The organism is Lachnoclostridium sp. An131 (genome assembly GCF_002160825.1).
Lineage (GTDB): Bacteria > Bacillota > Clostridia > Lachnospirales > Lachnospiraceae > Laedolimicola.
The window spans coordinates 113,139-228,481 of record NZ_NFLI01000003.1 but is presented as its reverse complement, the minus strand read 5'-3'; the positions used below and the strand labels follow the sequence as shown (position 1 = coordinate 228,481).

General features: G+C 50.3%; 98 protein-coding genes and 4 pseudogenes (2 of these 102 cut by a window edge). 50 read left to right on the top strand and 52 right to left on the bottom strand.

The window, feature by feature from the left end; translation table 11 throughout:
- Window positions 1-1,449 carry the 3' portion of a glycosyltransferase family 39 protein gene (locus B5E77_RS03815; RefSeq protein WP_087164045.1) on the top strand. It extends 246 nt beyond the left edge of the window, so only the last 1,449 of its 1,695 coding nucleotides appear in the window; the start codon falls outside the window, past its left edge; it ends in the stop codon at window positions 1,447-1,449.
- Window positions 1,418-3,067, top strand: a complete 1,650-nt coding sequence (locus B5E77_RS03810; RefSeq protein ID WP_087164044.1) for a hypothetical protein — start codon at window positions 1,418-1,420, stop codon at window positions 3,065-3,067. Before B5E77_RS03815 ends, B5E77_RS03810 begins: the two co-directional genes overlap by 32 nt.
- Here B5E77_RS03810 and B5E77_RS03805 read toward each other — a convergent pair.
- Window positions 3,064-3,891 carry a helix-turn-helix domain-containing protein gene (locus tag B5E77_RS03805; RefSeq protein ID WP_162609634.1) on the bottom strand — a complete coding sequence of 276 codons (828 nt, stop codon included), beginning with the start codon at window positions 3,889-3,891 and terminating at the stop codon, window positions 3,064-3,066. The genes B5E77_RS03810 and B5E77_RS03805 overlap by 4 nt on opposite strands.
- Window positions 3,892-4,051: 160 nt before the next feature.
- Complete coding sequence (locus tag B5E77_RS03800; protein WP_330394614.1) at window positions 4,052-5,272, bottom strand: ATP-binding protein; 1,221 nt, start codon at window positions 5,270-5,272, stop codon at window positions 4,052-4,054.
- Between the two features lie 314 nt (window positions 5,273-5,586).
- On the opposite strand from B5E77_RS03800, the gene B5E77_RS03795 reads away from it, so the two are divergent.
- Genes B5E77_RS03795 through B5E77_RS17755 form a run of 3 tightly spaced genes read left to right on the top strand, consistent with a single transcriptional unit; the run spans window position 5,587 to window position 6,646 of the window.
- On the top strand, window positions 5,587-5,784 hold the full coding sequence (locus B5E77_RS03795) for a helix-turn-helix transcriptional regulator (protein ID WP_087164042.1): 198 nt from the start codon (window positions 5,587-5,589) through the stop codon (window positions 5,782-5,784).
- 2 nt (window positions 5,785-5,786) lie between these two features.
- Window positions 5,787-6,215 carry a hypothetical protein gene (locus B5E77_RS03790; protein ID WP_087164041.1) on the top strand — a complete coding sequence of 143 codons (429 nt, stop codon included), beginning with the start codon at window positions 5,787-5,789 and terminating at the stop codon, window positions 6,213-6,215.
- Between the two features lie 14 nt (window positions 6,216-6,229).
- Entirely contained in the window at window positions 6,230-6,646 is a 417-nt protein-coding gene (locus B5E77_RS17755; protein WP_087164040.1) for a WapI family immunity protein, read from the top strand.
- Window positions 6,647-6,782: 136 nt separating this feature from the next.
- On the opposite strand, the gene B5E77_RS03780 is transcribed toward B5E77_RS17755, so the two are convergent.
- The gene (locus B5E77_RS03780; RefSeq protein WP_087164039.1) at window positions 6,783-11,225 is read right to left on the bottom strand and encodes a 2-hydroxyacyl-CoA dehydratase; all 4,443 of its coding nucleotides are present in this window, start codon (window positions 11,223-11,225) and stop codon (window positions 6,783-6,785) included.
- A 209-nt stretch (window positions 11,226-11,434) separates the two neighbouring features.
- Here B5E77_RS03780 and B5E77_RS03775 point away from each other — a divergent pair, with 209 nt between their 5' ends.
- From B5E77_RS03775 to B5E77_RS03750, 6 genes are all read left to right on the top strand, one after another.
- Complete coding sequence (locus B5E77_RS03775) at window positions 11,435-11,632, top strand: LysM peptidoglycan-binding domain-containing protein (RefSeq protein WP_087164038.1); 198 nt, start codon at window positions 11,435-11,437, stop codon at window positions 11,630-11,632.
- 139 nt (window positions 11,633-11,771) lie between these two features.
- Window positions 11,772-12,653: a hypothetical protein gene (locus tag B5E77_RS03770; RefSeq protein ID WP_087164037.1), complete on the top strand. Its 882-nt coding sequence runs from the start codon at window positions 11,772-11,774 to the stop codon at window positions 12,651-12,653.
- 131 nt (window positions 12,654-12,784) lie between these two features.
- On the top strand, window positions 12,785-13,573 hold the full coding sequence (locus B5E77_RS03765) for a formate/nitrite transporter family protein (protein ID WP_087164036.1): 789 nt from the start codon (window positions 12,785-12,787) through the stop codon (window positions 13,571-13,573).
- Between the two features lie 103 nt (window positions 13,574-13,676).
- Window positions 13,677-14,723: an aldose epimerase family protein gene (locus B5E77_RS03760; RefSeq protein WP_087164035.1), complete on the top strand. Its 1,047-nt coding sequence runs from the start codon at window positions 13,677-13,679 to the stop codon at window positions 14,721-14,723.
- A gap of 302 nt (window positions 14,724-15,025) precedes the next feature.
- Window positions 15,026-15,466, top strand: coding sequence for a MarR family winged helix-turn-helix transcriptional regulator (locus tag B5E77_RS03755; RefSeq protein WP_087164034.1), 441 nt, complete (start codon window positions 15,026-15,028; stop codon window positions 15,464-15,466).
- Window positions 15,463-16,308 (top strand): DegV family protein, encoded by an 846-nt coding sequence (locus B5E77_RS03750; protein WP_087164033.1) that lies wholly within the window; start codon window positions 15,463-15,465, stop codon window positions 16,306-16,308. Before B5E77_RS03755 ends, B5E77_RS03750 begins: the two co-directional genes overlap by 4 nt.
- 115 nt (window positions 16,309-16,423) lie before the next feature.
- Here B5E77_RS03750 and B5E77_RS03745 read toward each other — a convergent pair whose 3' ends face one another.
- Window positions 16,424-17,692: a diaminopimelate decarboxylase gene (locus tag B5E77_RS03745; RefSeq protein ID WP_087164032.1), complete on the bottom strand. Its 1,269-nt coding sequence runs from the start codon at window positions 17,690-17,692 to the stop codon at window positions 16,424-16,426.
- A gap of 181 nt (window positions 17,693-17,873) precedes the next feature.
- Between B5E77_RS03745 and B5E77_RS03740 the strand changes: the two genes are divergently transcribed.
- Window positions 17,874-18,713: a LysR family transcriptional regulator gene (locus tag B5E77_RS03740; RefSeq protein WP_087164031.1), complete on the top strand. Its 840-nt coding sequence runs from the start codon at window positions 17,874-17,876 to the stop codon at window positions 18,711-18,713.
- Between the two features lie 85 nt (window positions 18,714-18,798).
- Here the strand turns inward: B5E77_RS03740 and B5E77_RS17750 are convergent.
- The 8 genes and pseudogenes from B5E77_RS17750 to B5E77_RS03700 all read right to left on the bottom strand — a co-directional run.
- Window positions 18,799-18,918 (bottom strand): annotated as a pseudogene (locus B5E77_RS17750) (manganese catalase family protein); the annotation flags it as partial.
- A 46-nt stretch (window positions 18,919-18,964) separates the two neighbouring features.
- Window positions 18,965-20,473, bottom strand: coding sequence for a recombinase family protein (locus B5E77_RS03730; RefSeq protein WP_242963592.1), 1,509 nt, complete (start codon window positions 20,471-20,473; stop codon window positions 18,965-18,967).
- 83 nt (window positions 20,474-20,556) lie between these two features.
- Entirely contained in the window at window positions 20,557-20,721 is a 165-nt protein-coding gene (locus B5E77_RS16965; protein WP_162609632.1) for a hypothetical protein, read from the bottom strand.
- 447 nt (window positions 20,722-21,168) lie between these two features.
- Window positions 21,169-21,426: a helix-turn-helix domain-containing protein gene (locus B5E77_RS03720; protein WP_087164029.1), complete on the bottom strand. Its 258-nt coding sequence runs from the start codon at window positions 21,424-21,426 to the stop codon at window positions 21,169-21,171.
- On the bottom strand, window positions 21,407-21,847 hold the full coding sequence (locus B5E77_RS03715; protein WP_087164028.1) for an RNA polymerase sigma factor: 441 nt from the start codon (window positions 21,845-21,847) through the stop codon (window positions 21,407-21,409). Before B5E77_RS03715 ends, B5E77_RS03720 begins: the two co-directional genes overlap by 20 nt.
- Before the next feature lie 536 nt (window positions 21,848-22,383).
- Window positions 22,384-23,373 carry a 23S rRNA (adenine(2503)-C(2))-methyltransferase RlmN gene (gene rlmN / locus B5E77_RS03710; protein WP_087164027.1) on the bottom strand — a complete coding sequence of 330 codons (990 nt, stop codon included), beginning with the start codon at window positions 23,371-23,373 and terminating at the stop codon, window positions 22,384-22,386.
- A 22-nt stretch (window positions 23,374-23,395) separates the two neighbouring features.
- Window positions 23,396-23,575 carry a cysteine-rich KTR domain-containing protein gene (locus tag B5E77_RS03705; RefSeq protein WP_002588768.1) on the bottom strand — a complete coding sequence of 60 codons (180 nt, stop codon included), beginning with the start codon at window positions 23,573-23,575 and terminating at the stop codon, window positions 23,396-23,398.
- Window positions 23,576-23,960: 385 nt separating this feature from the next.
- On the bottom strand, window positions 23,961-25,388 hold the full coding sequence (locus tag B5E77_RS03700) for an ISLre2 family transposase (protein WP_204248012.1): 1,428 nt from the start codon (window positions 25,386-25,388) through the stop codon (window positions 23,961-23,963).
- A 190-nt stretch (window positions 25,389-25,578) separates the two neighbouring features.
- Between B5E77_RS03700 and B5E77_RS03695 the strand changes: the two genes are divergently transcribed.
- The 4 genes from B5E77_RS03695 to B5E77_RS03680 all read left to right on the top strand — a co-directional run bounded on the left by B5E77_RS03695 (window position 25,579) and on the right by B5E77_RS03680 (window position 28,078).
- Window positions 25,579-25,932 (top strand): helix-turn-helix transcriptional regulator, encoded by a 354-nt coding sequence (locus tag B5E77_RS03695; protein WP_087164070.1) that lies wholly within the window; start codon window positions 25,579-25,581, stop codon window positions 25,930-25,932.
- 256 nt (window positions 25,933-26,188) lie between these two features.
- Window positions 26,189-26,518: a plasmid mobilization protein gene (locus tag B5E77_RS03690; RefSeq protein ID WP_015573964.1), complete on the top strand. Its 330-nt coding sequence runs from the start codon at window positions 26,189-26,191 to the stop codon at window positions 26,516-26,518.
- Entirely contained in the window at window positions 26,479-27,825 is a 1,347-nt protein-coding gene (locus B5E77_RS03685; RefSeq protein WP_087164025.1) for a relaxase/mobilization nuclease domain-containing protein, read from the top strand. Before B5E77_RS03690 ends, B5E77_RS03685 begins: the two co-directional genes overlap by 40 nt.
- Window position 27,826: 1 nt before the next feature.
- Window positions 27,827-28,078 (top strand): hypothetical protein, encoded by a 252-nt coding sequence (locus B5E77_RS03680; RefSeq protein WP_087164024.1) that lies wholly within the window; start codon window positions 27,827-27,829, stop codon window positions 28,076-28,078.
- A gap of 176 nt (window positions 28,079-28,254) precedes the next feature.
- Here B5E77_RS03680 and B5E77_RS03675 read toward each other — a convergent pair whose 3' ends face one another.
- The 37 genes and pseudogenes from B5E77_RS03675 to B5E77_RS03495 all read right to left on the bottom strand — a co-directional run bounded on the left by B5E77_RS03675 (window position 28,255) and on the right by B5E77_RS03495 (window position 60,243).
- Complete coding sequence (locus B5E77_RS03675; RefSeq protein ID WP_087164023.1) at window positions 28,255-28,620, bottom strand: cysteine-rich VLP domain-containing protein; 366 nt, start codon at window positions 28,618-28,620, stop codon at window positions 28,255-28,257.
- Window positions 28,617-28,829 (bottom strand): transposon-transfer assisting family protein, encoded by a 213-nt coding sequence (locus B5E77_RS03670; RefSeq protein ID WP_442876960.1) that lies wholly within the window; start codon window positions 28,827-28,829, stop codon window positions 28,617-28,619. The genes B5E77_RS03675 and B5E77_RS03670 overlap by 4 nt, the downstream gene beginning before the upstream one ends.
- The gene (locus tag B5E77_RS03665; protein WP_087164069.1) at window positions 28,826-29,722 is read right to left on the bottom strand and encodes a hypothetical protein; all 897 of its coding nucleotides are present in this window, start codon (window positions 29,720-29,722) and stop codon (window positions 28,826-28,828) included. Before B5E77_RS03665 ends, B5E77_RS03670 begins: the two co-directional genes overlap by 4 nt.
- A 52-nt stretch (window positions 29,723-29,774) precedes the next feature.
- Window positions 29,775-32,585, bottom strand: a complete 2,811-nt coding sequence (locus tag B5E77_RS03660) for an antirestriction protein ArdA (RefSeq protein WP_242963590.1) — start codon at window positions 32,583-32,585, stop codon at window positions 29,775-29,777.
- A gap of 31 nt (window positions 32,586-32,616) precedes the next feature.
- Window positions 32,617-33,930 (bottom strand): annotated as a pseudogene (locus B5E77_RS03655) (DNA topoisomerase); the annotation flags it as partial.
- A gap of 15 nt (window positions 33,931-33,945) precedes the next feature.
- Complete coding sequence (locus B5E77_RS17210) at window positions 33,946-34,131, bottom strand: hypothetical protein (RefSeq protein WP_087164021.1); 186 nt, start codon at window positions 34,129-34,131, stop codon at window positions 33,946-33,948.
- Window positions 34,128-34,859, bottom strand: a complete 732-nt coding sequence (locus B5E77_RS03645) for a DUF4366 domain-containing protein (protein ID WP_087164020.1) — start codon at window positions 34,857-34,859, stop codon at window positions 34,128-34,130. The genes B5E77_RS17210 and B5E77_RS03645 overlap by 4 nt, the downstream gene beginning before the upstream one ends.
- Complete coding sequence (locus B5E77_RS03640) at window positions 34,849-35,130, bottom strand: DUF4315 family protein (protein ID WP_087164019.1); 282 nt, start codon at window positions 35,128-35,130, stop codon at window positions 34,849-34,851. The genes B5E77_RS03645 and B5E77_RS03640 overlap by 11 nt, the downstream gene beginning before the upstream one ends.
- Window positions 35,131-35,162: 32 nt before the next feature.
- On the bottom strand, window positions 35,163-37,232 hold the full coding sequence (locus B5E77_RS03635) for a C40 family peptidase (protein ID WP_087164018.1): 2,070 nt from the start codon (window positions 37,230-37,232) through the stop codon (window positions 35,163-35,165).
- 35 nt (window positions 37,233-37,267) lie between these two features.
- Entirely contained in the window at window positions 37,268-38,227 is a 960-nt protein-coding gene (locus B5E77_RS03630) for a DNA-methyltransferase (RefSeq protein ID WP_087164017.1), read from the bottom strand.
- A complete protein-coding gene (locus B5E77_RS03625; RefSeq protein WP_087164016.1) occupies window positions 38,224-40,659 on the bottom strand; it encodes a VirB4-like conjugal transfer ATPase, CD1110 family in 2,436 nt (811 codons plus the stop codon). The genes B5E77_RS03630 and B5E77_RS03625 overlap by 4 nt, the downstream gene beginning before the upstream one ends.
- Complete coding sequence (locus B5E77_RS03620; protein WP_087164015.1) at window positions 40,571-41,011, bottom strand: PrgI family protein; 441 nt, start codon at window positions 41,009-41,011, stop codon at window positions 40,571-40,573. The genes B5E77_RS03625 and B5E77_RS03620 overlap by 89 nt, the downstream gene beginning before the upstream one ends.
- 36 nt (window positions 41,012-41,047) lie before the next feature.
- On the bottom strand, window positions 41,048-41,917 hold the full coding sequence (locus tag B5E77_RS03615) for a VirB6/TrbL-like conjugal transfer protein, CD1112 family (RefSeq protein WP_087164014.1): 870 nt from the start codon (window positions 41,915-41,917) through the stop codon (window positions 41,048-41,050).
- A gap of 19 nt (window positions 41,918-41,936) precedes the next feature.
- Window positions 41,937-42,029, bottom strand: a pseudogene (locus B5E77_RS17470) (Maff2 family mobile element protein); the annotation flags it as partial.
- 89 nt (window positions 42,030-42,118) lie between these two features.
- On the bottom strand, window positions 42,119-43,738 hold the full coding sequence (locus B5E77_RS03605; protein WP_070087575.1) for a recombinase family protein: 1,620 nt from the start codon (window positions 43,736-43,738) through the stop codon (window positions 42,119-42,121).
- Window positions 43,739-43,849: 111 nt separating this feature from the next.
- Window positions 43,850-44,038: a transposon-encoded TnpW family protein gene (locus B5E77_RS03600; protein ID WP_070087576.1), complete on the bottom strand. Its 189-nt coding sequence runs from the start codon at window positions 44,036-44,038 to the stop codon at window positions 43,850-43,852.
- Window positions 44,039-44,052: 14 nt separating this feature from the next.
- Window positions 44,053-44,895 carry an ATP-binding protein gene (locus B5E77_RS03595; RefSeq protein WP_070087577.1) on the bottom strand — a complete coding sequence of 281 codons (843 nt, stop codon included), beginning with the start codon at window positions 44,893-44,895 and terminating at the stop codon, window positions 44,053-44,055.
- A complete protein-coding gene (locus tag B5E77_RS03590) occupies window positions 44,892-45,626 on the bottom strand; it encodes a replication initiator protein A (protein ID WP_070087590.1) in 735 nt (244 codons plus the stop codon). The genes B5E77_RS03595 and B5E77_RS03590 overlap by 4 nt, the downstream gene beginning before the upstream one ends.
- Window positions 45,627-45,758: 132 nt before the next feature.
- A complete protein-coding gene (locus B5E77_RS03585; RefSeq protein WP_070087578.1) occupies window positions 45,759-46,145 on the bottom strand; it encodes a cysteine-rich VLP domain-containing protein in 387 nt (128 codons plus the stop codon).
- Window positions 46,135-47,745: a relaxase/mobilization nuclease domain-containing protein gene (locus B5E77_RS03580; RefSeq protein WP_070087579.1), complete on the bottom strand. Its 1,611-nt coding sequence runs from the start codon at window positions 47,743-47,745 to the stop codon at window positions 46,135-46,137. The genes B5E77_RS03585 and B5E77_RS03580 overlap by 11 nt, the downstream gene beginning before the upstream one ends.
- Window positions 47,717-48,115: a plasmid mobilization protein gene (locus B5E77_RS03575; RefSeq protein WP_070087580.1), complete on the bottom strand. Its 399-nt coding sequence runs from the start codon at window positions 48,113-48,115 to the stop codon at window positions 47,717-47,719. Before B5E77_RS03575 ends, B5E77_RS03580 begins: the two co-directional genes overlap by 29 nt.
- 713 nt (window positions 48,116-48,828) lie before the next feature.
- Window positions 48,829-49,026 carry a helix-turn-helix domain-containing protein gene (locus B5E77_RS03570; RefSeq protein ID WP_070087581.1) on the bottom strand — a complete coding sequence of 66 codons (198 nt, stop codon included), beginning with the start codon at window positions 49,024-49,026 and terminating at the stop codon, window positions 48,829-48,831.
- Window positions 49,019-49,441 (bottom strand): sigma-70 family RNA polymerase sigma factor, encoded by a 423-nt coding sequence (locus B5E77_RS03565; protein WP_070087582.1) that lies wholly within the window; start codon window positions 49,439-49,441, stop codon window positions 49,019-49,021. Before B5E77_RS03565 ends, B5E77_RS03570 begins: the two co-directional genes overlap by 8 nt.
- A gap of 252 nt (window positions 49,442-49,693) precedes the next feature.
- The gene (locus tag B5E77_RS03560; protein ID WP_070087583.1) at window positions 49,694-50,512 is read right to left on the bottom strand and encodes a TrmH family RNA methyltransferase; all 819 of its coding nucleotides are present in this window, start codon (window positions 50,510-50,512) and stop codon (window positions 49,694-49,696) included.
- A 62-nt stretch (window positions 50,513-50,574) separates the two neighbouring features.
- Window positions 50,575-50,888, bottom strand: a pseudogene (locus tag B5E77_RS03555) (sigma-70 family RNA polymerase sigma factor); the annotation flags it as partial.
- Between the two features lie 203 nt (window positions 50,889-51,091).
- A complete protein-coding gene (locus tag B5E77_RS03545) occupies window positions 51,092-51,958 on the bottom strand; it encodes an AraC family transcriptional regulator (RefSeq protein WP_070087584.1) in 867 nt (288 codons plus the stop codon).
- Window positions 51,959-52,148: 190 nt separating this feature from the next.
- Entirely contained in the window at window positions 52,149-54,068 is a 1,920-nt protein-coding gene (gene tet / locus B5E77_RS03540) for a TetM/TetW/TetO/TetS family tetracycline resistance ribosomal protection protein (protein ID WP_070087585.1), read from the bottom strand.
- Window positions 54,069-54,443: 375 nt separating this feature from the next.
- Window positions 54,444-54,584, bottom strand: a complete 141-nt coding sequence (locus B5E77_RS03535) for a Maff2 family mobile element protein (RefSeq protein WP_072854061.1) — start codon at window positions 54,582-54,584, stop codon at window positions 54,444-54,446.
- Window positions 54,585-54,771: 187 nt separating this feature from the next.
- Entirely contained in the window at window positions 54,772-54,960 is a 189-nt protein-coding gene (locus B5E77_RS03530) for a hypothetical protein (protein ID WP_087164012.1), read from the bottom strand.
- Window positions 54,957-55,094: a hypothetical protein gene (locus B5E77_RS16960; protein ID WP_162609631.1), complete on the bottom strand. Its 138-nt coding sequence runs from the start codon at window positions 55,092-55,094 to the stop codon at window positions 54,957-54,959. The genes B5E77_RS03530 and B5E77_RS16960 overlap by 4 nt, the downstream gene beginning before the upstream one ends.
- Window positions 55,087-56,868, bottom strand: a complete 1,782-nt coding sequence (locus B5E77_RS03525) for a VirD4-like conjugal transfer protein, CD1115 family (protein ID WP_442911326.1) — start codon at window positions 56,866-56,868, stop codon at window positions 55,087-55,089. The genes B5E77_RS16960 and B5E77_RS03525 overlap by 8 nt, the downstream gene beginning before the upstream one ends.
- A gap of 5 nt (window positions 56,869-56,873) precedes the next feature.
- Window positions 56,874-57,356 carry a PcfB family protein gene (locus tag B5E77_RS03520; RefSeq protein ID WP_087164010.1) on the bottom strand — a complete coding sequence of 161 codons (483 nt, stop codon included), beginning with the start codon at window positions 57,354-57,356 and terminating at the stop codon, window positions 56,874-56,876.
- Between the two features lie 84 nt (window positions 57,357-57,440).
- On the bottom strand, window positions 57,441-57,659 hold the full coding sequence (locus B5E77_RS03515; RefSeq protein WP_087164009.1) for a DUF5348 domain-containing protein: 219 nt from the start codon (window positions 57,657-57,659) through the stop codon (window positions 57,441-57,443).
- A 24-nt stretch (window positions 57,660-57,683) separates the two neighbouring features.
- Window positions 57,684-58,688 carry a DUF6017 domain-containing protein gene (locus B5E77_RS03510; RefSeq protein ID WP_087164008.1) on the bottom strand — a complete coding sequence of 335 codons (1,005 nt, stop codon included), beginning with the start codon at window positions 58,686-58,688 and terminating at the stop codon, window positions 57,684-57,686.
- Between the two features lie 258 nt (window positions 58,689-58,946).
- Window positions 58,947-59,612 carry a manganese catalase family protein gene (locus tag B5E77_RS03505; protein ID WP_087164007.1) on the bottom strand — a complete coding sequence of 222 codons (666 nt, stop codon included), beginning with the start codon at window positions 59,610-59,612 and terminating at the stop codon, window positions 58,947-58,949.
- A gap of 20 nt (window positions 59,613-59,632) precedes the next feature.
- A complete protein-coding gene (locus B5E77_RS17205; RefSeq protein ID WP_242963588.1) occupies window positions 59,633-60,049 on the bottom strand; it encodes a spore coat protein CotJB in 417 nt (138 codons plus the stop codon).
- Window positions 60,046-60,243, bottom strand: coding sequence for a spore coat associated protein CotJA (locus B5E77_RS03495; protein ID WP_242963586.1), 198 nt, complete (start codon window positions 60,241-60,243; stop codon window positions 60,046-60,048). Before B5E77_RS03495 ends, B5E77_RS17205 begins: the two co-directional genes overlap by 4 nt.
- A 181-nt stretch (window positions 60,244-60,424) precedes the next feature.
- Between B5E77_RS03495 and B5E77_RS03490 the strand changes: the two genes are divergently transcribed.
- The 9 genes from B5E77_RS03490 to B5E77_RS03450 all read left to right on the top strand — a co-directional run bounded on the left by B5E77_RS03490 (window position 60,425) and on the right by B5E77_RS03450 (window position 75,050).
- Complete coding sequence (locus tag B5E77_RS03490) at window positions 60,425-62,695, top strand: CotH kinase family protein (protein ID WP_087164006.1); 2,271 nt, start codon at window positions 60,425-60,427, stop codon at window positions 62,693-62,695.
- 194 nt (window positions 62,696-62,889) lie between these two features.
- Entirely contained in the window at window positions 62,890-63,258 is a 369-nt protein-coding gene (locus tag B5E77_RS03485; protein ID WP_087164005.1) for a BlaI/MecI/CopY family transcriptional regulator, read from the top strand.
- Window positions 63,255-63,626 carry a hypothetical protein gene (locus B5E77_RS03480; RefSeq protein WP_087164004.1) on the top strand — a complete coding sequence of 124 codons (372 nt, stop codon included), beginning with the start codon at window positions 63,255-63,257 and terminating at the stop codon, window positions 63,624-63,626. Before B5E77_RS03485 ends, B5E77_RS03480 begins: the two co-directional genes overlap by 4 nt.
- Before the next feature lie 285 nt (window positions 63,627-63,911).
- Window positions 63,912-65,660 (top strand): pyruvate kinase, encoded by a 1,749-nt coding sequence (gene pyk / locus B5E77_RS03475; protein ID WP_087164003.1) that lies wholly within the window; start codon window positions 63,912-63,914, stop codon window positions 65,658-65,660.
- 91 nt (window positions 65,661-65,751) lie between these two features.
- Window positions 65,752-68,364 (top strand): DNA mismatch repair protein MutS, encoded by a 2,613-nt coding sequence (mutS, locus tag B5E77_RS03470; protein WP_242963584.1) that lies wholly within the window; start codon window positions 65,752-65,754, stop codon window positions 68,362-68,364.
- Between the two features lie 4 nt (window positions 68,365-68,368).
- Window positions 68,369-70,405: a DNA mismatch repair endonuclease MutL gene (gene mutL / locus B5E77_RS03465; RefSeq protein ID WP_087164002.1), complete on the top strand. Its 2,037-nt coding sequence runs from the start codon at window positions 68,369-68,371 to the stop codon at window positions 70,403-70,405.
- Between the two features lie 11 nt (window positions 70,406-70,416).
- Window positions 70,417-71,775 carry a glycosyltransferase gene (locus B5E77_RS03460; protein ID WP_087164001.1) on the top strand — a complete coding sequence of 453 codons (1,359 nt, stop codon included), beginning with the start codon at window positions 70,417-70,419 and terminating at the stop codon, window positions 71,773-71,775.
- On the top strand, window positions 71,775-71,969 hold the full coding sequence (locus tag B5E77_RS03455) for a DUF6472 family protein (RefSeq protein WP_087164000.1): 195 nt from the start codon (window positions 71,775-71,777) through the stop codon (window positions 71,967-71,969). The genes B5E77_RS03460 and B5E77_RS03455 overlap by 1 nt, the downstream gene beginning before the upstream one ends.
- 441 nt (window positions 71,970-72,410) lie before the next feature.
- Entirely contained in the window at window positions 72,411-75,050 is a 2,640-nt protein-coding gene (locus B5E77_RS03450) for a cation-translocating P-type ATPase (RefSeq protein WP_242963580.1), read from the top strand.
- A gap of 142 nt (window positions 75,051-75,192) precedes the next feature.
- Here the strand turns inward: B5E77_RS03450 and B5E77_RS03445 are convergent, their stop codons facing one another.
- Together B5E77_RS03445 and B5E77_RS03440 are read right to left on the bottom strand one after the other, a co-directional pair.
- Window positions 75,193-75,687 carry an HD domain-containing protein gene (locus tag B5E77_RS03445; protein ID WP_087163998.1) on the bottom strand — a complete coding sequence of 165 codons (495 nt, stop codon included), beginning with the start codon at window positions 75,685-75,687 and terminating at the stop codon, window positions 75,193-75,195.
- A gap of 26 nt (window positions 75,688-75,713) precedes the next feature.
- Window positions 75,714-76,706, bottom strand: coding sequence for a Gfo/Idh/MocA family protein (locus B5E77_RS03440; RefSeq protein WP_087163997.1), 993 nt, complete (start codon window positions 76,704-76,706; stop codon window positions 75,714-75,716).
- Window positions 76,707-76,984: 278 nt separating this feature from the next.
- Between B5E77_RS03440 and purC the strand changes: the two genes are divergently transcribed.
- The 25 genes from purC to B5E77_RS17605 all read left to right on the top strand — a co-directional run bounded on the left by purC (window position 76,985) and on the right by B5E77_RS17605 (window position 114,685).
- Window positions 76,985-77,689, top strand: coding sequence for a phosphoribosylaminoimidazolesuccinocarboxamide synthase (gene purC, locus B5E77_RS03435; protein WP_087163996.1), 705 nt, complete (start codon window positions 76,985-76,987; stop codon window positions 77,687-77,689).
- 93 nt (window positions 77,690-77,782) lie between these two features.
- Window positions 77,783-79,219: an amidophosphoribosyltransferase gene (gene purF / locus B5E77_RS03430; protein WP_087163995.1), complete on the top strand. Its 1,437-nt coding sequence runs from the start codon at window positions 77,783-77,785 to the stop codon at window positions 79,217-79,219.
- Between the two features lie 88 nt (window positions 79,220-79,307).
- On the top strand, window positions 79,308-80,741 hold the full coding sequence (purB, locus tag B5E77_RS03425) for an adenylosuccinate lyase (RefSeq protein WP_087163994.1): 1,434 nt from the start codon (window positions 79,308-79,310) through the stop codon (window positions 80,739-80,741).
- 140 nt (window positions 80,742-80,881) lie between these two features.
- Window positions 80,882-81,352, top strand: a complete 471-nt coding sequence (gene rimP / locus B5E77_RS03420; protein WP_087163993.1) for a ribosome maturation factor RimP — start codon at window positions 80,882-80,884, stop codon at window positions 81,350-81,352.
- 94 nt (window positions 81,353-81,446) lie between these two features.
- Window positions 81,447-82,694, top strand: coding sequence for a transcription termination factor NusA (nusA, locus tag B5E77_RS03415; protein ID WP_087163992.1), 1,248 nt, complete (start codon window positions 81,447-81,449; stop codon window positions 82,692-82,694).
- 84 nt (window positions 82,695-82,778) lie between these two features.
- A complete protein-coding gene (gene rnpM, locus B5E77_RS03410; RefSeq protein ID WP_204248010.1) occupies window positions 82,779-83,033 on the top strand; it encodes an RNase P modulator RnpM in 255 nt (84 codons plus the stop codon).
- Window positions 83,014-83,337 (top strand): L7Ae/L30e/S12e/Gadd45 family ribosomal protein, encoded by a 324-nt coding sequence (locus B5E77_RS03405; RefSeq protein WP_442911325.1) that lies wholly within the window; start codon window positions 83,014-83,016, stop codon window positions 83,335-83,337. Before rnpM ends, B5E77_RS03405 begins: the two co-directional genes overlap by 20 nt.
- Window positions 83,338-83,342: 5 nt before the next feature.
- Complete coding sequence (gene infB, locus B5E77_RS03400) at window positions 83,343-86,357, top strand: translation initiation factor IF-2 (RefSeq protein ID WP_087163990.1); 3,015 nt, start codon at window positions 83,343-83,345, stop codon at window positions 86,355-86,357.
- 3 nt (window positions 86,358-86,360) lie between these two features.
- On the top strand, window positions 86,361-86,756 hold the full coding sequence (rbfA, locus tag B5E77_RS03395; RefSeq protein WP_087163989.1) for a 30S ribosome-binding factor RbfA: 396 nt from the start codon (window positions 86,361-86,363) through the stop codon (window positions 86,754-86,756).
- Window positions 86,737-87,702 (top strand): DHH family phosphoesterase, encoded by a 966-nt coding sequence (locus B5E77_RS03390; protein WP_087163988.1) that lies wholly within the window; start codon window positions 86,737-86,739, stop codon window positions 87,700-87,702. Before rbfA ends, B5E77_RS03390 begins: the two co-directional genes overlap by 20 nt.
- 6 nt (window positions 87,703-87,708) lie before the next feature.
- Window positions 87,709-88,626, top strand: coding sequence for a tRNA pseudouridine(55) synthase TruB (gene truB / locus B5E77_RS03385; RefSeq protein WP_087163987.1), 918 nt, complete (start codon window positions 87,709-87,711; stop codon window positions 88,624-88,626).
- 10 nt (window positions 88,627-88,636) lie between these two features.
- Window positions 88,637-89,545, top strand: a complete 909-nt coding sequence (locus B5E77_RS03380; RefSeq protein ID WP_087163986.1) for a bifunctional riboflavin kinase/FAD synthetase — start codon at window positions 88,637-88,639, stop codon at window positions 89,543-89,545.
- The gene (locus B5E77_RS03375; protein ID WP_087163985.1) at window positions 89,542-90,033 is read left to right on the top strand and encodes a restriction endonuclease; all 492 of its coding nucleotides are present in this window, start codon (window positions 89,542-89,544) and stop codon (window positions 90,031-90,033) included. The genes B5E77_RS03380 and B5E77_RS03375 overlap by 4 nt, the downstream gene beginning before the upstream one ends.
- A 337-nt stretch (window positions 90,034-90,370) precedes the next feature.
- Window positions 90,371-91,399 carry a C40 family peptidase gene (locus tag B5E77_RS03370; protein WP_087163984.1) on the top strand — a complete coding sequence of 343 codons (1,029 nt, stop codon included), beginning with the start codon at window positions 90,371-90,373 and terminating at the stop codon, window positions 91,397-91,399.
- A 217-nt stretch (window positions 91,400-91,616) separates the two neighbouring features.
- Window positions 91,617-92,672: an FtsH protease activity modulator HflK gene (gene hflK / locus B5E77_RS03365; protein WP_330394603.1), complete on the top strand. Its 1,056-nt coding sequence runs from the start codon at window positions 91,617-91,619 to the stop codon at window positions 92,670-92,672.
- Window positions 92,662-93,630 carry a protease modulator HflC gene (gene hflC, locus B5E77_RS03360; protein WP_087163983.1) on the top strand — a complete coding sequence of 323 codons (969 nt, stop codon included), beginning with the start codon at window positions 92,662-92,664 and terminating at the stop codon, window positions 93,628-93,630. Before hflK ends, hflC begins: the two co-directional genes overlap by 11 nt.
- A gap of 144 nt (window positions 93,631-93,774) precedes the next feature.
- Window positions 93,775-94,041 carry a 30S ribosomal protein S15 gene (rpsO, locus tag B5E77_RS03355; protein WP_087163982.1) on the top strand — a complete coding sequence of 89 codons (267 nt, stop codon included), beginning with the start codon at window positions 93,775-93,777 and terminating at the stop codon, window positions 94,039-94,041.
- A gap of 239 nt (window positions 94,042-94,280) precedes the next feature.
- Window positions 94,281-96,374: a polyribonucleotide nucleotidyltransferase gene (locus tag B5E77_RS03350; protein WP_087163981.1), complete on the top strand. Its 2,094-nt coding sequence runs from the start codon at window positions 94,281-94,283 to the stop codon at window positions 96,372-96,374.
- A 611-nt stretch (window positions 96,375-96,985) separates the two neighbouring features.
- Complete coding sequence (gene ltrA, locus B5E77_RS03345; RefSeq protein WP_143468570.1) at window positions 96,986-98,383, top strand: group II intron reverse transcriptase/maturase; 1,398 nt, start codon at window positions 96,986-96,988, stop codon at window positions 98,381-98,383.
- Window positions 98,384-98,773: 390 nt separating this feature from the next.
- Entirely contained in the window at window positions 98,774-99,004 is a 231-nt protein-coding gene (locus B5E77_RS17465; protein ID WP_442911324.1) for a hypothetical protein, read from the top strand.
- Window positions 99,005-99,324: 320 nt separating this feature from the next.
- A complete protein-coding gene (locus B5E77_RS03335; protein WP_087163980.1) occupies window positions 99,325-100,596 on the top strand; it encodes a hypothetical protein in 1,272 nt (423 codons plus the stop codon).
- A gap of 1 nt (window position 100,597) precedes the next feature.
- Window positions 100,598-103,213, top strand: coding sequence for a hypothetical protein (locus B5E77_RS03330; protein ID WP_087163979.1), 2,616 nt, complete (start codon window positions 100,598-100,600; stop codon window positions 103,211-103,213).
- Window positions 103,214-103,216: 3 nt separating this feature from the next.
- A complete protein-coding gene (locus tag B5E77_RS03325; RefSeq protein WP_087163978.1) occupies window positions 103,217-105,970 on the top strand; it encodes a hypothetical protein in 2,754 nt (917 codons plus the stop codon).
- Between the two features lie 1,074 nt (window positions 105,971-107,044).
- A complete protein-coding gene (locus B5E77_RS03320) occupies window positions 107,045-114,508 on the top strand; it encodes a CHC2 zinc finger domain-containing protein (protein ID WP_087163977.1) in 7,464 nt (2,487 codons plus the stop codon).
- A 45-nt stretch (window positions 114,509-114,553) separates the two neighbouring features.
- Window positions 114,554-114,685, top strand: a complete 132-nt coding sequence (locus B5E77_RS17605; protein ID WP_143468572.1) for an AAA family ATPase — start codon at window positions 114,554-114,556, stop codon at window positions 114,683-114,685.
- A gap of 15 nt (window positions 114,686-114,700) precedes the next feature.
- Here the strand turns inward: B5E77_RS17605 and B5E77_RS03315 are convergent, their stop codons facing one another.
- On the bottom strand, window positions 114,701-115,343 hold the 3' portion of the coding sequence (locus B5E77_RS03315; RefSeq protein ID WP_087163976.1) for an IS630 family transposase. 548 nt of this gene lie beyond the right edge of the window; only the last 643 of its 1,191 coding nucleotides appear in the window; its start codon lies beyond the right edge, outside the window; its stop codon occupies window positions 114,701-114,703.

The following is a 115,343-nucleotide window of genomic DNA, read 5'->3' as shown; positions in this document are numbered from 1 at the left end:
TACCGTTTTTCGGGAGTGAGTCTGAAGGAGAGCCTTCCTTGTGGCGGAGACGGCCTGGAAAAGAGCACTGCAAAAGGAAAGAGGCGGCGCAGGCTCTGGTTTCTTTTTGGCTTTGGGCTGGTGTTTGCCTGGATGATGGTATATTTTTATGCGTACTTTCCCGGCTCCTTCGACTGGGACAATCTGGATCAGTGGTGGCAGATCCAGAACAGCCAGTACGATACCTGGCATCCGGTATTCCATACGCTGATCATCGCTCTGTTTTCCAAAATCGTGAATCATTACGGCTTTGCAGTATTTATGCAGCTTTTCCTTTACAGCCTGCTCTGCGGATACCTGATGTACACGATGGCGAAATGGCGGTTCCCGGTCTGGGGAATGCTTCTGGCAGAATTTTTTCTGGCGGCGAACCCGCAGACACACCGGATCCTGCTTTTTATGTGGAAGGACAGCGCTCTGACGCTCTTCATGCTGCTCTTTACCATATATCTGATCAACGTCTGGAAGAACGGCGGGCAGTGGCTGAAACGACGGCGGAACCTGGTGGTCTGGATTCTGGTGCTGATTTCCATTTCCCTGGTCCGGCACAACAGCATCCTGTATACGATTCCGTTCCTGCTTCTGGCGGTGCTCTTCTTTAAGGAGATCCGGCGGGAGAGCATTATCTCCCTGGCGCTGATGCTGGCAGGTATGTGGTTTATCCAGTATCCGGTATACAATCTGGTGGGAGCAAGCCGCCCGGAGCAGACCTACGTAGAGACTGTGGGCGTGCCGATGACGATTCTCTGCAATATCCATGAGACTGCTCCGGAGAGCCTGGCTCCGCAGGCGGCGGAGTTCCTGGCTCAGATCGGCCCGGAAAAACGCTGGAATAATTACGAGCTGGGAAATTATAATTCTTTTAAATTCATCACGAATGCAAATCAGGTGATTTCGGATACAGATCCAGTGGAATTTCTGGGATTTACGGCCCGGACTGCGGCCAATGCGCCGGGACTTTCCCTTCAGGCAGTCTATCAGGTGACAAGGATGGTCTGGGATGTACGGGGAGATACACCATGGCATGCAGATTTGGAGTATCAGATCCAGGAGAATGACTGGGGTTTTGCCTATGTGGAGGACAGAGCCGGGATGCGGACCGTGCTCAATGATTTCGACAACTGGATGATGGACAGCATCCTGGATACGCTTTTTTCCTACAATGGGGTTCATCTTCTGGCGCTGATTTTCTGTACGCTTTTTGTCTTTGCAAAAAAGGGAAAGGGCTGGAAGGCGCTTGTGCTGACGCTGCCGGTTCTCGCTTACAGTTACGGGACAATGCTGCTGCTGTGCGGCCCGACCTACCGGTTTTTCCATTTTAACAGTGTGATTTTTGTGCCGTTGTGCCTGCTTTTGTTCAGTGAGTGGGGGAAAACAGATGAAAGAGAAGGGGAAAAGCCGGCGCGCTGAGGCCGTATGTTTTCTGCTGGCGTTCCTCGCGGCCGGAGGCGTGTGCATATCTGGCTGCGGAAGCCGGAAGGATACAGAAGGCCGGATGGCTGTGACGGCGCTGCCAAAGGCGCTTGGGGCGGCGGGGGAGGAAGCGCAGTCCCTGACGGAAGCGGAAATTGAGCTCGCTTACCCGTTTCTGCAAGGCCTGGAGGATTACAGGCTGGTATGCAGGCCGGCGCTGCCGGAAATAAGCGCTTATCTGAGCGGAGCTGCCGTCGGCGGGCAGGAGGCTTCTGCCAGGGAAGACGCCGGCAGGCAGGAGGAGGCTGGAGCAGGCCCTGACGAATACGAGCTTTGGCTCTATAACGGTGAAGGAGAGCTTCTTCAGCGGCTTCCCTGCGGCCGGATTACGGAGGATACGGAATTTCGCTTTGACGATCTGAGCTTCGAGTATGGGATTGAGCTGGAGATTTTCACGCCGGACAAAGAGGGAGAGGCACAAAGCGGCCTTTTGTTTGCGTGGAATTATGCGGGAGATATGCTTTTCACAGAGCCTGTGGTGATCCCGGTTTATCAGGAAGTATGGAATGGCTTTATGATGACGACTGATACGGAGGGCGCGGTGGAGGAGCAGTGCGTCTATGCGGTTGACAGCGGGGCGGGGAAGGCTGTGCCGGCGAGGAGCAGAAGGATTGACAGAGAGACAGGGACGCTGGAAATCTGGAATGAGCTGGAAGACAGAAGGATTTTTGAAGGCAGCGTAAGCTTTGACTCAGAGGGAGAGCTGGCTGACAGAGAATATTATGATTTCCTTTTGGGAGATGGTCTTTCGAACATTGCAGCCTGGGAGACGAACGAGACAGTCCGAACCTGGGTGGAGGGAGTACGGCCGGATGGCGAGGAAAGCCCCGGACAAAATATAGAAGCTTTTGAGAACATGCAGGGGATCCTATGGGGACATGAAGGCCATACAGCGGAATTTCCTGACAGGGAGGCTTTTCTGGAGGCATGCGGATTCCTCGGGCGGGAGCCCTTCTATGAGTACCAGAGCTGGGAAGGCGATCTGCTCCTGGAGCTGTACCTGGAGGAAGAGAGCGGGCTGGGCTGCGGCGTCCGGTATGTCTGGTCATATGATACAGGCGGCGAGAAGAAGGGTGAGCTTTATGGCTTTACCTTTGCGGTGGAGCAGGGAGAATGGGAAGGCCATGATCCCTTTGCCATGAGCTCGGAGAGCGGTTCGGACGGTTCGGAGCTGGTGACAGAATATGAGGAAGCCCTGGAATACAGAGACGACGGCCAGCCGGACTGGTATCAGTCCCAGGGAATGATTGACTGGCTGCGCGATGACATGGGACCTTACAAAATTCTTGATATTAACTGGGTTTACCGTGAAAATGGCAAGCTGTTTTACCGGGAATTCTATCAGAACAGCAGTCTGTGGGGGACGACCAGGCAGGCGCTGTACGACTATTATGATGAGGATGGACGCCTGATTTATGAGAGCGCCTACATCACGCATGGAAGCCTGGACTATTTTTTTATTTATACGGACGGCAGCGACAGGCCGGCATACTGCCTGCAGCTGGACAATAATGGGGGGTACTGTATTCCGGAGATGGTGGAAGTGGAATACTAAAAAAGGGTTGCACGGATAAAAAGGACAATGACGCAGACGCAAGCCAGGAATATGCTGCTCCACAGTATCAGAGTTTTGGGCTTCGATACAGCGCCGCGCTTTGTCATCCTTTCCAGCAGGCTTCCCATCACGGCAGACAACAGCAACACGCCTCCCCAGATGGCCCAGCCGTAATGGTCATGTCCATAAGCAGCTCCTTCCGGGTAGCTTCCCAGGGGCCCGCCCAGGAGCAACCCGGCGGCAAAGCCGAAAAGTGTGGTAAAGCCAAAACGGTATTTCCCAAAAAGAGCGGGGACAGAGGAGATCAGCAGGCTGCAGAGGAACAGCTTCTGCTGGCACAGCCAGCCATAGAGATAGCCGGCATCTCTGGCCGCGGCATTCCCAAACAGCCAGCCTGTGAGGGAATACTCTCCATTTATGACGCTGCGCAGCAGGAGCAGCCGTCCCCCGAAATAGATGACAGCATATCCGGCCAGTATGAGCAGAGCCATTTTCAGATGCTTCCGGAGCCGGTTTCGTACGCCTTCTGCTTTTTCTTTTCTTTCCTTTTTATACAGTCTGTACAGCTGTTCCGCCATGTCAGTCCGTTCTGCGGCATCAGTCTGTTCCGCAGGCGCTGCCTGTTTCACGGAAGTCCCCACTAACACATCGACAGAGACATCGAAAATATCCGCCAGGCGGAATAGATTTTCGGTACTCGGTAGAGTCTGTCCGGCTTCCCATTTGGTGACGGCCTGCCGGCTGACGCCGGTCATTTCTGCCAGCCTTTCCTGTGAAAGGCCTTTTTTTCTGCGCTGTGCCCTGATTTGTTCGCCTAATGACATAGGAATCCCCTCCCTTTGTGCTTTTATCATAGCAGATAACGGCAGAGGGCGTCTACCAACTATTTGGCAACCTGCGGTTGCCATGGATATTCTTCTGATTTCTGCGCCCTTTCGGGTGTTTCCGGACAGTGGAGAGAAAATACTGTGGAAAAATTTCTGCTTAATCCCAGACCTCTGTAAGGAGAAAATCCCGGATATTCCGGTGCTTGATGCCGCTGCGGCTCATATCAAGCTCATCCAGTGAGACGACGTATTTGGGAAAATTGTCGCGAATGCCCTGGTACGCGCCAAACTCACGATTTACAGTGTCATCGGAAGCCAGAAGATAAGCGACCTGTACGTAAAGCCTTTCCCCACGCTGTTCGCATACAAAGTCGATCTCCTTATTGCCATTTCTTCCGACTGTGACGGCATATCCGCGCCGCAGCAGTTCCATATATACGATATTTTCGAGGATCAGGTTGATATCCCTCATGTTACCTCCAAATACTGCCTCGCGGATTCCATGATCAGCAATATAGTATTTCTCGTTGGTGGAGAGAATCTGTTTTCCCTGCAAATCCTGCCGCTTTACCTGATAGAACAGATATGCCTCGCAGCAGTATCGGATATAGTTCAGGATTGTCTCGGCAGAGACTGAGCGCTGCTCGTTTTTGAAGAATCTGACCAGAGAGGATGCGGAAAAAACGGAGCCCGTGTTGGCTGTTATATAGGCAAGAATTCGTTCCAGTAAATCCACATCACGAATACTGTTCCGTTTTACAATGTCTTTGAGCTGGACGGAATTGAACAGGTCCAGAAGATACTGGCGCGAAGGCTCTTCCTCGTATTGCAGGTTTGCAAGATATGGCATTCCTCCGGCGAGCAGGTATTTCTGGAAAGATTGCTGGATAGAAGCGCCGGGTGTGACGGTATGGTACAGCTCCAGAAATTCCGCAAAGGAAAAGGGATAGATGACAAATTCTACATATCGTCCGCCTATATAAGTGGCGAGTTCCCCGGACAGCAGCCTGGCATTGGAGCCTGTGATATAAATATCGCAGTCCAGAGCGATGCGCAGGGAATTGACGCACTTTTCCCAGCCCTCGACCTCCTGGATTTCATCAAAGAAGAGGTAAACCTTTCCGGTGATTCCGGCAGCACGTTTCAAGATTTCTTCGTGCAGAGCCTCGGCATTCTGAAGATGCATATACCGCATATCCTCAAAATTAATGGAAATAAACTGTGACGGGTCGATGCCGGAAGCAGTAAGCTCGTCTTTAATTAATTCCAGCATAACGGATTTTCCCGCCCTTCGGATGCCGGTCATTACTTTAATCAGTTCTCCGCCTATAAACGGACGGATTCTTTTCATATATGCTTCCCGTTTAATCATATTCATCCCGCTCCTTTCCTGAGATACTAACAGTATATCCAACCTATAACCGAAAATCAATGTAAAATATTATTTTTATAAGTTATAACTGATAAAAGCAGAATTTTATGAAAAAAATCCGGTATAACTCATAAAATTGTAAAAATCACAAGATTAAAAGCCAGAATTAAAAACTATGGACAGAGACAGGACGCTCTGCAGCAACGGAAGATTTTGTAATTTTGTAATTGATGGAAAGTAAACTTGACATAACAAGCAGTTGGTGTATAATAAAAGTATGGAAAGTAAACTTTCCATCAGGAGAAGGTGGCAGAAGGCAGATGAAAAACAGACTGGAAGAATTGAGAAAAGAAAGAGGGATTAAGCAGGAAGAGCTGGCGGAGGCTCTGGAGGTGTCCAGACAGACGATAGGGTCTCTGGAGAATGGAAGGTATAATCCCTCGATTCTGCTGGCGTTTAAGATTGCCCGGTATTTTGGAATGAGTATTGAGGACATCTTTATTTATGAGGAGGAGTGAGCATGAAGAAGAAGGACAAAATCTTTTGGGCGGTATATATTATGGCTGGTATGGTGATTATGGTTGTGGGGCTGAAACTGGATATAGAATATTATTCCACACTGCTCTTTGCCGTAGGCTTTTCTTTTGTTTCCAATGGACTTGTGCGGATTGTGGGGAACTGGTATCATATGAGGCCGGAAAACAGAGAAAAGTATCAGGAGAAGCTGCACCAGCAGCAGATTAATCTGAAGGATGAAAGAAAGATGCAGCTGCGCTGGCGGGCGGGGTATACTGCCTGGGCGGCGACTATGGCTCTGTGTTTCGTGGGAGCGTTTGTGATGAGCCTGTTTCAGGGATATACAGTACTTGTAGCTGTGCTGTTTGGCCTGGCGGTATTGGAATATGTGGGAGCAACTGTAATTTATAAATATCTGTGCAGAAAAATGTAAGGCGGTATTTTGACATGGAGCATATACTGTATGCAGAAGATTTTGAAATGAAACTGAATCTAAAGATATTCAGAAGTGCTCTTATGTATCCGTGCAATACAAGTATGAAAGTATCTGTACAGAGTGGCGATTTTTGCGGAAGCGCTTCCATGGATATTGATATTAGAAAATTTGCTGAATCTTCTGAGAATTTATGTCGGCTGTATGAAAATCTATCAGGGAGCGCCAGAATAGAAGAGCCTTATGGAGTGCATATGTATCTTTTATTTCAGGGAGATGGGAAAGGGCATATTGATGTGAGGGGAGAGCTATATCAGACAGACAGCCTTGGAATAGAGCAGGAGCTGAGATTTGCGAGCCGGTTCGATCAGACTTATCTGAAATGCTTTTGCTATGATTTAAAAAGGAGCTATGAAAGATATTTAAAGTGAATAGCGCTGGTGTACAAGAAAGCGTATTACCTCTCGGTACATCGGCAATAAGCTGAGAATTAAATAAGGGGGACGGCAATGGATGTCTGCATTGCCGTCCCCTGCTCGTTCATAGAGACAAATCGAAATATCGTTTTTAAAAGCTTTCCGCGGCAGCGATTCCGTTTCCAGAAGGAGAGCCGGAGCGGCTGCCCTTATCGGCGCTGCCGTTTTCGGAGGATGCGCCGGTCTGACTGTCTGCATCCGTACCGCCTGCTCCCGGTCCGTGTCCTCCATGCCCGGCATCGGAATTCGAATTTGTTCTGTCGTTGTTTCCGGCTTCCTTCTCGGCCCTGATTTTCTCATTCAGATGCTTGTTCGCAGTGGACAGCATCAGCTTCAGGCGGTTCAGCTGGTTTACCTCGCTGGCGCCGGGATCGTAATCGATGGCTACCACATTGGAGGCAGGGTAGCGGCGGCGCAGCTCCTTGATGACGCCCTTGCCGACTACGTGGTTCGGCAGGCAGCCGAAGGGCTGCGTGCAGACGATATTCGGAACGCCGGTATGGATCAGCTCCAGCATCTCGGCGGTCAGGAACCAGCCCTCGCCGGTCTGGTTGCCGACGGATACGATGTCGGTGGCCTGCTCGGCCATCTCGTCAATATTGCCGGGCGTGCCGAAGTGCACGCTCTTTTTCAGGGCCTTGACGGCAGGCTTTCTAAGCCACTCCATGGCGATGATGCCAAGGCGGGCTGTACGGGCGCTGGAGCGCTTCTTGCCCAGATGGTCTGCCTTGAACTCGGAGTTTTTGAAGCAGTAGAGCAGGAAGTCCATCAGCTCCGGAACCACAGCCTCGGCTCCCTCGGATTCCAGCAGATCAACCAGATGGTTGTTGGCGGAGGGAGAGTATTTTACAAGAATCTCGCCGACCACGCCGACCCTCGGCTTTCTCATATCCTCATAAATCGGAAGGTTGTCAAAGTCCTCTATGATGCCCCGGCAGATCTGGACGAAACGGCGATGAGATACATGCTTCTGGGATACAAAATCCTGGCAGATCTTCAGCCATTTTGCGTGCAGCTCGTTTGCAGAGCCGGGAACCTTCTCGTAAGGACGCATCCGGTAGAGCACTCTCATAAAGATATCTCCGAATACAAGTCCGTACAGTCCCTTGAAAGCCAGGCCCGGCGTGATCTTGAAGCCGGGGTTGCTCTCAAGTCCGGTCAGGTTCAGGGAAACTACCGGAATATTCGCGTGCCCCGCTTTTGCCAGGGCGCGGCGGATAAAGGAGATATAGTTCGTGGCCCGGCAGCCGCCTCCTGTCTGAGTGATGATGACAGCCAGCTTATTCGGATCGTATTTTCCGGAAAGTACGGCGGTCATAATCTGGCCGACTACCACAAGAGAGGGGTAGCAGGCGTCATTGTTTACATATTTCAGTCCCATATCGATGGCTGCCCGGTCAGAATCCGGAAGCACGTCGATATGATAGCCGCAGGAGCGGAACGCAGGCTCGATGACGTCGAAATGAATCGGCGACATCTGCGGGCAGAGGATCGTATAATCCTTCCGCATTTCCTCGGTGAATACCACGCGCTCGTAGGCAGTGGATTCTACGGTCCGGCATTCCTGCTTTCTTTCGCGCACCCGGAGGGCGGAGATTAAGGAGCGGATACGGATTCTCGCGGCTCCCAGGTTGTTGACCTCGTCGATCTTCAGACAGGTGTAAATCTTGCCGGAGTTCGTCAGGATGTCGCTGACCTCGTCGGTGGTGACCGCGTCCAAGCCGCAGCCGAAGGAATTCAGCTGGATGACGTCCAGGTCATCCCGGGTTCTTGCGTAGCTTGCAGCCGCGTACATTCTGGAATGGTACATCCACTGGTCCATGACAAACAGCGGACGTTCCACACCATGCAGATGGCTGATAGAGTCCTCGGTCAGCACGGCGATGCCATAGCTGTTGATAAGCTCCGGAATGCCGTGGTTGATCTCCGGGTCGATATGGTAAGGACGGCCTGCCAGCACGATGCCGCGGTGTCCGGTCTCTTCCATGTATTTCAGGGTTTCCTCACCTTTCCGCTTGATATCCTCGCGGACGTTTTCCTGCTCCTTCCAGGCCTTCTTTGCCGCGGCGGCAATTTCCTCTGCCGGAATGCGGCAGTGCTCTCCGAACTCCCGGATCAGAGCTTCTTCCAGAATCTTTTCGCTCTCAAAGGAGAGGAAGGGATTGAAGAAATCAATGTCTCCGCCGTGGAGCTCGTCGATGTTGTTCTTGATATTTTCTGCATAGGAAGTCACGATGGGACAGTTGTAGTGGTTGCCCGCATCGGGAAATTCATTGCGCTCATAGGGCACGCAGGGATAGAAGATGAACTTCAACCCCTGGCGTATCAACCAGGTCACATGACCGTGGGCCAGCTTCGCAGGATAGCACTCGGACTCGCTGGGAATGGATTCGATGCCCAGCTCGTAGATTTTGTGCGTGGAGGCAGGAGAGAGCACTACCTGGTATTTCAGCTCGGTAAAGAAGGTGTACCAGAACGGATAGTTCTCATAGAAGTTCAGCACACGGGGAATACCGACCTGGCCGCGGGAGGCCTCGTCCGCGGGCAGCGGCTCATAGCCGAAGATCCGCTTGTTTTTATACTCGTACAGGTTCGGGATGTTGTCCTTGTTGCGTTCCTTGCCGATACCGCGCTCGCAACGGTTGCCGGTGATGAACTGGCGTCCGCCTGTGAAGCGGTTGATCGTAAGACGGCAGTTATTGGTACAGCCCTTACATTTGGACATGGTTGTCGTAAATTCCAGCTTATTGATCTGGTCAATGGAAAGCATCGTGGTCTCCACACCCTCCTCGTAGCGCTCTCTCGCGATGAGGGCGGCGCCGAAGGCTCCCATGATGCCCGCGATATCGGGACGGACAGCCTCGCAGCCTGCGATTTTCTCGAAGCTTCGAAGCACGGCGTCGTTGTAAAAGGTTCCGCCCTGTACGACGATATTCTGTCCAAGGGAGGAGGCGTCAGACACCTTGATTACCTTGAACAGTGCGTTCTTGATGACGGAGTAGGCAAGACCGGCTGAGATGTCGGCGACCTCTGCGCCCTCCTTCTGAGCCTGCTTTACCTTGGAATTCATAAATACGGTACAGCGGGTTCCCAGGTCAATGGGATGCTTTGCAAACAGAGCTGCCTTTGCGAAATCCTGTACGCTGTAGTTCAGAGAGTGCGCAAAGGTCTCGATAAAGGAGCCGCAGCCGGAGGAGCAGGCCTCGTTCAGCTGCACGCTGTCTACCGTATGGTTTTTAATGCGGATACATTTCATGTCCTGTCCGCCGATATCCAGGATACAGTCCACCTTCGGATCGAAAAACTCAGCCGCATAGTAGTGGGCGACTGTCTCGACCTCACCCTCGTCCAGCATCAGAGCAGCCTTTATAAGGGCCTCTCCGTATCCGGTGGAACAGGAGCGGACGATATGGGCGTCTTTTGGAAGAAAACGGTAGATTTCCTGGATGGCGCGGATCGTTGTTTTTAAAGTGCTGCCGTTATTGTTGCTGTAGAAGGAGTAGAGAAGCTCTCCGTCTTCGCCTACCAGGGCGGCCTTTGTGGTGGTGCTTCCGGCGTCGATGCCCAGGAAGCAGCGGCCCTTGTATGCCTGGAAATCGCCTCTTGCTACCTCGTGGCGGCTGTGACGCTCCTGGAACTTGGCGTACTCATGCTCAGATTCAAAGAGCGGCTCCATTCTGGCGACCTCGAAATCCATTTTGATCCGGGACTGCAGGCGCTTCTTCATGCTGCTTAAGGATACAGCTGATTCCTGCTTGCAGCTTAAGGCGGATCCGATAGCGGCAAACAGATGAGAATTCTCCGGGGCGATGATATGCTCATCGTCCAGCTTCAGGGTACGGATAAACGCAGCCTTCAGCTCGGAAAGGAAATGAAGCGGTCCTCCCAGGAACGCTACGTGTCCCCGGATGGGTTTTCCGCAGGCAAGTCCGCTGATTGTCTGGTTTACGACAGCCTGAAAAATAGACGCAGACAAGTCTTCCTTTGTCGCGCCCTCATTGATCAGAGGCTGAATGTCAGATTTTGCAAATACGCCGCAGCGGGCAGCAATCGTATAGAGAGAGTGGTAGTTCTTGCCATATTCATTCAGGCCGGAAGCGTCTGTCTGAAGAAGGGAAGCCATCTGGTCAATGAAGGAGCCTGTACCGCCGGCGCAGATGCCGTTCATACGCTGCTCCACATTTCCTCCCTCGAAATAAATGATTTTCGCATCCTCGCCGCCAAGCTCGATGGCGACGTCTGTCTGGGGAGCCGCCGTCTCAAGGGCTGTGGCTACGGCTACCACCTCCTGGATAAAGGGAACCTCCAGATGGCGTGCAAGCGTCAGGCCGCCGGAACCGGTGATAGCCGGATACACAGTCAGATCCCCGAGTGTCTGCTCCGCCTTTTCCAGAAGGGAAGCCAGCGTCTCCTGGATATTTGCAAAATGACGCTCATAATCTGAAAACAAAAGCTGGTTCTCCTGGTTGAGAACTGCAATTTTTACCGTAGTGGAACCAATATCGATTCCCAATGTATATGTAGAATTACTCATAACTGTTACGCGGACAGTCCGCAACCTCCTTTTCTGTTCCTGAAAGGTTTTTAGACATCATTTCTCATTATACGACAGCAAAAATATGAAAGCAAATAAAAAAAATATAAACTGCCCGGCATTTTTCCCGTGATTCTGCGCATAACACAAAGAAGAGAGCGGATGCATATAGTACAATATATAAAATAAGGAAGAGATGAGGTACTGTGATGCAGCAATGCCATGGCTTTCTTCATACTGTCCAGAAGGGCGACAGCCTGTACCGCCTAAGCCGCCGCTACCATGTGCCGCTTTGGGCCATCCTTTATGCAAACCCTTATATTAATATTTATAATCTTCAGATAGGAGACGAGATCTGTATTCCCAGAGCGGTAAGGCCGAGGGAAGGTCTGCCGGTTGACAAATAGAGAGGGCTCCCCTATAATGAGTATCATCTTGTATCCGGTTTAAGGCATTCCGGAGCCGGGGACGGCTCCGGAAAATTCCCCGGAAGGATTTCACAATTTTGAATTTTATTGATATTGTAGCAGAAAGGAAGACACCGTTATGAACCTGCTGGACAAGCTGGAAAGGAAATTTGGCCGTTACGCGATTCACAATCTCATGTACTATATTATTATTCTGTATGCGGTCGGATATGTTATCTTGGCCGCTGCTCCGAGATTTTATTTTGATTATCTGTCGCTGGATCCGGTGGCCATTATGCACGGGCAGATATGGAGGCTGCTTACTTTTATTATCTATCCGCCCAATACAGGGCTCCTGTTTTTCCTGATCAGTATGTATCTGTACTACTCTCTGGGAAAGGCGCTGGAGGCGAACTGGGGAGCGTTTCGCTTTAACCTGTATTATTTTACCGGAGTCCTGCTCCATATTGTGGCGGCCTTCGTCTGCCAGTATGTATTTGGAGTGAATTATGGCCCATATTTTGGAACCTATTACCTGAACAATTCGCTGTTCTTTGCGTTCGCGGCCATTTATCCGAACCTGCAGTTCCTGTTGTTTGGAATCATTCCCATCCGGGCGAAGCTGCTGGCGGCCTTCTACGGCGTTTATTTCGGGCTGACGATCCTGTCCGGCTTCCTGGCGGACATCCTTCCGGCAGCGGTGAATATAGCGCTGCAAAATATCGGGATCGTCTCAAATCCGGCCTACAGCCTGACGGCGCTTTTAGCTCTCGGAAATTTCCTGATTTTCTTTTTCGGAATGCGGAGCATGCGCCGCTATAATCCAAAGGAGATTTACCGGAGACGAACCTACGCAAAGAGCGTGAAGCAGGGACAGAAGAATGCTGCGATGCATAAATGTGCGGTCTGCGGACGCACAGAAAAGGATGGAGACGATCTGGTGTTCCGCTTCTGTTCCAAATGCAACGGCAATTATGAATACTGCCAGGATCATCTGTTCACGCACGAGCATGTAAAATAAGCTTTGAAAATCTTCCTACAGATAGTACGATAGTCTGAGGTTCATGAGAGTGTTATAATTTTAACAAATTTAAGGCGGCGGCATGCTGCGGCTGCCTTTATTTCTTTGAGGACAAAAGGAGGAAACTTATCATGAACTCACCGGCAGAAATTGCACAAAATTATGTAGGAATCGGTAAAAAGAAGGTAGAGACGCCTATTCTGAAGCTGTTTATCTTGGGAATCATGGCAGGCATCTTTATCGGAATCGGCGCTATCGCTTACCAGACAGCTACGGCCACCATTGGCGGAAGCCTCGGAAAACTGGTGGGAGCCTGTATGTTCCCGGCGGGTCTTGCCCTGGTTTTGATTGCAGGAAGCGAGCTTTTTACCGGAAACTGTCTTCTTGTGATTCCGTTGCTGGAGAAAGAGGTTAAATTCTCCGGTGTGCTCCGCAACTGGGTATTTGTATACCTTGGAAATTTCGCGGGCAGCATCATTCTGGCTCTGCTTGTAGTGTACAGCCATACGCCCTCACAGGTAGACGGAGCTCTGCTGGACACGATGATGACGGTAGCCAGCGGAAAAGTAGCTTTAAGCTTTGGAGACGCCCTGCTCCGCGGAATCATCTGTAATATGATGGTATGCCTGGCGGTCTGGATGTCCTTTGCAGGAAAGACGGTTCCCAGCAAGATTATCGGCCTCTATTTTCCGATTATGATTTTTGTGCTGGGCGGTTTTGAGCATAGTGTTGCGAATATGTATTATCTGGCGGCAGGCATTTTTGCCAATGGTGTATACGGAGTTGGAAATGCGGCTGTGAACTGGGGAGCGGCTCTGGTAAACAACCTGCTTCCGGTTACCATTGGAAATATCATCGGCGGCGCGCTGATTGGCATTACATACTGGTTCCTGTACTTAAGAGGAGCAAAGAAAAATTAAATCAGAACAGGCAGCTGTTATGCTTGACGAAAGACGCCTCTATGGCCTATCATGGACATAGAGGCGCCTTGTTTTTTGGCGCAGAACATGGAGGAGAGAGTCTATGAGTATTTTGGTGAAGGACTATGGCGTTACGAAAAACGGGGAGCAGGTGAAGGAGTATATTCTGGAAAATGCGAACGGAATGAAGGCGGCGGTTCTGAATTATGGAGCTGTGCTGGAAAAGCTCTGCGTGCCGGACAGGGACGGGAAGCTCCGGGATGTGGTATGGGGATACGAGAATCTGGCGGGCTATGAGGTAAACGGCCCCTGCCTGGGCGCGATAGTCGGAAGAAATGCGAACCGGATTGGGGGAGCAAGCGTGACGATCGCGGGCAAGATCTATGAGCTTGAGAAAAATGACGGGGAAAACAGTCTTCACAGCGGGAGTCAGGCCTATTTCCGGCGGATGTGGAAGGCAGTGATTGTGGATGACAATAAAATAGAGTTTTCTCTTCACAGTCCGGATGGGGATCAGGGATTTCCGGGAAATGCGGACATTACGGTATCCTACACCTTGTCGGATGAAAATGAACTGCTGATTTCCTATCAGGCGAGAGCAGATCAGGATACGGTGTTTAACCTGACGAATCATTCCTATTTTAACCTGGACGGACAGGAGTCTGACAATGTCCTTGGACAGACGGCCTGGATCGACGCAGACGCGTTTACGCCTTCTGTAGGCATGATTCCGACAGGAGAGATCCGTCCGGTGGATGGCACGCCGATGGATTTCCGTACGCCGACGGTGCTGGGAGAGCGCATTGACGACGACTATGAGCCGCTCCGCCTGGCCTCCGGATATGATCACAATTATGTGATGAAGAGGGAAGGGGAGTACACGCTGTGTGCCAGTCTTTCCTCTGAGGAGAGCGGCATCCTGATGGAGGTATACACGGATGCGCCCGGCATTCAGCTCTACACGGCGAATTTCCTGGGAGATGAGGCAGGCGGAAAGAATGGAAGGGTATATTCCAGCAGATCCGCGGTCTGTTTTGAGGCTCAGTATTTCCCCGATGCGGTGCATCATGAGAATTTCAAGAGCTCTGTCGTGAAGGCAGGAGAGCTTTACAGGAGCCAGACAGGCTATAAATTTTCAATTAAAAAATAGGCGGCGCGGTTTCAGGCTTTAAATAGCTTCACGCGAAGAGCACAGGACGTCTTAAGGGGCAGGGGTTCTGATGAATTTGTACAGGAGATCCTGTACAGGCAGAGATTCACAGAATGCAGCTTTGGGGACGTCCTTGTTTTTGAGGCAATGTGTTTCCGTCCGCTAAAATAAAGCTTGACAAAAGGCCTCTGCTGAAATAGTATACAGAGTGAACTGTTCACAATGTGAACGAAATATGCCGGCGGCAGAGAGTGTGCGCCCTGCCTGAAGGCGGTGGAATTTTGAGAAAGGAAAATCCTTAGATGGATATTTCGAGTGATGATGTTTTGAATGCCTGGCTTCGGCTGACTACAAGGATTAATAATCCGCGGATGGCGGGAGAGCTCCCGTATAACGAGCTTTTGATCTGCGGAATTCTTTACCGAAATCAGAAAAGCAGCAAGCCTGAGTATCTTACAGCTACAGACCTGTGCGGCAGGACGCGGATTCTGAAATCTCAGATGAACCGGACGCTGAACAGTATGGAGAAAAAGGGCCTGATATCCCGCACACGTTCCAGGCAGGATCGCCGCCAGGTGTATATAACCTTCAATATGGAGCGGGCGGAGATTTACGAAAAAGAGCATGCAAGAATCCTTTCCTGCGTTGATATGCTTTTGGAGAAGGTAGGGAGAGAGCGGGCAGAGGAGGTTGTGAAGCTGTTTACATTAATCTCGGATATGGCGGATGAGGTGATAGAATGATAAGAATACTGGTGGATTCTTCTTCTGACTACAGCCAGGAGGAGGTTCAGGAAAAAGGACTTGTGTTTGTACCGATTCGGATTGAACTGGCGGGAAAGGAGTATCTGGACGGCATAGACCTGGAGCGGGACAGATTTTTTGAACTCCTGCAGGAGACAGGGGAGTTTCCCATGACCTCCCAGCCTTCCCCGCAGGAGTTTCTCGATATTTTTCAGGAGGTAAAGGAGGCGGGAGACGATCTCGTCTGTATTCTGCTTTCCTCACATCTGAGCGGGACCTGCCAGAGCGCCCGCCTTGCGAGCCAGATGATGGATTATGAGGATCACATTTTTATTGTGGATTCCAGAGCGGCGACCTACAATATTAAGGTGATGGCGGATTATGCGCTGGAGCTTGTGCACGATGGCCTGTCTGCGGCGGAGATTGCAGAGCGCCTGGAGGCGTTTAAATCCCGTGTCCATGTGGTAGCTATGATAGACACGCTGGAATATCTGCGCCGGGGCGGACGGATCGGAAAGGCTGCCGCGGTAGTGGGAGATCTTGCCCGCATCAAGCCGGTCATTTACGTGACTCCGGAGGGAGAGATCGGGCTCGCCGGCAAGGCGCTGGGCAAGAATAAAGCAATTAACATGATATTGAAGTGGATAGGAGAGCATCCTTTAGACGAAAGCTTTCCGGCTTACTCTATTTACAGCTACGGTACGGAAAACAGCGAAGTATTTGAAGAGCGCCTGTCCAGGGAAGGGATCCGCTTTGATGAACGCCTTCAGATCGGAGCGACGATCGGCACCCATATCGGACCGGGAGCTTTCGGTTTTGTATATGTAGAAAAAGAAAAATAAAGGTATTTTGAGTTGGGAGCCAAAAGAAGAGCAGCCAGCCACAGTGAGTGGACGGGCTGCTCTTTCCTGTTGTTTACAGAGCTGGGAACTGCATTCAGCAGTCTGCAGAACCGAATTATACGAGTCCTTTGACAAGATCGAAGCAGTCAAAGGTCGCGAAATAATCCTTTGGAGTCTCAGCCCGGCGGATCAGCTGTACGCTTCCGTCCTCCTTCAGAAGAAGCTCCGCGGACTTGAGCTTTCCATTATAATTGTATCCCATGGCGTAGCCATGCGCTCCCGTGTCATGGATGACGAGAAGGTCACCGATGTCGATCTTCGGAAGCTCCCGGTCAATGGCAAATTTGTCATTGTTTTCACAGAGAGAGCCGGTCACATCATAGGTGTGATCGCAGGGCGCGTCCTCCTTTCCCATGACAGTGATATGATGATAAGCGCCGTACATGGCCGGGCGCATCAGGTTTACTGCGCAGGCGTCTACGCCGATATACTCTTTATAGGTGTGCTTTTCATGAATGGCTTTTGTCACCAGGCAGCCGTAGGGGCCCATCATAAAGCGGCCGAGCTCCGTATAAATCGCCACGTCGCCCATGCCGGCAGGCACAAGCACTTCTTCGTAAACCTTGCGCACGCCTTCTCCGATGACGCGGATATCATTGGGCTCCTGATCCGGGCGGTAAGGAATTCCGATTCCGCCGGAGAGATTGATGAACCGGATGTCGGCTCCCGTCTCCTGCTTGAGACGGACTGCAAGCTCGAAAAGAACCTTTGCCAGCATCGGATAATAGTCGTTGGTTACGGTGTTGCTGGCCAGAAATGCGTGAAGTCCGAAGTGCTTTGCTCCTTTTTGCTTCAGCACACGGTAGGCGTCAAAAAGCTGCTCTGTGGTCATGCCGTATTTGGCGTCGCCGGGGTTGTCCATGATATCGTTGCTGATCTGGAAGATTCCGCCGGGGTTGAAACGGCAGCTGATGGTCTCCGGAATATAGCCGATGGTTTTTTCTAGAAAGTCAATGTGTGTGTAATCGTCCAGATTGATGACCGCGCCAAGCTTTGCCGCATAGGCAAATTCCTCTGCCGGAGTATCATTGGAAGAAAACATAATGTCCTCGCCCTTAACTCCGATGGCGTCGGAGAGCATCAGCTCTGTCATGGAAGAGCAGTCGCAGCCGCAGCCGTACTCCCGCAGAATGTTAATCAGAAACGGATTCGGCGTCGCTTTCACCGCAAAATATTCTTTATAGCCCGGATTCCAGGCAAAGGCTTCCTTGAGCGCCTTCGCATTTTCGCGAATTCCCTTTTCATCGTAGAGGTAAAAGGGCGTCGGATAAGTCTTCGTAATCTCCTTTAACTGTTCCAGGGTCACAAATGGTTGTTTCTTCATCTATCTTAGCTCCTTTTGTCAAAACTTGTTCTTGACTATTATAACCATATTTTTTATTATTTGTATAACGAATAATTTAGATTGTTATAATCGGTTTTTGCGATTATATATTTCGCGTAATGGCTCGTCCGCTGACAGGCAGATGTTTGGATGGAAAATTTGATGAAAAAAGGAGAATGATATGGATTCGCAGACGCTGAAAACCTTTCTGACCCTTGCAAATGTTAAAAATTTTACACAGACAGCCAGGCTGATGTATATTGCCCAGTCCACAGTCACCAACCGCATTGCGGAACTGGAAAGAGAGGTAGGAAAGCCGCTTTTTATCCGAAGCAAAAAAAATATCTCTCTGACGCGGGAGGGGCTCATTTTTCTGGATTATGCCCGGCGCATTTTGGATCTTCAGGAGCTTTCCATTCGGGAGCTGAATTCGCCGGCGTTTTCCAGGACGCCTCTGCGCATCGGAACCACAAATACCATTTATGAATGCTATCTGGCCCCTGTTCTATTAGAAATGTTGAAAAAAGACAGCCGCTATGCCGTAAACCTGGTGATCAGCCATTCTGTCAGCCTTCTCCAGTCCCTTCAGGACGGCCTTCTCGATCTGGTGTTTACCTATGAACGGCTGCAGAAGGCAGGCTACCGCTGTCACAGGTTCCGGACCGACAAGCTGCTTCTCGTGGCCTCGCCGGCCAATGCGCGCATGCAGCCTGCCGTCCGGAAGGAAGAGCTCCCTGGCCTGAACTATCTGTTCTGCAATTTCGCCCTTCAGGAGGTCGGACAGTTTATCCGGGAGCTGTTTCCGCCATTTTATCAGTTCCCCTTTGAGATTGACAACAGCACCAAGCTGGTTCAGTATCTTCAGGAAGGAATCGGGTGCAGCTTCCTTCCCGAGGGCCTGGTGCAGCCTTATCTGGAGGAGGGATCTCTTCAGGCAATCCGCCTCATTGATTTTGAGGCTCCGCGCATCAGCTGCTATCAGTGCTTTCCGGAAGGACGGGAGCCGGCATTTCTGCTGTAGGGCTCCCGTCCCTGCCGGAACGCCGGCAAGCGGAAATGCATGCCTGGGAAGAGGCAGAGGAGGTAAGCCTGGTAATCTGGCTTTCCTATTTATTTCCGCTGCATCCGCAGGCTCCGCCGTTTGTGTCAAAGGCCGGGTTAAAGGCGTAGAAGTTGTTGGAATTCAGTTTATCCTGTACGATTCGCAGCGCTTCACCGAAACGGGAAGATTGAAGTAGATTTACCTCAAAAATGACAGCGGTTAAAACCGCCTTAGATTTTCCATGTGATTTCAATATTCCCGTTTGCCACCTTGATAACTTTGATTAAAGCGTCCACAACCGCCTGCTTATCCTCAAAGGAAATGTCCTGCCATTTTTTCACATGGTCGGTTATCTGTCCCATTTTGCTTTCTGTCTTAGAACAGGTAAGGGATACGATTTCTTCCTGTAAGGTCTGGCGTTCTGCGTCTAACTCGGAAACCTTGTCATTGATGTACTTCATCAAGATAGAATTTGCGCTTCCTACTTTGGAAAGTAAGTCACCTATTTCCTCGTCTATCTGTGCCAAACGGATTTTGTTCTTAGATACTTTAGGGGTGGATTGGTTTTCTTTTTCGTCGGACAGCTTTTTAAACTCGGACAGCTTATCACGAATGGCGTTTAACATATATTCTTCCAGAACGTCGGCGTAAACCGTACACCCTGTCCCTTTGCAGTTGCCGTCATGTCCTCCTTGACTGCAAACAAAGTAACGTCCCCATTTCGTTTTTGCTTTCCTGATTACCAAAGCATATCCGCAGTTACCGCATTTTACTTTCCCGGTCAGCCATGAATTTTTAGGCTTGCAGGTTTTTGTTGACTGGCGGTTACTTAGACAGCGTATCCGGCAGGCTAACCATGTGGAAGAAGAAATAAAACCTCTGTGCGGTGCTAATACAATCTCTTTGTCGGTAAGGTCGCATTGTTTTCTGGTAGTTGATACCGTCCCTTTGTAGAGATAGCAGGCATTGTAGCCCGTAAAATCACTCGCCGGGTTGTAGACGTTTGCGCCTTGACTTTTGAAGAAATTATATACATCAATGTCAGCTTCCACATATACGGGATTTCTCAGCATATCGCTTAGTCTTGCGGAGTTCCAGGAGCTTCCGCGTAAATGCTTAATGCCATGCTTATTCAGATACCGTATAATGTCGCCCAGAGAATTTGACGGGTCAGCATACATGGAATAAATAAGTTTCAGTTGTTCGCTTTCCTCCGGGACTTCTTCATACATGGAAGTACGGATATTATCAATGACCGTACTCTTTAAGCGATACCCATACGGAATACGCCCGCCCATGTAAAAGCCCCGTTTATTCCTTGCATAATAAGCGTCGGTTACTCGTTTTTGAATAGTTTCCCGTTCAAGCTGTGCAAACACAATACAGATATTCAACATGGCTCTGCCGATTGGTGTTGAAGTGTCAAACTTCTCCGTAGAGGAAACAAATTCAACATTATACTCTTGAAATGTTTCCATCATATTAGCAAAGTCCAGTATTGAACGGCTGATACGGTCTAACTTATAAACGATTACCCGCTTAATCTTCCCCGCCCGAATGTCGTTCATCATCCTTTCAAAGTCCGGTCGGTTGGTATTCTTCCCACTAAAACCTCTGTCGGCATATTCGATATAGGGGTCGCCGTGGGTTTCATACCTGCAATATTCAAGCTGGCTTTCAACGGATATACTGTCTTTTTTCTCTATTGACTGTCGTCCATATAATGCGTCATACATCATGTTTTTGTCCTTTCGGCAAAAACATAGTGCATAAGCCGCCCACACTTACATTATACCAACGGACGAATACTCTTTCAATCCGGTTAAACATATTTCTGGAATATTTTAAAAAGCTGCCGCTCGATTTCCCGTTTGGCAGCTTCCTGTGATTTCCGTAAATATTGTGGACGGCGGTTTGTTATGGTTAAGTTCATTTTCTGCTGATTGATTTCGTCTTTGTCAATCATATAAGTAACTTTATCTTCCACAAAACATACCCCCTTTGGTATTCCGTACATCTTATGAAAGACAGCAAGTACACTATTACAAGGTAAAAATGAGCTTACCGGACGGCTGTTAGCATAGCTCCACGGGACTTTCACCCCTCCGGCGGTCTGCCGAAGCTCTACCCGTTGCCTGCGACGCTTTGAACGCTCGGACTACGGCGGTAAAGGAGTATCATTGTACCGATATATGGATTATGGCGGCAGAGTTGCTAAGTCTGCTTTGGAATGCTGATATTTCCCGCTCGGTTTGTCCCTCCTTTCGTCGTCGCGTATCAGCCCAACGGCTCCCCATATATCGAACGTATCCGGTTTGCCCTATACTGCGCCGCCGTTATCTTGCGCCGCTTTCTTTGTCAAGGTTCAGGTAGTGGCTATGCTCGTCAGCTTTGGAACGGAAAAGGGGAAAAAGCGTTCCGTTGCTGATTGCAGTTATTCGGCTTTGAAAGCCAGAACAGCCAACATCAGTTTTGCTTGCAGCCGTTCACGAATATCCTCGTCCACGCCGAAATAGACGTTTCCGCGCTCGTCGTACAGCGTCCGCATGGAAAGGCGGGCTATGTAGCCGCTGAAATGCTGCAAGACCATTTTCATAGCGTCCGGGTCGCCCTTCGTCGCTGCCAGAATGACAGGATAGGGTACAAGGGCTTTATCCGTAAAACCGGACTGATTACCATTCGTCCCATTCATCAGCATTTTCCTCCAGATATTTTCTTAACAGTTCAAAAGAGCTTGTCCGACGATACTGTATTGTGCTTCTTGACGTATTGAATAACTTTGCAATCTTTGTGTCATTCATTCCCTCAAAGTAGTACAGCAGTATAGCCTTGCGCTTTTCTTCCGGCAAAGTACGGATTGCTTCAAGAAGCAGTTTCAGCGTGATTTTCTTCCCGCCCATTTCGTAGCTCGGTTCATCATCTTCCTTTTTGAAATACTCGTCAAAGGAATGAAGCTGCCGCGCTTCTTCTAAGGTCATGTCGGAAAAGGTTACTTCCTTTTCCTTGTGCTTCTGAAGCTCTTTATGAGCGTCACACGCTTCATTGTGCAATACCGTGTTACAGTATCTTTGAAAAGCACATTGTTTCTGAAATTCCCTGCGATTAGGTTCCACATTATCACCTCCTTTCTCGAATGAAAGGTTGGTGGTGTCCCCCTTTTCGCGGGGCAATACTGCCTTTTGAAAAAAACGCCGAAGATTTTCGGATTTTTTTCAAAAAATTTTTTGAGCAGCAAAATACGCCTGCCCGAAAAGCCCGGACAGGCGCGTGGGTATTGTAAGCGGTATTCAGATGATTAGACAGTTCATATTCAAGGGTGGAGAGGTTCCCGGCGGTGGTCGGGCTTTTTTTGATAAGTCAATGACCGTCGGATTTTGTCGATAGGGTATGTGCTTCATGGCGGCTACCTCCTTTAGCCGCCGCTTTTAACAGTGATACCGCGTCATTTCATCAGAAAATAAAAAAGAAACGGCGGCTTTGATTTTTCAAAGCTGCTGCGGAAATCAAAGAACGACAAGCAACAGTTCTGATTTTGCTCCAATATGGTTATTGGGGGCACAAATTAAAATCAAAAAAGAGCCGATAACAGCAGTATTTCAAACTGCATATTATCGGCTCTGCGTCTGTGCGTCTGGCTCTTTTAATTAAATTATTTTTGTTGTTTTTTGGCTTTAATATATGTATTAGCTAACTGTCCACAAGCTGCTTTAATCTCTCTACCATGAGAAACTCTCATGGTAACTTCAAGTCCTGTTTGCTCTAATTGATGTTTGAACGCAACCATTTCTTGTTTTTGTGGTGCTCTAATTTTTGAATTACTCGTCGGGTTGTATTGCAGCACGTTAATCATAACATTTTTGCCCTTAAACCATTTTGCAAGTTGCCTTATATCTGAGGAACGGTCATTTATACCTGGTAAAAGCAAATACGCAAATACCACTTTTCGATTATGCCTTTGTGAATAGGACAATGCTTGCTTAACAACATCTTCAATAGCGTACATGTGCATATGAGGAATGATACAGTTTCTCGCAGCCTGTGTTGCTGCATGTAAAGATATTGTCAACTGAATTTTTAGATGTTCTTCGCGCAATTTTTTTAATTGATTAACTGGACCAACTGTTGATACGGTAATGCCGTCGGTTGGAAAGTTAAGTCCATTTCTATCTCGAAGAATATGGATTGCTGCAATCAAGTTGTCGTAATTGAATAAAGGTTCTCCCATTCCCATAAAAACGATACGATTTACTTTTTGACGTATCAATATGACCTGCTGCACAATTTCAGACGGTGTTAGATTACGAACAAAACCATTGCGTCCGGACTCACAAAAAATACAGCCAACAGAACAACCAACTTGCGTACTTACGCAAACAGTCCCACCATCTCGCCGTTTAATAAAAACCGTTTCGATATACCTGTTGTCTTTCAATTCATAAACATACTTTTCAGTATCGCTACTTTTATAGACTTTTTTTGTTGATATTGATAGATTTTTTTTGTGAAATGGCTGTTTATATAATTCCGTATATAAGGCTCTTGCTTTATCCTCTCCAATTACTTCCGACATTTCTTTGTAAGTAAATCCGTATGGGTTATTCAATATTTCCGTAGGTGTACTTTTAGGTAAGTGTTTCATTTAATATCCTTCCTTTTCAAAATTAAAAAGTTTGTTTTTCAGAGTTTTTGATTATGATTTCTAATTTTTCAACATCAACGATATGTGTTAATTTACATTTAGGGCAGAAAAGAGGAAAATTTCTTAATACCGTATTATAAAATACTTGAACCCTCGTCTTTCCGTTACAAATTGGACATTTTATCCAATATTTTTCAAGCATAATATTTCTCCTTTTGCGCAAAAAAATACAGGTCAATTCTCAACATGAGCATTGACCTGCATTTATACATATAACACTACAACAAAATTAAGGCATAGTTTTTATACTATGTCTATACATCGTTAGTTTTGTTGTATAGCATACGCAAAATAAGCATGACAAAAAAGCCCATATTGAAAATGGGAAAAATCTTTTTTGATTTCAATGCTTATCGAATACGCATGCTATGTAACATAAACATTTCCCCCTTTTAATAATACTATACAAAAAAAGCGGCTAGTTGTCAACATATACATATGAATTATTTTGGCTAACGTTACTGTCAAGTAATCGTTGGCAACTTTCTTGATTTATCTTTCCTATAAAATAGCATGTTTTCCCAGGTTTAATATCCAGCCATGTACAACAATCGTTTTCTCTCTCCCTGTATCTTTCCATTTAAACCAACGATATGCCCAAGCGCCGGATATTCATACCCTTTGCCGTCTTTCTTTGGCGCTTTCGCTGACATCAGAATTTCACCATATATTTCTTCTACTTTTTCTTCTTCAAATATCGGACGGCGCAGACGTTCGGTCACTTCATACAGTTTTCCACTGCACTTTTTTGCCAGTATCTTCGCCAGATGGTTCCCTCCCCGTCTGCTCCAGCTTCTGTGACCATGCTTCATTCGCTTTGCGATCACGCTCCATACATGATTTTCCATCGTTCCCATGTTCCGATATTCTAATCCTTCCGGAGGCTCTGGCAGCTTGAGGTTCTGGGACTGGTAAGGCACGAGCCCTTCCCGGTTGTTCTCATAATAACGAATCAGATCTTCTACATCTTCAATCTCAGCTTCATCGCTCAAGCTGTTTCGATAGATTTCCAGATACCGGAATACTTCTTCAATCTCTTCTTCTTTTATCAGTTCTAAAACAGCATCCCTTGCAGCCGGTTCATGGATTTTTTCTTTCACAGCTTTGTTCCGATGAAAGGGGTCTAACTGAAAACAGGTGCTTTTATCTTTCACTTTCTTGATCCAGGATGCTCCGTCTGCATTTAAGATTCTTTGATCTACCTCATCCAGGTTAAACTCCTGTGCGATTGCCGCTTCCCGGTATTCCTGAAACTCTTTTGCTTTGGAAAATCCGGCAACTACCACTTTATTTTCCAGCACATAACGATCCGGACCGGCTTCCCGCCAACCGTCATAAGCAATCCCTATCTTAATCTCTGCTTTATCCTGTTTTTCCTTTTTTCTGTCTTTTCCCTGCAGCTTGATATAAACTCCGTCCGCTTCTTCAAACAGAACTGGAACCTCTCTTTTCCCTTTCACATGGCCTTTCTTATATGCTTCTGTCAACTCTGCTTCGTCCTCACAGACCTTTTCCCCTAACGCCTGGATGACGTTCCATACTCCCATGGCACTGATGGTCTGTCCGGTCATCTGGCTGACCTGCCGGGCGCATTCTCTGTACGATAGTTCCGTAATCCCTTTTACCAGCAGTTCTGCCATGTTCGTTGAGATCAGGCCTACATGGTCCAGCTCCAGTGCTTCGTCCAGCAGATATACAAAACGCCTGGTCCCGTCTTCCTCGGTCACTTCATAGACAGTCCTCTGATAGGTTACTTCCCCATACACGGTTTTTACAGTTGTCTGTCTGGTTCCCTTATTCCGGTACTTCTTCTTGTCCCTGTCTTCCATCAGCATCCTGTCATACCGCTCCAGGAACTCTTTTGTGAATTCTCTTCCGATTTGGCAGACCCATGCATAAATATTTTTCTCTAACTCCTTGAATGTTACTCCGTTTTCCTTTATCATTGAATTCATCATACAGACTCCTTATGTTTTTTCTGGACAATTAAACAATAAGACAAATCTGTATGATTGGGAAGAGGTTTCGATCTCTTCCCTTTATTTTTGCCAATGATAATTATACTCTAAGTTGGCTAACTGATAGAACAGTGTAGACATATCCAACAGAAAAGGGGAACAGTAAAATGTAACTGGGTGAATGAATATGGCAAAAAGACCAGTACCAAAATACGACTTCAAGGCTTTTGGAGCAGCGATAAAGGAAGCGCGAACGGACAGGAAAGAGAGCCGCAAGAAAGTATGCGACGAAATGTTTATCTCTCCCCGCTACCTTGCGAATATAGAGAACAACGGGCAGCACCCCAGTTTGCAGATTTTCTTTGAGCTTATGCTCCGTTACAATATATCCGTAGACCAGTTCCTTTCAGACAAACCCGCCGAAAAGAACACACAGCGGCGGCAGCTTGACGCGCTGCTCGACGGGATAAGCGATACGGGGCTTCGGATTGTGACAGCCACCGCAAAAGAGATAGCGGAAGTCGAAAAAGAGGGCGAATGAGAACGTCCCACAAAATTGAATATGGATTTTAGGAAGCGTTGTAATCTTTGCAGATTGCAGCGTTTTTCTTTTGCGTAAGTTTGGCAAAATCAAGGTTTCTTCCGTAGTAGGGATAAAGGGAGAAAGTTTCTTAGCAAGCATAGGAAAGGGGTACCCTTTCCGTATTTTCGCCCTCCTGCGCTGCGGCGTGTCGGACTAAAATTGCTTGTTGGGAAGTGTCCCAAACCCTCTAAAAAACGGAAAGGAGCGTGAACGCATGGACGGCAGGAAACGGACAGTGCAAATCAAATTCAGGGTAACAGAGGAAGAACGGGCGTTGATTGAGCAGAAAATGAAGCTCGTCCCTACCCGGAACATGGAAGCCTATCTTCGGAAAATGGCAATCGACGGCTATATCATTCAGATAGACCACGCCGACATAAAAGCCATGACAGCGGAGATACAGAAAATCGGTGTCAACATCAACCAGATAGCGCGGCGCGTCAACGCCACGGGCAGCGTCTACCAAGAGGACATAGAGGAAATAAAGGGGGTGCTTGCGGAGATATGGCGGTTACAAAGATTAAGCCTGTTAAAAGCACGTTGAAGAAAGCCCTTGACTATATCCAGAACCCGGACAAGACGGACGGGAAAATGCTTGTGTCCTCCTTTGGCTGTTCGCCGGAAACGGCAGACATTGAATTTGCATTTACCATAGCGCAGGCGTTAGACCGGGGGAACAATCTCGCCCACCACTTGATACAGTCCTTTGAGCCGGGGGAAGTGGACTATCAGAAAGCCCATGAAATCGGGAAGCAGCTTGCCGACGCGGTAACAAAGGGGCAATATGAATACGTCCTTACTACCCACATAGACAAGGGACACGTTCATAACCATATTATTTTCTGCGCGGTCAATTTTGTAGACCACCACAAGTACAATTCCAATAAGCGCAGCTATTACGGCATACGGAACATGAGCGACAGGCTGTGCAGGGAAAACGGGCTTTCCGTGGTCGTCCCCGGCAAGGGCAGCAAGGGAAAAAGCTATGCGGAATATCTTGCAGAGAAAACCGGAACCAGTTGGAAAGGCAAGTTGAAAATCGCCGTGGACGGGCTTATCCCCCAGGTATCCAGTTTTGAAGAATTGCTTTCCCGGCTCCAAGCGGCAGGCTATGAAATAAAGCCGGGGAAATACGTTTCCTGCCGCGCTCCGGGACAGGAACGGTTTACACGCTTGAAAACCCTCGGCGCAGATTATACAGAGGAAGCCATAAGGGAACGGATAGAGGGCAGACGTACCAGAACCGCCAAAGCTCCAAAGGCAGAGCGCGGCGTTTCCTTACTCATTGACATTGAGAACAGTATCAAAGCGGCGCAGAGCCGGGGCTATGAACAGTGGGCGAAAATCCATAATCTGAAGCAGGCGGCAAAGACGCTCAATTTCCTTACGGAACACCAGATAAGCCGGTATGAGGATTTGACTGCAAAGATAACGGAAATCCAGACAGAAAGCGACAAGGCAGGCGACGCACTAAAGGAAGTAGAAAAACGGCTTGCGGATATGGCTGTACTTATCAAGAATGTTTCCACGTTCCAAAAGACAAAGCCCGCCTATGATACCTACCGGAAAGCAAGGAACAAAGAGCGATACCGGGCAGCCCATGAGGGGACTGTCATTCTCCATGAAGCGGCGGCAAAGGCACTAAAGGCGGCGGGCATTTCCAAGCTGCCGAACCTTGCCGCCCTGCAAGCGGAATATGAAAAGCTGCAAGAACAGAAAGAAGCCCTCCGCGCCGACTACGGCAAGCTGAAAAAACAGGTCAGGGAATACGACGTTATCAAGCAGAACATAGACAGTATTTTGCGGCAGCCAAAGGAGCCGGAACGGGAAAAAGGAAAGGAACGGGAATAGTATGAAAATAACAGAGATTAGAACGTCTTACAAAATAACAATGGAAAATGAAATGTGCGGCATGGAAATGTATCTTGACACGGGTTGTAAAGTCAGGATTACGTTCGACAACGGGGAAACTCTCGCAGGTCGCGTTTTATGTGTGGAATATGGGGATATTCCCAAAAAAAATGATATGATTATCATAGAAGTAGACAACGGCAGGCTTTACGCTGTAATAGCAGCCAGAATAGCAGATATAGAAATCGTATAGGCAAAAAAGAACGGGGCGCGGAAAGCCAAAAAAGGCTAACCGCGCCCCGTGTCTGTGTGGGTGCTGCTATGGTTTTGTTACGCAGTAGAACCCTATTTTTGAGGGAAAAGGTAATCTGTATCGGCTGCGCTGTTTTCCTGCCCGGAAAGCCGCATAAATCAAGGCTGTTTTCGCCCCTATTGCGTAACAAGGGCGCGGCGTTTCCTCATGCGCTCCGCTGCCTGCCGGTTCGTGATACGCTTCCGGCAGTCCGGGCAGTATTTGACATGATTTGACCTTGAAGCAAAGAACGCGCCGCACACGGTACACTTTTTCCTGTCCTCGGTCTTATAAAGCTCCGCATAGAGCAGCCTGTCGCCGGGAAGTACGGCAATACGGAACCACTTGCAGAGCAGGGAATAGGAAATGAGCTGCGGGCAGATACATTCCTCCCCGTCGTCCAGTAAGATACAGTGTCCGTTATCGCAGTTACAGCACTCCCGCTTTACAAGGGCATTGACTTTCCGGCTTTGCGGCGGCGTGAGCCGCTTGCCCGCGCTCATGCTTCATCAGCGGCGTAGACGGCAAGCTCCGCATATTCCGTTTCCGTCAGCGCGTCCACTTTGGAAAGGGTGCGCTTTGCAAGCTCCCGCATATCCGCGTCCATGTAGGGAAGCGCAGCGTTCATGTTCTCCCGAAGCTGCTCCCGGCTCCCCTCATGGTAAATGCTCAAAAGGTTCGTTTCTTCCACGGTAAACTGTGTCATGCTCATACCTCCATTTCTTTCTGTCTGGTCTTTGCCGCCGCCTTTTTCGGGGCGGTTTTCTCTTTGCCTGCGGCAAGCTGCGCCCGGACAGAGGGGCGTATCTTGCGTATTCCTTTGCTCCTGTCCTCGCCTTTGTCAATCAGCGCATAGGTTCCGAAACGGTCTTTGCTTTTGGAAAAGGCAAGGGTCTTATAGGGCAGCATGGAAAACAGGCGGTCGGCGTCCTTATCTGTGGCAAGCCGGACAAAATACGGGGACAGCTCCACCATGAAACGGGTCTTGTCCGGGCTGTTCGGCTCCTGCAAGGACTTCATTTTCTCCACCACGCGGCAGGCTTCCCGTTCTATCCGGTTATCGTGCAGCATGGCTACATGGGCTTTGAAATCCCCCGGACGCAGCTTTTCCCGGCTGCGCTGTTCCTCCATGAGTACGCCCCGCAGGGCTTCCGGGTCGTTCGGCTGCGCTTCAAAGCGTTCAAACTTCCCAAGCTGCGGGTCAGGGTTGCCGTCAAAATACTGTCCGGCGGGTATGTTGCGCTCCCCATGCTCATAAACAAGCGTGTAATTATCAGCAGGGACGGACTTTTCTATCACGCGCCGGAAGTGCTGCTCATAGTCAAGCTCATAGAGGTTGCCTTTGAGCTTCCCGTTCTCTTTCCCGGTCAGCTCCACCAGATAGGCAAGGACGGTATCGCGGGTCTGCTCCCCGTAAAACCGCCATGTGTTGTGCTGCCTTGTGTCCTTTAGGAACACGTCGCGCTCCCGGACGCAACAAGTCCCGGACGGGCGGGAAAACCAGAGGATTTTCCTGTCCTCCGCGCCGGGTCTTGCAGCCGCTTCCTGTAAAATCCGTTTGTCTATGTCAAAATCATCTTGATAAAATGCGGTGTTCTGCCGCATGATAGCGTCAAGGGACGCGATAACGTCCACGTTCTCAAACTTATTCAATGGTTCAGCTCCTTTCCAAGCCCTGTGATTTCTGCTTTGCGGGTTTCTTCTGCGCCGCCCGTTCCTTATCGGCTTTGAGCTGCGCCCGGATAGAGGGCTTCTTTTCCGGCTTCGCCGCCTTGCCGCGCTCCTTATCCGCTTTGACCGCGTTCGCCAGGTCAACAAGGGAAATGGTTTCCCCCGCCTTGACCTTTGCTTCCAGTTCGTCCACGGTCGGGGTGTTGTTTATCCGTCCGTCAATCATGTTATAGTTTTGCTCGGTGGTCTGCTCGGCGGCTTTTAAGGGATTTTCCCGCTGCGGCTGTTTCTCCTGCAAAAACTCCGGTATCTGCTTAAAATCCCCACGGTCTACATAGTGGGCGGTGTCCTGCCCGTCCTGATGAAGCACCACCACATCAGAAACGGAAAGGCTGTGTCCCTTAAAATCTTTCGGGTGGTCGATATTGAACCGGGTAAAAATGTCGTCAAGGGACGTTCCCGGCATAAGGGGCGCGGTATAGACAAGCTCATAGTTCGCCCGGTCAACGGCAAGCCCTGCCGCCTGCAGGCGGTCGTAAGGCTCAAAACGGTAGTCCCGTGTTTCGTCCCCGTCCTTTAACTGGTAAATGGAAAAGGTGTCGTCCCGCCCGGTTTCCGGCTGCTCCTGCGCCTTTGCGTACAACTCCTTGACTTCGCCCTGGGTCAGCTCCCCGGCATTGAGCTGCCCTAAAAGTTCCCGGCATTTCTCCGGCGTTCCGATATACAGTACGTCGCCAATCGCCGCTGTTCCGTCCCCCTGCGGTAGATAGGCTTGCAGGAAAGAGAGGTTTTCCCGGCTGTCGCTGCGTGGGTTGGCTTCTATCTTGTAAATGTATTCCGGCATAGCCGCCTTTTCCCTCGGCGCGTCTTTTGCCTGTGTTTCGGACTTCTGCTCCGGGGTGTTGCCCTCATGCTGCGGCTGTGCCTTTTCTTTTTCCTGTGCCTTTTGAAGCTCCGCAAAATGCCCGTCAATGGCGTTTATCATTTCTGCGGCGGTACTGCGGATTGTTTCAAGGGAGCCCCTAAGCTCCGCAAGCTCTTTCCCGCTGCTCCACCCGGCAACATACCCGAACGAATAGTCCGACGTATCAAGCCCGTAGTGTTGGCAGACGGTATAGGCGACGCTTTCCGCTTCCACCTCACGGGTGCGGCGGTCAACGCGGGGCTTCTGTTCCTCTTTCGGGGCGTTTAAGTCTATGTCGTGGAGCTTCGCATGGGCGATTTCATGGATAGCGGTTTTAAGGGTCTGTAAGTCGCTCATGCCCTCGTCAATGGCAATCCGCTTTTCCTCTAAATGGTAGTAGCCGTGTGCGCCGCCCTCGATTTTCTCAAAGCCGATAGGGACGGGAGAAGCCTGTTCCAGTGCGGCGAAAAAATCCTTGAAGCGGTCAACGTCCCCGGTCAGCTCGTCCACGGCTATATCCGGCAGCTCCCGCCCCTCGGTCTGGGACACATCAAAGACGGACACCACCTTGTAGGCGGGTACCTTGATTTCCTTTTCCTCGGTAACGGGCTTCCCGTCCTTCCCGATAACAGGCTTCCCGGTCTGCGGGTCGGTTTTCTCTACTTCCTGCTTAACCGTAAACGGCGACGGGGCTATGATTTTTATTCCCTTTTCGCCTTTCATCACGTTCCGCCCAAAGTTATTTTTCCAAGAGGAAAAGCCTGCCACAAGGGAAGCGTCGGGCTTCTGCATGGCGATAAGCAGCGTATTGTTAAAGCTGTAATTGTGGAATTTCGACATGACGCGCAGATATTCCTTGTAACGCTCGCTTTCAAACAGTTCCGTTATCCCCTGTTCCAGACGGTCGGTAATCTCTTTGAGCTTGTCGGCGGGCTTTTCGGACGTAAGGACAATGGGGATAACCGGGCGCGGCTCCTGCGCCTGCTCCTTTGTCTGCGCTGCGTTCTGCCCTGCGGGGGCAGCGTCCATTTCCACTTTTTCCGGGTCTGGGCGTCCCGGCTCCGGCGGGGCAGGCGTTACCCGGTATTCCTCCGGCACGTCCCGTCCGTCATACCACCTTGTAAATGTGTTCTGGTTGTTGTAGATATAGCCCTGTTCGGTAAACAGTCCCCCGTCATTGATAGCCGCGTCCCGCCCGTATTCCTCATACATGAAATATTTTTTGGCTTCCTCCGGCAACTCCGGTTCTTCCAGTTCATCAACAAGGTAATGCCCGTATTCTTCCTCATTGTGGACGGACGGGTAAATCCAGTAACAGTCAAGGTTCTGTGCAAGGTTGATAAGTTCCTCCACACTGGAAGCGTGGTCGCCAAGGGCGATAGCCGCCGCGAATTTTTCCCGGTCGCCGTCAAACTGCATTTCTAAGAGCTTTCCTAAATAGTTCAGCTCGTCCGGGTGTTCGTGTTCCCCTAACTTCTCTGCCAGATGAGGGACAGGGGACTGAAATTCGGTAAAGTGCCATGCTTCCCGGTTTTGAACGTCAATACCGATACGGTCAAAGACTTCTTTCATGTGTCCGGCGGTGGTGGGGAATGTTACCCATTCCCCGGCGGGTCTGCCCCCGGCGTATGCGCCAAGGTTGGAGAGGTACCCGCTTAAAATCGGTTCGTCCATTCGTTCACTCCTTTCTTTCTCAATCATGCGCTGCATAAGCTCGTAGTCCTCCATGCTCATGCTGCCGTCATATACATAAGGGTCAAAATCTTCCCCGTCCCGGAACGGTTTTTCGGAAAAGGGAAGCCCTGCGGCGCGGGCGGCTGCCCGCCCTTTCTCGATTTCCTCCGGGGATAGGCGGTCGCTGTACTCTGTGATAAACCCGGTAATCCCGTTCATGCGGTGTTCATAGTGGTAACGGATAGAAGCCGTCTGGTTTTGTTTTGAGGGTCGCCCGGTAGCGGCGTTCCAAGCCTTTCCACCCGTCGGAAAGTACCGTCCTTGCCTTTGCGGTAAAGGTCTGCCCCGCACATTCAAAAACCGCCGTGACCGCTTCAAAGGTGTGCGGTTCGGCGGCAGCCATGAGAAGCCTTGCCCCGGCAAGGGTAAGGATATTCCGTTCCGTTTCCGGCAACCCGGAAAGGTCGGTTTTCGCAAGCTCCATAGTGGGAATGATTGCGTGGTGGTCGGACACTTTTTTGCTGTTTAAGAGCCGGGAAACTTCCGGCGTGAGGGCGACGCCCTCCATAAAGGGGAGTTTTTCGCATAGCATTGTGAGGATACCCGCCGCCGTGTCTCCCATATCGTCGGTCAGGTAGCTGCTGTCCGTCCTCGGATAAGTAAGGAGCCGCTTTTCATAAAGGGCTTGTGCAAGGTCAAGGGTCTGCTTTGCGGTATAGCCGAAAATCCGGTTCGCTTCCCGTTGTAAAGAAGTGAGGTCAAAGAGCTTCGGCGGGGCTGCGGTTTTCTGTTCTCTGGAAAGGGAAGCACAAACTGCCTGCGCTGCTTCGCAAGCCTTTTTCAGTTCCCGCGCTTTATCAGCGGCGGGGAGCCGTTCGCTTATGGCTTCCGCACCGGGAAGCATGAGCCGTACATGGTAGTATTTTTCTTTCTTGAACGTGGTAATGGCAGCGTCCCGGTCAACAAGCATTTTTAAAGTAGGGGTCTGGACGCGCCCCACGTTCAGGGTATGGTTATAAAGGCAGGAGAAAAGGCGGGTGGCGTTGATACCGATAATCCAGTCAGCTTTTGCCCTGCAAAGGGCAGAAGCAAAGAGGGGGTCGTAGTCCTGTCCGTATTTCAAGTGGGTGAAGCCGTCCCGGATAGCTTCGTCCTCCATTGAGGAAATCCAAAGGCGGCGCATGGGCTTTTTACACCCGGCAACTTCATAGACGAAACGGAAAATCAATTCCCCCTCGCGCCCTGCGTCGCAGGCGTTGACGACTTCGGAAACGTCCTCCCGGTGCATAAGGTCTTTGAGGGTGTCAAACTGCGCTTTCTTGTCAGCGGCGACGGTGTATTTCCATTCCTGCGGCAGAATGGGTAAGCTGTCATAGCTCCATTTCCTGTACTGTTCCCCATAAGCGGCAGCTTCCGCAAGCCCGATAAGGTGTCCGACACACCAGGAAACAAGGTAGCCGTTCCCCTCGATAAATCCGTCCTTTTTCTCCCCTGCGCCAAGGACGGCGGCGATAGACTGCGCCACACTGGGCTTTTCAGCGATTACTAAGATATGTGAAGTCAATAAAAAATCCTCCTTTCAGCGTTCCGGCTGTCTGTCTTTTTCTAACTTTCTGATACAATACCCAATACAAGGGGACTGCCCCCGATAGGGGCAGCCCGCGCAGCGCGGGGAAAAGGAAGCGGGCGGGGATTTGTCCCGCTTCCCGTCCTCCGGTTTCTGTATCATCATTTTTTCATAGGGGCTATCCGTGAACAGGGTCATACTTCTTTATCCTCCTGTCCCTCGTCGGCTTCCTCCCCGTCGTCTGGTTCCTCCGGCTGTTCTTCCTCGTCCTCGTCGTAGTCGTCAAAGTCATAATCGCTCAGGTCGTCGCTTCCCTTTGCCGCGTCCTTCTTCGGTTTCAACACTTTGAAATAATAGAACGCCGCGCCGCCTGCCCCGGCAAGCACAAGGACGATAAGCGGCAAGCCCATGTTGCCGCCGCTTTCTTCCTCCTGCGGTTCTTCCGGTTCCTCCGGCTCCGGTTCAGCTTCCACGCCCGCACACTGGGTACGGTCGGTAGAGCATACGGGGCAGTTTATATTGACAGCTCCGGCTTCGCATTTCTCCGTACAGGTGCAGACGGCGGGCGTTTCCTCCGTTTCCCCGTCCTCCAAAAGTGCGGAAAGGTCTGCGTCGTCTACTTGATTGAGGAAATGGACGGTGTTTTCCCCCTCGTCGTCCCGGTCAATGAGGATATAGAAGTAATTCCCGGCTTTGGTCGTCACTGTGATAAGCTGCTTGTTCCCGCCGAAATCGTCTACAAGGGTGGCGTTCCCCTCCGGCGTGAGGGGTTCGGCTTCCTGTGGTTCCTCCATGACAACGCCGCTGTCGTCGGTCGCGTCGGGCGTGTCCTCCGGGGTCTGTGCAAAAGCGGGAACAGAAAAGCCGCCCATAAGGAGCAGGGCGGCGCAAAAGGCGGTCAGTGTCCGTGTGATTTTATTCTTCATGTGCGAAATCCTCCTGTCCCTCGTCATAGTCAGCGGCTTCCCCTGTGCCATAGTCCGGCGCGGGTTCCATGCCCGGAATACCGCCGCCCGAAAGCATGGCGTTAAGCTCCTGCGGGGTCAGCTTCATAGCCCGCACAAGCTGTACGATTTGCAGGTTTTCCGCTTCGGTTTTCTGTGCTTCCAAGCCTTTTAACTTGTTCTGGTACTCTGTGATTTTCTCACGGGTTTTCTGGATTTCCCGGTCGATACGTTCAATCTTGTTCATAGCCATATAAAATTTCTCCTTTCATTTTTTGGGTCGGTTTACCAGTTCATCAGCCCGTACCCTTTGATACACTGATAGCTAAGGTCGTAGCTCTTTATCTTGCAGGCGTCGCCGGAATTGCCCTCCACGGTGTAGACGCGGCTTCCGTCTGTGCCTATGACAATGCCTACATGGTCTGCGCTGCCGTCTAAATCCCAGTCAAAAAAGATAGCGTCGCCGGGGGCGATATTCTCATAGCCCCTTGCGCCCCATTGTCCCCGTGACTGGAACCACGGGACGCCCTGCGACTGGCAGGCGGCAAACTTCGGTTCGCTCACACCCGCCTGATTGTAGCACCAGCTCACAAAGCAGGCGCACCATTCCACGCGGCTGTTAAAGCCATACCAGCTCCAATAGGGATAGCCGCCCACGTTCCCGACCTGCTGTTTCGCAAGGTCTACAAGGGCGGTGTTTCCGGGGCGTGTGCCGTTTACAAACTGAACGCCGCTTAAATCCTCCGACGCGGAAGTGTCCGGGGAACCGCCGCCAAAAATCAGCGGCTTATTGCCGCTTGTTTCCATGTAGACGCGGAACATTTCAAGCTGCTCCGGGGTCAGGAGTTCTTCTGCAAGTGAGGAAATGGGCTTGTTCGTCAGCTCCACGCCTAAGATATGGTACTCATACGGCACTTGAACCGTATAAGTTTCCTCATGCTCGTTGCTGTCCTCGTCCGTCCATGTGTTAGTGCGTTCTTCCTCCCGGTAGCGAATTTCCACTTCCTCGGTCAGTGTCAAGGTGTACTGCAAGCCGAAAATGCGCTCGATTTCTGCCTGTGCGCTCTCCGGGGTGTAGCTCTGCAAAAGGGCAGTCAGATAGGACGCTAATTCATGGGGGTTATGCCCGATAGTGTCAAGGTCGTAGCGGTATTCATCATAGCCGGGGTAGGTGCGCTCGATATTGTCTATCTCTGCTTGCAGCTCATTTTCCATAGCGGCATAATTGTTTTCCACCGCCACAAGGTCGCTGTCCTCTGATGTATAGGAAGTCCCCACAACGCCGTTTATCGTCCCGGAAAACATAGCGGAGCAGGACGACAGCCCCGCAAAGACAAGGATAATCAGGAGCAGCGCGGCTATGGCGATACAAACGCCTGCCGGGTGCCTTGCCACAAACGCTACGGTCTGCCTTGTTTTCTCGGCGGCTTTGGCTGCCGCTTTCCGGGTGTTCTCCGCTGCGGCTTTGATACCCTTTGCGCCGCCTGCCCTTGCCGCCTTTGCGTATTGCTTTTTTATCTGCTGTTTCTGCCAGAAGCGTGATAATGGATTGCTTGTAAGCTGCGGGTTGTCATGGAGTGCCTTGTGATAGTGGAAGTTGACATTCGCCTTTGCCGCCGCTTTCTCTGCCTTTGCCGCTTTCCGGTAGGGTTTGAGCTTGTGGCTGCGGTAGCCCTGTTTGACTTTCCGCGCCCCGTATTTCGCGCCTTTTTCCGCCAGTTCTTCAGATTTGTGTGCGCCCTCCACGCCGGAATTGTCCTTTTCTACGGAATGTACCTTGTTGTGGACGAAAATACCCGCTTCCTGCGCGGGGCGGGACAGCGGGTTTTTATGGCTTTTGCTTCCGGGCATGGGCTTTTCCCGTTCCTCAAAGCGTAAGCGGGTCTTTGCCTTTCCGGTGGCTTCGTCAAAGGTACGCTCCTTGACAAGTTTTTTCTGCTTCGGGATAGCTGCCTTTGCCTTGTCCAGACGGTCGGCTGCCCGGTTGGATTTTTCAATGTACTTTTCCAGTTCCGGGGTGGAAAGTTCTTCTTCGGTAAACTGCAAGCGGGACGATTTTGTTTGTGCCGCCGCTTCCTCCTGTGCTTTCCTTGCCGCCTTTTTGCTTGCCTTTCGGGTATGGGCTGCGTCGATATGCTCCATGACGCGCTCGGCGGCTGCCGTGTCCTGCTTCGGTGCAGTCCCCGGCGTATGGGGCAAGGGAGAGGGCGGGGAAGCCGCCCCTTGAAGCTGCGCCGCGTCCTGTGCGGCTTGCTGCTCCGGCGTTTTCTGGAAATCCGCTTCCTGTATGCGCTTGCTGATACGTTCGCTTTCTCCCGTGGTCTGGTTCTGCTCGGTCAGCCCGTCACGGGTCATTTTCTGCGTGATTTTATCGCGGGGCTTATACTGTTCTATGTCTTTCCACCTCCAATCCGCGCCCTTGCCAGGGCGCAATACTCTGCGTTAATCTCAATACCGATATAGCGGCGGTCAAGGCTTTTCGCTGCAAGCCCGGTGGTTCCGCTCCCAAAGAACGGGTCTATCACAACGCCGCCCCTCGGACAGCCCGCCAGTATGCACGTTTCCGCTAACTTCGGGGGAAACGCGGCGAAATGCCCGCCCTTATAGGGAACCGTGTTGATAGTCCAAACGTCCCGGCGGTTCCTTGTGGTCGGCATGAGCGCGTCGTCATAATAGCCGCCGCTCCTTGCCTTGTTTAACCCCTGCACTTTTCCCTGTCCGGGGATTTCAGCGGCGTATTTGCTGTTCGCGCTGCGCCCCATGCGGTACCGCGCCGCCGTTTTCGGGGAAATGGGTTCGGCTATGGCTGCCGCGTCATAGTAGTATTTCTTTTCTTTCGTCAGCAGGAAGATATGTTCATAGCAGCGGGTCGGGCGGTCTTTGCAGCTTTCCGGCATGGGGTTTTCTTTCTGCCAGATAATATCGCTCCGCAGGTACCACCCGTCAGAGCGCAGGGAAAAGGCTAAGAGCCACGGGATACCGATTAAGTCCTTTTGCTTGCAGCCCGCCGCTTTCCTTGCGACGGACACGCTTTGCCCGTTCCTGCCCTGCGGGTATTTCGGGTCGGTACAGCCGCCCTTGCTGCCTGTGCCGCAGTAGGGGTCTGCGATATTCAGCCAGAGTGTCCCGTCCGGGCGCAGCACCCGCCGCAGCTCCCGGAAAACGTCGGTCAGCTTTTCAATGTACTGTTTCGGCGTATCTTCACGCCCGATTTGTGCGTCAAGCCCATAATCACGCAGCGCGTAATAGGGCGGGCTTGTCACGGCACAATGGACGCTTTCAGAGGGAAGCTCCCGCAGGGCATACAGCGCGTCCCGGTTGATAATGGTGTCTGTTTTCAGCCCGTTCATGCTTCGCCCACTTCCTCCGGCTTCGTCGTCATTACCCGGTAAAGTTCCGTGTCCTTCGGGAAGCGGTCTACAAAGGGCAGCACCACGTTCCCGTAGAAGATAAGCCCCTCGCCCGCTTCGGTATGGGTCACATATTTCATCTGCTGCGGGGAAATGCCTAACTGCCCTGCAAGGATAGCCCGGTCGCCCTGCGCCTGATTGAGCATGAGGACAAAATCGCTGTTCTCAAAGATGTTCTCCACTTCGCGGGAAGCAAGCAAATCCTTGACGTTCTGCGTGATTGCGGTGGGTATGCCGCCCCATTTACGGAACCGCTTCCAAATCTCCACGCTGTACGCGGCGGTCTGTTCCTCTTTCAAAAGTAAGTGAAATTCGTCCATGTAGTAGCGCGTCGCCTTTTTCTCTGCCCGGTTGACCGTTACGCGGTTCCATACCTGGTCTTGCACAATGAGCATACCTAACTTTTTGAGCTGCTTCCCAAGCTGCTTAATATCAAAGCAGACAAGGCGGTTGGAAAGCTCCACGTTGGTACGGTGGTTAAAGACGTTCAGAGAGCCGGAAACATACAGCTCCAACGCCGCCGCAATCCGCGCCGCTTCCGGCTCCGGCTGCTTCAAAAGTTCATTGTAAAGGTCGCCAAGGACAGGCATTTTCGCTGGGTCAGGGTCGGCTAAAAATGGTCGGTACACGTTCCGTACCGCCCGGTCAATGACGGTTTTATCGACAGGCTGCAAGCCCTCCTTGCCGCCAATGACAAGCTCGCAGAGGGAAAGGATAAAGTCGCTTTTTAAGGCAAGGGGGTTGTCGTCCTCGCTGTAATTGAGGTTTATATCCATAGGGTTCACATACTGGGGCTTGCCGTCCATGCCTTTCCCCGCCGGGGAGAGCCGCACCACCTGTCCGTTCAGCCGCTGCACAAGGGAAAAATACTCGGCTTCGGGGTCGCAGATGATAATGTCGTCGTCCGTAATGAGGAACGCATTTGTCATTTCCCGCTTTGCTGCAAAGGATTTCCCGCTTCCCGGTGTGCCAAGGATAAGCCCGTTCGGGTTTTTAAGCTGCTTCCGGTCGCAGAGTATCATGTTATTGGAAAGCGCGTTCAGCCCGTAGTAGAGGGCTTCCCCGGTCTGGAAAAGCTCCTGCGTGATAAAGGGGATAAAGATTGCGGTACTGGAAGTGGTAAGCCCCCGCTGAATGGGGACAAGGTTTTCCCCAAGGGGGACAGAGGACATAAGCCCCGCTTCCTGCTGATAGTCAAGGCGGGTCAGGGCGCAGTTGTATTTCTGTGCGATACCCGCCGCCGCGAACACGTCATTTTCCAGTTTCCGCTTCGTGTCTGCCATATTTACCACAAGGAACGTCAACAGGAACATTCTTTCATTCCTGCTTTGTAAATCCTGCAAGAGATTTTTCGCTTCACTGCCGAACGTGGCAAGGTCGGACGGGATTATATCCATGTCGTACCCGGAACGGACGGCTTTTTTCTGTTCCTCAATCTTCATCTTGTCAAGGTCTGTGATTTTGCGCTTAATGGTCTTAATGGCTTCCGTCTGGTCGATACTGCGGATATGTAAGTTGACGATTACGCCCGTTTCCAAGTCCAGAATGTCGGCAAGCATACGGTCGTTGAGTTCCGGCGCAAGGATTTCAAGGAAAGACACCGCGCCGATTTTTCGCCCCATGCGGAAATACCTGCCCTCCCCGAACCGGAAAGAGGACGGGGCGATAAAGTCCTTTGTGGTAAGCCCTGCCGGGGCAAGCCAGTCATAGGAGAACGAAAACGGCTCCCCGTCCGGGTGGAATACCCCATGCAGCACCTTTAAGCGTTCCTGCCCGTTTAAGGGGCGGGCGGTCACGCCAAGCACCTTGAAGTTATTGAGTATGTCGGTTTCAATGCGGGCAAGGCGCGATTTTGCCGCCGCCGGGTTGTCGGCTTCCACGGAAAACGTGATGTACTTGTGCTTCACAAGCCCGTTGTTCCCTTTGGAGAGCTGATTTTTCAGCATACCCGCGTACTCGCTGCGGATAGAATTGAAAGCGTCGTCCTGCATGGGAATGTCAATGGCTTTTTCCGCTTCCTCCCGCTGCGTCCCCTGATTGATAAAGGAAAGCTGCACCGATACGGAAGCGTCAAAGTAGTTGAGGAAATCGCACCAGTTTTCAAAAATGGCGGTCTTGTCGTCGCTGCCCGCAAGCTGATAGTTAATGTCCTCAAATGCGATACTTTTGGAATACTTCTTATCCGTTACCCGGCAGATACCGTCCGGGTACATCTGCAAGTAGGGAATGGTCTGCTGCGCGGTGTGGGCTTTCCCGTCGCCCTTTGCCTGCCGTATCAGGGCTTCAATCTGTTTCTTTTCGGCGCGGGTCAGCTTTCGTTTTCCCTTTGCGGGGGCGGCTGCCCGCGCCTGTGCTGCCTGTCTTTTTGACAATCGCTGATACCTCCTTTTCTAAATTTCTCTGCCGTTCCAGGACGGCGTAAAGGTTTTCCGTCCGGTAGGGGCGTTCCTTTGGACGGATAAACCGGGTCTGTATGATGTTCTTTGCAATCACTTCAAGGGGCTGCCCGTGTTTCTCATACATGGCAAAGAGGAAACAGGGCAGCATGACGACAATCATCGCCATAGCTGCAAGGCTCGTCCCTGCGCTGTCCTTGAGCAAAAAGAAAAGCGGCAAGCCTACGCCTAAGGCTCCCGCAAGACAAATGAGCTGCCGTTTCGTAAGATTGAAAGCGACTTTTGTTTTGACTTTGGATAAGTCTTTCGGTACGGGTACATACGCCAAGAAAAAACCTCCTTTCTGCGGGGAAACTCCCCGCGTTTAGTGTGCATTGAGGATTGATTTTGCCAGTGTGCCGGATTTGAACAGGGAAAAACAGAGGATAACCGTATAGGCTGCAAGGGAGAATATCGCACTGTGTAAGTTGTCTGCGATAATCATGTCGTTTACAAGGACGGCGTAAATGCCGACGCATATCATAATGAGGAACCCTTGAAAGCCAAGGGCGAATAAGCCCTTTAGGTAATTGTTCCCTATCTGTCCCCATTCCCGGTTGGTCATGGTTGCGAATGGGATAGGCGATACCGAACAGTAAAGGTAAATTTCAATCATTCTGCCGTAGAGGATAACCGTTATCAGTACAGACATGATTTTCATGCACAAGCTCACAAGGCTTGTTTCAAGCATGAGCAAGAGTAGTTCGGGGATTTCCATTTCTTCAAGCCCCTCCTGCATGGAAGCAAGGGCTTCGGCAGCGTCGATAGCCGTATCGCTGCTGATAACCCCCGCCGCGCCGGAAACAATGTGCTGCGCCATGTCAAAGACTGCCATAGTGATGTCAAAGGTATGCGTTACCAGAAAGACGGCAACGAACGCTTTGAAGAACCACTTGAAAAACATAAAGGTGTCAACGTCATGCAGATTGTTCTTTTCCGTTACCATGCTGATAAGCTCCACGCATAGGACGTAGGTAATGACAAGCCCCGCAATGGGGACGATTACATTCTCCGAAAGGTTTTGTATCATGGAGAAGATATTCGCGTTCCACCCCTGCGGGGTCTTGCCTACCTCGTTTGCGATAGTGCCTACCTTTTCGTTTACGTCCCCGAACATAGTTGACAGATTACCGTTAATGGCTCCGATTAAGATACCCTTTATCCATTCGTTAATCGCGTCAAGTATGCTCTGCATAGGCGGCTACTCCTGCGGCTTATCCGAAAAGCCCGGTAAGCTGCGGTACAAGGAGCATACCGATAAGGGCAACGCCGCCGCCCGCCATAAGCTGTTTCATGCCCTGGCTTTTTACTGATGTGCGATAAAGAAGTAATAGAAATGTAAAAAATTTTGCCGTTCCTATCCGGCACTTGGCCATTGTGTCGGATAGGTCGGGCGTTAGGCTTCGGGCAAGTCAATCTTGCCGACAAAGCTGTAATAAATCTCAATGTCCTGCCTGCGGGTGCCGTTCTCGTCATAGCTACACTCATGCACGACGATTTTTTCAATCATTTCCCGCAAGAGGGTGGGGGTCAATTCCTCAAAGGCAAGGTGCTTTCGGACGATACCCATAAACTTTTCCGCGTTGACGGTGGCGGCCTGCGACTTGTCCAGTTCGGCCTGCAAAGCGGCGGCGCGGTCTTTCAGTTCCCGCTGTTCCTGCTCATAGTCTGCTGACAGTTCCATGAAACGCTCGTCACTGATTTTGCCGTTCACATTGTCCTCATACAGCCGCTTAATAATGCGGCTCACTTCGGCAATGCGCTCCTGCGCCTGTTCAAGCTGCCTGGTGGTTGCGGCGGTCTTTCTCTTGCCGCCGATCTCGTTCTGCTGGATAAGCAGCTTCACAAAGCGGCTCTCATGCTTGGCGGCATACTCCGTCACTTGCCGGAGATTGGAGAGGACACCGGCGGTCAACAGGTCGGTGCGGATAAAGTGCGCCGTACAGTCGCGGGTGCGCTTCTTGTAGCTGCCGCAGATGTAACAGTCCTGCTTGCGGTTCTTGTTCTGATACCGCTGCTGGTACATCACATGGCCGCAGTCGGCGCAGAACAGCATACCGGAGAACAGCCCCACTTCATCATAGCGGTTCGGGCGTTTGCGCTGCTTGCGTAACTCCTGCACGCGCTCCCATGTTTCCCGGTCTATGATAGGCTCATGGTGGTTCTCAAAAATGGCCTGCTTCTCCACGGGGTTCTCTACACTGTGTTTGACCTTGTAAGAGGGCTTTTCCGTCTTGAAGTTTACCAGACAGCCGGTGTACTCCCGGTTTTCGAGGATATGAACGACGGTGTTTGTCGCCCATTTACACTCATAGCCGGGGTGGTAGCGGCGTGTGCTGCCTGTCCTGCGGTATTCCAGCGTCCCCGGCGTGGGGATTTGCTGCTCCGTAAGCATACGGGCAATCTTGGTCGGGCCATTCCCGGCAAGGCAAAGCTGGTATATCTGCTGGACAACCGGCGCGGTTTCCTCGTCAACGATATAGTTCTCGTCCTCGTCCATGAGGTAGCCATAGACCGGCTTGCTGGTAACAGGCTTGCCGCTCATGCCTTTTGCTCGTTTTACTGCCTTGATTTTCTTGCTCGTATCTCTCACCAGCCATTCGTTGAACAGATTTCGCAGAGGGGTAAAATCGTTGTCCATGCTGCCGTTTGCGCTGTCCACATTGTCGTTGACAGCGATAAAACGCACTCCCTTTTGAGGGAACAGCATTTCCGTGTAAAACCCTACCTGCAAGTAGTTTCGCCCTAACCGGCTCATGTCCTTGACTATGACGGTTCCGACTTTCCCGGCTTCAATGTCTGCAAGCATGGCTTGAAAACCGGGTCTTTGAAAGTTCGCGCCGGAGAAGCCGTCGTCGGTGTACCAGCGCAGATTAGTAAAGCCGTTCTGCTTGGCGTAGGTTTCCAAAATCCTTTTCTGGTTCGATATGGAATTACTCTCGCCTTGCAACTCGTCCTCATGGGACAATCTCGGATAAAGGGCGGTAATGAGGTTTTGGGTGGCTTGTCTTAACATAAAATCCTCCGTTTCCGACAGCCAGCCCCACTATTCCGTGGTTTCATTGTACCACGGAATAGGGCGGGCTGTATAGCGGCAAAAGTGTAAAATCTGCTTCTTTATGATTTGTCAAATTGCCGGTTTTTGTGTAGCAGCGGCTTCCGCTTCCAGTACCCGCGCCATTTTGTCGGCGGCGGTGGTGGTAGTGTCTTTCTTGAAATAGCCGGACACGACAAGGACGGAATTGCCCATGCGGATTTCCGTCACGCAGTCGGGGCGGCGGGTGGTGCGGGTGTCGGGCTGCTTGTTATCTGCCATAGGCAATACTCCTTTCAGTCGGTAATCAGTTTCTTCATGCTCTCCATTTTCCGCTGCGCGGCTTCCTGCCGGAAGTTGTCGCCGGTAAAGCGTACCGGGACGCACATGGAAAGCAGGCGGTCATAAATCCGGGAATGGGCGGTGTCCTCCGGGTTCCGCAGGTCGTCCAGCGTGAGGTTGGTCGTGACGATCAGCGGCTTGCTGCTGCGGTAACGGCTGTCAATCACATTGAAAACCTGTTCCAGCCCGTATTCCGTCCCGCGCTCCATGCCGAAGTCGTCAATGATAAGCAGCGGATAGCGGCAAAGGCGGGAAATGTACTCGTTGCGGTTCTCAAAGCTGGCGGCAAGGTCGTTGAGGATAAGGGCAAAGTTCGTCATGTGGACGGGGATTTCTTTCTCCATGAGGGCGTTTGCGATACAGCCCGCAAGATAGCTTTTCCCGGTTCCCACGCCGCCCCAGAACAGGCAGCCGATATTGTCGGCTCGCATATCCGCCCAATGCTCCACATACCGGCGGGCAATCCCGGCCTGCGGGTTCCTGCCGTTGTCGTTCTCAAAAGTCCAGTCCCGCATGGTGGGGTCGGTAAAGCCCCGGCGTTTCAGTTCTTCCACGGTGTCAAGGTGCCTGCGCCGCTTCTCGGCGGCCTCCCGTTCCTCGCGGGCGGTTCTCTGGCAGTCGCACTCTGCCGGGTGACGGTCACGGCCAAAGATAGCGGCCTTATCCGGCGCAAAATAGGCTTCTTTCGGCTTGCGGCACTTGCCGCAGTACAGTAAACCGTCCTCGCCGGTGTAGTCCTCCGGCTCCGGGGCGGTGGTCGTCATATTCTCCAAAACAGCGTTGATTTCGTTCTTCATAAACTCTCGCCCTCCTTGCATGAGTAGTCTGGTATGCCCTTTTTCGGGGCTTTCTTTTTGTCGTTCCCCGCCCATATCCGCAGGGCGGCGGCATAGTTCTGGTAGCTTTTCCCGTTGGCGGCAAGGTAGCGGCTCATTTCCTCGATGAACCGTTCCAGCCTGTCGGGGTACTCTGCCTGCAACTCGTCGTATTCGGTCTGCGACAGAAAAATATTCTGGTATCGGCCATAGGGCGCGGGCGGCTCCCCACTCACTCCCTTTGTTTGGCTCTCTGTAAGGTTGTTTATAGTAGTTTGGTTAGGGGACGGTTTTCCGACCATCATAAGGTCGGTTTTCTGACCATCAGTAGGACGGTTTTCCGGCTCTATGAGGGTCGGATTTCCGGCCATCAGTTGGTCGGAAAACTGTACCTGTGGCACTCGCGGCACTTTGACATAAAGCCGGTTCGGTGCGGAGAAGCCGCCCCGTTCCCGTTCCAGCAGCCCCGCCATGTCCAGTTCATTAAGCGCCCCCTTTATGGTGGTGCTGCCCTTATCCAGTATTTCGGCTATCTCCGCGATTGGATAGATAATATATATCCTGCCCTCGTCGTCCTGCCACTTGTTCTTCTGGGAGAGTGTGGAACGGTCTAACAGCAGCGAATACAGCAGCTTGGCGGTCTGGGAAATCTCCATTTTCAGCAGGAAACGGGGGTAGGGCAGATAGATAGGCAGCGGCGTGTCTGCCATGATATAATCAGCGATAGTATCACCTCCCTGTGTTCGGGTTGATTGTGGTGTTTTGTCACGCCTTAGAACGGCGTTTCCGGGGGAAAAGGATAAATGTATCGCGTACCCTTTGACACTCACGAAAAAAACCTTGATTCATGCGGGTTTGAAAGGCTCTAAAGCGTGACATTTCTGCCTTTGTTTCCGCTTTCTCTCGGCGGCTTTGAGTTTCTTCATGCGTCCGGCGCAGTCGGGGCAGTATTTTCCCCGGTTGGATTTGGGGACAAATGCCGCCCCGCAGACCTCACACCGTTTCCGGCTCCCCCGGTACAAGAGGGCTGCGGCCAGTTCCCCGTCAAGGGGCAGGACAGCCACACGGAACCAGCGGCACATGAGGGAAAGGGAAATGCTTTGGACGCACACGCAAGGCTCCCCGTCGTCTAACAGCAGGCAGTTTCCCTCGTCGTAGTTACAGCACTCATGTACCAGCCGCCGCGCCCGCCGGTGCTGGCGGTAGTCCATGCGGGGCAGGTTATCGCTCATGGCTCTGCTCCTTTCTGCGGTGGGGTTCCTCCCGGCGCAAAATCTGGTCGATGTTCCGCTTGACGGTCTGCAACTCCTTGAACCGCTGTTTCTGTTCGTGGTAGGTGTTATACAGGCCGTCTTTCTCGGAGATAAGCTGCTCGATCTCGGCCTGCAACGCTTTCCGGGCGGGCAGCTTGGTGATGCCATGCGCCTTGAAATACCGGGCGGCGGCTTCGGCTATGATAAAATCGCTCTCGTTTGCCTGCCGGTAGGCGGCGCGGGCTTTCTCGGATTTCTGCGCTTTCAGCCCGTCGCGGGTGGGCTTGGTCTTGGCATAGGCAAGTACCTGTTGCTGCAACTCCTTTTTCCCTTGTAGCTTCGTTTCCAGTGCTTTCAGTTCGCCGCTGGTCTGGCGCATTTCCTGATAGGCGGTATCAACGGCGGCTTCTAACTGCTCCGGGGAAGTAAAGCCGTATTCCTGATACACATTCAGCGTCGCGGCCATTTGTTTGAGGTTGTGCATGGTCGCCCAGCGTTCATAGCCCCGGCCTTTGCCCTCGGCCATTTTCTGCTCAATGTCCACAAGCCGCTGCACACCGTCCTGCTTCGGGGCGGTTTGTGGGGCTTTTGTGTTCCCATGCCGGGGGTATTCGAGTATGGCTGCGGCCTTTTCTGTGGCTCTGGCGGCGTTCTGCTCCAAAACGGAAAGGACAGCGGTGCGGTCAAAGTCGTCGCCCAGCTTCCGGGCGGTAATGGGCTTTGTCCTGTCCGGCGTGAGATAGGACAGCCGCCCCCGGCTCTCCTTGACGGTCACGCCCTCCCGCAGCAGCAGAGAGGAAAATTCGTCAAAGCTGGCGGCGGTGGCAAGGGCTTTCCGTATGGTCTGCCGCAGCTTCTCCTTGTTCGTTTCAAACTTGGTCTGCCGGGGCGTGATACCGCCTGCAATCATGGGGGCGTTCTGCTTGTCCAGCGCAGCCTGTCCCTTTTTCTGCGCCCAATACTCCCGGTCGGTCACGCGGTTCTTGCTGCCGTTCAAGAGGTCGATTTGGTAAAGCCCCTCCCGGTGGCACATCTCCATGACTTCGGATTTGAAGTAGCGCAAGGCAGCGTCGGTACAGCGGTGCTTGCAGCCGGCTTTCGTGTCGGCTGGCCTGTCCATGTAGGGCAGGAACGGTACTTCCTCTATCCGCAGGCTGTTAATGACGATATGCACATGGATATTGCCGCTGTGGTTGTGGCCGTCCGGGTGGGTGCATACAAGGGCTTGGTGGCCGGGGAAATGCTCGGCGCAAAACTTCTCGCCCAATGCCTGCGCCCGGTCTACGGTCAAGCCGTTGTCCGGCCCGTCCCGTGGGTCAAAGCTGATGATATAGTGGTGGCTTTTCACATCTTCCCGCCGCTGGTTCTTCCCATAGCGGAGATTTGCCCGCATACAGGCAACGGCAAAATCCTCCCCGCCGCAGTTCAGCGTTGACAGCCGGTAGTCCTCGCGGGGGATAAGCCTGCCGGTTTCATCAAGGACGGGCTTCATGGTAAACTCGTCATGCTCAAAGAGAAGATATTGTTCGGCGGCTCCGTAGTCGGCGTTTTTAGAGTTGATATGCTTGAGTGTTGCCAACTGCGTCACCTACTTTCTTGAGGACTTCATACTTGAGGGCGGCAAGGTCGGCTATGGCGGCGCGTACCTCGCCGGACAGCGCATTGTAGGGTGAGCCGTACTCGTTCAGATACCGGGCAATCTGATTGAGGTTGCCGCCGATCCTGCCGTACTCGGCGGCCAGCTTCCCGACAGCGGAGAGCAGTTCATCATTGACCGCCGATACATGGACAACGGGGCGTATGGTCGTGCGCCGTATCGCCTGCCGGAGAAATTCCGACTGGCTGATACCATAGGGCGCAAGCCGCGCTGTGAAGTCGGCGTATTCATCTTCGGACAGCCGGGTTTTCACAACGCGGCTGCGGTGGGGCGTGTTGTATTTCTTTCGCATAGGCTGAAAACCTCCTCTCACTATTCTTATTGCTGACTTTTTTCGGATTTTGGGCGGAGAAAATTTCCTCTCACTCCTCCCATTGCTTAACTTTTCGGGAAATTACAAAAACTTTTTTTTGCATTTCGGCAGAAAAATCCCTCTATACCTCCCATTGGGCAACTTTTTGGAAAATAACAAAAACTGTTTTCAGCTTTTTCGCCCGTAAGGGCGTATAGCAGGGTTTGGGGAAGGCACTCCCCAACAAGTTTCCCGCGAGGGGCAAAACCGCAGAATTGCGGATTTTGGCACCGTGGTAGAAACTTGCTCTTAGTAAGCCGCAGACTGCCCCTGTCCGGGCTTTTCCGTACATAGAGCGAACGGGGCGGGGCTTTCAGCCCGCTGTGCGCGGTCTTTTTTTTCTTTCGCCAAAGATACATTCAAAAGGCCGCCAGCTACCCGCTGTCCGGGGATTTTTCAAATTTTCTTTTGCCTTAGTAATCCGGGAAACAGGATTTTGGCAACCTACGGGGCAGAGAATTTTTCCTTTCACTCCCTACAACACTGCGTTTTGAAATTTGCCAAACGGAGCAGGCAGCTTTTTCTGGCTTCACCTACCTACTACGGGTGACTTTGCGATTTTGCCAAATGGACAACAAAAAAAGCAGCAAATCTTTTTCAGACTTACTGCTTTCACTGGCCGCTGGTGGGCGGCTGGTATTCAGTTTTGGGGCTTATCGGTCAAAGCGAAACTTGAATAGTGCGGAGATTAGCTGCTGCTTCACATATTCCTCAACCTCGGCGTTAACCTGACCGTGTACTTTGGAAAAGTAGCGGATATATCCGGCATAGTGGGAAAGGACGGTGTCGATTGCGTCCGGGTCGCCCTCATGGGCTTTGACGATTGTTTCATAGGGGAGAAGTTTACTCATGGTCTTTTCCCTCCATGAGCCGCCGTAGCCGCTGCAAGGCAAGCTGGATATGCCGCCCCGCTGTGCTGCGTGTCCGGCCAATATGTACGCCGATCACTCGCTGCGGCTGGCGCAGGAAATAGTAACGGAAAATCTCTTCCTGTGTCTGCTCCGGCAAGAGGGCAAGGGCGGCGGCAAGTTCCGCATGGTACAGAACGGCGGTCTGGCCGCAGGCGGTAAAAAGATATTCTTCAAGCTGCTCCGGTTCGGCAAGCTGGACAAACTTCTCATTCATCAGATAGTCAAGAGAAACTTCCCGTTCCCACCTCCGGCGCAGCTTTAAGATTATATCTATGGCTGCGTGACGAATGACAATCTTGCAAAAGGCATTGAATGTGTACTGGATATGCACTTTGTAGGCTTCATCTTCGGTCATGGAAATTCCCCCTCTCTGAATAATAGTGCGGGGCGGCAGCACTCCTTGCTGTCGCCCCTTGATTGCCTATCTGCAAAGGCGGGCGGGGCTGTCAACGGCGGCGCATATGCGCCGTTCATCTTGACTGTTGACTGGCTCGGCTGGCTTTGCCATTTGAGTGTAATTGCTTATTCTTTTTTTATTTGCAGACTTTTGAGGTAGAACGCCTGCTCCTCCCTTTTCTCTGGCTCACTCTCAAAAGGGTTATGCTGTCTAATTCATTCGTTGTCTTACTATTTCATACATCATTATAGATGCAGCACAACTGACATTGAAAGAACTGGCATAGGAATCTTCAGCCATAGGAATCGTACATAAAACATCACAATATTCCTTAAATGCCTTATTTAATCCCATGGTTTCATTTCCCATCATTAACATAACCGGGGTTTTCAAGTCCTCATGATAGATAGGCTTTTCGTGGTGGGCTGTTGTGCCTATGATCTTAAAGCCAGGGTATTTTATTCTAAGGCTTTCAACGAATTTATATAAATCCTCATTGTGAATGATTCGAATCACCGGAAGATTGAAAAAAGAACCCATCGCCGAAACAATTACATCAGGCTCATACAAATCAACCGCATGTCCAGTAATTATCAACATATCTACTCCCAACGCATCACATGAACGTATCATCGTACCTAAATTTCCTTTATTAGAGGGCCTGTCAAATAACACAATAAATGGATTGGAAGATAACGCAACATTTTCTAACCTGTCTTCCCTCATTTCAATAATAGCCAATAATTCAGAAGTTTCTTCTTTTCCACTTAATTCCTTTAGCAACTGTGCCGTAAGAGTATAATTGACTTCTGTTTTTACTGTTTCTATCATATGTTTTGCCCAGCCTGACAGATTATTCTTGTCATAAATAAAAGAAATAATCTTCCAGTTATTTTTAACCGCTTCATTTAAACTTCTTACGCCTTCAACAATAAATTGATTATATTTATATCTTTTATTTCGATTATGCTTCAATACTTCAAATCTCTGGTAATCATTATTTTTATTTAATATAGAAACAACTTTCATTTCAATACCTGCCTCATCATACTTTGGTTTTCGAATTTTTCACCCATTGTAAGCCCATTTTTGAAAAAATAAGGGAAAATGATTTCCCGGTTTTTCTGTGGCAGGGATAACAGGACGGCGGCAAGTTTTCCATTGGTGAGGATAACTGCCTGACCGCATATCGTTATAGGGTGTTCTTCATGGGGTGCTTCAAAATATTCGTCTGTTGTGCCTAAAGGGTAAAACTTTTCTTCTGTGAGGTATTCAAGGGATATTTCTTTTTGCCGCCGTCTGCTCCTGTCACGCCATGCGTTGATAGCCGCATAGTGTATGACGGTCTTGCAAAGCCATTGAACGTGTACATGATGTGTTCTTTGTATGCTTCTGTGCAAGGCATAGATGATTCCCCCTTTCTCCCACATAGGGCGTTGTATGGTTGACGGGTTTCATTTATAATATCAGAGGGCGGCAGCACCCCTTGCTGTCGCCCCTTGATTGCCTACCAGCAAAGGCGGGCGGGGCTGTCAACAGCGGCGCATATGCGCCGTTTATCTTGACTGCCCGCTGGCTCGGCTGGCTTTCCTATTTGAGTGTAATTGCTTATTCTTTTTTTGTTACTGGAATCCAAATTTCACTGTATGCGTAGTTGGGCTTTTTGTCGTCCATTTTTGTAAAAGAGAAAGAAAACGGCTCTGCCAGTTCATAATCTGCCGTCATAAACCATTCGGAGTAGATTCTTGCCATTGTATCCTGCAAAGTAAACGGGAAGATTCCTTCATTTGGAAAAACTGCCCACGTATGAGCTTTAACAGGAAATGTGTCCAGATTACTGCTAATGTCATTTTTAGTTGTTAAAACTCCAATTAAATGCGTTAATTCACCAGCTTCTTCAAGAAAGTTCGTATCTGATTCATAGGAAACATTTACAGTTTCATATGGCTCAATGTTTTGCAACCGGTGCATTTCTTCTTTCTGTTCCTGTGTTATGCTTTGTGCCAGTTCCAAAATAGCGTTGTTTACTCCCTCATATTGTAACGGCACTCGTTTACTTACACCTGCAAACGTAAAAGCAGGTTTTTCAACAATTTTATATTCCATTAAAGTTCCTCCCTTCATAGTTACAACAAATTGTAACTTTTGGCATGATTTACATTGTTTCAACTTTGCGACTTGTGACGGTAAGATACCGCTCCATTTTTTAAAGGCACGTGTAAATCCGTCTACGGATTGATACCCATATTGATAAGCGACATCTGTTACCTGCGCCCCCTGCAACAATTCTTTGTTAGCTTCTGAAAGTCGTCTGTTTTTTACATACTCATTCAGCGTCATATTGGTAAGCGCAAAAAATATTTTTCTAAAATGATAATCTGAAACATTTATATGCTCAGAAATCTTCTCAAGTAAAAACTCGTCCTCCAGGTGCGCTTCAATATAGTCCATCGCGTCATTCAATTTCTTTAACACATTGCCCCTCCTTCCGAATAAGAATATCACAATTTAGAAAGATATGCTCGACATTAGCATACAAAATTAGTCGGGTTATAAATAAAGGCCGTTTGCTCAATATAAGTTTACACAAAACCGACTTGAAAACAAAACTAACATAGACTCTCCTTATATTCAAAGATTTTTATCCGTGATAACGCACAAAATATTACGTTATTTTCTGAAACATATGCCGAACCTTATCTAAACGGCTGTTAGGACGGCGTGGCTGCAATACAGGCTCCCCGGAAATTTCTTGGTACCCTTTTAATTCGGTAAGGCAGACGCTTCTCCCATTTGTATAAAAATTTAAATCATTCCTATATTCGCCGATGCAGCGGGCGGGGATTTCTCCCGTAAAAATAACTTCATCATTTTTAAGCAAGGTTGATTCAATCACTGCACAATACTTCGGTGCGTCATTATAAGCCCGTGAAATATATTCCTGCGGTGCAAAAAGGGTAAAGGAAAGGTATGGTTCCAATAATTGTGTTCCTGCTCTTTTCAATGCCTGTTCTAACACGATAGGAGCAAGGGAACGAAAATCTGCGGGGGTACTAACTGGACTGTAATAAACTCCATAGTCAAAACAAATTTCACAATCTGTCACTTCCCAACCGTATAAGCCTTGCTCCATTCCATAACGCACCCCTTCCATAACGGCATTTTGAAAACTTTGGTTTAAATAGCCGAGAGATACTTTGCTTTTAAACCGGGTTCCACTTCCGGCAGGAAGTGGCGTTACAGTTAAGCCAATGGATGCCCAAAACGGATTCGGCGGCACTTCAATATGAATCGTGTAACTGGCTGTTTTTAATGGCCTTTCCAGATAAATGACCGTAGGTTCTTTCACATTTATGTTCACATGGTATCGCTCTACTAACAGAGAGCATACAACCTCTAACTGGACTTTTCCTAAAAAAGAAATGATGATTTCATGCGTTATCGTATCCACATAGTAATGCAACAGCGGATCTGTATCTGCAATTTCCGTCAGGGCATTCAGCAGGAGGTCTCTTTGTTCCTGATTTTGCGGCTCCACCGTCGTCCGAAGCAAAGGAATCGGATTTTTTTCCCATGCCTTGCGCGGCAAAAGTTCTACATTTCCGAGAGTATCATTCAGCTTCAGAGTGTCATTGGTCAAAATAACAATTTCTCCGCAACAGGCTGTGTCCGCCGGTATAATCTCTCCGTTTGACGGAATCCTCATTTCTGTGATTTTTAGTTTTTGATTTTGGGGCAGGAGAATCGTATCCCGTAAATGAAGTGTCCCGCTGTATAACCGCAAATAAACGAGCCGCTTTTTCTGGTCTGTGTACTCGATTTTAAAAACGCTTCCGCATAGCTCGGATTGATCGTTGTCCGCACCAGAAGTAAATGTTTCTGCAATCACTTCAATCAGCTTTTCAGTTCCGATATTGTTCTTTGCACTCCCATGATAAATAGGAAACAGGGAACCGTTTTGCATTCTTCTGCATTTCTCCCTCTGTAAATCTTGTATTTTCAAAGGTTCCCCCGCAATATATTTTTCCAAAAGTTCATCATTTCCAGCAATAATAGAATCCCATTTTTCTATATCCTCAATGTCTGTCAGAGACACTTCCGGAGTGAGCGAAACATCTTGCATAACCATGACATCATCAGAAAGTTTTTCTCTGATATTTTGATAAACGCTCTGTAAGTCAATGCCCTCCTGGTCTATCTTATTTACAAAAATAATCGTTGGGATTTTCATTTTCTGGAGCGCATGGAACAGTACCCGTGTTTGTGCCTGCACGCCGTCCTTTGCGGAAACTACTAAAATTGCTCCGTCAAGAACAGCAAGTGAGCGATATACTTCCGCCAAAAAGTCCATATGGCCGGGGGTATCGACAATATTGATCTTATAATTCTTCCAGCCGAAAGAAGTGACGGCCGTTTGAATGGTAATCCCACGCTGGCGTTCCAACAGCATGGTGTCTGTCCGCGTTGTTCCCTTATCTACACTCCCTAATTCCGGAACGGCTCCGCTGGTATAGAGCAGGCTTTCTGTCAAAGTCGTTTTTCCTGCGTCTACATGAGCAAGAATGCCGATATTGATTATTTTCATGTGTTTGTCCTCCATTCAGCCCCCAAAGGGCATAAAAATCCCCAGCAGCAAAATACTTTTACCGCTGGGGATATAGCGAATAGACATACACATACATACAACGCACTGCAAGCAGCGGTCGCTCTTTTGATATGTCAAATATATAAGGCAAAAGTATTCTTAAAAAGGGTACAAAAAACTAAGCCCCTTGCAAGGGACGGTTACAATTCTTTGTTCCCACTATTTGATTATAGTTAATTAAGAATACCTTGCCGCATATTTTTAACTCCTTACTTGGAATAGAAATATTATAGCATATCGGCATTGAAAAAGAAAGTCCTGAAACAAAATTTACGGAATAGTAGGCTGCTGTCTATCAATCTCTTGTGTGTTTCTTTATGACACATGAGCATTTGCACCTGGATTGTCGTTTCCGTAGCCCTCCAAAAGGTTAATCACGCCCCAGATACCAAGTCCGGCTCCCAGTGCGATAACAAGGGTCTGCAATACATCTACTGCGCTGTTGAAAAATTCCATGAAATTCTCCTTTCCTGCCGCGTTTTGCGGCTGCCCGAAAAAGGGCATAAAAAACGGCGGTCAGTTTTGGTAACTGCCGCGGTCATAAGTCCCCGCGCCGCTTGAAATCCTGCGGCGCAGCGGTATTCAGTTGTAAGCGTGGGGAACATGGATTTTCCAGTGGGTGCGCGTATCATGTAGCCAATGTTTATGTAGTCGGTTGCTGTAATTCCTCCTTTCTCTGTGTCCGTTCTCTGTAATAGCGGTCATAGCTTTCCAGTAAACGGCGTTTGATTTCTTCCTCTTTCTGCGCCTGTTCAAGCGCATAATCAATCAGCCCGCGAATAGCTTTTTCAATCCTGCGCTTTGCTACTTTCTTTCTGATACGTCTGTTCATGGCTTGACCTTCCTTGCATAAAATTGTTCAAACAGTTTAACAAGCTCCTGCATTTCCCGCCGCTTCCGTTCGTCAGCAAGGGAAATGACTTTCTTTTTGTGTCCTGCGGGTTTTGTCCCGGTGCGCTCATTCATTCCCTGCGCCCTCCTGCAAATCCGCTTCGCTGATTTCGTAACAGTCAAAGGGTTCCTCCGACTTCACGATTGCGGGGCGGCGTTTCATGTACCGCTCCACATCAAAAGCGTTCTTCTTATCGTAGTCGGAAAGGTACCTGTATTTCGGGTGCTTCGTTATGTCGTACTTGTCGGAAAAGAACGGGCGCACCCCGCGCACCTGTAAAATGCACTTGCCGCCGTCCATAACGGCGATCTCGTCCTGCGTCATAAGCTCCTTTCCCAGCTTTTGGTAGTTCATGCCGTGGGAAAGCTCCCGCCCCCGCGTTTCGGACGTGTTGAAGCTGTCTATGGTTTCCTTGCCTAAAATTTCCGATATTTCTTTGAGGGTGCTTTTTTCCTTGCCGCCCAAGAAAAGGGTTGTGTCGCAATTCCCTACAATCGTGTCAGCGTTGTCCTTATAGATTGCCTTTAGCTGCGATTGACTTTGCAGAATGATAGAAGCGGAGATTTCCCGGCTCCGTATCGTGGCAATCAGCTTTTCAAACTTCGGTATCTGCCCGATATTGGCAAACTCGTCAAGCAGGCAGCGCACATGGACGGGCAGCCGCCCGCCGTACACGTCGTCGGCTTTGTCGCACAACAGGTTGAAAAGCTGCGTGTAAAGGATAGACACGACAAAGTTAAAGGTGTCGTCGGTGTCGCTGATGATAACGAACAGTGCCGTTTTCCGGTCGCCCAGTGTGTCAAGCTCCATTTCGTCGGTTTCCAGAAGCTCCCGCAGCTCCCGTATGTCAAAGGGGGCAAGCCGCGCCCCGCAGGAAATAAGGATTGAGGAACGTGTCTTGCCCGCGCTTAACAGGAATTTCTTATACTGCCTTACGGCAAAGTGTTCCGGGTCTTTTTCTTCCAGACGTTCAAACATGAGGTCAACCGGGGACTGAAATTCCGGGTCGTCCTCGCGGGCTTCCGACGCATTTATCATTTCAAGCAGCGTCGTGAAGTTTTTCTCGTCCTCCGGGGCTTCATACCAGATATAGCCGATAAGGGCGCAGTAAAAGAGCCGTTCGGACTTTACCCAGAAATCCTCCCCGGATTTTTCCCCGTCGCCTTTGGTGTTGGCGATTATGGTATTTACCAGTTTCAGAATGTCTTTCTCGCTGCGGATATAGGCGAACGGGTTATAGTGCATACTTTTCTTGAAGTTTATGGTATTCAGCACTTTTATCTTATAGACGCCCCGTTGCAGGAGCTTCCCGCACTCGACTAATACGGTTCCTTTCGGGTCTGTGACAACATAGGAGCTGTGCATTTGCATAAGGTTCGGCTTCACAAAAAACCTCGTCTTGCCGCTGCCGGAGCCGCCGATTACAAGGATATTTTTATTCCTTGCGTACTTTGGCTGCTTCGGGCGGCTACTCATCATCAGCCGTTCGGTCTGGGTCAGAATGACGTTGTTTTCAAACACCGGGTCTACATACGGCTTTATATCCTCGGCGTTGCCCCAACGTGCAGAACCGTATTCCATGCCGCGCCTATATTTTTTCGCGTTCTTGCCCTTGAAATAGACAATCAGCCGGATAAGCACCGCCCCCGCTATGCCGATAAGCAAGTCCATAGGGTGTAAGCTCGGCGCGGCGTTAGATAAGGCTGCGGAAAATCCCGTCCCAAGGGCAAGCAGCTTTCCCGACAGGTCAGCCCCCGGCGACAGCCTAAACGCCTGCGCCGCCTTGTCAAAGAGCCAGACAAAGAGCAGATAGGGGATATTCGGGATAATCAGCTTTTTCAAGTCTATCCTGTTCAACGGTCAATCCCCCTTTCCTTTTTCTTGACTTTCTCCCGGTTGGCGTTAAGCTGCTTCGCCTTATCCCGGAACGCGGCTAACGCTTTTCGGATAGAGGGCTTCTGCTCCCGTGAGAGCTTCTTTGCGGAAAACTCCTTAAAGGCTGCGGTCAGCGCGTCAGCGTCCCGTGCCTTAAAGAAAACAAGGTATCGGGGCGGGCTTTCCGCCGCGTCCTTTTTCAGCGCAAAATCAATCCCGTATTTCTTCGCGGTACTCTCAAAGGCTTTGATATTGTCCTTCGTGATTTCGATATTGGAAACGCCTGCGTTCTGTTTCATAAGCTGCTTTAGGGTCTGCTTGCCGTGGGGCATTTGCCGCTTGTTTGCCTGTTTCTTTACCTGTGAGAGAAAAAATTTCATAGATTTTTGCAGCACTTCCGCAGACAGCTTCCCGGTCTTGATGGACAGGGCAATCACTTTTTCGTTGACTTCCTCCTGCAATTCTCGTCCTCCTTTCGCAAAAGTCTGTTTCCGGGCAGAAAGAAAGGGCAGCCGTTTCCCGGTTGCCCTGTGCCTGCCGTTTTATTAAATCCGTACCCTAAGCCCGTTCAAGTCCTCGGCGCGTACCCCTACCAGATACCAGTTCTGTCCGTACTCCATGCGGGTCGGCTTCCACTTGCCCCTTACGAACACCTCCAGACAGTCGCCGCAATGCAAACCCCCGTAATAGTCGGAAAGGTCAAAGCGAATGTCGTAACGGTCAGTCAGCTCGTCAAATACCAATGCTCCGGTTCTCTGTGCCATAGAAAAATCCTCCTTATGTTTGTTTTACAGGCTTTCGCCCTCGTTGCATGAATAATAATCCGGGTCGCCAAACCGGGGCTTTCGCGGAGCCAGTGCGCCGCTTGCCATGTCGTGGGCGACAAGGGAAGTGTAATAGTTTCCGATAGTGGACGGCGCGTTGAACAGTGCCGCCCGTAGGTACTGCTTGATGTTGCGTATCTTCGTGGTGTTCTCCCGCATACAGTCAAGGACGAACCGGATATGTTCGCTGTCCAGTTTCATAAACTTTGACTTTACAAGCTCTGCCGGGTAGTCGTCCCCGGCAATACGGATTGTCCTGCGCCTTGTGCAGACGGTTTCAAGGATAAGGTCAACGATTTCGTCTATCCGGTCATGGTCGTAGGGCATATCCTGTTTGAGAATGTCATAGCAGATGTTGTCTTTTAAGATTTCCTCATATACCCGGTATGCGTCGTCCGGTTCCTTTCGTTTCCGTTCCCCGGCTGCGCTTGCGCTGCCGTTGGCTGTTGCCTCCTGCTTCTCCAAGGGAGAGGGGTCAGGGGAAAGGATAGGAATGGAATGGGTACTTTGTGTATCAGTATTTGATTTTTCTTTTTTTGATAGATTAGTTCTTTGTACTTCTTTATTTAATTGCATTGGATTTTCCTGCGTAGGTTTTTCCAACGTAGGGTTTTCCTGCGTTGGATTTTCCAATGTTGGATTTTCCAACGTAGGAAAATCCGGTTTAGGCGGTAGCTGTGGCTGCTCATAAATCACATAATCGGCACCCCGCAGGCGTCCTTTTGCGTCGCGTTCCCTTGAACGGACGATATACCCGGCGCGTTCCAGTTCCCGCACCGCTTCCCGGATAGCGTCGATTTTCTCCCGGTTGATATGGGACAGCCCCGCAAGGGTATAGTCCCAATCTTCGGGAAGTGAGAGCATTTGCGACAACAAGCCCTTTGCTTTCAAGGTAAGCTCCTTGTTGCGTAAGTGGTGGTTGCTCATTACGGTATATCCCGTGTTGCGTTCCACTCTGAAAACTGCCATAGCTTATCAGCTCCTTTGCTGTGGATTTGTTACGCAGTAGAACGCGGATTTGAGGGGGAAAGGTATCTTTCCTTTGCTTCCCTGTTTTCGCGCTCTGGAAGCCGCATAAATCAAGGCTTTTTCTGCCCCTACTGCGTAACATGAGGGCATAAAAAAAGCGGCGTTCCTGTTCTTCCGGGTTGGAAGTGGGAAACGCCGCCTTTGCGGTTCGATATTCAGTTGTAAGAAAAATAGCTCGTCCTATCTCATGTATCATCTTCATTTTGAGGTATAGCAGCAGATAGGGCGGCTCATGCCTATGTCCTGCAAATGTTCTGATTGATAGTGACTTTCCAAAAGTGCTGAATTTGTGGGCTTTCCGCGCCTTTGGATTTTACTACAATCTTCCCGTTTTGCTTCGCCGAAGCGCTGAAAGTGCACGATTTCCCTCGCGCGCAGGAAGCGTATGGCGTCGGTTACATCCGGAGAATCCACGGAGAGGCGCAGAATGTTGTCGTATGTGGTGCGGGCCTTCTGCTCTGCTGCCATATCCTCGCTCAGGTCTGTGATGGGATCGCCTGTAGACTGGAACATCGTCGCGGAAAACGGCACGCCCGATGCCGCCTGCGGCCAGAGTCCCAGGGTGTGGTCTACGTAATAGTCGTCAAAGCCGGAGGCCTTCAGTTCCTCCATGGACATGTTGCGGGTGAGCTGGTGGACGATGGTGGCAATCATTTCGAAGTGGCCGAGCTCCTCCGTCCCGATATCCGTAAGCAGCGCCATACATTCCTTATACGGCATCGTATACCGTTGGGACAGATACCGCATAGAAGCACCGAGCTCCCCGTCGGGGCCGCCATACTGTGTGATGATCGCCTTTGCAAGTCTTGGATTTGTCTCTTTTATATGAATCGGATACTCAAGTCTTTTTTCATAATTAAACATAGCTTTTTACTCCCTCCTTCCTATTGCCAGGGCCATGGCTGATCCACCCAGTTCCAGTAAGCGCCGCAGTGATGTGCGTGGGCGATGGTAAGGGGGCCGTAGGTCTTGGAATATTCTTCTACTGCTTCCTGGTAAATACGATTGTGCTCTTTAAAATAGGAAAGCGCTTCCGCATCGTCTGGATGTGTATCCAGGTACAGGGACGCATCTACGCAGGCAAATCCATAAAGCATGATGTTTTTCATGAGCTGCTGCCTGGAAAGTCTGTTTGCCCCTCCGGAGAAATTCTGAGCCTGAGCAGAGGAAGCGCCGCCGCAGCTTTGCGGCTGCTGGCAGGACATGGAGGAGCGTCCCTGCTGGTTTGCCTGCTGCTGGGAAGAAGCGGCCCTCTGGTATGGGCCAAAGCAGGAATTCATACGGTTCTGATTCTGCATCATCGCACAACACCCCGCTTTCCTAAAAATGGTTTATTCAGTTCGGGAAATATCGTACCGCACTGAAGGGCTTTTTCCAGATCGCAGGTCTGGCCCCAGAACTGCCATGGCACATAAGACATGGCAAGAGGCATGCTCTGCAGAGACTCTCTGGAGCAGCCGCGTCCGGTCGCCGCCTGATTTCGACAGTCTGCCATAAGAGACTCCTTTCAATTCTTTGTTCCAGATTATTTTATGTAAAAAGTACAGATAAGTGAGGGGATGGCTTTCTGCGTTTTGGCAGCAGGCTTGGGAACAAAAGGGGAAACTGGCTGCCGCGCCGCCTGTTTTGGCATTCTTGACTTGAATCTTTGGGGAATGTTATAATCAGGAAAACAAATGAAAAAGCTGGAGACGGATATGGAGAGAAGGATGGGAAAATGGGGGAGATCCCCATATCGGTTATTCTGGTATTTTGTACTGCTGTGTATTGCCGCTGTCTTCCTGCTGGTTTTCGGAATCTTTTACCGGGACGGAAGAGAAATGGGCGTGGTCATTGGGGGAGATTCCTGTTCGGAGGGGCAGGAGCTGGAAGCGGAGCTTGTACGTATCTGGCCCTTTGAGGTGAAAAGCTGTGTGTGGTATGTGGGGGAAGAAGCAGCGTCCCGTGCGGACAGGCTTCATTCCTATACGCCCGGGGCAGAGGATGTGGAGCAGCTTATACGGCTTGAAGTCACGCTGAAGGATGGAAGCGTCTTTGAGGATTTCCGCTATTGCAGTGTGCTTCCGGTGTTGTATCTGGAGAGCAGCGTGCCCTACGAGGATGTGGAAAAGGACAGCGAATCCCTGGTGCATGCACGGCTGGAGGGGAACGGATATATGCCTGACAGTCTGTACGAGGGGGAAGCTTATGTGCGCGTGAGGGGAAACAGTACGTCGGTGCTGGAAAAGCGTCCCTTTAAGCTGCGCCTGAAGGAAAAGGCAGAGCTTCTCGGCATGCGGGAGGGCCGTCACTGGGCGCTTCTGGCGAATGCTGTGGATTCGACCCTTCTAAGGAATCAGACAGCCAGCCTGATCTCACAGTATCTGGGAGCTGAATACGTGATGGATTCCCGTCAGGTTACGCTCCTTTATAATGGGGCCTATTGCGGAGTGTATCAGCTGTATGAGCAGATTCGGGTGGAGGACAGCAGGGTAGACGTCTATGATTGGGAGCGGGCTCCGCAGGCAGCGGCAGAGAGGATCGTGGAACAGCTTGAGATAGAGAAGGAGAACAGGACTCTGGCGAAGCAGGAAAGAAAAGAGCTTCTGGAGATGCTGGAATATGAGCTGACTGCCGATTTGTCATGGCTGGATACGGGGATTTTTGAATCCGGGGGTATGGAGGAATGGAATGCGCGGGAAGGGACGTGCTATCCGACAGTATTTACGGTGAGCAGCTTCCTGGAGCTGGAAGCGCTTCCGGAAGCGACGGGCGGAGTTCTTCTGGAGATGGATTTCTGGGAAGAGGAGAGAGCTCTGGAGACGAATTATCTGCAGCCATTTTATTTTGCAAGTCCGGAAGCGGGGGAAACCTTCCGTGAGCTGTATGATTATGTCAGCGCGGAGCTGCAGGCGCTGGAGTATGCGTTTCATGATACAGATTTTACCTATCACAGCGATTCTGTCTACTATGAGACGGCGGAGGAGGGATGGTGTGATTACGGAAATGGCTTTGTCAGGAGGGACGTAACGTACCGTGAATCAGATTTCTCGGATACGCGGTTTGACGGGCAGCATTATTCGGAATTGGCGGATATGGATTCCCTGGTCAACAATTTCCTGCTCTGCGAATTTTCAATGAACTGGGATGCGATGAAGAACAGCGTTTTTCTGTGCAAGGATCTGGAGGGGCCGTATCATATCGATTTAGCCTGGGATTATGACTGTGCCTGGGGAAACAGCATGTTTGGCCTGAATACCTGGTATCCGGAGGAATGGCAGACGACCAGCGATTATTTTGCAAACGAGACCTATTACCAGACAGTGCAGTGGAACCGCTTCCTGATTCGGGATCCGTATTTTCTGGCTCTGGCCCAGGAAAAATACTGGCAGATCCGGGAGCCTTTTCTGGAAGAGCTTGTGCGGGACGGCGGCCTGATAGACCGGTATGCAGAGGCGCTTGCCCCGGCGGCGGAAGCGAATGATAAGCGCTGGGGAGGCAGTATGGGAACGTACGAGGGTGAGACCTTCCGTGAGGGGGTAGAGCGGATGAAGGAGTTTATGAGGCTGCGCCTGGCCTGGCTGGACGAGCAGTTTGCTTCTGTGGAGACTCTTCGGACTTCCCTGGGAGGCTATCTTGTTTCGGATATGGTCTGGGTCGAAAGGGTGGACACAGGCGCGCAGGAGGGGAAGACAAGGATTGTCGTATGCGCAGGCGCGCCGGGAAGCCGGGCAGCTTCCCTTCAGGTGAATGGCGTATGGTTTTACGAGGAGGAGCTGGAGGGCGGAGAAGCGGAATTTTGGCTGGATGACAGTGTCCTTCGCCTGGATGGAGGCGTCAATACGGTGCAGGTGAGGCTCCTGGACGAGGAGGGAGAGTATCTGGTGAATTCCAGGGGAACGGTGGAAGGAGAGTATACGAACGCAGTGTCTGCATACGCGTGCTTTACAAAGCCTGTTTTTGAATAGCTTGCAAAAAAAACAGCCGAATATTTCTTGACAAGGTGGTTTAAAGATTTTAAACTTAAATTAAGAGGTTTAAAACTTTTAAACCACCTTGTGCATTTACACGAACGAAAGGAAGACGGATAGAAGCTGGCACGGCTGCTATTTATTGTGTTATTGTTCCATAAGCCACAGAGCGTGGAAGGGGGAGACAGGGAATGCTGATTTATTTGATGACAGATGCGGAAATGGAGCTTGCGGAGCTTATCTGGGCGGATGAGCCTCTGGGGAGCGGAGAACTGGTAAGGCTTGCGGCAGAAAGTCTTGGCTGGAAAAAGTCCACGACCTATACGGTGCTGCGCAAGCTTTGTAAAAACGGCATTTTCCAGAATGAAAATGCTGTTGTAAGCGCCCGGATGAGCAGGGAGGAATATGTGAGAAGAAAAGGGGAGCGTTACCTGGATGAGAATTACGGCGGTTCGCTTCCGGGGTTTGTGGCAGCCTTTCTGAAGCGGAAAAAGCTGAGCAGGCAGGAAATCGAAGAGCTGGCGCAGATGATTGAAGAATACAGGGAGGACGAAGGATGAAGGAGGCCGTGTTCCTGAATCTGTGTCTGCCGTTTTCCATTTCAAGCCCGGTCAGCCTGATTCCGAAAAATGTGGAAATGCTGTCAGTCCGCACAGAGCAGGCAGCTTCCGAAGAGGAAGTCGGGATGGGAAGTGTTTCCGGTGCGGGAGGTGCCTCTGCGCAGTCTGGGAGAGACGCAGCTGTGTGGAATGCAGCATCGTTCCTCTGGCTGGGAGGAGCTGTACTCCTCCTGGGACTCCAGGCGCTCTTGGCTCTGCGTTTCAGAAGGCGCTTGACGAGGCTCAGGTGTGTCCGGGAAGGGAAAAGGGAGCGGATTCGGGAGCTTAAAGGGCTTCCGGCTCCTTTCCTCTGGGGAATTTTCCGGTGAATATGTGAAGGCCAGAGTCCTGTATGGGAGTGGTGGCTTTTCACTGACTGATTTTGCGGCTGGAGAGCCCGAGGCTCCGCAGTAAGGCATTCGGCAGGGCCCTTTTAGAGGAGAAGGCGGGGCTTCGGAGGATGGAACGCCTTTCCGGGAGTTATGTAAAATCTTTCTACATGCTTCTGCTCTGCCTTGACGCAGGACTTTTCCCAATGCTATAATGTGCAGGTAGCGAAGAAAGAAGAATAAGGAAATAATGTGGAAAGCGAAAACGAGTGGAGTGAAAAACGCATGAAGATGAGAAAGACAAAGATTATCTGTACATTGGGACCTGCCTCTGAGAATGAGCAGGTGATCCGGGAGCTGATGCTTGCCGGAATGAATGTGGCAAGACTGAATTTTTCCCATGGGAGCCATGAGGAACAGAAGAGAAAGGCAGATTTGGTGAAGAAGGTCCGTAAGGAGCTTGATCTTCCGGTGGCTCTTCTGCTGGATACAAAGGGACCGGAGATTCGGACCGGCATGCTGGAAAATGGAAAAATAGAGCTGAAAAAGGGCCAGAGCTTCGTCCTGACGACGGAGGATATTCTCGGAAATGAGGGCATGGTGTCGATTTCCTATAAGGATCTGGTAAAGGATGTAAAGCCGGGCGATTCGATTCTGATCGACGACGGCCTGATTGGAATGAAGGTCAATAAGGTCACAGATAAGGAAATTTTCTGTGTGGTAGAGAATGGCGGAATGATTTCCAACAAAAAAGGAATCAATGTGCCGGGTGTAAACTTAAGCATGCCCTTTATCAGCCAGAAGGATTACGACGACATTCTCTTTGGCATCGAGGAAGGCTTTGATTATATCGCGGCCTCGTTTACCAGGACTGCGGACGATATTCTTGAAATTCGGAAGATTCTGGAGGATAAGGGCTGCCAGAGCATCAAGATTATAGCGAAGATAGAAAATCTGCAGGGCGTGGAGAACATCGATGAGATTCTGCGTGTATCTGACGGCATCATGATCGCCCGCGGCGACATGGGCGTGGAGATCCCGCTGGAGGATGTTCCGGTCATTCAGAAGAAGCTGATTCAGAAGATTTTTGAGACAGGAAAGCCTGTGATTACAGCGACGCAGATGCTGGATTCCATGATGAAAAACCCACGGCCGACCCGTGCGGAGACGACTGACGTGGCGAACGCCATCTATCAGGGAACAAGCGCGATTATGCTTTCGGGAGAGACGGCGAACGGGCAGTACCCGGTGGAGGCTCTGAAAACCATGGTGAAGATTGCAGTCCGTACTGAGGCAGATATCGATTATGATGCGCGCTTTAAGAGACGTACGATTATGGATCGGCCGGACATTACCAATGCGGTATCCCATGCGACCTGCACGACTGCCGTTGATTTGCATGCGGCTGCCATCATTACCGTGACAAAGTCCGGACGGACGGTAGGCATGGTGTCCAAGCATCATCCGGGCTGCCTGATTATCGGCTGCTGTATGGATGATTACGTGTGCCGCCAGCTGAATCTTTACTGGGGCGTACAGCCTCTGCTTCTCGACAAGGAAGAGGACGCTGAGACGCTGTTCAGACGTGCCGTGGAGGCCGCGGAGCGTGCAGGACTTGTAGCCAGGGGTGATTTGACGGTTTTGACGGCAGGCGTGCCTTTGGGCGTGACCGGCACGACGAATCTGATCAAGGTCCAGGTGGCAGGCAGGATCCTTGTCACAGGAAACGGAATTACAAAGAAAAAGGTCTGCGGCTCTCTCTGTGTGGTAAAGGATGCAGAGCAGCTTAAGAAAAATTTCCGGGCGGGAGATGTGATTGTGGCTCCGGAGACCAATAACGAGATGCTGGAGCAGATGAGAGCGGCTTCCGGTCTTGTGGTGGAGCAGAAGGGAGATAATTCTCATGCGGCAATCGTAGGCCTTACTCTTGATATCCCGGTGATTGTAGGCGCGGCCAATGCGACGGAGATCCTGAAAAGCGGAGCTGTCGTAATGGTAGATGCAGAGACAGGAACCGTATCCAGCAACAGCTGAGCACGGGAAAGCAAAAGGCGCCGGCTTTTGGAGGCCTGGCGCCAGGCCGGCGAATGAGACGGCGGCATTATACCGGAAGGAAGGAAGATTCATGGCGGAGCTTACACCCATGATGCAGCAGTACCTTAAGACAAAGGAGCAGTATAAGGACTGTATTTTATTTTACCGCCTCGGCGATTTTTATGAGATGTTCTTTGACGACGCAAAGCTTGTGTCCAAGGAGCTGGAACTGACACTGACAGGAAAAAGCTGTGGATTAGAGGAACGCGCACCGATGTGTGGCGTTCCTTATCATGCTGTGGAGGGATATCTGAACCGGCTGGTTTCCAGAGGCTATAAGGTCGCTATCTGTGAACAGATGGAGGATCCGAAGGAGGCCAAGGGGCTGGTGGCCCGGGATGTAGTGCGTATCGTCACGCCCGGAACGAATCTGAGCACAGCGGATGAGACGAAAAACAATTACCTGATGTGTATCGTATACCTTTCCGATCGCTATGGGATTTCTACAGCGGATATCACCACAGGAGACTATCTGGTTACGGAAGTGGATTCGGAGAGAAAGCTGCTGGACGAGATTAATAAATTTGCGCCTGCAGAGATTGTCTGCAACGAGGCCTTTTCCATGAGCGGCGTGGATCTGGAGGATTTGAAATTCAGGCTGGGTATCGCGGTCTATCCGCTGGAGGCCTGGTATTTTGACGACGAGCTGTGCAGGAATACGCTGATGGAGCATTTTGCCGTGTCCAGCCTGGCGGGGCTGGGATTAAATGATTTAAGCTGCGGCACGATTGCGGCAGGCGCTCTTCTGAAATATCTTTATGAGACACAGAAGACATCCCTTTCCCATCTGACCCACCTGCAGCCCTATACCATTGGAAAATATATGATTATCGACAGCTCCAGCCGCAGAAATCTGGAGCTTACGGAGACCTTAAGGGAAAAGCAGAAAAGAGGCTCTCTTCTGTGGGTGCTCGATAAGACGAAGACGGCTATGGGAGCCCGTACCTTACGCAGTATGGTGGAACAGCCCCTGATTGACCGGGCAGAGATCGAGAAGCGCCACGAGGCCATTGCGGAGCTCAACGAGCATGTAATCACCAGAGAAGAGCTCCGGGAATACCTGAACCCGATCTACGATCTGGAGCGGCTGATTGGCCGCATCAGCTATCAGACGGCAAATCCCAGGGATCTGATTGCGTTTCGGACCTCGCTGGAGATGCTGCCCCATATTCATACGCTTCTGGAGGAGTTTCATTCCCCATTGCTTTGCGAGCTGAGGGAAGAGATGGATGTGCTCGCGGATATCCAGTCCATGATCGCCCAGGCTATCCAGAACGATCCGCCGATTTCCATCCGTGACGGTGATATCATCCGGGATGGGTACCATGAGGATGTGGACCGCTACCGGAAGGCCAAGACGGAAGGGAAGAGCTGGCTTGCGAAGCTGGAGGCCGAGGAGCGGGAAAAGACGGGCATTAAAAACCTGAAAATCAAATATAATAAGGTGTTTGGCTACTATCTGGAGGTGACGAACTCCTACAAGGATATGGTGCCGGATACCTGGATGCGCAAGCAGACGCTGACGAATGCGGAGCGCTATATTACGCCGGAGCTAAAGGAGCTGGAGGATACGATTCTCGGAGCGGAGGACAAGCTGACCTCCCTGGAATACGGCCTATTCTGCGAGCTGCGGGAAAATATTGCGTCGCAGGTTCTGCGCATCCAGCGTACGGCCAAGGCTGTAGCGATGGTAGACGTGTTTGCGTCCCTTGCCTTTGTGGCGGAGCGCAATCATTATGTGCGCCCTGTCATGAATGAAAAGGGAAGCATCGAAATCAAGGGCGGGCGTCATCCTGTGGTGGAACGGATGATCGAGAATGATATGTTTATCCCAAACGACACTTCGCTTGATAACAGCCAGAACCGGATTTCTGTCATCACAGGTCCCAATATGGCCGGAAAATCCACGTATATGCGGCAGACAGCCCTGATTGTGTTGATGGCCCAGGTGGGAAGCTTTGTGCCGGCCGATAAAGCAAAGATAGGCATTGTAGACCGCATTTTCACAAGGGTGGGCGCTTCGGACGACCTGGCATCTGGTCAGAGTACCTTTATGGTAGAGATGACGGAGGTCGCCAATATTCTGAGAAATGCCACGCCGGCAAGCCTTCTGATTCTTGATGAAATCGGAAGAGGAACCAGTACCTTTGACGGACTGGCCATTGCCTGGGCGGTGATAGAATATATCAGTAATCCGAAGATTCTGGGTGCCAAGACGCTGTTTGCGACTCATTACCATGAGCTTACAGAGCTGGAGGGTTCGCTTCCCGGCGTGAAAAATTACTGTATTGCCGTAAAGGAAAAGGGTGACGATATCGTGTTTCTGCGGAAGATCATCCGCGGGGGCGCAGACAAGAGCTACGGCATCCAGGTGGCAAAGCTGGCAGGCGTTCCTGACCCGGTGATCCAGCGGGCGAAAGAGCTGGTGGAAGAACTGAGTGCGGCAGATATCTCCGTAAGGCCCAAGGCGGCCCCGGTGGAGGCGGAACCGGATACAGACGTAGATCAGATTTCTCTTTTTGATACGGTGAAGGATGACGATATTATCATGGAGCTCCGGGACATGGATCTGAGCAATATGACTCCTCTGGAGGCTTTGAATACCATTTACCGGCTGCAGAGCAAGATCAGGAACAGGTGGTGAGCGGATGAGCAGAATCCAGGTGCTGGATCAGAAAACCATAGACCAGATCGCGGCAGGCGAGGTGATTGAGCGCCCGGCCTCCGTGGTCAAGGAGCTTGTGGAAAATTCCATAGACGCAGGCGCTACGGCGGTTACAGTCGAGATTCGGGACGGCGGAACCTCCCTTATCCGGGTTACTGATAATGGAAGCGGCATCGAGAGAGATCAGGTGGCGGTAGCATTTCTGCGCCATTCCACCAGTAAAATCCGTGCGGTGGAGGATCTGTTTCATGTGGCATCCCTGGGATTCCGGGGAGAGGCCCTGTCTAGCATTGCTTCGATCGCTATGGTAGAGCTGATTACCAAGACTGCGGACGCCGAGGCGGGCGTCCGCTATGTGATAGAAGGCGGCGTCGAGAAAAGGCTGGAGGAAATGGCGGCTCCGGATGGGACGACCTTTCTGGTGCGCAGCCTTTTTTATAACACGCCGGCCCGGAGAAAATTTCTGAAATCACCGATGACAGAGGCAGGCTACGTGAGCGAGCTTGTAGAGCGCCTGGCCCTGTCCCATCCGGATATCTCTTTTCAGTTTATCAACAACGGGCAGACGAAGCTTCATACCTCGGGAAACCATAATCTGAAGGATGTAATCTACCATATCTACGGCCGTGATATTGCAGCCAATCTGGCTGAGATTGACGCGGCCCAGGGGCCGGTGCGCATCACCGGCTTTATCGGCAAGCCCGTGATTTCCAGGGGAAACCGGAGCTACGAGAATTATTTCATCAATGGCCGCTATATCCGCAGCAATCTTATCGCCAAGGGGATTGAGGAAGGGTACCGGACCTTTATGATGCAGCACAAGTATCCCTTTACAGCGCTGCACTTTACGATAGATGGCAGTCTTCTCGATGTAAATGTCCATCCAACCAAGATGGAGCTGCGCTTTTCCAACCAGGAGGAGCTGTACCGCTTTGTGCGCGACACAGTCCGGCAGGGGCTGATGGAAAGAGAGCTGATTCCGGAAGTGAAGCTGACGGAAGAAACGGAGAAAAAAGCGGCAGCGAAACCTGAAGGAGCGGAATCTGCGGCAGAGGAAGTCGCGGAAAAGAAGGTGGAAGGGCATTCGGAGAGCAGCCTGCAAAGAGGGGAAGAAAACCAGCTGGCAAATAAGGCAGAGTCTGTGGAACAAAGCGCGCCGCTTTCTGAGCCGCAGGAACGCAATCTGGAATATTTCCTCGCCCAGATGCGCAGGAGGGTAACTGAGGAGTTCCGGCAAAAGGGCCGGCAGGCAGAGGCTGACAGCTTCATCCGGGAGAACGGAGCCTATGGGGCAGAGCCGCAGAAGCCCGCGCGGCAGCAGGAAAAGGCGCAGGCGGAAGAAGCAGGGAGGGACGAAGCACGAAAAATACATAGAAAAGAAATTCAGGCGGAAGAGCCCAGGCAGCTCGACCTTTTCGAACAGCGCCTTCTGAATCCGGCTACAAAATCGGACATCCGCATCATCGGGCAGCTGTTTGAAACCTACTGGCTGGTGCAGTTCGAGGATAAATTTTATATGATTGACCAGCATGCGGCGCATGAGAAGGTACTCTATGAGAGAACAGTGAAAAGCCTTGCAAAGAAAGAGATCACTTCCCAGATGGTAAGTCCGCCGCTGATATTGACGCTGTCTATGCAGGAGGCTGCCCGCCTGGAAGAGTATCAGGAGTGTTTCAAGGAGCTGGGCTTTGAGATAGAGCCCTTCGGCGGCAGAGAGTATGCGGTCAGCGCGGTTCCGGCCAACCTGTTCGGCCTGGCGGAGAAGGATTTGTTTCTGGAGCTTTTGGACAGCCTGGAGTATGTCAGCGGGAAAAGCACGGAGATGGTTCTGGACAAGATTGCGTCCATGTCCTGTAAGGCGGCGGTAAAAGGAAACCAGCGCATGAGCACAGCAGAAGCGCAGGCCCTGATCGAAGAGCTTCTGACGCTTGAAAATCCCTATAACTGCCCTCATGGGAGGCCTACGATTATCTCTATGACAAAGCAGGAGATTGAAAAGAAATTTAAGAGGATTGTATAAGGAGAGAGGGTATGAATCCGACCGTTTCTATCATTATTCCGGTTTATAACGCGCAGCAGTATCTGCGCCGCTGCGTAGAAAGCATTCTGGGGCAGGAATATACGGATTTTGAGCTGCTGCTGATTGACGACGGAAGCCGGGATGGCTCAGCAGCTATCTGTGACGAGTATGGCGCGAAGGATGCCCGCGTCCGTGTAATCCATAAGGAAAATGAAGGCGTGTCAGCGGCGCGCAATATGGCGATCGACAATGCAAGGGGAACCTGGCTGCAGTTCGTGGACAGCGACGACTGGATTACGCCGGATGCGACCAAGCTTCTGGTGCGCATTGCGGAGGAAGAGGAATGCGATCTGGTCATTTCCGATTTTTACCGGGTGGCAGGCGAGCGTGTCTCCCAGAAGGGAGATATAGAAGAGGACGGAGTGCTGACCAGGGAACAGTTTGCGGCCCATATGATGGAAAATCCGGCTGATTTTTATTACGGCGTGCTCTGGAACAAGCTGTACCGCAGGGAGCTCGTACAGGCTCACAGGCTCCGGATGAATACCGCTATCAGCTGGTGCGAGGATTTCATGTTTAATCTGGAATATATCCGTTATGCGGAGAGATTCTGCTCGCTGCGCGCGCCGGTTTATTACTATGTCAAACGGAAGGGCTCCCTGGTCAGCCAGGGAAACAGCATCGCAAAAACAATCCAGATGAAGCTGACGGTATTTGAGTATTACCACAGCTTCTATAAAGAAGTGCTGGACGAGGAGGAATACGAAAAAAAGCGTCTGCAGGTGTACCGCTTTCTGGTAGACGCTGCGGGAGACGGAACTGTCGGAATTCCGTTCCTTCCGGGGACAAAAAGGCTTGGCGACGAGCGCAGCGGCGTCAGCGCTGAGGCCATTGCGGGAGAGGGACTGCTGTCGGAGATTTACCGTGAGAGAAAGCTGCTGGAACGCTACCTGGAGGTGGCCGCCCTGAAAAATGATCTGACAGTTCAGGAAGCCGCCCTTCTTTTGTGTCTGAGCCATTCAGGAGAAATTGTAAACAGGCGGGAGCTGGCGGATTTTGCCGGGCTGCCCCGGAGGACGCTTACGATGCTTCTCCAGCGCCTTGCTATGCGGGGGCTGATTAAGCAGGAGGATCTGACCGCGCAGAAGCAGGAGGAGAAAAACGGGAAGGAGGAAAAAGGAAAGAAATACCGGATTACCTTTCTTCCGGCGGCAGATCCGGTCCTGGAGGAGCTTTCCCTGGTGGAGCGGGATTTCGATGACGCCAGGTTCGGCGGCTTTGACGAGGAGGAATTGATCCAATATACACGGCTGTCGGAAAAGATGAAGAGAAACATGCAGAGGATTCTGTACCCGGGGAGGAATGCATGATGGCAGGAGAGAAGAAAAAAGCCGCGAACTGTGAATTTTGCGGCAATTATGTCTATGATGAGGATTATGGCTATTATGTCTGCGAGATGGATCTGGATGAGGATGAGATGCGGCTTTTTCTCCAGGGGAATTTCCATGCCTGTCCGTATTTCCAGTATGGAGATGAGTACCGGATTGTGAGAAAGCAGATGTAAAGAAAAATATTAAAAAAATATAAAAGCCTTGCTTTTCCGGAAAAAGTAGAGTAAGATAAGAAAACAGTAAAAAGCATATAAGGAAAAGCATAAGGGAGTAGTTGGCGCCTTTGGCGTGACAGAATCAACATTCATGGCCCGGACAGCCTGGTTTTGTTTGAAACAGCGAGACTTATCTGCAGGAAATTTCTTGTGGATAGGTCTTTTTTGTTGCATAGAGATAAAGGAGGGATAAGGTGAATTATAAAGAGAGCGGCAGAAAGCCTGTCAAGCGTCCGCCGCCATTTTTTGCTACATAAGACGGCAGATGTTGGACAAAATGGATAATAAATGATATGATAAAAAATGTGCCGATGCTGCGTGCTGCTGCCGGACGGCGCAGAGGCAGGCGGCAGAGGACAGGAGAAAACGAGACGTGAAAACGTCCGGATAGGAGGAAACGTGAAAGAGTATCTGGAAAGCGTTGAAGAGGTATTGAAGGAGCAGAATTCTTCGGAAGAAGGCCTGAGCTCCCAGGAGGCCGAAAAAAGGCTTGCCGAATTTGGAAGAAACCGTCTGGAGGAAGGGAAGAAGGATTCCCTGCTGAAGCGGTTTTTGAATGAGCTGGCAGACCCGATGATCATTATCCTGATCGTAGCGGCTGTCATTTCAGGTATCACAGCGGCTTATGAGGGAGAGTCCTTTGCGGACGTTATCATCATCATGGCCGTGGTTATCATCAATGCGGTTCTCGGCGTCGTGCAGGAGAGCAAGGCCGAGGCAGCCATTGCGGCTCTGCAGGAGATCGCGGCGGCGACCAGTAAGGTGATGCGTGACGGAAGGGTTGTTACCTTAAAGAGTGAAGAGCTGGTTCCCGGAGATGTCGTTGTGCTTGAGGCCGGTGATGCGGTTCCGGCAGACGGCCGTATCATAGAATGTGCCAGCATGAAGATTGAAGAGGCGGCTCTGACCGGTGAGTCTGTTCCGGTTAACAAGCTGGTGGGCCTGCTTCAGCTTGAGGAACAAAAGGATATTCCCCTTGGAGACCGCAAGAACATGGTTTATATGGGCTCCACCGTGGTGTACGGCCGCGGCAAGGCAGTCATTACCGGAACCGGGATGAATACAGAAATGGGTAAGATTGCTTCTGCGCTGGCTCAGGCCAAGGACGAGGAGACTCCGCTGCAGCTGAAGCTGAACCAGCTCAGCAAAATCCTGACTGTGCTGGTAGTAGGCATCTGTGTAGTTATCTTTGCAGTGGGACTCTTAAGATCCGGAATCAGTGGCGATGCGATTCTTGACACCTTTATGGTAGCCGTTTCTCTGGCAGTGGCAGCTATCCCGGAAGGACTGGCGGCTGTAGTGACTATCGTGCTCTCCATCGGTGTGACAAACATGTCAAAACGGAATGCGATCATCCGAAAGCTGACAGCAGTGGAGACTCTGGGATGTACGCAGATTATCTGCTCCGATAAGACAGGTACGCTGACCCAGAACAAGATGACCGTCGTAGAGCATGTGGCGGACGATGAGAAGGAGCTGGAGATTGGCATGGCGCTCTGCTCCGATGCTGAGTGGGACGCGGAGAGCGGCCAGGCAGTAGGAGAGCCTACGGAGTGCGCCCTTGTCAATGACGCCGCAAAGAATGGATATGAGAAGACGCAGCTGAAGGAGGAGTATCCCCGTGTGGGAGAGGCGCCCTTCGATTCCATGCGTAAGATGATGTCTACCGTTCATCAGACAAAGGACGGAAGGATCATTCAATATACAAAGGGAGCGCCGGATGAGGTGCTGAAACGCTGTACCTATGCAGTGCAGGGCGGACAACGGGTGCCTATGACAGAAGAAGTGCGTGCTTCCATTCTGGCCTCCAACAAGGCTATGGCTGACAAGGCTCTCCGCGTGCTTTGCTGCGCAAGGAGAGACTGGGATGCGGTTCCTGCAAATACAGAGCCTGAGTTTCTGGAGCAGGAGCTGACTTATGTGGGACTTTCCGGTATGATCGACCCGGTGCGTCCGGAGGTAAAGGCTGCGATTGTAGAATGCCGCGAGGCCGGCATCCGGCCGATTATGATTACCGGCGACCACAAGGATACGGCAGTGGCTATTGGTATGGAGCTTGGCATTATCTCCAGCCCGGATCAGGCGATCACGGGAGCGCAGCTTGACGAGATCAGTGACGAGGAATTCAACAGCCGGATTGAGGAATTTTCCGTATACGCCCGTGTGCAGCCGGAGCATAAGGTCCGCATCGTAAAGGGATGGAAGGCAAAGGGCATGATTACCGCCATGACTGGAGACGGCGTAAATGACGCGCCCTCCATCAAGAGTGCGGATATCGGCGTCGGCATGGGGATTACCGGCACCGACGTAACGAAGAACGTAGCAGACATGGTTCTGGCTGACGACAACTTTGCGACTATCGTATCGGCGGTAGAGGAAGGCCGCCGGATCTATGCGAATATCCGGAAAGCCATTCAGTTCCTGCTGGCCTCCAATCTGGCCGAGGTGCTGGCGATCTTCTTCGCGACCCTGATTGGCTTTACGATTCTGGAGCCGGTACATCTGCTCTGGATCAACCTGATTACGGACTGCTTCCCGGCTCTGGCTCTTGGAATGGAGAAGAGCGAGGCAGATATCATGAAGCGTAAGCCCCGTGACCCGAAGGAAGGCATCTTTGCAGGAGGCATGGGCTTTGACGTATTCTTCCAGGGCCTGATTGTAACCATCCTGGTAATGATTTCCTACCTGCTGGGCCATTACATTGAGAGCGGTGTATGGGAGTTTGTGAACAGCCCGGACGGAACGACGATGGCATTCCTGACGCTGTCTATGGTGGAGATCTGCCATTCCCTGAATATGAGAAGCCGCCGTGGCTCCATCTTCAAGCTGACCAATCACAATAAGTTCCTCTATGGAGCCATGATTGTGTCCCTGATCCTGACGACCGTCGTGATCGAGGTGCCCTTCATCGCGGCAGCGTTCCAGTTCACACCGATTGATCTGAATGAGTACGCGATTGCTCTGGGACTTGCGATTCTGATCATTCCGATTATGGAGATTGTGAAGGCTGTCCAGAGAAAGGTTGAGAAGAACGCGTAAAGAAAGCGGCGAAAGGCTGCTTTGCAGATTTGCAGAGGGCGCCGCCCAATCATCAAGATTAGATGATGATTGGGCGGCGCCCTCGATTTTTCAGAGCTGTCTCAGGCCTGCATATGTATAGTCCTCATCTCAAAAGCCCTGTTCAGTACCGCCTGCTGATCTTCTGGTACCGGCTTCTGGCGGTCAGGGTCTCGTCCGCAGCGCAGAGCTTATCCGCGATGCAGAGGACGACGCTCTCCCGGCAGGCAGGAGGCCGGAGATTGAGGGGGAACATGTGCTTTGCGATCATATCCTGCTCGATTTTTCCCAGAGCAAAATCGCGGGAGGCATTCTGCAGAGCCCGGCGGGCGTGGAAAAAGCCGTGAAGCCGGTGGCTTTTGTCTGGCACATGCCAGTCATAGAGAAAATAATCGTGCAGAAGAGCGCCCCGGACCAGGGCGCGTTCGTTCAGTCGGATTTTCAGGTATTTGCGGAGGAGCCGGGCGAACAGGAGGCAGGTACAGGCTGCCGCGACAGAGTGCGCAAAGACAGACACATCTCCGTGCTGGAGAAACTCCTTTTCCAGCTGCATGCCCGGCGAATACAGAATGTCAGCTCCATATTTCAGAAGAGCCCTGTGATAGATGATTTCCCTCATGGCGGGTTTCCTTTCATAAAATGAATTTAGAGAGAGGCCGGGTTCCACAGCTCATGCAGGCCAGTCAGTACCTCCACAGAACGGACCGTCATTTCCTCCGTCATGACAGGGCTTTCCATAAGCCCGGAGCGGATACACTGCTCTGCGTGCAGAACCTCGTACATCAGCTCATATTCGCAGGGCTCCTCCAGAACCACAGGCTCCGGGTGCTGCGCGCGGTCTCTGTAATGAAGGATGGCCTTTCGCGCCTTCCAGTAGTCCGGGATCTCGATCCAGCCCTTTTCCCCGTAGATATAACCGGTATGAAGGGTATCAGCCAGCGTGCTTGTCTTGTTGGTGAAAAGTGTGCCGTCCTCCATCCGCAGGACAGCTGAAAACTGTGTTTCCACGCCTGTCCCGCTGGGCGAGCAGAGGCCTGTCCATTCGGCTGCATAGCAGTCCAGAAGGTACTGCATGAGGTGCAGGCTGTAGCTGGCGTTGCTGTAGAGCGGACCGCCGCCCTTTTCTGCGTCGAAGAGCCAGCTGTTGTACGAGGAGGAAAAGGAGCTGGAGAAGTCTGCCATTACGATACGTCCGAATTCTCCTGCCCGGATCAGTCCTTTCAGCCTCTGAATCACAGGGAGAAAGACGCACTTCTGCATTTCCATAAGGAAGAGCCCCTTTTCTCGTGCCAGCGCAAACAGCTCTCTGGCCTGGGCGGCGTCCAGCGTAAAGGGCTTTTCGCAGAGCACATGCCTGCCGGCCTCCAGGGCCAGCCGGGCATAGCGGTAATGCTCGCTGTTGATGGTCGCGATGTAGATGATATCGGCTTCTCCGGAGTGGATCAGCTCCTCATAGCTGCCAAAGGACCTGGGGATATTCCAGAGCTCGGCTTTCCGGCGGGCATTTTCCAGGCTGCGCGACGCGACAGCCGAGACCGTGCAGCCCTCCAGGCTGCTGGCGCCTTCTGCGGCGCGGACCGCGCCGATCAGGCGGGGGACGATGGAGGCGGTGCTTAAAATTCCAATTCGAAGCTTCATGGGACAACTCCTTTCTGTGCTGCGCAGGCATAAGAGGAAGCCCCTCTGGCCAGCCAGGGTATCATACCGAATACTGGTTTAACTGTAAATTTAAAAACCAAAACTGTCAAGTCCTATAAGCCCTGCCGCAGAATAACGATTAGAATATATTATAAGAATCCCGCGCGGCCTCCTTGCTTTTCAAAAAATCTTAGTATATAATTTTTACGTAACAGCGCCTTGCAGGCAGATGGGAGGCGCCAGGCTTTTGATTAAAACCAGAAAAGGACGGTAGGAAGATGAAAAAATTGGATTTACTGTATGAAGGAAAAGCAAAGAAGGTTTATACAACTGACGATCCGGACGTTTTAATTGTTGATTATAAAGACGACGCGACTGCGTTCAACGGACAGAAAAAGGGTACGATTCAGGGCAAGGGTGTGATCAACAACCGCATGACGAACCATGTATTCCAGCTCCTTGAGAAGGAAGGAATCCCGACGCATTTTATTGAGGAGCTCAGCGACCGGGAGACCGCAGTTAAGAAGGTGGAAATCGTTCCTCTTGAGGTGATTGTCCGCAACGTGGCAGCAGGAAGCTTTTCCAAGCGCCTGGGCGTTCCGGAGGGAACCGAGTTCAAGGAGCCGACTCTGGAGTTCAGCTACAAAAATGACGAGCTGGGTGATCCGTTGATCAATGATTATTTTGCAATCGCGCTGGGACTGGCTACCCGCGAGGAGATCGATACGATCACGAAGTATGCCTTTAAGATCAATGAGGTTTACAAGGCTTATTTTGCAAATGCAGGCATCAAGCTTATCGACTTCAAGATTGAGTTTGGCCGCTATAAGGGACAGATTATTCTGGCGGACGAGACTTCTCCGGATACCTGCCGATTCTGGGATATCAATACCAATGAGAAGCTGGATAAGGACCGTTTCCGCAGAGATCTGGGAAATGTAGAGGAAGCCTACAACGAGGTGTTCCATCGTCTGGGCCTGTAAAGCGGGCTGCGGTACAAAAAACCGGACAGACAGCGGCAGCTCCTGTCTCACAGGGCTGCCGTAGAAAAATTTCATAAAGGAAAGAGCGAGCGTATGATTCATAAGCAGTTTGAGGAAGAGGAGAAGCTTGGAGAGGAATGCGGAGTCTTTGGTATTTACGACTTTGACGGAAACGATATAGCTTCTACGATTTATTATGGGTTGTTTGCCCTGCAGCACAGAGGGCAGGAAAGCTGCGGAATCGCAGTCAGCGACACGAGAGGACCGAAGGGAATCGTGAAAAGCCATAAGGGAATGGGGCTTGTAAACGAGGTCTTCACGCCGGAGGTGCTTACGGGCTTAAAGGGAGATATAGGGCTTGGTCATACGCGGTATTCGACAGCGGGCAGCAGTACACGGGAGAATGCACAGCCGCTCGTGTTGAATTATATCAAAGGAACGCTGGGGCTGGCGCACAACGGGAACCTGATCAATGCGCCGGAGCTTCGGCGGGAGCTGGAATACACAGGAGCGATCTTTCAGACGACGATAGACTCTGAGGTGATCGCCTATCACATCGCGCGGGAGCGTGTACGGTCAGCGTCTGCGGAGGAAGCAGTATCCAGGGCGATGGACAAAATCAAGGGAGCCTACTCCCTGATTGTCATGTCGCCGCGGAAGCTGATAGGGGCCAGAGATCCCTTTGGCTTCCGGCCTCTGTGTATCGGAAAACGGGATCACGCCTATATCCTGGCCTCGGAGACCTGTGCGCTGGAGACTATAGGGGCAGAGCTTGTGCGGGATGTGGAGCCGGGCGAGATCGTGACGATTACGCCGGACGGCATCCGGTCCGATAAAAGCCACTGCCTGCCCAGAGAGCAGGAGGCCCGGTGTATCTTTGAGTACATTTATTTTGCGAGGCCAGACAGCCATTTCGACGGCGTCAGCGTCTACCAGTCCCGGATTCTGGCAGGAAGGTATCTGGCTGCAGATTCGCCGGTGGAGGCGGACCTGGTGGTAGGAGTGCCTGAATCCGGCAACGCGGCGGCCCTCGGGTATTCCCTGGAGTCGGGAATTCCATACGGAACGGCCTTTGTAAAGAACGGCTATGTGGGGCGTACCTTTATCAAGCCCGGCCAGAGCAGCCGGGAGTCCAGCGTGAAGGTTAAGCTGAACGTGCTGAGCGAGGCTGTGAAGGGAAAACGGGTCATTATGATTGACGATTCGATTGTAAGGGGAACGACCAGCGGACGTATTGTGAAAATGCTTCGGGAAGCGGGAGCAGAGGAGGTCCATATGCGGGTCAGCTCGCCGCCGTTTCTGTATCCCTGCTATTTCGGGACGGATGTGCCGGCCAGAGAACAGCTTCTTGCCTACAACCGGAGCGTGGAGGAGATCCGCCAGGTGATAGGGGCCGATTCCCTGGCTTATCTGCGGGTAGAGCGGCTTGGAGAGATGATTGGCGGCCTGCCGCACTGCACTGGATGCTTCACCGGCCAGTATCCCCTTGCGCCTCCCACAGAGGATATCCGGGGAAATTTTGAGAGGTAATAAAGAGAGAATCTTCGGCGTCAGTGCACGGGATACGTAAGTCCTGCGCATGGCTCCGGCTATAATAAGCTATCATTAAGGAGATAATATGAGTACAGACAGATATGTAAGTCCCTTGTCGGAACGCTATGCCAGCAAAGAGATGCAGTACATCTTTTCCCCGGACAAAAAGTTCCGGACCTGGAGAAGACTGTGGATTGCCCTGGCTGAGACGGAAAAGGAGCTGGGCCTGCCGATCACGCAGGAGCAGATCGACGAGCTGAAGGCTCACAAGGACGATATCAATTATGATGTGGCAAAGGCCCGTGAGAAGGAAGTACGCCATGACGTGATGTCCCATGTCTACGCCTATGGCTGCCAGTGTCCGAAGGCAAAGGGCATTATCCATCTGGGAGCGACCTCCTGCTACGTGGGAGACAACACAGATATCATTATCATGACGGAGGCTCTGAAGCTGGTGCGCAGAAAGCTGGTCAATGTGCTGAATGAGCTTGCGTCCTTTGCAGACAAATACAAGAGCCAGCCTACCCTTGCCTTCACGCATTTCCAGCCGGCTCAGCCTACGACAGTAGGGAAAAGGGCTACGCTGTGGATGCAGGAATTCTGCCTGGATCTGGAGGATTTAAATCATGTGATTTCCTCCATGAAGCTGCTGGGCTCCAAGGGGACGACGGGAACACAGGCAAGCTTCCTGGAGCTCTTTGACGGAGACATGGAAAAGGTCGGCAGGGTAGACACGCTGATAGCGGAGAAGATGGGCTTTTCCAAGTGCTATCCGGTATCAGGACAGACCTATTCCCGGAAGGTGGATACCCGTGTGCTGAATGTGCTGGCGGGCATTGCGGCCAGTGCCCATAAGATGTCTAACGATATCCGGCTTCTTCAGCATCTGAAGGAGGTGGAGGAGCCCTTCGAGAAATCCCAGATCGGTTCCTCAGCCATGGCTTACAAGAGAAATCCCATGCGCAGCGAGCGCATCGCTTCTCTGTCCCGCTATGTAATTACCGACGCGCTGAATCCGGCCATCACCTCCGCGACGCAGTGGTTTGAGCGGACGCTGGATGATTCTGCGAATAAGCGTCTCTCCATTCCGGAGGGCTTTCTGGCCATCGACGGCATTCTGGATCTGTGCCTGAACGTGGTGGACGGTCTTGTGGTATATCCGAAGGTCATTGAAAAGCATCTGATGGCAGAGCTGCCCTTTATGGCGACGGAGAATATCATGATGGACGCGGTAAAGGCAGGCGGAGACCGCCAGGAGCTTCACGAGCGTATCCGTGAGCTTTCCATGGAAGCGGGACGCAATGTGAAGGAGAACGGAGGGGAAAACAACCTTCTGGAGCTGATTGCGGCAGATCCGGCCTTCGGCCTTTCTCTGGAGGATTTGAAGAAAACCATGGAGCCCTCCCGTTATGTGGGCTGTGCGCCGGCGCAGGTGGACGCATTCCTGGGCCAGGTAGTAAAACCGATTCTGGAGGAATACCGGGAGGTTCTCGGAGAAAAGGCTGAAATTAACGTATAAATAACGTATTTATTACGGAAAACCCCTTGCATTTTCGAAAATAACGTGCTATAGTGTAGAAGATGTAATAATGTGGCTGCGAAGAGTGAACGAAAGTTCACTCTTTGTTTTTGGAATGATTCGGAAACGAAGGGAAGACGATGGCAAAAAGAGAGGAATACGAACAGAAGACAGAAAAGCTGCTGGAGCCGATTCTGGAGGAGCACCATTTTGAACTGGTGGACGTGGAATATGTGAAGGAGGGCGGTTCCTGGTACCTGAGGGCGTATATTGACAAGCCGGGAGGAATCACGGTGGATGACTGTGAGGTTGTGAACCGGGCGCTGGGAGATCTTCTGGATGAGCATGATTTTATAGAAGATTCTTATATTTTGGAAATCAGTTCTCCGGGACTTGGGAGGCCGCTGAAAAAGGAACGGGATTTTGAACGAAGCCTTGGCGAAGAGGTGGAGATCCGTACCTACCGTATGGTGAATAAAGAGAAGGAATTTCGGGGAATTCTGAAAGCGTACGATAAGGATACGGTTACCATAGAGACAGAAGAAGGACAGGAGCAGGTGTTTGAGAGAGAGAATATTGCACTGATCCGGCTTGCCTTTGATTTTGTCTAGCCTAGATTGAGAAAACAGAGCGGAATCAGACTGTATGCGCAGGATTCCTGCAAATAGATAGAAAACCGTGTGAAAAACGAGGAGGAAATAAAAGATGAACACAGAACTGCTGGAAGCGCTGGAGCAGATTGAGAAGGAAAAGGACATCAGCAAGGATACCCTGCTGGAGGCGATCGAAAACTCTCTTCTGACTGCCTGCAAGAACCATTTCGGAAAGGCGGACAATGTAAAGGTAAATATCGATCCCGTGACCTGCCAGTTTTCCGTATATGCAGAGAAAACGGTTGTGGAGAAGGTAGAGGACGACGTGACGGAGATCAGCCTGGATAAGGCAAGAGAGATCGACTCCAAATATGAGCTGGGCGACATTGTAAACGTAGAGATCAAGTCAAAGGAATTCGGGCGTATTGCGACACAGAATGCGAAAAACGTAATTCTGCAGAAAATCCGCGAGGAAGAGAGAAAGGTTCTCTTCAACCAATATTACGCAAAGGAAAAGGATGTAGTGACCGGCGTGGTGCAGAGGTATCTGGGCCGCAATGTGAGCATTAATCTGGGCAAGGTAGACGCAATCCTGAATGAGAACGAGATGGTCAAGGGAGAGGTATTCAAGCCGACTGAGCGCATCAAGGTCTATATTCTGGAGGTAAAGGACGGTACCAAGGGGCCGAGAATCCTGGTATCCAGAACCCATCCGGAGCTTGTGAAGCGCCTGTTTGAGTCTGAGGTGACAGAGGTCCGGGACGGCACTGTGGAGATCAAGTGCATTGCCCGCGAGGCCGGCTCCAGAACAAAGATCGCGGTATGGTCCAACGATCCGGACGTAGACGCGGTAGGAGCCTGCGTCGGAATGAACGGAGCCAGGGTAAATGCGATTGTAAACGAACTGCGTGGAGAAAAGATCGACGTCATCAACTGGAATGAGAACCCTGCGATTCTGATTGAGAATGCCTTAAGCCCCGCAAAGGTCGTGGCTGTTCTGGCGGATCCGGAGGATAAGACTGCGAAGGTTGTGGTTCCGGATTACCAGCTGTCCCTGGCTATCGGCAAGGAAGGACAGAACGCAAGGCTGGCAGCAAGGCTGACGGGCTTCAAGATCGACATCAAGAGCGAAACACAGGCCAGGGAAATCGAGGGCTGGCTGGATGTGGATGAGGACGAGGAATACTACGACGATTACGAAGAGTATAAGGAGTCCCAGGCCGAAGAGGCGGCTTATGCAGAGTACGCGGACGGCGCAGAATACGCAGAAGATACAGAGTATGCAGAAGACGCAGCGTATGCGGATGATGTGGATGGAGCGGAGTACCAGGAGACTTCGGACGATATGGAAGAGGAATAAAATCCGGAAGCTCTTTTGAATATTTTTTGAGAGAAAATAGTAGAATCAGGAAGTGAGAGATTGAGTACAACCAGAAAAGTACCGATGCGTCAGTGTGTGGGATGCCAGGAGATGAAAAGCAAAAAGGAAATGCTGCGGGTGATTAAGACGCCGGAGGATGAAATCATTCTGGACGCCACAGGCCGCAAAAACGGGCGCGGCGCTTATCTGTGCTTCTCAAAGGAGTGTCTCTTAAAGGCGAGAAAGAACCGGGGACTGGAACGTTCCCTGAAGACGAGTATCCCGCCGGAGGTATATGACAGCCTGGAAAGGGAGTTGGATGAGCTTGGCACAAAATAAGACATATTCGATGATTGGCCTGGCCATGAAGGCCGGAAAGCTTACAAGCGGGGAATTTGCCGTGGAGCATGCAGTCAAGGCGGGAAAGGCAATGCTGGTCATCGTATCGGAGACCGCGTCAGAAAACACGAAGAAAAAATTTCGGGATATGTGTACTTACTATGAAGTGCCTTTGTACTTCTTTGGTGAGAAAGAGACGTTGGGTCACGCCATGGGAAAGGAGTTCCGCGCTTCCCTGGCAGTACTGGACGAAGGATTTGCAAAGGCCATTGAGAAATGCCTGATGAACGAAAAAGGGAGGTAGTAAGTATGTCGAAAAGAATACATGAGCTTGCCAAGGAACTTGGCAGAACAAATAAAGAAGTGATAGCGGCTCTGGCAGAGAAAAATGTGGAGGTGAAAAGCCATATGAGCGTACTTTCAGAGGAACAGGAGGCTATGGTGAAGAAAGCGCTTGCCCCGAAAAAGGAACAGACAGAGGCAAAGGAGGCGGCTGCCAGACCGGAAGGCACGGCAGAGAAGCCGGAAGGAGCCGCAGCGGCTCCGCCAAAGAAAAAGAAGATTATCGCGGTGTACAACGCCCATAACAGCCAGACGGGAATCAAGGATCCCAGAGGAGACAGAAAACAGGCAAACCGTTCCCAGCAGGGCCGTCCGGCCCAGGCGGGCACCCGTCCGGCAGGAGCAGGGAACGCCCGCCCGGCGGCAGGAGCCGGCGCAGGAGCGGCAAAGCCTGCCCCGTCCCGTCCGTCAGCAGGAGCAGCAAAGCCTGTATCGGGAGCAGGAACAGGAAGCTCAGCCTCTGCAGCGGCGGCTGAGACAAAGCCCTCAGCTTCGCAGAGCGTAAAGCAGGAGCAGCCGGCCCGCTCTGTCCAGGAGGAAAGCGCGAAGGCGGCAGCCCCGGCACAGAGCACAGCGCGTCCGGCAGCAGCGCAGACGCAGAGCGCGCCGGGAGCCAGAGCTGCCCAGGGCCGTGACGGAAGAGGCCAGGGAGATGACAGAGGCCGGGGAAGAGACAGCCAGGGCCGCGACGGTCAGAGTGGAAGAGACAGCCGCGGAGGCTTCCAGGGCCGCGATGGAAGAGGCCAGGGAGACGACAGAGGCCGGGGAAGAGACGGCCGTGACGGAAGAAGAGAGGGCCAGGGCGGAAGAGACAGCCGCGGAGGCTTCCAGAGCCGCGACGGAAGAGGCCAGGGAGATGACAGAGGCCGGGGAAGAGACAGCCGTGACGGAAGAAGAGAGGGCCAGGGCGGAAGAGACGGCCGCGGAGGCTTCCAGAGCCGCGACGGAAGAGAACAGGGACGGGGCGGAAGACGCTCCATGGATATTCCGGCAGCTCCTGTAGAGCTTCGCAAGTCAGAAAACCGCAGAGCAGAGAACAAGAACCGCAATGATGACAGCAGGAAAGAAAAAAACAGCAAATTCAACGACAACTGGAATGGTAAGCCGGGTCAGGGCGGCCGTCGTCCGAACCAGGGCGGCAATCGTCCGAATCAGAAGGGCGGCAAGGGAGCTAAGGGCGCTCAGACGGCACCTAAGCAGGCTCCTGCACCGAAGAAGGAGGACAATACGCCGAAGGTAATCGAGATTCCGGAGATGATCAGCATCCATGATCTGGCGGAGAAGATGAAGATCCAGCCTTCCGTGATCATCAAAAAGCTTTTCCTGGAAGGAAAAATGGTGACGGTAAACTCCGAGCTTGATTTTGAGGCGGCCGGTGAGCTGGCTATGGAGATGAACTTCGATCCGGTTCCCGAGGAGAAGGAGGATGTGATCGGAAAGATGCTGGAGGATACGGAAGATCCGGAAGACAGCCTTGTTCCGAGACCGCCGGTAGTCTGCGTCATGGGCCACGTAGACCACGGCAAGACCTCCCTGCTGGATGCTATCCGCCATACGCATGTCATTGACCGGGAGGCCGGCGGAATCACGCAGCATATCGGAGCCTATGTGGTATCTATTAATGACCAGAAAATTACCTTCCTGGATACACCGGGCCATGAGGCGTTTACAGCCATGCGTATGCGCGGCGCGAATTCCACGGATATCGCGATCCTGGTAGTAGCGGCGGACGATGGCGTGATGCCCCAGACCGTAGAGGCGATCAACCATGCCAAGGCGGCTGGCATCGAGATTATTGTCGCAATCAACAAGATTGATAAGCCCAGCGCAAATATCGAGCGCGTAAAGCAGGAGCTGGTAGAATACGAGCTGATTCCCGAGGACTGGGGCGGAAGCACGATCTTTGTGCCGGTATCCGCGCATACCCATGAGGGAATTGATCAGCTTCTGGAAATGATCCTTCTGACTGCCGAGGTGCTGGAGCTGAAGGCGAATCCGAACCGCCGCGCGAGAGGAATCGTGATTGAGGCGGAGCTTGATAAGGGCAAGGGACCTGTGGCTACCGTCCTGGTACAGAAGGGAACCCTTCATGTGGGAGATCCCATCGCAGTAGGCGCCTGCCACGGCAAGGTCCGCGCGATGATGGACGACAACGGACGGCGCGTCAAGGAGGCCGGTCCCTCCAAGCCGGTAGAGATCCTGGGCCTGAATGATGTGCCGAATGCCGGTGAGATCTTCATCTCCCCGGAGAATGAGAAGGAAGCGAGAGCGTTCGCGGATACCTTCGTGAAGGAGAGCCGCGAGAAGCTGATCGAGGATACCAAGATGAAGATGTCTCTGGACGATCTGTATTCCCAGATCCAGTCCGGAAATCTGAAGGAACTGAATATTATTGTAAAGGCCGATGTGCAGGGCTCCGTGGAGGCAGTGAAGCAGAGTCTTCTGAAGCTCTCCAATGAGGAGGTCGTGGTGAAGATCATCCACGGCGGCGTGGGCGCGATCAACGAATCTGACGTAAGCCTGGCGGCGGCGTCCAACGCAATCATTATCGGCTTCAATGTACGGCCTGACGCGACAGCGAAGGAGACGGCAGAGCGCGAAAAGGTAGACCTGCGCCTGTACCGCGTCATCTACGATGCGATCAACGACGTAGAGTCAGCCATGAAGGGCATGCTGGATCCGATTTTCGAGGAAAAGGTGCTCGGCCACGCCGAGATACGCCAGATCTTCAAGGCCTCCGGCGTAGGCAATATCGCCGGCTCCTATGTGCTGGACGGCGTATTCCAGAGAGGTTGCAAGTGCCGCATTACCAGAGAGGGCACGCAGATCTTTGACGGAAGCCTGGCCTCCCTGAAGCGTTTCAAGGACGATGTAAAGGAAGTAAAGGCAGGCTACGAGTGCGGCCTGGTGTTTGAGAAATTCAACGACATTCAGGAGCTGGATATCGTAGAGGCCTATACCATGGTGGAGGTGCCCAGATAGAGCATGAGAAAAAACAGCATTAAAAATACGAGAATCAACGGAGAGGTCCGCAGAGAGCTCAGTGCGATCATTCAGAATGAGATCAAGGATCCGCGGATTCATCCGATGACCTCGGTGGTAGAGGTGGAGGTTGCGCCGGACTTAAAGAGCGCGAAGGCTTATATCAGCGTGCTGGGTGATGAACAGGCCCAGAAGGATACGCTTGCCGGCCTTCAGAGCGCCGAAGGCTATATCCGCAGGGCCCTGGCACGGACTGTAAACCTGCGCAACACTCCGGAGATCCGTTTTATCATGGATCAGTCCATAGAATATGGAGTGCATATGTCCAAACTGATTGATGATGTCAATAAGAGCAGCTTGGAAGAAGAAGGTGATGAGGATGATCAGGCTGAAGAATGAACTTGAAAACGTGAAAACCGTTGCTGTCGCCGGACACATCCGGCCAGACGGGGACTGTACCGGTTCCTGTCTGGCTGTATACAGCTATCTTCAGGAAAACTTTCCTGAGATCAGCGTGGATGTGTACCTGGAGGCAGTGAATCCCAATTTCCTTTTCCTGAAGGGGGCAGATCAGGTGAAGACCTCCTGCGTGGAGGACAAAAAATACGATCTGTTTATTTCCCTGGATGCCAGCGATAAGGAGCGCCTGGGAGAGGCCGTAAAATACCTGGAGACGGCAGAGAAAACCCTCTGTATCGACCATCATATTACAAACACGGGCTTTGCAGGTGAGAACTGGATCGATGCCCAGGCAAGCTCTACATCAGAGCTGGCATACCAGATGATGGAGGAGGAGCGTATTTCCAGGGAGACCGCAGAGGCCCTCTATATGGGAATCGTTCATGATACCGGCGTCTTCCAGTACACGAATACGACGGAGAAAACGATGCAGATTGCCGGAAAGCTGATGGCGAAGGGGATCGATTTCTCACGCATCATTGAGGACACCTTTTACCGGAAGACCTATGTGCAGAATCAGGTGCTTGGCCGTGCGCTGATGGAAAGCATTCTGCTTCTGGACGGCAAGATTATCGTAGGCCGGATTCGTCAGAAGGATATGGACTTTTATGGAGTAGGGCCTGCCGACCTGGACGGGATCGTAAGCCAGCTGCGTGTGACGGCCGGTGTGGAGGTTGCTATCTTCCTTTACGAGACGGGAACCCAGGAATACAAGGCCAGCCTGCGCTCCAACGGGATCGTAGACGTAAGCTCTGTCTGCGCCTATTTCGGGGGCGGAGGACATGTGAAGGCCGCAGGCTGTACGATGCATGGAAGCCTGTACGACGTAGTCAATAACCTGACCCTACATATCGAGCAGCAGCTGAAGGAAGACAAAGAAGAGTAAAAGGATATGAACGGCGTACTGAATATTTATAAGGAGGCGGGCTTTACATCCCATGATGTGGTGGCAAAGCTGCGTGGAATTTTAAAACAGAAAAAGATAGGCCATACAGGAACTCTCGATCCGGATGCGGAGGGAGTTCTTCCTGTATGCCTGGGAAACGCGACAAAGCTCTGCGGCCTGCTAAGCGATAAGGAAAAGACCTACGAGGCCGTGCTGCTGCTGGGGCAGACCACCGATACGCAGGATACGTCGGGAAGGATTTTAAGCACGGCGCCGGTGACTGCGGATGAGGAAGCAGTCCGGGAGGCAGTTTTAAGCTTTCTCGGGGATTACGATCAGGTGCCGCCCATGTATTCTGCACTCAAGGTAGGTGGGAAGAAGCTCTATGAGCTTGCCAGAGAAGGAAAAGAGGTTGAGCGGAAAGCACGCCGCGTGAGGATCCTGGAGCTGGAAATTCACAGGATCTCACTTCCGGAGGTTTCATTTTCCGTGACCTGTACCAGCGGAACCTATATCCGTACGCTCTGCCAGGATATCGGAGAGAAGCTTGGCTGCGGCGGCTGCATGAAAAGCCTTTTGCGTACCCGCGTAGACCGGTTCACGGTGGGGGAAAGCCGGCGCCTGTCAGAGATAGAGGAGCTGATGCGGGAGGGACGAATCAGTGAGGCGCTGCTGCCGGTAGACAAGGTGTTTTCAGGATACCCGGAGATCCGGACGAATGCGGCAGGAGATCGCCTGGTTCATAATGGAAATCCGTTTTCGGAGAAGGAGATTGGGAAGGCTGAGGGAAATTTCAGGCAGCCTTCGGAAGCAGTCCGCGTCTACGACTCCTACGGAAGCTTCGTGGGGCTTTACAGGAGGCATGCGGACCAGAGAAAGGACAGCTACCGTCCGGTAAAAATGTTTTTGACGTCACAGTCTTAAAGGATACAGTATGAAAATCATTAAAGGAACGACAGAATTTCAGATACAGGAAGAGACGGCGATATCCCTTGGAAAATTTGACGGGTTTCATCAGGGCCATCAGCTTCTGGTGGACCGTGTTCTGCAGAAGAAAAGGGAAGGCCTGAAATCCCTGATTTTTACGTTTGATTTCGGGGACAGGCCTGTGCTCCTGCTTCCGGAGGAACGCAGGAGGATGCTTGGAAAGCGGGGAGTGGATTATCTGCTGGAATGTCCGTTTGTGGAAAGCATTTCCCATATGGAGGCAGAAAAATTCGTGCGTGAAATTCTGGTCCGGCGCCTGCATGTACGCTATCTGGCGGTGGGAACAGACTTCCGCTTCGGTTATCAGCGGCGTGGAGACTACCGGCTGCTGGAAAGACTGAGCACAGAATGCGGTTATCAGGTGGAGGTCGTGGAAAAGGCCTGCTATCAGGGAGAAGAGATCAGCAGCAGCCGTATCCGCCGGGAGCTGGAGCAGGGGCATATGGAGCTTGTGAACCAGCTTCTGGGCTACGCTTACTCTGTCACGGGCGAGGTGCTTCATGGGCGCAGGATCGGAAGAACGCTCGGGATGCCTACGACCAATCTTCTTCCGTCAGAGAGAAAGCTCCTTCCTCCGAATGGTGTCTATGCTACGCGGACGGTTATCGACGGAGAGCTTTTCGAGGGTATCACGAACATCGGATACAAGCCTACGGTAGGCGGCGAGACCAGAAAGGGAGTAGAAACCTATCTCTTCGATCTGGACCGGGATTTGTACGGTGAGATCCTTACCGTGCGTTTTTATGGATATGAAAGGGCAGAGAGAAAATTTGCGTCCCTGGACGAGCTGAAAAAAAGGATTGAACAGGATGTCTTCTGGGGACGGACATACTTTGGAGGGGCGGAAGGAGCATGAGAGCTTTTTATTATCTCGTTGCGGCCCCGATCCTGTTTGCGCTGCGCCTGATCTTCTGGCCCTTTAAGATGCTGTTCCGCTTTGTCCGCTGGTTTCACAGGTGGAGGCGCGAAAGAAGAAGGATGCGCCGGGCGGAGTTCGACGACATGGATGGCTGGGAATTTGAAGAATATATTGCGAAGCTTCTGATTCGGGACGGATATACTCATGTGGAGGTGACGAAAGGAAGCGGCGATCAGGGCGTGGATATCCTGGCCCAGCGCGACGGTGTCTCCTATGCGGTTCAATGCAAGCATTACACAGGAAAAATTCCAAACAAGGCTGTTCAGGAGGCCTACGCGGGCGCGGAATTTTACGGCTGCGACGTGCCGGTAGTGCTGACGAACAGCTTTTTTTCTCCTTCCGCGCTGGAGCTCGGCGATGAGATTGGCGTAGAGCTCTGGGATCGGGAAGAGCTTTTGAAGCTGGTGCGCAGAACCCGGAAGTGAGCAGTGCTCCTGCAGAGCGTTCGGGGGAAAGCCAAGCCATGCAGCCGGAAGCCCTAAAAAGCAGGCCTTTCGGCTTGAGTGCTGCGCCCTATGAAAGACCAGCCGAAATCATCCCTTAGTGAGCAAGCTCCCACGGGATGGTTTCGGCTGGTCTTTCGCATGGCTTGGCTGTTTCCAATATTGTACAGGTTTTTGTACTTGACAATTTCTGAAAGTTGTTTTAAAGTGTAATAGAATCTTAACAAAGTTGTAATAAATATACCAAAGGGACAAAGCAGAAGTTCAGATACAGAAAAGTCCGGGAAACTGGCTCCTTTGATAGTATATGGAGGTTTTCATGTATAAACGGTACAAAGCGGCAGGAGTTGTATTAGGAGCCATTTTCATGGCGATGGTAGGAATGAACGCGCAGGCGGCTCAGCTTAGCGAGGAGCTGAATGTGGGAATTGCTTCTACCTTTGATCAGGCGACGAATACCGAGGAAGAGACTCAGGCTACGGCAGAGGTGGTATGGACAGGTACTCCTCTGGAGGGCTATGTAAATATAGGAATTGCAAATGTAGAAGATAATCTGAATATCCGGGAGGCGGCTGACGAGGGAAGCTCACTGGTAGGAAAGCTCCGCAAGAACGCTGCCTGTGAGGTCCTTGGATATGAAGGCGAGTGGGCGCATATTCAATCCGGCGAGGTAGAGGGCTATGTAAAGTCTGAGTACCTTTATACAGGCCAGGAAGCGATTGATTTGGCGTTCCAGCTGGGGCAGACGGTCGCAAAGGTTACGACAGATGCTCTGTATGTGCGCATGGAGCCCAGCACCGAGGCTGATTTCTGGACCATGGTTCCAAGCGGCGAGGAGCTGACGGTGATTGAGGATATGGGCGACTGGATTAAGGTGGATATTGACGGCGAAGAAGGCTACGTGGCTGCTGAGTATGTGGAAGTGACGGATGAGCTGGATACAGCCCTTACGATTACGGAAGCCCTCTATGGGGAAGGCGTCACGGATATCCGCATTGAAATTTGTGAGTTTGCGAAGCAGTATGTAGGCAACCGTTACGTGTGGGGAGGAACAAGCCTGACAAATGGAGCGGACTGCTCAGGCTTTACACTGGCGGTTTACCGCAATTATGGCATTTCCCTTCCGCATTCCTCCAAGGCGCAGGCCAACTGCGGAACGAAGATCAGTGTCAGCGAGGTACAGCCTGGAGATCTGATTTTTTATGGAAGCGGCAGGAGCATCAACCATGTGGCGATGTATATTGGAAATGGCCAGGTGGTGCATGCCAGCAATTCCCGGACAGGCATTATCATTTCGAATATGTATTACAGAAGTCCGGTAAGCGCAGCGCGGATTATCAACGATTAAGGACAGGCAAGGGCTCTGGCAGGAGAGAAAACGAGATTCTGCCAGGGCCTTTTTATATATATAAAACCTTGAAGTTTTCAGAAAATCTGGTTCTGTTTTTCTTCATATCTAAGATAGCATCAATACTACGTTCAGATATTCGATCTAAAATAAATTTCCATTTTCTACGAGAACAATCTATGATACAATGACCTTACTATACATAAGGGAGGGGACTATGTTTCAATTTGATTTTAGAAACAATTTTGGAAAAAACTACAGAGAAGTGCCGCCCGAAGGAGAGGCGGAGCAGCCCCAAAAGCGGAAACGGGGGAAAGGAACGGGGCTGAAGCATATGAAAAAGGCGGGAATCGGTATCGTGATTGTCCTGCTGGCCCTGTTTCTGGCCAGCTCCTGCTGGTATACGATCCAGGAGGAGGAACAGGCAGTCGTCTGCACCTTTGGTACGCCGAAGGCTGTGACAGAGCCGGGACTTCATTTTAAAATTCCGCTGATCCAGACCGTGACCAAGGTGAATACTACGATCCAGGGACTGGCGGTAGGATATGACGAGGAGGAGCAGTACACGGAGGACGCCATGATGATCACCTCGGATTATAACTTTATCCGGGTGGATTTCTATGCGGAGTACCGGATTTCAGACCCGGTGAAGGCTCTGTATGCTTCTGAGGATCCGGTGCGTGTCCTGGATAATATTGCCCAGAACTGCATCCGTACTACGATCGGCTCCTATACGGTGGATGCGGTGCTGACTACAGGAAAAAATGAAATTCAGGCCAATATCCGGGATATGATTATGGAGAAGCTGGAAACCTATGATATCGGCATTCAGCTGGTGAGCATTACGATTCAGGATGCGCAGCCGCCTACTGCAGAGGTCATTGAAGCCTTTAAGGCGGTGGAAACTGCCAAGCAGGGCAAGGACACAGCCCTGAACAATGCGAACAAGTACCGGAATGAGCAGATTCCTCAGGCGGAAGCCGAGGCAGATAAGATTCTCCAGGATGCTGAGGCGGAAAAGGAGAGCCGCATCAATGAGGCGGAGGGCCAGGTGGCGCGTTTTAATTCCATGTATGAGGAATATGTAAAATATCCTTCCATTACAAGGCAGCGGATGTTTTATGAGGCCATGGAGGATGTGCTGCCCGATATGAAGGTAATCATCGAGGGCGGCGACGGCAGCCAGGTACAGCAGCTGCTTCCGCTGGAGCCGTTTGGCGGCACGGACAGTACAAATACAAGCGAAACGGAGGCGGCAGAGAATGGAGAGTAAGAAAAAATCCTTAGGTTTCCTGAAATATGTGATAATACTGCTGGCGCTGTTCCTTTTTGGCAACAGCCTGGTGATTTGCCGGGAGGACGAGTATAAGCTGATTCGCCAGTTTGGACGAGTGCAGCGTGTGGTAAGCACCTCCGGCCTGTCTTTCAAGATTCCGTTTATTCAGACGACAGATACGGTGCCGAAGGAGATCCTGCTCTACGATCTTCCGGCCTCGGATGTGATCACCTCTGACAAGAAATCCATGATTGTAGACAGCTATGTGCTCTGGAGAGTGACCGATCCGCTGACCTTTACCCAGACGCTGGCAAATTCCATCTACAATGCAGAAAACCGCATCAATGCCCTGGTTTACAACGCCACGAAGAATACGGTATCCAGCATGACCCAGGATGAGATTATCAAAAGCCGCGACGGAAAAATGACGGTTACGGCAGCTGAGGCGGAGTCGGACGTACAGTCAAACGACCTGATTCTGGAAGAAACGACAGAAGAGGTGGAGATTAAGTCCCTGACAGAGGAAATCATGGATCAGCTGGGAGATTATGAGCAGTATGGCATTGACATTCTGGCAGTGGAAGTGAAAAAGCTCGATCTTCCGGATGACAATAAGCAGGCGGTCTACACCCGCATGATTTCCGAACGGGAAAACATTGCGGCCCAGTATACGGCAGAGGGAGAATCGCAGGCCCAGATTATCCGGAACACCACGGACAAGGAGGTCTCTATCATGCTCTCGGAGGCGAATGCCCAGGCTGAGCAGCTGGTGGCGGAGGGCGAGGCAGAATACATGCGGATCCTTTCGGACGCCTATTCGGATGAGAGCCGCAGTGAGTTCTATTCCTTCGTCCGCAGCCTGGACGCAGCGAGGGAGAGCCTTCAGGGAAGTGATGATAAGACATTGATTCTGCCGGCGGATTCTCCGATTGCGCAGATATTTACGGGGCAGTAGGATGCAGAAAAAGGTGGAAGAATCTTGACAGCCATCTGTACATGTGGTAAAGTATAACGGTATGAGATTTTGCCGGTATTCAGTAATCGGACACTCCGGCCATTGCTTAATATACGGCGTATTGAGAAAAAGGAGGAATTTATCATGATCGCAAAGGAAAAGAAGCAGGCAATCATCGCAGAGTACGGCCTCAAGCCGGGAGACACAGGCTCACCGGAGGTACAGGTGGCAATTCTGACCGCACGTATTCAGGAGCTCACAGAGCATCTGCAGAACAATCCGAAGGATCATCATTCCAGACGTGGTCTGCTGAAGATGGTCGGACAGAGACGTAATATGCTTGCCTATCTGAAGAAGATGGATATCGAGAGATACCGCAGCCTGATTGAGAGATTAGGACTCAGAAAATAAGCTTCATATTGGGCGGAGGAATCCGGAGGATTCTTTCGCCCAGTTTTTGTGCCTGGAGACAGGCAGACATCAGTTCCGGAAGCATAAAAAACCGGAGCTGCGCAACCCGTCAACCACGTAGGAGAAAGGTTCCGAGACCACTGATGCGCGCATGAAAGGTGCGTGCGTGGATCAGTAGTTTCGGTTTCTCCTACACCCTGGCAGTTTACTGGCTTTTTTGTATTGTAAGGAGAAAAGGAATGTACAAGAGTTTTTCTATGGAACTGGCCGGCAGAACTCTGACCGTAGATATCGGCAGAGTTGCGAAGCAGGCCAACGGAGCCGCTTTTATGCACTACGGCGACACGACGGTGCTTTCTACAGCCACCGCCTCTGACAAGCCCCGGGATGGAATCGATTTCTTCCCCTTAAGCGTAGAGTACGAGGAAAAGATGTACGCTGTAGGAAAGATTCCGGGCGGCTTCAATAAGAGAGAGGGAAAGGCGTCTGAGAATGCGGTGCTGACGGCCCGTGTCATCGACCGTCCCATGCGTCCTCTGTTCCCGAAGGATTACCGCAATGATGTGACGCTGGACAACCTGGTGCTGTCTGTGGATCCGGAGTGCAGCCCGGAGCTGACCGCCATGCTGGGTTCCGCGATTGCCACCTCTATTTCGGATATTCCGTTTGCAGGCCCCTGCGCCATGACGCAGATCGGCATGATCGACGGAGAGTTCATCGTAAATCCGGGACAGGCTCAGTATAAGGTATCCGACCTGAAGCTGACCGTAGCCTCCACGAGAGAGAAGGTCATCATGATCGAGGCCGGAGCCAATGAGATTCCCGAGGCGAAGATGATCGAGGCAATCTACCTGGCTCATGATGTAAACCAGCAGGTTATCGCTTTCATTGATAAGATTGTAGCAGAGTGCGGAAAAGAGAAGCACAGCTACACCAGCTGCGCGGTTCCCGAGGAGCTGTTCGCAGCCATCAGGGAGATTGTTCCTCCCGAGGAGATGGAGAAGGCAGTCTTCACAGACGAGAAGCAGGTGCGCGAGGAAAATATCCGTCAGATCACCGAGCGTCTGGAGGAAGCTTTCGCAGAGAAGGAAGAGTGGCTTGAGGTTCTGGGAGAGGCTGTATATCAGTACCAGAAGAAGACAGTCCGCAAGATGATTCTGAAGGATCACAAGCGTCCGGACGGCCGTGAGATGACCCAGATTCGTCCGCTGGCTGCAGAGGTAGATATCATCCCGCGTGTTCACGGTTCTGCCATGTTCACAAGAGGACAGACACAGATCTGCAATATCTGTACGCTGGCTCCGCTGTCTGACGCACAGCGTCTGGACGGCCTTGATGAGAACGAGACGAGCAAGCGCTACATGCACCATTACAATTTCCCGAGCTATTCCGTAGGCGAGACGAAGCCGAGCCGCGGACCGGGACGCCGCGAGATTGGCCACGGAGCTCTGGCAGAGCGCGCGCTGCTGCCGGTACTTCCCTCTGAGGAAGAGTTCCCCTACGCGATCCGTACCGTATCTGAGACCTTTGAGTCCAACGGTTCCACATCCATGGCTTCCACCTGTGCATCCTGCATGTCTCTGATGGCGGCAGGCGTGCCGATCAAGAAGATGGTAGCCGGTATCTCCTGCGGTCTGGTGACAGGCGAGACAGACGACGATTTCGTTCTTCTGACGGATATCCAGGGCCTGGAGGACTTCTTCGGCGACATGGATTTCAAGGTGACAGGAACTACAGAGGGAATCACAGCCATTCAGATGGATATCAAGATTCACGGATTGACCCGTCCGATCGTGGAGGGCGCTATCGCACGCTGCCGCGAGGCCCGTATGTTCATCATGGACACCTGTATGAAGCCCTGTATCTCCGAGCCGAGAGCAGAAGTCGGACCCTACGCTCCGAAGATTGTGCAGATTCAGATCGATCCGCAGAAGATCGGCGATGTGGTTGGACAGAGAGGAAAGACCATCAATGCCATCATTGAGCAGACCGGCGTGAAGATCGATATCGACGACGACGGCGCAGTTTCCATCTGCGGAACGGATAAGGCTGCGATGGATAAGGCGGTTGAGCTGATTCAGATCATCGTGACGGATTTTGAGGAAGGCATGATTCTGACCGGAAAGGTAGTCAGCATCAAGGAGTTCGGCGCGTTCCTGGAGTTTGCTCCCGGCAAGGAGGGAATGGTTCATATTTCCAAGATTGCCAAGCACCGCATCAACCGGGTAGAGGATGTGCTGACTCTCGGTGACGTAGTGAAGGTGGTATGCCTGGGTAAGGATAAGATGGGACGCTACAGCTTCAGCATTAAGGATTTGAAGGAAAATCAGTAAAATATAAGGAAATGTACGAAAATTTGTATTGTTTCTGTATAATATGGGAAAAGGGGCTGCTGCACTAAATTAGTGCGGCAGCACTTTTTATGTGTGCCGAGCATGGCACTAATCTTACTGGTGCAAGTCCAGTCACGGGTATTTACCGCCAAGTGTAGTGAACCACAAGCCGGTGTCAGTAATGACATGGGTGAAGGAAGTGGTGTAGCAAAGTTCTTGAGCCTACGAACAGAAACTTGATCAGGCGATTAGGTGGGTAAGGTTGCATAACAAACTGAAGCCCGAAAGGTAAACGTAAACCGAAGTTGTAAATCAAGAGGTTGTGGAACGAAAGATTAGTGTCTTACCCCGGGAGGCCCTACTCACATACCGGGAGGTATGGTCGAAAAAGGTTTGGAGAGGGAGTCAGATGAAGTCATAGTAGGCCGAAATCCCAGTGAGGGTATAGCCGAAGGACTGAAACGATTTATAGTACGAATCGCTATGTTTAAAATAATACATGAGCCGGAAATCGGGTGGGCAGGAAAAGCAGGAACGTAACCGAGGAATACTGTCTATACTTAGAGGGGCGATATGTATGAATCTTGAGATAGGTCAGAGGAGTAACAACGATGGAATTAATGGAAGTGATTTTATCAAAAGAGAACCTGAACAGAGCCTATAAAAAGGTAGTTGCCAATAAAGGCGCGGGTGGCGTTGACGGAGTTACTGTAGAGGAGCTGGGGAAGTATATAAAGGAGAATCAGGAGAAAATCATAACGTCTCTCAGGAACAGAACCTATATGCCGAAGCCAGTCCGAAGAGTATATATTCCGAAAGACAACGGAAAGAAAAGGCCGTTAGGGATACCGACAGCGCTGGACCGAACAATCCAACAGGCGATATCACAGCCTATATCCGATATTTATGAGGAAACATTCAGTGACTACAGCTACGGGTTCAGACCGGGAAGAAGCTGTCACGATGCCATCAGGCAGGCACTGGAATACCTGAATGATGGGTATGAATGGGTAGTGGATATAGACATAGAACAGTTTTTCGATAAGGTAAATCACGACAAATTAATTCAGATACTAAGGGAACAGGTAAATGACAGTACCACATTAAATCTGATTCGGAAATATCTGAAAGCAGGAGTAATGGAAAACGGACTGGAGAAAGCGACGATTACGGGCGTGCCACAAGGCGGTCCCCTATCCGTTGTATGTTCAAATGTCTACTTAGACAAGCTGGATAAGGAACTGGAACACAGAGGACTCCGGTTTACGAGGTATGCGGATGATGTGCTGATATTCACCAAAAGTGAAATGGCAGCCAGCCGGGTAATGAAATCCATAAGTAACTGGCTGGAAAGGAAACTATTCCTGAAAGTAAATGCAGCCAAAACGAAAGTAGTCAGACCGACACGGAGTAAATATCTGGGATTCACATTTCTGAAGAATGGTGGGGAATGGAAAGTAAAGCCTACTACGGAAAAGAAGAAGAAACTCAAAAAGAAGCTGAGTGAGTACCTGAAAAGAGGGAAAGCAGCCGCAAGGCCTCTGGCAGCCACAATCAAACGGGTTAATGAGATGGTGAGGGGATGGATTAATTACTTTCGGATAGGGATGATGAAAGAGTTTATGGGGAAATTAGGGGAATGGCTGCGGCACAAAATGAGAGTAATCGTAATGAAACAGTGGAAAAAGCCGAAAACCATCTATAGAAATCTGAGTTATTTAAACGGGAAGAACCATAATGGGTTCAGCCAGGAGGAAATCTATAAAGTGGCAAATTCAAGGCTTGGTTGGTACAAGAGAAGTGGAATGAACGTAGTAAATTTCATTATCAGCAAAGATTTACTTGAAAACAGGATAAAAGACGGAGCTGGACTGCTCAATCCTTTATCCTTACTTGGTAAAAGTTGGAATATAAGTTGTAGAGCCGTATACGAGACCCGTACGTACGGTTCAACGGGAGGGGCGAGAGTTTATTCTCCCTCTACCCTATTCAAAGCTGATGTCAAGTGAACTTTCACCTATTTAACAGAACGGTGTATTACTATTCCGGTTTACCCTATCTTTTGCTGAATATCTGGAATTCAAAAAACTGATTCCTTTCTTCAAGGGAGCTGTTAAGCGAGTACCTGCGGTTAGACGGGTTCCCGATTGTGACGCTTGGCAATTTTGACGAGCACTCGCCAACCAAATTGTAAAGAGAATCTACAGCTTTGTTATCACGAATGATATTATAAAGTGGCACAGTATTATGAACTTTAATTTGTTCAACTGTGTTGTGAAGTATATTGTCGAAAATGCTGGCAAAACCTTCTCGGCTAATGCCACTGCAAAATTTCTGAAAAGCGAAGGAACTTTCCTGTCTGTTGAAGTTGTTTACAATTATCTGAACTGCTGGAAAAAGTGTTTGTTATTTATCGTTGCCAGCGATACGACTTACAGGGAAAATCTGTGCTAAAAACGCAGGAAAAATTCTATTTGGCGGACGCTTCTCTAAAATACTGTATCATGGGATTTAATCCAAAGTCAATTACTGCCATGCTGGAGAATATTGTGTATTTTGAGTTGCGGTGGGATTATGAGGTTTATATCGGAAAGAACGAAACGAAAGAGATTGATTTTGTAGCGGTGTAGCGTGACGAGCGTATATATGTCTAGGCATGCCGAAGACTGCCGGAGGAATCTGACAGAGAGGTTGTCAATCTTCTTGAAAGTAAAGAACACTATCCTAAATATGTGGTGATTCTGGACGAATTGGCAGCAGGAAATATCAATGGTATAAAAATTGTGCATCTGGCGGATTTTCTGCTGAATGGCGAGCGTTGACCTTTAGAATAAAAAATCAGCCTCAAAACCTGAATAAAAATGCAATTTACAGTGGCACGAACATGGAAAATATAGTATAATAAACAAATGAAAACAATAATTGGGAAAACGAGGGGGACGAAGACGCATTGGCTCAGAAAATGAAAACAATTCTAATTATTCATGATGAATTGAAAGCAAGAAAGGCGCTGTGCCTGTCGACATTTTTTAGTTTTTGCGGAATTTGGGTCGATCAGATAGGAGCGGACAGGAGCCGGACGGCTGAGAAAATTCTGGATGGGTATGATGTGGTTCTAAATCTGTGGGAGGAAGAGACAGATGTCCCGCAGAAGCGTTCCTGGAAAGAACCGGTAGTGCTGGTTGATTTCCGAAGGATGGATGGGGGAAAAGGGGCAGAGAATTGTGAGAATGTGATCAATTATTGTCTCGATACTGTATTACGGGATAAGAACTGGACAGAAGATTCGGATTTTAGTACCATGCGGGCACTGAGCAGGATATATCAGGAGGAGTCCCTCCGTATTTTTGATTATAATGGCAGGTATTATTTCTATGACAAAGAGCTGTCGGATAAAACCTATACTCATTATAAGAGCACGTATAAAAAATTGAATCTTCTGAACCCGGAAGGCATGAATGAGCTGATGCTGCTGTATGCAAAGGCTTATTGCATCAAATGTATGAACAATCTGGATTTGCTGAATGAAAATGTACTGGCTTATGATGCGCTCAAAGTGATTTCTGCGATGGAAGAGAAGATGGAAGGGAAGGACTGCTCTCCTTCCTACAGCTTTTTGATGGGACAGCTGCTCTTGAATATGGAGGAGCGGTCTGCCAGGTTTCCTGCGGTCAGATATTTTAATCAGTGCAGATATGAGATGAGAAAAACAGGAAACCATATGCTGGGATTCGGAAAGGTCTATTATGCAATAGGGAGCTATTGGGAAAAGGTGCGCGAGCAGGTGGGACGGGCATTGGATGCGTATAATTATGCATACGAAGAGGATGACTGCGCTTTCAGGGCCATTTATAAGCTGGCGATGTATGAACTGGATTTTGAAGAGGCGGAGTTCCTTTACCGGAGGATCCTGCGCATACTGGAAAATAAACGGCTGAATAACTGCCTTCAGCCGATGGAGACGGAATATGTGTACAAGACGCTCTTCCGGCTGGAAAGTCTGTACATCAAAAATGACAAGCGGGCGGGCGTCCAGGAGTGCTGTGAGAAGATAGAGGAGCTGTATCAAAACCACCGTTCACGGAGCCAGTTTTACGACGAATTTTATGACGATCCGGAGAGCGGAGCCACTGCCCGAGAGCTCACAGGGAAGCGGATATTGCCCCGGCAGCCCAAGATTAAGATGAATAATTATTTCAATAAGAAGATAGGGAGGCAGTGAGATGGAAAAGAAAGAGCGGGATATCATTCTGGAAATAGAAGGAGAGTGCGGCCCCAAGTATGAAAAAATAGAAACGTTTTTGACTTCTCCGCTCAGAAATGTATATTATAATGCTTTCAGGATGACAGAGCATGTAATCCGGATGAGTGAAGAGCATGAAAAGGGGCGCTATGAGCGGCTCTATAATATCATTTCGTTTATGGGCGAGAGGGGAACAGGGAAGACGTCTGCGATGAGCTCCTTCACAGATGCTTTGAAAAGTTTCGATGAGAAAAAATACAGGGAATTTATAAAGGGCTACACAGGCGATCAGGAAGCTGCCGATTCTGAAGAGAGCAGTCTGCCAAAGACCAGGTTTGTGGTTCTGGAGAATATCGATGCTTCTTTGCTGGAAAATAAAGAGGATATTTTTGAGGTTGTCCTGGCGAAGATGCTGGAAAAGCTCGTGGAGCGTATGCAGAATGGCGGTGGATATGCGCAGGACACTCTTCATTTTCAGAATATGAAGCTGATCCAGGATTTTGAAAGCATCTGTAAAAACAAAAGAAATCTGGAACTGCGGGAAAAGGAGCGCTATGGGGAAGGTCTTTCTTTTGTAGAGCTGCTGCGGAATCTATCCGGAAGCATGGCTCTAAGGGAAAGCTTTGGCAGGCTGGTTCCGGAGTTCCTGCATATGCTTTCAGCGGATTCTGGCAGGGAGGCTGGAAGGAGAGAGGAGAGCTTTCTGGTCCTAAACATCGATGATCTGGATCTGAACAAGGAACGGGGATTCGATATGCTGGAACAGATTCACCGGTATTTTATGGTGCCGCATGTGCTGATCTACCTGGCTGTTTCAGAATCACAGCTCACGGATATCTGCGCTAAGCATTTCAGCGGGATCTATGAGGACAGCGGCAGTCTCGCCAGATCCTACGCTGATAAGGTCCTTCCGGTTTCGCAGAGGATTTATATGCCGGTATTACTTGCAAAAAAGAAAAATATTTATGTTGAGAAGAAGGTTCTGGGGCAGGACAGACAGGAAGATCCGAACGACTACGATATCAAGGAAACGATACTCTGGAAGATTGCTCACAGGACCTTTGTCTATTTTGACGGCTGCGGCCTGAAGACGCATTTCTATGAGCCGGAGAATATTCGTGAGCTGACGAATCTGTACCGGATTCTTCAGTCCATGAAAAAGCTGAGCCTCGAGGGATGCAGCATCTATCTGCGGACAGAAAACGAAAATAAGGTGAAATTCCCTAATAATGCTTCTCTGCTGGAAACATCTGAAATCAATTATGATGTACTGCTGGATGATATCTATAACCGTCTTGCCGGCAGCAGGCTGAGTAAAAGCCAGCTGAAATATTTTCAGAGGCTGTACAGGGAGGATATTTCCCGCCAGGGAGAGCGTTTTCTGCACTATATCTGGGAGAGGTGCCAGGAGGAGCCCTATTACAGCGAGAGCACAGGACAGGGATACAGCCTGGGGGAGGTTCTCAGGGGCATGTATCATATGGGACGCGTATCCGAGGAGGAGAAGCCGTTGATTCACTGCTTCATGGCGCTGGAGACTGCTCTGCTGACACGCCTTTATATACGCTCGCTTTACCATCCTGAAACGAAAGTCAGAAACAGGGCAAGAAAAGAACTGTTGGATTCTGTCGGAGGCTCTGTCGTCGGAAGCTGGGGAAATTATCTGTTGCCTGTGCTGGAGGATAACTCAGAGGTAGATGAAGGCAGCTCCTATAAGATGGGGTATATGAAAATTCTCAGCAGGACCGGAGGGAGGATTCTGACTCAGAAAAGACCAAGGAGCTGGAATCTGGATAGCTTTCTTTCAATGCTGGGTAAAAATAACCTTTTGAAAGTACTGGAGCTTCTGCTGATGTGCGTCACGAACTGGGGAGTGGAGTACAGATCCGGCTCTGCCTGTGTGATGACCATAAAAAAAGCATCCAGAAAAAGTGAGAATGATGAGGATGAAACCGATTTATTCAGAAAAGAGGATGCAGGAAATGCTGTTTACATTGAATACATGAACCGGAACATAACCTGTGACGTGTGGGGGTTCGTCGTCAATTCGGCCAGATATGAGCAGTTTTTTTCCGAGCTCCATGAAGCGCTTGTGACTGCGATCAGCAGATGTTTTGATGCGGAGTCCAAAGCCGAGCTGGAAGGAATCAGAAATGTGATTAAGAAAAATTCTCTGCTGGAGGAGTATAAGGAATGGGAAAGGGCGTATGGATATGCTGTTTTGCCGTTTTATAATGTAGATATGCTTTATAATATGGAGAAGAGGGTAAGGAGAGAGTGCAAAAAAAAATACCCCACAGGAGTAGGAGTCAGAAAAAGGGAGATTTATGATGCGGTTCTGGATGTATATGAATCGATGAAGATTCAATTAAATAAGGAAGACGGATTTTACAAAGACAAGTTCAGTAGCTGGACGTCGCTTGAAAAAGCATATTCTATGTGCCCATATATTCAGTATACTATTGGGGAGAAGAAAGAGCAGCTTTATAAGGAACTGAAGGACGTGTTTATGCAGTTTATTTATGAGAGAGCGGTTTATGTGGATGAAACCAGAGAAAGAGGAGTGGAAGTTCCATCTGAAATAGAGGGTTTTTAAACAATGCTGGATAATCTGGAAAATGTACTGAAGATTCTGTTTGGAAAGGTTTCTCCGGAAGCGGCGCTGCACGGACAGCTTCAGGCGGAGCATATCCGGGAAAGGGAATTTGTGCAGATTATGAGGGGCTATGAGCACAGGTACAGCGATACGGAGCTGTCAAATCTGTACGATTATCTGACGCGCAGCTTTGAGGAGCGTTTTTCGATTCTGGAAAGGTATTCGGGAGCGGGACAGACGCTGAATATCTTTCGTCTGCTGTTCCGGTACAGCACGGAGCTTCTCCGGATAGAGAATAATGAAATACTTTGCGAGTATAAATGGTTCCTTCACTGGAGAATGAGTACCTTAAGCCTGAGCGAGGATTTGTTTATCACTGCGTTTCTGGCCTGCAGAGATACTGCGGGAAGCATGTCGAATGTGCCGTTTAACTGGAAGCCGGTGATAACGCACAATAATACTCAGCTTCATCGGATTCTGGAGCGGGGAATGTCCGAAAATCATTATCATCTGAAGGGCTCCGCGCCCGTTTTTCAGCTTACCTGGATCAGTATCATGAATGATATTTCAGAGGCTTCCTTCTGGCGGCATTTTCAGGATATTACTAGGGCGAGACGCAGCTTTCGCATACAGCCTGCTCCGGGATACCAGGAGCAGGAGCTGGCTTTGCAGGTGTTGCAGGCTGCTCTGATCCGCGGACATCTGTGCTGGGTGTACCTGGAGGAGAAGGGCAGAATCGCAGATGATTATTTCAAAGACGAGCCGGTTGATCTGACTGATGTGCAGAAGGTATTCTATTATCTCAGAAATCCTTCGGAGCTTTGGCTGATCAAGGGCGAGCTGGAAAAGCTGTTCTGGGCTGTTGGAAGTACGGGAAGGCAGGAGCTTCTTTCGGAGCTTCCGGATTACGCGCTGAATGGAATTCCGGTCAGAGAGGTTCATATAGAGGATGAGACGACAGTATATCAGGGGGAAAGATGGTTTCTCTATACTTCCTTCAGGTACATAAAAAACAGAGCCAGAAAAAGAGAGCATGTGGCGGATCTTCTCTATGCATATATATTGATTAAGGAAAATATACGTTCGGAAATCGTGCAGAATAACAACGAAGTGGGATTTGAGAATTTTTCCATTTACCAGGATCGAAAGGATATTTTTCTTGAGACTCCGTTTTACAGAAAGACGCTTGTCAGGGAAGCTGTTCAGAATACGCTTCTGAGCGGAAAGGTCATGACGCTCGAGGCCAGAATCGTGCCGAAGGATACGGCAGAGAAGCTGGTAGAGCAGGTAAAAGAGCTGGATCGGTTTATCATAAAGGAGGCCTCCTGGGAAAACCGGTTCTTTTATACCGTCCATTTTATCAAGTTTACAGAGAAACTGACAGAGCGGCCCGTCACTCTTTCCTGCCGGAATATCAAAGTTCGGCAGTCTGTGGAGAAGAGAGCGAAGGCGCTGGCGGAGATGAGGGAACGTTATCCGAAATACGCGGTAAGGATCCGAGGTATCGATGCGGCGTCACAGGAGATCCTATGCCGACCTGAGGTATTTGCGCAGGCCTACCGGTTTCTAGCGGATCATGTGCGGCGGGAAGATGGAAGCTTTAGCAGGAAGCTTAACGAGAGGTTTTATGAAAAGCTGCCGCAGCTTAAAATGACCTATCATGCGGGCGAAGATTTTTTCGATGTAGTCAGCGGGCTGCGCGCCATAGACGAAGCGCTTGTATTCTTGAACCTTTCCTGCGGTTCACGCCTGGGTCATGCGCTGGCACTGGGAATCGATACGAACGAATGGTATGCGTCCAAAAACGACAGAATCCTGCTGCCCCAGCAGGAATATCTGGACAATGTCGTGTGGCTGTATCATGCCCTGACGATTTTCCATATCGAGGATGTGTCCCCGGTGAAGGAATATCTGAAGAAGGAGTATGATTATTATTTCCGGCTGATTTACGGAAATGCGATGCGGGAGGACGAGTTGGCCTGTATTCGTTCCAATGCGCGGGAATACTATAGGGGAACGATCTGGGAGAGATATTACCAGGACAGAAAACAGGACTTTAATATTGAAACCTATTATGACGCGTGGTGCCTGAGAGGTGACGCGCCGGAGTTGTACCGGGAAGGCTACTTCAAAAAGCCCTATGCAATTGACAGCATCCGAGGCACATACTCCTTCTATACGGTAAACAAGAAATTTCCTGCGGAAAAGCAGGATATCCGTTTCTTTCAGGAAAATGCTGTCTTATATTATTTCTATCATTTTAACTGGGATGTGCGGTATGAAGGAGAGAAGAGGATAGAAATTAAGACCAGTCCCCTGTACAGAGAGGCGGTCGCCAGAGTTCAGAAGGCTCTGCAGAGAAAAGTAGTCGATTACGGAGTGGCGATAGAGACGAATCCCTCCTCCAATTACCTGATAGGCACGTTCAAACGGTATGATAAGCATCCGATCATACAGTTTTATAATCGGAATCTGACCACGGACGAGGAAGAGCTGAGCGAGTGTCCGCAGCTCTGCGTCTCGATCAATACAGATGATATCGGCGTATTCAGCGTGTCGCTGGAAAATGAATATGCGTATATGGCCCTGGCGCTGGAAAAGGCAAGGAATGAAAAAGGAAGCCCCAGATACAATAAGAATATGATTTACCAGTGGCTGGATGATATACGGGAGATGGGGGTCGATCAGACCTTTTTAAGCAGCGAAAAGCTGGTAAAAGCGCGGAAAACATGGGAAGAGCAGCAGATAAGCAAGTAGATAAGAGCACGGTGGAGAATTCGCTTTTTTGCTGGCTCTCCGGTATAATAGGAAGCAGCAATAAGAAAGGTGGCTCCTTAATGCCGCAGTCAGAAATGGAAGCGTTCATCAGCTACAGAAAGAGGTAATTGAATCCTTATGCCAGCTGGTGGACGGTCAGCACCTTAAGATCGAGCAGATGGTCAAAAGTCATGAGGAGCAGACCGCACAGCTGAATCAGATAATTGCAAATCTCAATGAGAAAGTCCAATATCTGAAGAAAAAGCTGTTCGCATCTTTCAGTGAAAAAAGATGTATTCCCAGGACAGATGGCCCTGTTCAATGAGACAGGAACGGCTACGGAGCCTTTTTGTACCGGAACCGACTCTGGAGGAGGATGTTGACGATTATAAACGTCAGACAAGGAAACACAAGGCTGTCAGAGAAGAGATTTTGGCAGGACTGCCCATAATCGAAGTTCTATGTACGGTACCGTATGAGGACAGGAAATGCCTCTAAGGAATTTCTGAAAGGATTCCTCAGAAACTTTACCTGTGAAGACTTCAGAGATTGGTTATGGCTTGAAAATGAGTCCGAAGGTATAGAAGAACTGATACTCTGGTCTGATATGATACAGCAGAGATGCCGGATTAAATTTAAAAGTTGAAGTTGGAATATTTTACTTCAACTATAGCTAAATGCTTTGCTAAAAGACAACCATTATTTTATGGAGCACTTACAAAACTCAGATATCGATCCTGATAAATTTACTACCATCTACAGATTTGAATATATATGGTATATTAAGGTTAAATATATGAGCGTCGGTTATGCAATACAAAGAGGGAAAATGTTTAAAAAATTAACGATATGGTTTTTTTATGATTTTGGCGGGAATGCTCCCTATCGGATTTAAATGAGTAGTCTGTGACATTAGTGGAGTCTTATTTACATATTCCAGTATCTGTTCAGAAATTGCAATTGATAGCATTATAAATTGCGTCATGTCTCGGCTGGGATGGAATTGTTTTCTGCAACAGAAGAAAACTAATTTGAAATGATAAAGCCTATTATATTCTTGTGGGGGATACAAAAATGCAGAAAAATACAAATGAATACTATAAATACATCAGAAGCCATATTAGCATCGCAGATGTATGCAAGGCACTTGATATGCAGCTTCGTCCGGTGGGAAATGCTTATATCACCCAGTGCTTTTTACATAGTGATGAGCATCCCTCTCTGCGTATTTTTACTGAAGAAAATAGATATCATTGTTTTCAGTGTGGGGAAAACGGCGATATCTTTCAGCTGGTGAAGGGAAAGCTTGGCTGTAATTTCAGTCAGGCGCTGTCCTGGCTGGAGGAACGTTTTCCTCAGATTTTATCGGAAAAACCGGATTTTTCGGTTATTCAGGCTGACGGAGGACGCGGCCGGTATGCCGATGGGCTTGAATTAGCATGGGATTGTTATCGAAAGATGACAGAAGACGAAGAAGACAAATTGCGGCTTTTTGCGGAAAAGCGGGGATATACAGCAGATTTTTTGAAGAAATCGCAGGTGGTGTTTGCTTCAAAACAGAAACTGAAGAATCAGTATGGCGGGGACGAAAGGTTCATTGAAGAACAGAACCTGCTGCAGGAGGCGGGACTGCTGCAAAAGGTTTCCAGAACAGAGAATACTCCCGGGATAAGGATTCGCTATGAGGATTACTTTCGGACAGACCGGGTGATTATTGCCCTCCGTGACAGGAAGGGAAAACTGGTGGGATTTGCGGGAAGAAGCGTATCTGACAGCGCCAGGCCAAAGTATCTTTTTACGCGGAATCTGAATAAAAAAGACTGGCTTTACGGTTTTGATGCTGTCTTCGAGAATGTTTATTCACGGAATTCCAGAAAGAAGGAAGTACTGTATCTTGTGGAAGGAATTTTTGACGTCCTCCGCTTAAGAAGTAAAAATATCAATGCTGTGGCAGTGATGGGGAGTTATTTGCTTCAGGGACAGGTGAAGATTCTTGCGGATTATGTTTCCCAGAGCAGAAATGTAGTTGACCTCCGGGTACTTATGGATTCAGATGAGGCGGGATTCAGAGGGAACTTTCAAACCGTTAAAAGCCTGTGGAACAGCGAAGTGCTGAGAAAAACGCCAGTAAAGGTAGCGGTTTTGAAAGAGGGCAAAGATCCGGATGAGTGTCTGAAGGGGCAGACTGCAAGTACGAAGTCTTTTGCCGCATACTCTGCTATGGAATATGTTTTCCGTTATCTGTTGTGCAGCGGCGGTGAACAGCCAGTTCATGGCGCGCAGTTGATCGAGCTGGATCCGGAGAAAAAATATAACCAGAGAAGTACGGATGAGAAGCTGCTTCTCCTTCGTCAGATAGAAGAGCTGATGACGAAAAGCGAGTGGCAGCAGATGCTTGGATGGCAGAGCGGACTGTCAGATGCTGAAAACACTCAAAATCGTCCCGAACATTTTATCTGGAATCTGATTCGGCAGTATCTTTCTGACTCGTCAGATGGAGAGGAGTATGGGCGAAGTCAGGAGAAGGATTATCTGTATCACATGCATACTGCGCTGCAGATTGCCCGTACCAGCTATGACAGGGAATCCTTGTTATTGGATGAGGATTCATGGGACCGGATTGCAGCAGGGGCAGACGCCTTTTTTCCGTATTTTTATGAGCTGCTGGAGGAGGGACGATCCATTGACGCCATTCCGATGATTGAGATCTATACGCCTAAGAAAAGGGATGTGCAGAGAAGGAAGACGTTTTATATCCATGAAGAATTGCTTCTGCAGCAATACGTTTTAAACGAATTGCTCAGCTCAGGCGTACACCGTATGTATGAGGAGTTGATTCCTGCCGTGCGCTTCAGCGATGGAACAGGAAGCTATGTCACAGGCTATGGAGCGCCGGGAGAGGTGGTCAGCTTCGCCTATCAGATCAATATGGCGGCGGTGAATGGGACAAAAGAGAGCCGTCAGGGAATGTTCCGGTCTTTTTATGATTGCTGGAAAGACTATATCCGGTATGTAAGGGATGGCATCGAAAAGCTGGACGGCAAGAGAGTTTATAAGGTAAAACTGGACATAAAAGGATTTTATGACAATATCCCGAAAAGCGCTCTTCGGGATGCGCTGTATCGGCCGATTCAGCAGGCGCTGCTGAAGGATGATCAGAAATTCCGGTGCTTTCACCATGGTGACGGTGAAACGGATACTCGGGCTCATATACTGGTTCAGTGGGTGCTGAATGAATTGTATAAAGATGTCTGCTATAGTGCCCAGACAGGGCAGAGTTATAAAAGAGGCTCCGCTTCCTGTGGAATCCCGCAGGGCCCCAATCTCTCTGCATATGCCGCCAATGTTCTGCTGTTTGATCTGGACAGACAGATTTACGATATTGTGCAGGAAGTAAACCGAAAATGTGAAGAGGGAAAAATCGCGGTCAGATACTGCCGCTACGTGGACGACATGATTATTATTGCTTCCGATCCGCTGGTGCTGCTGCGAATAAAAGATACGATTTCCGGTATTCTGTATGATCTTGGTCTGGAATTGAGCAATAAAACCGATGAAGAAGAAAGCGTGTCAAAGGATGAGGCTTTTGACTGGACAGTCAGCGCAAGAGGAGGCCTGGGGGTTTCCGCCGGGTTTGATATGGCGGATGATAGCCTGGAATCTGTGATTGACGACTGCGACGGATATGATGTGGTTGACCGCAGGGAGGCACTGAGGCTTTTAAGCGGCGCTCTGCGGCCGGGTTTGTATGAAACGGAGGAAAACAGAGCTTTCCAGGAAACAGTCAGTGAAGCGCAGCTGCTGAATATTATTTTTCAGACAGAAGAAATCCGAATCAATGACATTATCCGTTTTGCGGAACTCTTGATCTGTAGAATTACGGAATCACAGGAAGAGCTTTTTGGAGCATACCGAAGATTATGGAACGAGGGGAAAAAATCGTGTCCACAGGATTCTGTGCTGCAGACTGCGGGCATAGAGGTTTATGTATTTCTGGAGTCCTGTATCAAAATCCTTATGAGGAAAAAAAGGGCAGACAGAGAAGCCTTGTATCAGGGATGGGCTGCGGCGGCGAAGAAGATCGAGGAGACCATCCATCCGGAAGGAGAGTTTGCCAAACAGATTTTGAGAACGGTTCCGGAAGAGGAGCTGTTGAAGAAAAACTATTGGGTACTCTGCCTGAAGTATCTGGAGCTCTGCAGTCTGCTGCAGATGGACGAGGATATTTTTGCGGACACGGAAAAACTGCTTAAGGACAACAGCTATGGAGAACGGTGGCTGTGGACTGTTTCCGGAAAGAAGATTCCGGAAATTTCAGAAAGCGCAGGGAGTCTCCAGTGCTTTCAGTTTGTTCTGGCTCAGTATCAGAAGGCGGACAGCAGAGAATATATACAGGAAATCAACAGCCAGATCAGAAATTACAAGGAACATCTGAAAACCTTCCGGTCGCAGCAGGATTTACTGATCAGGTGTATAGAGATATGGACGGATACTAATTTGAACGGAAGGTATTCCGAGCAGGATTTGAGAATGGCACTGTGCGTGCTGCTGAATATTCTTCCTGACCAGCAAAAAGCAGAGACGATTAAGAGTATAGAACCACTTGCCGATTATCTGTTTCCAGGGGAAGAAGGAATGCAGGTATTGCCGGTATTTCCCGGCGTGGACTATCCTGGAATGATGGCTTATGAAAAACAGGGGGATTTTCTTACAGCGGAACGATACGACTTTCAAACAGATGACGCGAAGACCGGAGAGGATTCCGCATGGGAGATGCAGAAGGCAGAAAAGGTATCGGGAAAAGCAAAACATTATATCAGGAAATGGTCGGATCGGGACGGCGGCTATGTCAGTCTGGAGGAGTATTTTCGCCAGGATACCGATCGGCTGGAAGCAGAGAAGGAAATGTGTCCAGTATTGACGAATTTGATGAGAAAGGTACTGGAAGTTTATCGTGTTTTGGAAAAGGAGATTCGGGAAATTTCAGATGCTCATCGGGAAGAAAAGCTGCTTCTGTCCAAGAAGAATGTAATACTCTGTAAAGAACCGGAAGGAAACACAATACATTCGGTGAATTTGGGATTGTCTTATCTGATATCTTCCAGAAAAACAGGAGACACTGTGGCGCTGGAAAAGAACGGAAATTATGTTCTTGAAAAAGTCAATGAAAGCGGCGCGTCTTTCTGGATTGCGGGAAGACTGCTGGCGGATGCCATCCACCTGACGCAGATTCATCTGCAGACAGATGACAAAAACAGTGAGACTGCCAAATGCGCAGAGATGCTTCGCTACGTTTTCCGCAGGCTGGAGGGGCATTATCTGCATTTGTCGGAATGCGGAAAGAAGAGCCCGCACAGCTGGGAGAAAACCGTAGATAGGGCTCTGGGACATCTGAAAAATTTTCTGGACAGAGAAGCCCACAGGGATGTATATCTGGAAAATGCCGGGGAGGAAGACAACTTTATTAGGTTTCGCCTTGGCAGGGATATCTATGATTTTGAGGATGTTTCTCTGGATGTGGCAATATGGGCAAAAAACTGCCTCAGGGGACACTATCCGGAACTGGTCAGGCTGATGGGTGAACTGCCCGCTTTCCGGCAGAAACCATTTGCGCTGAAACGGAGAGTGCCGAAGTGGTACTGTTTTTTGGCGGCTCATCTGTATCAGCTGGCTTCTCCCGAAGCTTCTGATTTTCCGGCAATCCGCACATTGTCCGCCGGATTCTTTGCGGATGGAGTATTGATGAACCTGCGCATGCAGACACTGGAGAGAATCCATGCATTAGATCAAAGACGCCGGGATGCTTTCTTTGCCCGGACAGAGATTCCATATGCGGAGCTGGGACTTGCTGAAAATAGTGTGTTGCTGACAGGAGAGCAGAAGGATAGCAAATGGGGGCGTCTGTGGAAGAATCTGCTGAATCGGAAAACGGATCGGAATATCCGGCATCTTACCCATCTTGGCTGGATTGTCCTGCTGGCAAAGCTTTATGAATTAGACAAAACCACCGGTTATATATGTACGGAAAACCAGGATCTGAGAGAAAAGGTGCAGATGTGTCTTGGAAAACTTGTGGAAATGCTGACGGACAGGCAGGAGGATTTGTACCTTCAGTTTCCATATGAAGGATTGGGGAGCTTTTACGCTCTGTGGACGCCGGAGAATGTTCACCAGATGATCGAAGAAATGAATTTGCTGGATGAAGCTTCCGGAATCATTGTGGAGAAGGGACGGTTTGCTGATTACAGCCAGAAGGTTAGAAAAGATGAGGTAACTATAGGGTATGGAAATTATATGTTTACCGAGACGTCCGGCTTCCTTACTTACAGCAAACTGGACGGCAGGCTGTCTGCGCTGGAAAAAGATGCGGATGACAGCAATAAGACAGTTTTTACACAGACGCGAAAGGGAGAAGCGGTTCTGGGAATTTCCACTATTGCGGAACTATTTGGCAGACTTCTGCAGGCCTGGGAGAAGAAAGCAGAGGAACAGGCAGATACCTCGCTGGATGATCAGACAGATGAGCCGGGTAAAGCGCTGCAGGAAAACGGTATAACGGAAGAAAATGCAGGCGAGGAAGAAGAAGATTCTCCGGAAACTGCGAAGAAAGATGGATCTGCTGTCTCAGGCTCCGCGTTTGGGGATACGCTGGAGGAAGTTAAGGGTATATCTTTCGGGACAGGTTTTGCTGCACTCCGGAAGGAACAGAAGAGTCTCTGGAAATCCCGCAGGAAAGAACTGGAATTTTCAAATTTTGACCGGATTGCCCTGTTTCAGTTCAGCATTGATTCCAGCTACTACCCGCCGTCCACGGAAAAATGCAGGCTGAAATCGATAAAAAGCTGTGGGATTGGCGGTGAGGATAAGAATATGGAGCAGAAATCCTTCCAGGTTCCTGAATGTTGTCCCAGCTGTGCGGAGTACAGGAGGCGGGAGATACTGAAACCGGTGTTGGAGACCTGCAGTATTTTTGGCGTGGAGATTCTTCTTCTGCCTGAATATTCCATTCGTCCGGAGACGGCAGATTGGATTGCGGATACCATATATAATAATAAAAATTATAATTTTTCTGTATGGGCGGGTACCTTTCGGATACCGGCAAAGCACCAATTTCCTTCCGGAAGATACTGGGATGATGAAAAGAAACTGAATAGTAAAGAGTATCGCCATGCGGCAGTGCTTCCTGTTATTTTCAATGATTCAAAAGTTGAGGATCGGCAGGTGAAAATTGTGACGCATAGGGTAAAGAAATATCCTTCGGTAGCGCTGCATGAAGAGATTAACCCTTATCCAGGCGTTGGGAATAACAATTTTAAGCCTCTGATGAAAAAGTATTATGAGAGCAGATATGAGGATAATCATCTTCTGGGCGACGCCCGCGATCACGTGACAGAACTTATCTGTGCAGAGGTATTTGCTGTGTGCGCGATCTGTAATTATCCCAGTCTTCTGAAGGAGTCTTATGCCGCTTTTCAGAAGTATACCCCGGGAAAAGAAGAGAAGACTGACAGTAATACGGTTGATAGCGGGAATCGTAAAGAGAATAATTCTGAGAAAAATAAGTCTAAGGAAGAAAGAAAAATTCCCAGGAGATTTGAAGAATATGAGCAGGAAATGCTGGAAGATATCAGGGAATATGGGAAGTACACTGCCATCTATCAGATGCAGAAGCATTTTTTAAGAACCCCCATAGTTCTTGTGCCCGCCTGTACGACCAGAGCAGCAGATTATTATGTTTGGGGACAGGGACAGTATCTTGCGGCTGGTCTGAAAATGGTATTGTGCAATTCCACCGGATTGGAAACAAGGGGCGGCAGCTGCTTCATTGGTCAGGAGTCCTGGGATGACAGAAATATTACATATGATGAAAGGAAGCTTTGCAATACGCTCTATCACGGTCTGAAACCGGGAATATTCAGGCAGAGCAGTCCGGACAAAGACAGAGGAGCACTGGGAAGCAAGGAACAGGCACTGCTGATCTGTGATGTAAATCCGAACTATGAGAAAAGCCAGCCCAATGCGGAATCCATGCTGGATTCACTTTCTCTTGTGGCACATATCCCTGTTTTTGAGGAGCAGATTCACAGAGATGAGAAATGCGCAGGCTGCAGGAATCCTTATTTGCACAAAGGGAATACAGGCAAAAACTCAGTAAAGGGTACCGAAAAAAGACTAAAAAAGCTTATCGCTTATGTGAACGCTGAGGAGACTTCCCTCTGGAAGAATACAATGGATGCAGATGATGAATATACGGTTAAAAAAGAGGTTAAAGATGAGGTAAAAGGAGATTCAGAAACAGATGATCAGACAATAAATAAATCATATATTGCGGAGATACTGCGTTGGCTGGGGAAAAAGTATGAAAGCAGATGGCTGGAGCGGCGGGCAGACTTCTATGAAAAGTATTCTACAATTCGGCCACAGAAATGGCCTGCACCTACGATTTTGGACTGGCTGTATATCAAGGTTGATTATGAAAAATTTATGGAGGCAGAGCGCAATTCAGAGGATGAATGTGTGATACAGATGACGGAATAAAGCCGGGTGGCTCCCCCAGATGAGACTGGCGCTTTCGTGCTACAGATGCCGGAAAGGAATGTTGGGAAGGTGAGGGCGAAAATGCCTGTAGGAATTGAAAATTTTAAAGAATTCTCTACAAAGGATTTCTATTATGTAAATAAAACCATGTTCATCAAAGAGCTTTTGCAAAACTAGTATAACGTTCGGCAATTAACTGGACTTTTTAATTGGCAGTGTATCAACAATAACCTTTTCGGATACATCAATATCATCAAGATTATATTTCCAGTGAAAAACTACTGGTACTTGGTTGATTTCATCAAAATACAAATAGATGCGCTCTTTCAGTTCTTCTTTTGATTTCACACGAATACCGCGAAGCATCTGTTTTGTCATTTTGCTGAAAAAGCCCTCGACCATATTCAACCAGGAACCATGCTTTGGAGTGAACACAAATTCAAATCGCCCGGGGATTGTGGCAAGGTATTTTCTTGTTGCTTCGGATGTGTGCACTTTCAGGTTGTCAAGTACAATACGGATTTTATCGCCTTTTGGATATTTATTGTCGAGTATTTGCAGAAATTCAATATAGTCCCCACTGTTATGAGTTTCGCTGACCAAAGGAATGGCCTCGCTTGTCTGCAGGTCAATTCCTGCTAACAACGACAAGGTTCCTAGACGCTTATATTCGTAATCCCTGCTGATTGTGCTGTGTTTTTCGTCAGGAAGAAGATCCTCTGATGTTGTAGCAATTGCCTGAATACCGGGCTTTTCATCATAGGAAAGTACATGGACTACCTGTTCGTTTTTATCCCACGGCAGAAGTTGCCCGTTTTCATCGAACTGCATGGAA

Bases quoted from the DNA above. Each gene is read 5' to 3' on its own strand.
- B5E77_RS03810 (WP_087164044.1), top strand. From the start codon at position 1,418: ATGAAAGAGAAGGGGAAAAGCCGGCGCGCTGAGGCCGTATGTTTTCTG.
- B5E77_RS03805 (WP_162609634.1), bottom strand. From the start codon at position 3,891: ATGTCATTAGGCGAACAAATCAGGGCACAGCGCAGAAAAAAAGGCCTT.
- B5E77_RS03800 (WP_330394614.1), bottom strand. From the start codon at position 5,272: ATGAATATGATTAAACGGGAAGCATATATGAAAAGAATCCGTCCGTTT.
- B5E77_RS03795 (WP_087164042.1), top strand. From the start codon at position 5,587: ATGAAAAACAGACTGGAAGAATTGAGAAAAGAAAGAGGGATTAAGCAG.
- B5E77_RS03790 (WP_087164041.1), top strand. From the start codon at position 5,787: ATGAAGAAGAAGGACAAAATCTTTTGGGCGGTATATATTATGGCTGGT.
- B5E77_RS17755 (WP_087164040.1), top strand. From the start codon at position 6,230: ATGGAGCATATACTGTATGCAGAAGATTTTGAAATGAAACTGAATCTA.
- B5E77_RS03780 (WP_087164039.1), bottom strand. From the start codon at position 11,225: ATGAGTAATTCTACATATACATTGGGAATCGATATTGGTTCCACTACG.
- B5E77_RS03775 (WP_087164038.1), top strand. From the start codon at position 11,435: ATGCAGCAATGCCATGGCTTTCTTCATACTGTCCAGAAGGGCGACAGC.
- B5E77_RS03770 (WP_087164037.1), top strand. From the start codon at position 11,772: ATGAACCTGCTGGACAAGCTGGAAAGGAAATTTGGCCGTTACGCGATT.
- B5E77_RS03765 (WP_087164036.1), top strand. From the start codon at position 12,785: ATGAACTCACCGGCAGAAATTGCACAAAATTATGTAGGAATCGGTAAA.
- B5E77_RS03760 (WP_087164035.1), top strand. From the start codon at position 13,677: ATGAGTATTTTGGTGAAGGACTATGGCGTTACGAAAAACGGGGAGCAG.
- B5E77_RS03755 (WP_087164034.1), top strand. From the start codon at position 15,026: ATGGATATTTCGAGTGATGATGTTTTGAATGCCTGGCTTCGGCTGACT.
- B5E77_RS03750 (WP_087164033.1), top strand. From the start codon at position 15,463: ATGATAAGAATACTGGTGGATTCTTCTTCTGACTACAGCCAGGAGGAG.
- B5E77_RS03745 (WP_087164032.1), bottom strand. From the start codon at position 17,692: ATGAAGAAACAACCATTTGTGACCCTGGAACAGTTAAAGGAGATTACG.
- B5E77_RS03740 (WP_087164031.1), top strand. From the start codon at position 17,874: ATGGATTCGCAGACGCTGAAAACCTTTCTGACCCTTGCAAATGTTAAA.
- B5E77_RS03730 (WP_242963592.1), bottom strand. From the start codon at position 20,473: ATGATGTATGACGCATTATATGGACGACAGTCAATAGAGAAAAAAGAC.
- B5E77_RS03720 (WP_087164029.1), bottom strand. From the start codon at position 21,426: ATGAATGGGACGAATGGTAATCAGTCCGGTTTTACGGATAAAGCCCTT.
- rlmN (WP_087164027.1), bottom strand. From the start codon at position 23,373: ATGAAACACTTACCTAAAAGTACACCTACGGAAATATTGAATAACCCA.
- B5E77_RS03705 (WP_002588768.1), bottom strand. From the start codon at position 23,575: ATGCTTGAAAAATATTGGATAAAATGTCCAATTTGTAACGGAAAGACG.
- B5E77_RS03700 (WP_204248012.1), bottom strand. From the start codon at position 25,388: ATGAATTCAATGATAAAGGAAAACGGAGTAACATTCAAGGAGTTAGAG.
- B5E77_RS03695 (WP_087164070.1), top strand. From the start codon at position 25,579: ATGGCAAAAAGACCAGTACCAAAATACGACTTCAAGGCTTTTGGAGCA.
- B5E77_RS03690 (WP_015573964.1), top strand. From the start codon at position 26,189: ATGGACGGCAGGAAACGGACAGTGCAAATCAAATTCAGGGTAACAGAG.
- B5E77_RS03685 (WP_087164025.1), top strand. From the start codon at position 26,479: ATGGCGGTTACAAAGATTAAGCCTGTTAAAAGCACGTTGAAGAAAGCC.
- B5E77_RS03680 (WP_087164024.1), top strand. From the start codon at position 27,827: ATGAAAATAACAGAGATTAGAACGTCTTACAAAATAACAATGGAAAAT.
- B5E77_RS03675 (WP_087164023.1), bottom strand. From the start codon at position 28,620: ATGAGCGCGGGCAAGCGGCTCACGCCGCCGCAAAGCCGGAAAGTCAAT.
- B5E77_RS03670 (WP_442876960.1), bottom strand. From the start codon at position 28,829: ATGAGCATGACACAGTTTACCGTGGAAGAAACGAACCTTTTGAGCATT.
- B5E77_RS03665 (WP_087164069.1), bottom strand. From the start codon at position 29,722: ATGCGGCAGAACACCGCATTTTATCAAGATGATTTTGACATAGACAAA.
- B5E77_RS03660 (WP_242963590.1), bottom strand. From the start codon at position 32,585: ATGAACGGGATTACCGGGTTTATCACAGAGTACAGCGACCGCCTATCC.
- B5E77_RS17210 (WP_087164021.1), bottom strand. From the start codon at position 34,131: ATGACCCTGTTCACGGATAGCCCCTATGAAAAAATGATGATACAGAAA.
- B5E77_RS03645 (WP_087164020.1), bottom strand. From the start codon at position 34,859: ATGAAGAATAAAATCACACGGACACTGACCGCCTTTTGCGCCGCCCTG.
- B5E77_RS03640 (WP_087164019.1), bottom strand. From the start codon at position 35,130: ATGGCTATGAACAAGATTGAACGTATCGACCGGGAAATCCAGAAAACC.
- B5E77_RS03635 (WP_087164018.1), bottom strand. From the start codon at position 37,232: ATGACCCGTGACGGGCTGACCGAGCAGAACCAGACCACGGGAGAAAGC.
- B5E77_RS03630 (WP_087164017.1), bottom strand. From the start codon at position 38,227: ATGAACGGGCTGAAAACAGACACCATTATCAACCGGGACGCGCTGTAT.
- B5E77_RS03615 (WP_087164014.1), bottom strand. From the start codon at position 41,917: ATGCAGAGCATACTTGACGCGATTAACGAATGGATAAAGGGTATCTTA.
- B5E77_RS03605 (WP_070087575.1), bottom strand. From the start codon at position 43,738: ATGTTAAGACAAGCCACCCAAAACCTCATTACCGCCCTTTATCCGAGA.
- B5E77_RS03600 (WP_070087576.1), bottom strand. From the start codon at position 44,038: ATGGCAGATAACAAGCAGCCCGACACCCGCACCACCCGCCGCCCCGAC.
- B5E77_RS03595 (WP_070087577.1), bottom strand. From the start codon at position 44,895: ATGAAGAACGAAATCAACGCTGTTTTGGAGAATATGACGACCACCGCC.
- B5E77_RS03585 (WP_070087578.1), bottom strand. From the start codon at position 46,145: ATGAGCGATAACCTGCCCCGCATGGACTACCGCCAGCACCGGCGGGCG.
- B5E77_RS03575 (WP_070087580.1), bottom strand. From the start codon at position 48,115: ATGCGAAAGAAATACAACACGCCCCACCGCAGCCGCGTTGTGAAAACC.
- B5E77_RS03570 (WP_070087581.1), bottom strand. From the start codon at position 49,026: ATGAGTAAACTTCTCCCCTATGAAACAATCGTCAAAGCCCATGAGGGC.
- B5E77_RS03565 (WP_070087582.1), bottom strand. From the start codon at position 49,441: ATGACCGAAGATGAAGCCTACAAAGTGCATATCCAGTACACATTCAAT.
- B5E77_RS03560 (WP_070087583.1), bottom strand. From the start codon at position 50,512: ATGAAAGTTGTTTCTATATTAAATAAAAATAATGATTACCAGAGATTT.
- tet (WP_070087585.1), bottom strand. From the start codon at position 54,068: ATGAAAATAATCAATATCGGCATTCTTGCTCATGTAGACGCAGGAAAA.
- B5E77_RS03535 (WP_072854061.1), bottom strand. From the start codon at position 54,584: ATGGAATTTTTCAACAGCGCAGTAGATGTATTGCAGACCCTTGTTATC.
- B5E77_RS03530 (WP_087164012.1), bottom strand. From the start codon at position 54,960: ATGAACAGACGTATCAGAAAGAAAGTAGCAAAGCGCAGGATTGAAAAA.
- B5E77_RS16960 (WP_162609631.1), bottom strand. From the start codon at position 55,094: ATGAATGAGCGCACCGGGACAAAACCCGCAGGACACAAAAAGAAAGTC.
- B5E77_RS03515 (WP_087164009.1), bottom strand. From the start codon at position 57,659: ATGGCACAGAGAACCGGAGCATTGGTATTTGACGAGCTGACTGACCGT.
- B5E77_RS03510 (WP_087164008.1), bottom strand. From the start codon at position 58,688: ATGGCAGTTTTCAGAGTGGAACGCAACACGGGATATACCGTAATGAGC.
- B5E77_RS03505 (WP_087164007.1), bottom strand. From the start codon at position 59,612: ATGTTTAATTATGAAAAAAGACTTGAGTATCCGATTCATATAAAAGAG.
- B5E77_RS17205 (WP_242963588.1), bottom strand. From the start codon at position 60,049: ATGATGCAGAATCAGAACCGTATGAATTCCTGCTTTGGCCCATACCAG.
- B5E77_RS03495 (WP_242963586.1), bottom strand. From the start codon at position 60,243: ATGGCAGACTGTCGAAATCAGGCGGCGACCGGACGCGGCTGCTCCAGA.
- B5E77_RS03490 (WP_087164006.1), top strand. From the start codon at position 60,425: ATGAAAAAGCTGGAGACGGATATGGAGAGAAGGATGGGAAAATGGGGG.
- B5E77_RS03485 (WP_087164005.1), top strand. From the start codon at position 62,890: ATGCTGATTTATTTGATGACAGATGCGGAAATGGAGCTTGCGGAGCTT.
- B5E77_RS03480 (WP_087164004.1), top strand. From the start codon at position 63,255: ATGAAGGAGGCCGTGTTCCTGAATCTGTGTCTGCCGTTTTCCATTTCA.
- pyk (WP_087164003.1), top strand. From the start codon at position 63,912: ATGAAGATGAGAAAGACAAAGATTATCTGTACATTGGGACCTGCCTCT.
- mutS (WP_242963584.1), top strand. From the start codon at position 65,752: ATGGCGGAGCTTACACCCATGATGCAGCAGTACCTTAAGACAAAGGAG.
- mutL (WP_087164002.1), top strand. From the start codon at position 68,369: ATGAGCAGAATCCAGGTGCTGGATCAGAAAACCATAGACCAGATCGCG.
- B5E77_RS03460 (WP_087164001.1), top strand. From the start codon at position 70,417: ATGAATCCGACCGTTTCTATCATTATTCCGGTTTATAACGCGCAGCAG.
- B5E77_RS03455 (WP_087164000.1), top strand. From the start codon at position 71,775: ATGGCAGGAGAGAAGAAAAAAGCCGCGAACTGTGAATTTTGCGGCAAT.
- B5E77_RS03445 (WP_087163998.1), bottom strand. From the start codon at position 75,687: ATGAGGGAAATCATCTATCACAGGGCTCTTCTGAAATATGGAGCTGAC.
- B5E77_RS03440 (WP_087163997.1), bottom strand. From the start codon at position 76,706: ATGAAGCTTCGAATTGGAATTTTAAGCACCGCCTCCATCGTCCCCCGC.
- purC (WP_087163996.1), top strand. From the start codon at position 76,985: ATGAAAAAATTGGATTTACTGTATGAAGGAAAAGCAAAGAAGGTTTAT.
- purF (WP_087163995.1), top strand. From the start codon at position 77,783: ATGATTCATAAGCAGTTTGAGGAAGAGGAGAAGCTTGGAGAGGAATGC.
- purB (WP_087163994.1), top strand. From the start codon at position 79,308: ATGAGTACAGACAGATATGTAAGTCCCTTGTCGGAACGCTATGCCAGC.
- rimP (WP_087163993.1), top strand. From the start codon at position 80,882: ATGGCAAAAAGAGAGGAATACGAACAGAAGACAGAAAAGCTGCTGGAG.
- nusA (WP_087163992.1), top strand. From the start codon at position 81,447: ATGAACACAGAACTGCTGGAAGCGCTGGAGCAGATTGAGAAGGAAAAG.
- rnpM (WP_204248010.1), top strand. From the start codon at position 82,779: ATGCGTCAGTGTGTGGGATGCCAGGAGATGAAAAGCAAAAAGGAAATG.
- B5E77_RS03405 (WP_442911325.1), top strand. From the start codon at position 83,014: ATGAGCTTGGCACAAAATAAGACATATTCGATGATTGGCCTGGCCATG.
- infB (WP_087163990.1), top strand. From the start codon at position 83,343: ATGTCGAAAAGAATACATGAGCTTGCCAAGGAACTTGGCAGAACAAAT.
- rbfA (WP_087163989.1), top strand. From the start codon at position 86,361: ATGAGAAAAAACAGCATTAAAAATACGAGAATCAACGGAGAGGTCCGC.
- B5E77_RS03390 (WP_087163988.1), top strand. From the start codon at position 86,737: ATGATCAGGCTGAAGAATGAACTTGAAAACGTGAAAACCGTTGCTGTC.
- truB (WP_087163987.1), top strand. From the start codon at position 87,709: ATGAACGGCGTACTGAATATTTATAAGGAGGCGGGCTTTACATCCCAT.
- B5E77_RS03380 (WP_087163986.1), top strand. From the start codon at position 88,637: ATGAAAATCATTAAAGGAACGACAGAATTTCAGATACAGGAAGAGACG.
- B5E77_RS03375 (WP_087163985.1), top strand. From the start codon at position 89,542: ATGAGAGCTTTTTATTATCTCGTTGCGGCCCCGATCCTGTTTGCGCTG.
- B5E77_RS03370 (WP_087163984.1), top strand. From the start codon at position 90,371: ATGTATAAACGGTACAAAGCGGCAGGAGTTGTATTAGGAGCCATTTTC.
- hflK (WP_330394603.1), top strand. From the start codon at position 91,617: ATGTTTCAATTTGATTTTAGAAACAATTTTGGAAAAAACTACAGAGAA.
- hflC (WP_087163983.1), top strand. From the start codon at position 92,662: ATGGAGAGTAAGAAAAAATCCTTAGGTTTCCTGAAATATGTGATAATA.
- rpsO (WP_087163982.1), top strand. From the start codon at position 93,775: ATGATCGCAAAGGAAAAGAAGCAGGCAATCATCGCAGAGTACGGCCTC.
- B5E77_RS03350 (WP_087163981.1), top strand. From the start codon at position 94,281: ATGTACAAGAGTTTTTCTATGGAACTGGCCGGCAGAACTCTGACCGTA.
- ltrA (WP_143468570.1), top strand. From the start codon at position 96,986: ATGGAATTAATGGAAGTGATTTTATCAAAAGAGAACCTGAACAGAGCC.
- B5E77_RS03330 (WP_087163979.1), top strand. From the start codon at position 100,598: ATGGAAAAGAAAGAGCGGGATATCATTCTGGAAATAGAAGGAGAGTGC.
- B5E77_RS03325 (WP_087163978.1), top strand. From the start codon at position 103,217: ATGCTGGATAATCTGGAAAATGTACTGAAGATTCTGTTTGGAAAGGTT.
- B5E77_RS03320 (WP_087163977.1), top strand. From the start codon at position 107,045: ATGCAGAAAAATACAAATGAATACTATAAATACATCAGAAGCCATATT.
- B5E77_RS17605 (WP_143468572.1), top strand. From the start codon at position 114,554: ATGCCGGAAAGGAATGTTGGGAAGGTGAGGGCGAAAATGCCTGTAGGA.